Origin of the sequence: Mesorhizobium sp. M0778 (genome assembly GCF_040320105.1) — a bacterium.
Classification (GTDB): Bacteria; Pseudomonadota; Alphaproteobacteria; order Rhizobiales; family Rhizobiaceae; genus Mesorhizobium.
Genome location: NZ_JAMYPA010000001.1, coordinates 445,271 through 555,083 on the forward strand (window position 1 = coordinate 445,271; position 109,813 = coordinate 555,083).

At 62.5% G+C, this 109,813-nt stretch carries 117 protein-coding genes, 1 tRNA gene and 2 pseudogenes (2 of these 120 cut by a window edge); 63 read left to right on the plus strand and 57 right to left on the minus strand.

The features are described 5' to 3' along the window. The 3 genes in view from NKI22_RS02260 to NKI22_RS02270 are tightly spaced (at most 57 nt apart) and all read left to right on the plus strand, a layout consistent with a single transcriptional unit that may run on beyond the window. Window positions 1-263 carry the 3' end of an ABC-F family ATP-binding cassette domain-containing protein gene (locus NKI22_RS02260; protein WP_352815053.1) on the plus strand. The gene continues 1,558 nt to the left of window position 1, outside the view, so the window shows 263 of its 1,821 coding nt (coding positions 1,559-1,821); its start codon lies beyond the left edge, outside the window; it ends in the stop codon at window positions 261-263. A gap of 57 nt (window positions 264-320) precedes the next feature. Next, window positions 321-563 (plus strand): type II toxin-antitoxin system CcdA family antitoxin, encoded by a 243-nt coding sequence (locus NKI22_RS02265; RefSeq protein ID WP_352480905.1) that lies wholly within the window; start codon window positions 321-323, stop codon window positions 561-563. After that, complete coding sequence (locus tag NKI22_RS02270; protein ID WP_352815055.1) at window positions 563-862, plus strand: CcdB family protein; 300 nt, start codon at window positions 563-565, stop codon at window positions 860-862. The genes NKI22_RS02265 and NKI22_RS02270 overlap by 1 nt, the downstream gene beginning before the upstream one ends. 33 nt (window positions 863-895) lie before the next feature. Here the strand turns inward: NKI22_RS02270 and NKI22_RS02275 are convergent, their stop codons facing one another. Beyond that, window positions 896-2,617 (minus strand): hypothetical protein, encoded by a 1,722-nt coding sequence (locus tag NKI22_RS02275; RefSeq protein WP_352815057.1) that lies wholly within the window; start codon window positions 2,615-2,617, stop codon window positions 896-898. Window positions 2,618-2,691: 74 nt separating this feature from the next. Beyond that, on the minus strand, window positions 2,692-3,990 hold the full coding sequence (locus NKI22_RS02280; RefSeq protein WP_023680654.1) for an adenylosuccinate synthase: 1,299 nt from the start codon (window positions 3,988-3,990) through the stop codon (window positions 2,692-2,694). A gap of 216 nt (window positions 3,991-4,206) precedes the next feature. On the opposite strand from NKI22_RS02280, the gene NKI22_RS02285 reads away from it, so the two are divergent. Further along, on the plus strand, window positions 4,207-5,109 hold the full coding sequence (locus NKI22_RS02285; protein WP_352815058.1) for a DMT family transporter: 903 nt from the start codon (window positions 4,207-4,209) through the stop codon (window positions 5,107-5,109). Window positions 5,110-5,193: 84 nt separating this feature from the next. On the opposite strand, the gene serA is transcribed toward NKI22_RS02285, so the two are convergent. The 5 genes from serA to glmM form a co-directional block, all read right to left on the minus strand. Further along, window positions 5,194-6,792: a phosphoglycerate dehydrogenase gene (gene serA / locus NKI22_RS02290; RefSeq protein WP_352480909.1), complete on the minus strand. Its 1,599-nt coding sequence runs from the start codon at window positions 6,790-6,792 to the stop codon at window positions 5,194-5,196. A 187-nt stretch (window positions 6,793-6,979) separates the two neighbouring features. Further along, entirely contained in the window at window positions 6,980-8,155 is a 1,176-nt protein-coding gene (locus NKI22_RS02295) for a phosphoserine transaminase (RefSeq protein ID WP_352958177.1), read from the minus strand. 189 nt (window positions 8,156-8,344) lie between these two features. Then, window positions 8,345-9,094 carry an outer membrane beta-barrel protein gene (locus tag NKI22_RS02300; RefSeq protein ID WP_352494165.1) on the minus strand — a complete coding sequence of 250 codons (750 nt, stop codon included), beginning with the start codon at window positions 9,092-9,094 and terminating at the stop codon, window positions 8,345-8,347. 233 nt (window positions 9,095-9,327) lie between these two features. Further along, window positions 9,328-10,170 (minus strand): outer membrane protein, encoded by an 843-nt coding sequence (locus tag NKI22_RS02305; protein ID WP_352850095.1) that lies wholly within the window; start codon window positions 10,168-10,170, stop codon window positions 9,328-9,330. A 226-nt stretch (window positions 10,171-10,396) separates the two neighbouring features. Further along, on the minus strand, window positions 10,397-11,749 hold the full coding sequence (gene glmM / locus NKI22_RS02310) for a phosphoglucosamine mutase (RefSeq protein WP_352494163.1): 1,353 nt from the start codon (window positions 11,747-11,749) through the stop codon (window positions 10,397-10,399). A gap of 867 nt (window positions 11,750-12,616) precedes the next feature. Between glmM and NKI22_RS02315 the strand changes: the two genes are divergently transcribed. Beyond that, window positions 12,617-13,282: a hypothetical protein gene (locus tag NKI22_RS02315; protein WP_502896311.1), complete on the plus strand. Its 666-nt coding sequence runs from the start codon at window positions 12,617-12,619 to the stop codon at window positions 13,280-13,282. Between the two features lie 596 nt (window positions 13,283-13,878). Here the strand turns inward: NKI22_RS02315 and ftsH are convergent. The 6 genes from ftsH to NKI22_RS02345 form a co-directional block, all read right to left on the minus strand. Then, window positions 13,879-15,804, minus strand: a complete 1,926-nt coding sequence (gene ftsH, locus NKI22_RS02320; RefSeq protein ID WP_023677989.1) for an ATP-dependent zinc metalloprotease FtsH — start codon at window positions 15,802-15,804, stop codon at window positions 13,879-13,881. Between the two features lie 106 nt (window positions 15,805-15,910). Next, window positions 15,911-17,332, minus strand: a complete 1,422-nt coding sequence (gene tilS / locus NKI22_RS02325; protein ID WP_352494162.1) for a tRNA lysidine(34) synthetase TilS — start codon at window positions 17,330-17,332, stop codon at window positions 15,911-15,913. A gap of 54 nt (window positions 17,333-17,386) precedes the next feature. Continuing rightward, window positions 17,387-18,496, minus strand: coding sequence for a tol-pal system protein YbgF (gene ybgF / locus NKI22_RS02330; protein WP_023719604.1), 1,110 nt, complete (start codon window positions 18,494-18,496; stop codon window positions 17,387-17,389). Between the two features lie 187 nt (window positions 18,497-18,683). Beyond that, on the minus strand, window positions 18,684-19,190 hold the full coding sequence (pal, locus tag NKI22_RS02335; protein WP_352480915.1) for a peptidoglycan-associated lipoprotein Pal: 507 nt from the start codon (window positions 19,188-19,190) through the stop codon (window positions 18,684-18,686). Between the two features lie 231 nt (window positions 19,191-19,421). Further along, complete coding sequence (locus tag NKI22_RS02340) at window positions 19,422-19,571, minus strand: four helix bundle protein (RefSeq protein ID WP_352815064.1); 150 nt, start codon at window positions 19,569-19,571, stop codon at window positions 19,422-19,424. Beyond that, complete coding sequence (locus tag NKI22_RS02345) at window positions 19,549-20,190, minus strand: hypothetical protein (RefSeq protein WP_352815066.1); 642 nt, start codon at window positions 20,188-20,190, stop codon at window positions 19,549-19,551. Before NKI22_RS02345 ends, NKI22_RS02340 begins: the two co-directional genes overlap by 23 nt. A gap of 91 nt (window positions 20,191-20,281) precedes the next feature. Here NKI22_RS02345 and NKI22_RS02350 point away from each other — a divergent pair. The 6 genes and pseudogenes from NKI22_RS02350 to NKI22_RS02375 all read left to right on the plus strand — a co-directional run bounded on the left by NKI22_RS02350 (window position 20,282) and on the right by NKI22_RS02375 (window position 28,537). Further along, window positions 20,282-21,368, plus strand: a pseudogene (locus NKI22_RS02350) (citrate synthase/methylcitrate synthase). Between the two features lie 201 nt (window positions 21,369-21,569). After that, a complete protein-coding gene (locus NKI22_RS02355; protein ID WP_352815068.1) occupies window positions 21,570-22,352 on the plus strand; it encodes a 3-hydroxybutyrate dehydrogenase in 783 nt (260 codons plus the stop codon). A 26-nt stretch (window positions 22,353-22,378) separates the two neighbouring features. Beyond that, complete coding sequence (locus NKI22_RS02360; RefSeq protein ID WP_023721007.1) at window positions 22,379-23,509, plus strand: patatin-like phospholipase family protein; 1,131 nt, start codon at window positions 22,379-22,381, stop codon at window positions 23,507-23,509. 379 nt (window positions 23,510-23,888) lie between these two features. Next, on the plus strand, window positions 23,889-25,100 hold the full coding sequence (locus NKI22_RS02365) for an efflux RND transporter periplasmic adaptor subunit (protein WP_023721006.1): 1,212 nt from the start codon (window positions 23,889-23,891) through the stop codon (window positions 25,098-25,100). 2 nt (window positions 25,101-25,102) lie between these two features. Beyond that, a complete protein-coding gene (locus tag NKI22_RS02370) occupies window positions 25,103-28,279 on the plus strand; it encodes an efflux RND transporter permease subunit (protein WP_352588277.1) in 3,177 nt (1,058 codons plus the stop codon). 99 nt (window positions 28,280-28,378) lie between these two features. Beyond that, the gene (locus tag NKI22_RS02375) at window positions 28,379-28,537 is read left to right on the plus strand and encodes a DUF3309 family protein (protein WP_023678456.1); all 159 of its coding nucleotides are present in this window, start codon (window positions 28,379-28,381) and stop codon (window positions 28,535-28,537) included. 37 nt (window positions 28,538-28,574) lie between these two features. On the opposite strand, the gene NKI22_RS02380 is transcribed toward NKI22_RS02375, so the two are convergent. Next, entirely contained in the window at window positions 28,575-29,552 is a 978-nt protein-coding gene (locus NKI22_RS02380) for an SDR family oxidoreductase (RefSeq protein ID WP_352850099.1), read from the minus strand. 92 nt (window positions 29,553-29,644) lie between these two features. On the opposite strand from NKI22_RS02380, the gene NKI22_RS02385 reads away from it, so the two are divergent. After that, window positions 29,645-30,556: a LysR family transcriptional regulator gene (locus NKI22_RS02385; protein ID WP_352815072.1), complete on the plus strand. Its 912-nt coding sequence runs from the start codon at window positions 29,645-29,647 to the stop codon at window positions 30,554-30,556. On the opposite strand, the gene NKI22_RS02390 is transcribed toward NKI22_RS02385, so the two are convergent. The 4 genes from NKI22_RS02390 to NKI22_RS02405 all read right to left on the minus strand — a co-directional run bounded on the left by NKI22_RS02390 (window position 30,514) and on the right by NKI22_RS02405 (window position 33,623). Continuing rightward, entirely contained in the window at window positions 30,514-31,695 is a 1,182-nt protein-coding gene (locus NKI22_RS02390; RefSeq protein WP_352588280.1) for an MFS transporter, read from the minus strand. The two genes, NKI22_RS02385 and NKI22_RS02390, sit on opposite strands and share 43 nt — an antisense overlap. Before the next feature lie 169 nt (window positions 31,696-31,864). Then, on the minus strand, window positions 31,865-32,326 hold the full coding sequence (locus tag NKI22_RS02395) for a cupin domain-containing protein (protein WP_352480892.1): 462 nt from the start codon (window positions 32,324-32,326) through the stop codon (window positions 31,865-31,867). Window positions 32,327-32,491: 165 nt separating this feature from the next. Beyond that, on the minus strand, window positions 32,492-32,800 hold the full coding sequence (locus NKI22_RS02400; protein WP_023721000.1) for a DUF1244 domain-containing protein: 309 nt from the start codon (window positions 32,798-32,800) through the stop codon (window positions 32,492-32,494). 25 nt (window positions 32,801-32,825) lie between these two features. After that, the gene (locus NKI22_RS02405; RefSeq protein WP_023720999.1) at window positions 32,826-33,623 is read right to left on the minus strand and encodes an N-formylglutamate amidohydrolase; all 798 of its coding nucleotides are present in this window, start codon (window positions 33,621-33,623) and stop codon (window positions 32,826-32,828) included. 286 nt (window positions 33,624-33,909) lie between these two features. On the opposite strand from NKI22_RS02405, the gene NKI22_RS02410 reads away from it, so the two are divergent. The 3 genes from NKI22_RS02410 (at window position 33,910) to NKI22_RS02420 (ending at window position 37,081) form a co-directional block, all read left to right on the plus strand. Then, window positions 33,910-34,356, plus strand: a complete 447-nt coding sequence (locus NKI22_RS02410; protein ID WP_245278666.1) for a DUF1036 domain-containing protein — start codon at window positions 33,910-33,912, stop codon at window positions 34,354-34,356. Further along, window positions 34,353-35,783: a pyruvate kinase gene (gene pyk / locus NKI22_RS02415; RefSeq protein ID WP_352494178.1), complete on the plus strand. Its 1,431-nt coding sequence runs from the start codon at window positions 34,353-34,355 to the stop codon at window positions 35,781-35,783. The genes NKI22_RS02410 and pyk overlap by 4 nt, the downstream gene beginning before the upstream one ends. A 215-nt stretch (window positions 35,784-35,998) precedes the next feature. Continuing rightward, window positions 35,999-37,081, plus strand: a complete 1,083-nt coding sequence (locus NKI22_RS02420; RefSeq protein WP_352494179.1) for an NAD(P)H-dependent flavin oxidoreductase — start codon at window positions 35,999-36,001, stop codon at window positions 37,079-37,081. A 67-nt stretch (window positions 37,082-37,148) separates the two neighbouring features. On the opposite strand, the gene NKI22_RS02425 is transcribed toward NKI22_RS02420, so the two are convergent. Beyond that, window positions 37,149-37,748 (minus strand): tetratricopeptide repeat protein, encoded by a 600-nt coding sequence (locus NKI22_RS02425; protein WP_023720995.1) that lies wholly within the window; start codon window positions 37,746-37,748, stop codon window positions 37,149-37,151. 95 nt (window positions 37,749-37,843) lie between these two features. Beyond that, window positions 37,844-37,969: a type B 50S ribosomal protein L36 gene (gene ykgO, locus NKI22_RS02430; protein ID WP_006327841.1), complete on the minus strand. Its 126-nt coding sequence runs from the start codon at window positions 37,967-37,969 to the stop codon at window positions 37,844-37,846. A gap of 236 nt (window positions 37,970-38,205) precedes the next feature. Here ykgO and NKI22_RS02435 point away from each other — a divergent pair, with 236 nt between their 5' ends. Then, entirely contained in the window at window positions 38,206-38,628 is a 423-nt protein-coding gene (locus NKI22_RS02435) for a lysozyme inhibitor LprI family protein (protein ID WP_352958180.1), read from the plus strand. Window positions 38,629-38,698: 70 nt separating this feature from the next. Here NKI22_RS02435 and NKI22_RS02440 read toward each other — a convergent pair whose 3' ends face one another. The 8 genes from NKI22_RS02440 to NKI22_RS02475 form a co-directional block, all read right to left on the minus strand. Next, entirely contained in the window at window positions 38,699-39,775 is a 1,077-nt protein-coding gene (locus NKI22_RS02440; RefSeq protein WP_352480890.1) for a 5-(carboxyamino)imidazole ribonucleotide synthase, read from the minus strand. Continuing rightward, the gene (gene purE / locus NKI22_RS02445; protein WP_352788780.1) at window positions 39,772-40,269 is read right to left on the minus strand and encodes a 5-(carboxyamino)imidazole ribonucleotide mutase; all 498 of its coding nucleotides are present in this window, start codon (window positions 40,267-40,269) and stop codon (window positions 39,772-39,774) included. The genes NKI22_RS02440 and purE overlap by 4 nt, the downstream gene beginning before the upstream one ends. A 99-nt stretch (window positions 40,270-40,368) precedes the next feature. After that, window positions 40,369-41,574, minus strand: coding sequence for an aminotransferase class V-fold PLP-dependent enzyme (locus tag NKI22_RS02450; protein WP_352958182.1), 1,206 nt, complete (start codon window positions 41,572-41,574; stop codon window positions 40,369-40,371). Between the two features lie 17 nt (window positions 41,575-41,591). Continuing rightward, a complete protein-coding gene (locus NKI22_RS02455; protein ID WP_023678474.1) occupies window positions 41,592-42,053 on the minus strand; it encodes a RidA family protein in 462 nt (153 codons plus the stop codon). A gap of 34 nt (window positions 42,054-42,087) precedes the next feature. Continuing rightward, complete coding sequence (locus tag NKI22_RS02460; RefSeq protein WP_023720990.1) at window positions 42,088-42,882, minus strand: amino acid ABC transporter ATP-binding protein; 795 nt, start codon at window positions 42,880-42,882, stop codon at window positions 42,088-42,090. A gap of 4 nt (window positions 42,883-42,886) precedes the next feature. Next, the gene (locus tag NKI22_RS02465; protein ID WP_352640167.1) at window positions 42,887-43,537 is read right to left on the minus strand and encodes an amino acid ABC transporter permease; all 651 of its coding nucleotides are present in this window, start codon (window positions 43,535-43,537) and stop codon (window positions 42,887-42,889) included. A gap of 1 nt (window position 43,538) precedes the next feature. Further along, entirely contained in the window at window positions 43,539-44,204 is a 666-nt protein-coding gene (locus NKI22_RS02470) for an amino acid ABC transporter permease (protein WP_023720988.1), read from the minus strand. A gap of 71 nt (window positions 44,205-44,275) precedes the next feature. Next, the gene (locus NKI22_RS02475; protein WP_031194546.1) at window positions 44,276-45,157 is read right to left on the minus strand and encodes a transporter substrate-binding protein; all 882 of its coding nucleotides are present in this window, start codon (window positions 45,155-45,157) and stop codon (window positions 44,276-44,278) included. A 127-nt stretch (window positions 45,158-45,284) separates the two neighbouring features. Here NKI22_RS02475 and NKI22_RS02480 point away from each other — a divergent pair, with 127 nt between their 5' ends. Then, complete coding sequence (locus NKI22_RS02480; protein ID WP_352815079.1) at window positions 45,285-46,088, plus strand: IclR family transcriptional regulator; 804 nt, start codon at window positions 45,285-45,287, stop codon at window positions 46,086-46,088. Between the two features lie 34 nt (window positions 46,089-46,122). Here the strand turns inward: NKI22_RS02480 and NKI22_RS02485 are convergent, their stop codons facing one another. Then, window positions 46,123-46,326: a YdcH family protein gene (locus NKI22_RS02485; RefSeq protein ID WP_023678480.1), complete on the minus strand. Its 204-nt coding sequence runs from the start codon at window positions 46,324-46,326 to the stop codon at window positions 46,123-46,125. A gap of 241 nt (window positions 46,327-46,567) precedes the next feature. On the opposite strand from NKI22_RS02485, the gene NKI22_RS02490 reads away from it, so the two are divergent. The 7 genes from NKI22_RS02490 (at window position 46,568) to NKI22_RS02520 (ending at window position 53,307) form a co-directional block, all read left to right on the plus strand. After that, on the plus strand, window positions 46,568-46,747 hold the full coding sequence (locus NKI22_RS02490; RefSeq protein ID WP_023678481.1) for a YdcH family protein: 180 nt from the start codon (window positions 46,568-46,570) through the stop codon (window positions 46,745-46,747). 204 nt (window positions 46,748-46,951) lie between these two features. Then, window positions 46,952-48,205: a flavodoxin-dependent (E)-4-hydroxy-3-methylbut-2-enyl-diphosphate synthase gene (ispG, locus tag NKI22_RS02495; protein WP_352815080.1), complete on the plus strand. Its 1,254-nt coding sequence runs from the start codon at window positions 46,952-46,954 to the stop codon at window positions 48,203-48,205. Between the two features lie 4 nt (window positions 48,206-48,209). Beyond that, window positions 48,210-49,064: a lytic transglycosylase domain-containing protein gene (locus tag NKI22_RS02500; RefSeq protein WP_352494180.1), complete on the plus strand. Its 855-nt coding sequence runs from the start codon at window positions 48,210-48,212 to the stop codon at window positions 49,062-49,064. Window positions 49,065-49,238: 174 nt separating this feature from the next. After that, window positions 49,239-50,435 (plus strand): phosphoglycerate kinase, encoded by a 1,197-nt coding sequence (locus NKI22_RS02505; RefSeq protein ID WP_023720983.1) that lies wholly within the window; start codon window positions 49,239-49,241, stop codon window positions 50,433-50,435. Between the two features lie 140 nt (window positions 50,436-50,575). Continuing rightward, window positions 50,576-51,601, plus strand: a complete 1,026-nt coding sequence (locus NKI22_RS02510) for a class I fructose-bisphosphate aldolase (protein WP_023720982.1) — start codon at window positions 50,576-50,578, stop codon at window positions 51,599-51,601. A 151-nt stretch (window positions 51,602-51,752) separates the two neighbouring features. Further along, entirely contained in the window at window positions 51,753-52,490 is a 738-nt protein-coding gene (locus NKI22_RS02515; RefSeq protein WP_023720981.1) for a DUF899 domain-containing protein, read from the plus strand. Window positions 52,491-52,575: 85 nt separating this feature from the next. Further along, window positions 52,576-53,307 (plus strand): SGNH/GDSL hydrolase family protein, encoded by a 732-nt coding sequence (locus NKI22_RS02520; RefSeq protein ID WP_023720980.1) that lies wholly within the window; start codon window positions 52,576-52,578, stop codon window positions 53,305-53,307. A 116-nt stretch (window positions 53,308-53,423) separates the two neighbouring features. Here the strand turns inward: NKI22_RS02520 and NKI22_RS02525 are convergent, their stop codons facing one another. Then, complete coding sequence (locus NKI22_RS02525; protein WP_008873884.1) at window positions 53,424-53,585, minus strand: hypothetical protein; 162 nt, start codon at window positions 53,583-53,585, stop codon at window positions 53,424-53,426. Between the two features lie 203 nt (window positions 53,586-53,788). Here NKI22_RS02525 and NKI22_RS02530 point away from each other — a divergent pair, with 203 nt between their 5' ends. The 3 genes from NKI22_RS02530 to NKI22_RS02540 all read left to right on the plus strand — a co-directional run bounded on the left by NKI22_RS02530 (window position 53,789) and on the right by NKI22_RS02540 (window position 55,243). Then, window positions 53,789-53,956 carry a hypothetical protein gene (locus NKI22_RS02530; protein WP_023720979.1) on the plus strand — a complete coding sequence of 56 codons (168 nt, stop codon included), beginning with the start codon at window positions 53,789-53,791 and terminating at the stop codon, window positions 53,954-53,956. A gap of 141 nt (window positions 53,957-54,097) precedes the next feature. After that, window positions 54,098-54,505 carry a hypothetical protein gene (locus tag NKI22_RS02535; protein ID WP_352815082.1) on the plus strand — a complete coding sequence of 136 codons (408 nt, stop codon included), beginning with the start codon at window positions 54,098-54,100 and terminating at the stop codon, window positions 54,503-54,505. Window positions 54,506-54,523: 18 nt separating this feature from the next. Continuing rightward, window positions 54,524-55,243: a helix-turn-helix transcriptional regulator gene (locus NKI22_RS02540; protein WP_023678491.1), complete on the plus strand. Its 720-nt coding sequence runs from the start codon at window positions 54,524-54,526 to the stop codon at window positions 55,241-55,243. 61 nt (window positions 55,244-55,304) lie between these two features. Here NKI22_RS02540 and NKI22_RS02545 read toward each other — a convergent pair whose 3' ends face one another. The 3 genes from NKI22_RS02545 to NKI22_RS02555 form a co-directional block, all read right to left on the minus strand. Further along, window positions 55,305-56,000, minus strand: a complete 696-nt coding sequence (locus NKI22_RS02545) for a DUF1013 domain-containing protein (protein WP_023720977.1) — start codon at window positions 55,998-56,000, stop codon at window positions 55,305-55,307. A 354-nt stretch (window positions 56,001-56,354) separates the two neighbouring features. Beyond that, on the minus strand, window positions 56,355-56,495 hold the full coding sequence (locus tag NKI22_RS02550; protein WP_023720976.1) for a DUF1127 domain-containing protein: 141 nt from the start codon (window positions 56,493-56,495) through the stop codon (window positions 56,355-56,357). Window positions 56,496-56,627: 132 nt separating this feature from the next. Then, window positions 56,628-57,638, minus strand: a complete 1,011-nt coding sequence (locus NKI22_RS02555) for an NAD(P)H-quinone oxidoreductase (RefSeq protein ID WP_352588315.1) — start codon at window positions 57,636-57,638, stop codon at window positions 56,628-56,630. 124 nt (window positions 57,639-57,762) lie between these two features. On the opposite strand from NKI22_RS02555, the gene NKI22_RS02560 reads away from it, so the two are divergent. From NKI22_RS02560 to NKI22_RS02570, 3 genes are all read left to right on the plus strand, one after another. After that, window positions 57,763-57,957, plus strand: coding sequence for a DUF1192 domain-containing protein (locus tag NKI22_RS02560; protein WP_023720974.1), 195 nt, complete (start codon window positions 57,763-57,765; stop codon window positions 57,955-57,957). A gap of 95 nt (window positions 57,958-58,052) precedes the next feature. Beyond that, complete coding sequence (locus NKI22_RS02565; RefSeq protein WP_352480880.1) at window positions 58,053-59,300, plus strand: MFS transporter; 1,248 nt, start codon at window positions 58,053-58,055, stop codon at window positions 59,298-59,300. A gap of 31 nt (window positions 59,301-59,331) precedes the next feature. Then, window positions 59,332-59,619 (plus strand): ArsR/SmtB family transcription factor, encoded by a 288-nt coding sequence (locus tag NKI22_RS02570; RefSeq protein ID WP_023720972.1) that lies wholly within the window; start codon window positions 59,332-59,334, stop codon window positions 59,617-59,619. Between the two features lie 147 nt (window positions 59,620-59,766). Here NKI22_RS02570 and NKI22_RS02575 read toward each other — a convergent pair whose 3' ends face one another. Both NKI22_RS02575 and NKI22_RS02580 read right to left on the minus strand, forming a co-directional pair. After that, window positions 59,767-60,423, minus strand: coding sequence for a glutathione S-transferase family protein (locus NKI22_RS02575; protein ID WP_023720971.1), 657 nt, complete (start codon window positions 60,421-60,423; stop codon window positions 59,767-59,769). A 62-nt stretch (window positions 60,424-60,485) separates the two neighbouring features. After that, window positions 60,486-61,352, minus strand: a complete 867-nt coding sequence (locus NKI22_RS02580; RefSeq protein ID WP_352588320.1) for an alpha/beta fold hydrolase — start codon at window positions 61,350-61,352, stop codon at window positions 60,486-60,488. 97 nt (window positions 61,353-61,449) lie between these two features. On the opposite strand from NKI22_RS02580, the gene NKI22_RS02585 reads away from it, so the two are divergent. The 3 genes from NKI22_RS02585 to NKI22_RS02595 all read left to right on the plus strand — a co-directional run bounded on the left by NKI22_RS02585 (window position 61,450) and on the right by NKI22_RS02595 (window position 62,813). Beyond that, window positions 61,450-61,974: a winged helix-turn-helix transcriptional regulator gene (locus NKI22_RS02585; RefSeq protein ID WP_023720969.1), complete on the plus strand. Its 525-nt coding sequence runs from the start codon at window positions 61,450-61,452 to the stop codon at window positions 61,972-61,974. Window positions 61,975-62,050: 76 nt separating this feature from the next. Then, window positions 62,051-62,281: a hypothetical protein gene (locus tag NKI22_RS02590; protein WP_023720968.1), complete on the plus strand. Its 231-nt coding sequence runs from the start codon at window positions 62,051-62,053 to the stop codon at window positions 62,279-62,281. Between the two features lie 100 nt (window positions 62,282-62,381). Continuing rightward, window positions 62,382-62,813: a GlcG/HbpS family heme-binding protein gene (locus tag NKI22_RS02595; RefSeq protein ID WP_023720967.1), complete on the plus strand. Its 432-nt coding sequence runs from the start codon at window positions 62,382-62,384 to the stop codon at window positions 62,811-62,813. A 10-nt stretch (window positions 62,814-62,823) separates the two neighbouring features. Here the strand turns inward: NKI22_RS02595 and NKI22_RS02600 are convergent, their stop codons facing one another. From NKI22_RS02600 to NKI22_RS02610, 3 genes are all read right to left on the minus strand, one after another. Continuing rightward, window positions 62,824-63,225, minus strand: coding sequence for a hypothetical protein (locus tag NKI22_RS02600; RefSeq protein ID WP_023720966.1), 402 nt, complete (start codon window positions 63,223-63,225; stop codon window positions 62,824-62,826). 198 nt (window positions 63,226-63,423) lie between these two features. Beyond that, a complete protein-coding gene (gene rpmF / locus NKI22_RS02605) occupies window positions 63,424-63,606 on the minus strand; it encodes a 50S ribosomal protein L32 (protein ID WP_006203806.1) in 183 nt (60 codons plus the stop codon). A gap of 139 nt (window positions 63,607-63,745) precedes the next feature. Beyond that, window positions 63,746-64,504 (minus strand): transglycosylase domain-containing protein, encoded by a 759-nt coding sequence (locus NKI22_RS02610; RefSeq protein WP_352817776.1) that lies wholly within the window; start codon window positions 64,502-64,504, stop codon window positions 63,746-63,748. Between the two features lie 79 nt (window positions 64,505-64,583). Here NKI22_RS02610 and NKI22_RS02615 point away from each other — a divergent pair, with 79 nt between their 5' ends. Further along, entirely contained in the window at window positions 64,584-65,501 is a 918-nt protein-coding gene (locus NKI22_RS02615) for a polyprenyl synthetase family protein (protein ID WP_352494184.1), read from the plus strand. A 178-nt stretch (window positions 65,502-65,679) separates the two neighbouring features. Here NKI22_RS02615 and NKI22_RS02620 read toward each other — a convergent pair whose 3' ends face one another. The 3 genes from NKI22_RS02620 to tkt all read right to left on the minus strand — a co-directional run bounded on the left by NKI22_RS02620 (window position 65,680) and on the right by tkt (window position 70,948). After that, window positions 65,680-67,569: a potassium/proton antiporter gene (locus tag NKI22_RS02620; RefSeq protein WP_023720962.1), complete on the minus strand. Its 1,890-nt coding sequence runs from the start codon at window positions 67,567-67,569 to the stop codon at window positions 65,680-65,682. Between the two features lie 218 nt (window positions 67,570-67,787). After that, entirely contained in the window at window positions 67,788-68,798 is a 1,011-nt protein-coding gene (gap, locus tag NKI22_RS02625) for a type I glyceraldehyde-3-phosphate dehydrogenase (protein WP_023720961.1), read from the minus strand. Between the two features lie 158 nt (window positions 68,799-68,956). Further along, window positions 68,957-70,948, minus strand: coding sequence for a transketolase (tkt, locus tag NKI22_RS02630; RefSeq protein WP_352817773.1), 1,992 nt, complete (start codon window positions 70,946-70,948; stop codon window positions 68,957-68,959). 260 nt (window positions 70,949-71,208) lie between these two features. Between tkt and NKI22_RS02635 the strand changes: the two genes are divergently transcribed. The 4 genes from NKI22_RS02635 to NKI22_RS02650 all read left to right on the plus strand — a co-directional run bounded on the left by NKI22_RS02635 (window position 71,209) and on the right by NKI22_RS02650 (window position 73,710). Continuing rightward, a complete protein-coding gene (locus NKI22_RS02635) occupies window positions 71,209-71,481 on the plus strand; it encodes a DUF4164 domain-containing protein (RefSeq protein WP_006200774.1) in 273 nt (90 codons plus the stop codon). Window positions 71,482-71,485: 4 nt separating this feature from the next. Continuing rightward, window positions 71,486-71,851 (plus strand): cell division protein ZapA, encoded by a 366-nt coding sequence (locus NKI22_RS02640; protein WP_023720959.1) that lies wholly within the window; start codon window positions 71,486-71,488, stop codon window positions 71,849-71,851. A gap of 174 nt (window positions 71,852-72,025) precedes the next feature. Beyond that, complete coding sequence (locus tag NKI22_RS02645) at window positions 72,026-72,685, plus strand: peroxiredoxin (RefSeq protein WP_023720958.1); 660 nt, start codon at window positions 72,026-72,028, stop codon at window positions 72,683-72,685. A gap of 152 nt (window positions 72,686-72,837) precedes the next feature. Continuing rightward, complete coding sequence (locus tag NKI22_RS02650) at window positions 72,838-73,710, plus strand: MBL fold metallo-hydrolase (protein ID WP_023720957.1); 873 nt, start codon at window positions 72,838-72,840, stop codon at window positions 73,708-73,710. Between the two features lie 204 nt (window positions 73,711-73,914). On the opposite strand, the gene NKI22_RS02655 is transcribed toward NKI22_RS02650, so the two are convergent. The 3 genes from NKI22_RS02655 to NKI22_RS02665 all read right to left on the minus strand — a co-directional run bounded on the left by NKI22_RS02655 (window position 73,915) and on the right by NKI22_RS02665 (window position 76,937). After that, window positions 73,915-74,430: a hypothetical protein gene (locus NKI22_RS02655; protein ID WP_352817770.1), complete on the minus strand. Its 516-nt coding sequence runs from the start codon at window positions 74,428-74,430 to the stop codon at window positions 73,915-73,917. A 367-nt stretch (window positions 74,431-74,797) separates the two neighbouring features. After that, complete coding sequence (gene rpoH, locus NKI22_RS02660) at window positions 74,798-75,709, minus strand: RNA polymerase sigma factor RpoH (RefSeq protein WP_023720954.1); 912 nt, start codon at window positions 75,707-75,709, stop codon at window positions 74,798-74,800. Between the two features lie 187 nt (window positions 75,710-75,896). After that, the gene (locus NKI22_RS02665) at window positions 75,897-76,937 is read right to left on the minus strand and encodes an RluA family pseudouridine synthase (protein WP_352817767.1); all 1,041 of its coding nucleotides are present in this window, start codon (window positions 76,935-76,937) and stop codon (window positions 75,897-75,899) included. A gap of 26 nt (window positions 76,938-76,963) precedes the next feature. Here NKI22_RS02665 and NKI22_RS02670 point away from each other — a divergent pair, with 26 nt between their 5' ends. From NKI22_RS02670 to NKI22_RS02680, 3 genes are all read left to right on the plus strand, one after another. Next, window positions 76,964-77,347 carry a fimbrial protein gene (locus NKI22_RS02670; protein ID WP_352817764.1) on the plus strand — a complete coding sequence of 128 codons (384 nt, stop codon included), beginning with the start codon at window positions 76,964-76,966 and terminating at the stop codon, window positions 77,345-77,347. Beyond that, window positions 77,344-77,751 carry a VOC family protein gene (locus NKI22_RS02675; RefSeq protein WP_023720951.1) on the plus strand — a complete coding sequence of 136 codons (408 nt, stop codon included), beginning with the start codon at window positions 77,344-77,346 and terminating at the stop codon, window positions 77,749-77,751. The genes NKI22_RS02670 and NKI22_RS02675 overlap by 4 nt, the downstream gene beginning before the upstream one ends. Before the next feature lie 90 nt (window positions 77,752-77,841). After that, a tRNA-Glu gene (locus NKI22_RS02680) sits at window positions 77,842-77,916 on the plus strand. 146 nt (window positions 77,917-78,062) lie between these two features. Here the strand turns inward: NKI22_RS02680 and NKI22_RS02685 are convergent. Beyond that, window positions 78,063-79,130, minus strand: coding sequence for an adenylate/guanylate cyclase domain-containing protein (locus NKI22_RS02685; protein WP_023720940.1), 1,068 nt, complete (start codon window positions 79,128-79,130; stop codon window positions 78,063-78,065). 116 nt (window positions 79,131-79,246) lie between these two features. On the opposite strand from NKI22_RS02685, the gene NKI22_RS02690 reads away from it, so the two are divergent. From NKI22_RS02690 to tolA, 4 genes are all read left to right on the plus strand, one after another. Beyond that, the gene (locus NKI22_RS02690) at window positions 79,247-79,687 is read left to right on the plus strand and encodes an SRPBCC family protein (RefSeq protein ID WP_352958185.1); all 441 of its coding nucleotides are present in this window, start codon (window positions 79,247-79,249) and stop codon (window positions 79,685-79,687) included. Between the two features lie 418 nt (window positions 79,688-80,105). Beyond that, window positions 80,106-80,687 (plus strand): VOC family protein, encoded by a 582-nt coding sequence (locus tag NKI22_RS02695; RefSeq protein ID WP_023720938.1) that lies wholly within the window; start codon window positions 80,106-80,108, stop codon window positions 80,685-80,687. A gap of 27 nt (window positions 80,688-80,714) precedes the next feature. After that, window positions 80,715-81,605, plus strand: a complete 891-nt coding sequence (locus NKI22_RS02700; protein WP_352817762.1) for a glutathione S-transferase family protein — start codon at window positions 80,715-80,717, stop codon at window positions 81,603-81,605. 364 nt (window positions 81,606-81,969) lie between these two features. Continuing rightward, window positions 81,970-82,374, plus strand: a complete 405-nt coding sequence (gene tolA, locus NKI22_RS02705) for a cell envelope integrity protein TolA (RefSeq protein ID WP_023720935.1) — start codon at window positions 81,970-81,972, stop codon at window positions 82,372-82,374. Between the two features lie 137 nt (window positions 82,375-82,511). Here the strand turns inward: tolA and NKI22_RS02710 are convergent, their stop codons facing one another. After that, the gene (locus NKI22_RS02710; protein WP_023720934.1) at window positions 82,512-82,727 is read right to left on the minus strand and encodes a hypothetical protein; all 216 of its coding nucleotides are present in this window, start codon (window positions 82,725-82,727) and stop codon (window positions 82,512-82,514) included. 333 nt (window positions 82,728-83,060) lie between these two features. On the opposite strand from NKI22_RS02710, the gene NKI22_RS02715 reads away from it, so the two are divergent. Continuing rightward, window positions 83,061-84,053 (plus strand): DUF2865 domain-containing protein, encoded by a 993-nt coding sequence (locus tag NKI22_RS02715; RefSeq protein WP_352817760.1) that lies wholly within the window; start codon window positions 83,061-83,063, stop codon window positions 84,051-84,053. A gap of 91 nt (window positions 84,054-84,144) precedes the next feature. Here NKI22_RS02715 and NKI22_RS02720 read toward each other — a convergent pair whose 3' ends face one another. Next, window positions 84,145-84,498: a hypothetical protein gene (locus NKI22_RS02720; protein ID WP_352494191.1), complete on the minus strand. Its 354-nt coding sequence runs from the start codon at window positions 84,496-84,498 to the stop codon at window positions 84,145-84,147. 661 nt (window positions 84,499-85,159) lie between these two features. Between NKI22_RS02720 and pstS the strand changes: the two genes are divergently transcribed. The 6 genes from pstS to phoB are packed head-to-tail and all read left to right on the plus strand — an operon-like array spanning window position 85,160 to window position 90,368. Beyond that, window positions 85,160-86,221 carry a phosphate ABC transporter substrate-binding protein PstS gene (gene pstS, locus NKI22_RS02725; RefSeq protein ID WP_031194537.1) on the plus strand — a complete coding sequence of 354 codons (1,062 nt, stop codon included), beginning with the start codon at window positions 85,160-85,162 and terminating at the stop codon, window positions 86,219-86,221. Between the two features lie 59 nt (window positions 86,222-86,280). After that, window positions 86,281-87,267 (plus strand): phosphate ABC transporter permease subunit PstC, encoded by a 987-nt coding sequence (pstC, locus tag NKI22_RS02730; RefSeq protein ID WP_023720930.1) that lies wholly within the window; start codon window positions 86,281-86,283, stop codon window positions 87,265-87,267. Between the two features lie 3 nt (window positions 87,268-87,270). After that, complete coding sequence (gene pstA, locus NKI22_RS02735) at window positions 87,271-88,122, plus strand: phosphate ABC transporter permease PstA (RefSeq protein ID WP_023720929.1); 852 nt, start codon at window positions 87,271-87,273, stop codon at window positions 88,120-88,122. Beyond that, window positions 88,119-88,922 (plus strand): phosphate ABC transporter ATP-binding protein PstB, encoded by an 804-nt coding sequence (gene pstB, locus NKI22_RS02740; RefSeq protein WP_023720928.1) that lies wholly within the window; start codon window positions 88,119-88,121, stop codon window positions 88,920-88,922. The genes pstA and pstB overlap by 4 nt, the downstream gene beginning before the upstream one ends. Before the next feature lie 32 nt (window positions 88,923-88,954). Beyond that, a complete protein-coding gene (gene phoU / locus NKI22_RS02745) occupies window positions 88,955-89,662 on the plus strand; it encodes a phosphate signaling complex protein PhoU (protein ID WP_023720927.1) in 708 nt (235 codons plus the stop codon). Window positions 89,663-89,678: 16 nt separating this feature from the next. Then, window positions 89,679-90,368, plus strand: coding sequence for a phosphate regulon transcriptional regulator PhoB (gene phoB / locus NKI22_RS02750; protein ID WP_031194536.1), 690 nt, complete (start codon window positions 89,679-89,681; stop codon window positions 90,366-90,368). 9 nt (window positions 90,369-90,377) lie between these two features. On the opposite strand, the gene NKI22_RS02755 is transcribed toward phoB, so the two are convergent. Then, a complete protein-coding gene (locus NKI22_RS02755) occupies window positions 90,378-91,622 on the minus strand; it encodes an ROK family protein (protein WP_352817758.1) in 1,245 nt (414 codons plus the stop codon). A 286-nt stretch (window positions 91,623-91,908) separates the two neighbouring features. Here NKI22_RS02755 and xylF point away from each other — a divergent pair, with 286 nt between their 5' ends. The 4 genes and pseudogenes from xylF to NKI22_RS02775 all read left to right on the plus strand — a co-directional run bounded on the left by xylF (window position 91,909) and on the right by NKI22_RS02775 (window position 96,988). Further along, window positions 91,909-92,949, plus strand: coding sequence for a D-xylose ABC transporter substrate-binding protein (xylF, locus tag NKI22_RS02760; protein WP_352958188.1), 1,041 nt, complete (start codon window positions 91,909-91,911; stop codon window positions 92,947-92,949). A 142-nt stretch (window positions 92,950-93,091) separates the two neighbouring features. Further along, a pseudogene (locus NKI22_RS02765) lies at window positions 93,092-94,421 on the plus strand (sugar ABC transporter permease). Window positions 94,422-94,435: 14 nt separating this feature from the next. Beyond that, entirely contained in the window at window positions 94,436-95,236 is an 801-nt protein-coding gene (locus tag NKI22_RS02770; RefSeq protein ID WP_023720922.1) for an ATP-binding cassette domain-containing protein, read from the plus strand. Between the two features lie 129 nt (window positions 95,237-95,365). Continuing rightward, on the plus strand, window positions 95,366-96,988 hold the full coding sequence (locus NKI22_RS02775; protein WP_352817753.1) for a CHASE domain-containing protein: 1,623 nt from the start codon (window positions 95,366-95,368) through the stop codon (window positions 96,986-96,988). 99 nt (window positions 96,989-97,087) lie between these two features. Here NKI22_RS02775 and NKI22_RS02780 read toward each other — a convergent pair whose 3' ends face one another. The 5 genes from NKI22_RS02780 to NKI22_RS02800 all read right to left on the minus strand — a co-directional run bounded on the left by NKI22_RS02780 (window position 97,088) and on the right by NKI22_RS02800 (window position 100,413). After that, complete coding sequence (locus NKI22_RS02780) at window positions 97,088-97,333, minus strand: YMGG-like glycine zipper-containing protein (protein ID WP_006328050.1); 246 nt, start codon at window positions 97,331-97,333, stop codon at window positions 97,088-97,090. A 345-nt stretch (window positions 97,334-97,678) separates the two neighbouring features. Further along, window positions 97,679-97,849, minus strand: a complete 171-nt coding sequence (locus tag NKI22_RS02785; RefSeq protein ID WP_352494195.1) for a hypothetical protein — start codon at window positions 97,847-97,849, stop codon at window positions 97,679-97,681. Window positions 97,850-97,987: 138 nt separating this feature from the next. Further along, the gene (locus tag NKI22_RS02790; RefSeq protein WP_352515608.1) at window positions 97,988-99,022 is read right to left on the minus strand and encodes a sensor histidine kinase; all 1,035 of its coding nucleotides are present in this window, start codon (window positions 99,020-99,022) and stop codon (window positions 97,988-97,990) included. Between the two features lie 190 nt (window positions 99,023-99,212). Further along, on the minus strand, window positions 99,213-99,377 hold the full coding sequence (locus NKI22_RS02795; RefSeq protein ID WP_023678541.1) for a DUF1328 domain-containing protein: 165 nt from the start codon (window positions 99,375-99,377) through the stop codon (window positions 99,213-99,215). 241 nt (window positions 99,378-99,618) lie between these two features. Further along, a complete protein-coding gene (locus NKI22_RS02800) occupies window positions 99,619-100,413 on the minus strand; it encodes a response regulator (RefSeq protein ID WP_023678542.1) in 795 nt (264 codons plus the stop codon). A gap of 215 nt (window positions 100,414-100,628) precedes the next feature. On the opposite strand from NKI22_RS02800, the gene NKI22_RS02805 reads away from it, so the two are divergent. Together NKI22_RS02805 and NKI22_RS02810 are read left to right on the plus strand one after the other, a co-directional pair. Then, the gene (locus NKI22_RS02805; protein ID WP_023720919.1) at window positions 100,629-100,832 is read left to right on the plus strand and encodes a NepR family anti-sigma factor; all 204 of its coding nucleotides are present in this window, start codon (window positions 100,629-100,631) and stop codon (window positions 100,830-100,832) included. Window positions 100,833-100,835: 3 nt separating this feature from the next. Further along, window positions 100,836-101,387, plus strand: coding sequence for a sigma-70 family RNA polymerase sigma factor (locus NKI22_RS02810; protein ID WP_023678544.1), 552 nt, complete (start codon window positions 100,836-100,838; stop codon window positions 101,385-101,387). Window positions 101,388-101,418: 31 nt separating this feature from the next. Here the strand turns inward: NKI22_RS02810 and NKI22_RS02815 are convergent, their stop codons facing one another. Next, a complete protein-coding gene (locus NKI22_RS02815) occupies window positions 101,419-101,787 on the minus strand; it encodes a response regulator (protein WP_023720918.1) in 369 nt (122 codons plus the stop codon). A 226-nt stretch (window positions 101,788-102,013) separates the two neighbouring features. On the opposite strand from NKI22_RS02815, the gene NKI22_RS02820 reads away from it, so the two are divergent. Beyond that, entirely contained in the window at window positions 102,014-102,340 is a 327-nt protein-coding gene (locus tag NKI22_RS02820) for an ElaB/YgaM/YqjD family protein (protein ID WP_023720917.1), read from the plus strand. Between the two features lie 10 nt (window positions 102,341-102,350). Further along, on the plus strand, window positions 102,351-102,830 hold the full coding sequence (locus NKI22_RS02825) for a hypothetical protein (protein ID WP_023720916.1): 480 nt from the start codon (window positions 102,351-102,353) through the stop codon (window positions 102,828-102,830). A 58-nt stretch (window positions 102,831-102,888) separates the two neighbouring features. Here the strand turns inward: NKI22_RS02825 and NKI22_RS02830 are convergent, their stop codons facing one another. Beyond that, window positions 102,889-104,415, minus strand: a complete 1,527-nt coding sequence (locus NKI22_RS02830) for a sensor histidine kinase (RefSeq protein WP_023720915.1) — start codon at window positions 104,413-104,415, stop codon at window positions 102,889-102,891. 146 nt (window positions 104,416-104,561) lie between these two features. Between NKI22_RS02830 and NKI22_RS02835 the strand changes: the two genes are divergently transcribed. Further along, window positions 104,562-104,735 carry a hypothetical protein gene (locus NKI22_RS02835; RefSeq protein WP_023720914.1) on the plus strand — a complete coding sequence of 58 codons (174 nt, stop codon included), beginning with the start codon at window positions 104,562-104,564 and terminating at the stop codon, window positions 104,733-104,735. A gap of 59 nt (window positions 104,736-104,794) precedes the next feature. Here NKI22_RS02835 and NKI22_RS02840 read toward each other — a convergent pair whose 3' ends face one another. Beyond that, window positions 104,795-105,715, minus strand: coding sequence for a diacylglycerol/lipid kinase family protein (locus NKI22_RS02840; RefSeq protein WP_352547166.1), 921 nt, complete (start codon window positions 105,713-105,715; stop codon window positions 104,795-104,797). Window positions 105,716-105,967: 252 nt separating this feature from the next. On the opposite strand from NKI22_RS02840, the gene NKI22_RS02845 reads away from it, so the two are divergent. Continuing rightward, window positions 105,968-107,314, plus strand: a complete 1,347-nt coding sequence (locus NKI22_RS02845) for a PRC-barrel domain-containing protein (RefSeq protein WP_352480849.1) — start codon at window positions 105,968-105,970, stop codon at window positions 107,312-107,314. Window positions 107,315-107,365: 51 nt separating this feature from the next. Here NKI22_RS02845 and NKI22_RS02850 read toward each other — a convergent pair whose 3' ends face one another. Then, on the minus strand, window positions 107,366-108,934 hold the full coding sequence (locus tag NKI22_RS02850) for an alkaline phosphatase family protein (protein ID WP_023720911.1): 1,569 nt from the start codon (window positions 108,932-108,934) through the stop codon (window positions 107,366-107,368). A 219-nt stretch (window positions 108,935-109,153) separates the two neighbouring features. Here NKI22_RS02850 and NKI22_RS02855 point away from each other — a divergent pair, with 219 nt between their 5' ends. Further along, a protein-coding gene (locus NKI22_RS02855) for a VOC family protein (protein WP_023720910.1) crosses the window boundary here: on the plus strand, window positions 109,154-109,813 show its 5' portion. Its footprint extends 273 nt past the window's final position; only the first 660 of its 933 coding nucleotides appear in the window; its start codon is at window positions 109,154-109,156; its stop codon lies off the right edge, out of view.

Below are 109,813 nucleotides of genomic sequence, written 5' to 3' on the forward strand. Positions count from 1 at the left end.
AAGCGGCCGCTAGCAGGGGCCCGGCCAAGAAACTGTCGTTCAAGCAGAAATTCGCGCTGGAAACCTTACCCAAGAAGATCGAGGCGGTGTCGGCCTCGATCTCGCGGCTGGAGAACAACATCGCCGATCCGGCCTATTATGAGCGCGACCCGGCGTCGTTCCAGAAGACGATTGCCGCGCTCGACAAGGAGCGCGCCACGCTGGAAGCGCTCGAAGAGGAATGGCTGGAACTCGAGATGCTGCGCGAAGAGATGGAGCGGTGAGAGGTTGAATGCACGCTCATATGCGCCTACATTATGCGCATAAATGGGAGCGGCTCCATGCCTCGATCGAATCCAAAAACCCAAAGAAAGTCGGTTAATACATCGATCGACTCCGGATTGATCGAGGACGCCAAGGCGTTGGGCATCAATATATCCCGCGCTGCAGAAGAGGGTATCGCCAAGGCGATTTCGGCCGAAAAAACCCGGCGATGGCAGGAGGAAAACAAGGAAGCGATCGAGAGTTCCAATGACTATGTCAGGCGCAACGGCTTGCCTCTCGCCAAGCACCGGCTGTTTTGATGGCGCGTTATGATTTCTACCAGATTGCCGAAGGCGACGGTTATCTTCTCGATGTCCAGTCCGACCTTCTGGGACGGCTCGACACCAAGGTAGTCGTCCCGCTGATGCCAGCCAATAAGGCCCCAGTGCCCGGCCGCCGGCTAAATCCTATCTTCACCATCAACGGCAAGGACCATGTCATGGTCACTCAATTCATGTCAGCCTTGATGACATCTGAATTGCCCATTGCCGAAGGAAATCTTTCTCGCCATCACGACGACATCGTGAGCGCAATCGACATGTTGTTCCAAGGCTTCTGAGCCCCAAAGAGGGGTTGGGCTGGTAAGCGGCCCTCAGCCCGCTGTCTTTGTCTGCCAGGCCTTCAGCGCCTCGTCGAACACCTTCTCGCCGGGAATGCCCTTTTCCATCGTCAGCAGCGCCCGCCGCCCGGTCTTGTAGACGACCGGAACGTCAATCCAGTCCTGGCCCCTGAGCAAGGTCAGATTGGCGTCTTCATCTGCCTTGGTATCGTTGAGCGCAACCAGGAAGAAACCGTCGGCGATCTTGGCCGGGATGCCGATCAGCGGGCTGCCGGCATCCTGCTCGGAGCCCTTCATGGCGACACGCAGGATGTTGTCGACGCCGCCGCCCTCGAAGCCGTCAGGCGTCAGGAAGATCATCTCGATGATATGGCTGGCCGGCAGCGTCTGGTCGGTGTTGCGGCGGATCGTCATGCGCAACTGGATATCCTTGCCTGGAATGGTCGCCTCGGCGCGGATCGCCGGCTCGGGCGGCAGGTCGCCGCCGGGCGATTCCTGCACCAGCGACCAGACGATATTGCCGGGCTCGGCCGAGCCTTGAGCGGTGCTGGTGCGCTCCTCGTAGAAGATCGCCTTCTGGCCGACGGCCAGCGCGGCTTCCGGCGGAACTACCGTCGGTGCCGCTGCCGTCACGGGCGGTGGGGCGGCCGCTGCAGGCGCTGGCGGGGCAGCTGCAGCATCGGCCGGCGCTGCCGCTCCGTTGGCGGGCGGCGTTGCGGGAGTTGGTGCACCGGACTCGTCGACTGCTGGAGCATTGGCCGTGGCTTGCGCGTCTGCGGGCGCGGCCGGTGCCGGCGCGGCGGGTACCGGGCTGGTCGGCGTTTGTGCAGCCGACGGCGGCGTGGTCAGCGCAGCGACGGATTCGCCTTCGCCGATGCCCGCCTGCCCGGCCGCGGGGCCGGGATCGACCTCGTGGCCTTCGGGCGTCAGGCGCTGCGTGAACTTCGCGCCTTCGCCGGCCTCCGTCGGAGGCGCGGCGGCCGGGACGGCCGCATCGGCCACCGGCTTGGCCGGGGCTGGTTTTACCAGCGGTTCGATGGCGACGGTTTTGGTCCCGTCGAGGCCGAGCATGCTGCCGAACGCATCCTTGTTCAGCCACATGCCGTAACCGCCACCGGCAATGACCAGCAAGGCGGCGGCAGCGGCAATCACACCGCCATAGCTGCGCCTGCGCTCGGCAGGATGGAGCCGCTGGAACCTATCCTCCGCGGGGTCGCCGTCGTTGGAAAAGTCATCGCCCCGAAAAACCCCGTCTTGGTCATCGGCCGTCGGAAGATCCATATCGGACGGCGGCGGACCAGCGCGCTCCTGAGAAAGAGTGACGGGCTGCGGCTTTTGCCAGTTCGGCGCCGCCTTGGCGGGCGTGGGCTGCCATGCCGGCCCAGTCTGTGCCGGCCCAGTCTGTGCCGGCCCGGTCTTTGCCGGCTCGGTCTTGGCCGGCTCGGTTTTGGCCGGCTGGCGGACATGGCTGGGCTGGTTCTTGTTGCGGTCGATGGAGGAGAAGATGTCCTCCAGCTCCGCCAGCGGATCGGATGCCGGCGCCGGTTTGCCATACTCTCGCTCAATGCTTGCGATGGCATCTTCGAGTGCACGCTTCTGCCTGGCGACGTCCGACGGCGCAAGCGGTGGATCGCGTTCGGCAATCTTCTTTGCAATCGTCGAACGGGCCTTGTCGTAGACCCTGGCGCGCACCTCCGCCGACGGCTCGCCGAGATTGTCGAGCGTCTTTTTCAGAACAGAAACAAAATCTACCATGCTTCAGTCGACCTGCATTTTGTTTCTGGGCCGGCCCCCGCAAATCAGCCGCAATGCCCGGAAAGGCTGAGAAACTAGTCTTGAAACGGATCGGTCACAAGTATCGTGTCGTCCCGTTCAGGGCTGGTGGAAAGGAGTGCGACCGGCGCGCCGATCAGCTCTTCGATGTAGCGGACGTACTTCACCGCCTGGGCCGGCAGGTCGTTCCAGCTGCGCGCGCCGGCGGTGGTGCCTTTCCACCCCTCCAGCGTCTCGTAGACCGGTTCGACGCGCGCCTGCGCGCCCTGGCTGGCCGGCAGGTAATCGATCGCCTCGCCGTCGAGGCGGTAGCCGGTGCAGACCTTGATCTCGTCCAGCCCATCGAGCACATCGAGCTTGGTCAGCGCAATGCCCTTGATGCCGTTGACGGCGACAGCCTGGCGGACCAGCACGGCATCGAACCAGCCGCAGCGGCGCTTGCGGCCGGTGACGACGCCGAATTCATGGCCGCGCGTGCCCAGGAACTCGCCGATCTCGTTCTTCTGTTCGGTTGGAAACGGGCCTTCGCCAACGCGCGTCGTGTAGGCCTTGGTGATGCCGAGCACATAGCCGATGGCGCCCGGGCCGACGCCGGATCCAGCGGCGGCCTGGCCGGCAACCGTATTGGAGGAGGTAACGAACGGATAGGTGCCATGGTCGATGTCGAGCAGCGTGCCTTGCGCGCCTTCGAACAGGATGCGCTCGCCGGCGCGGCGCTTGTCATCGAGGATTTTCCAGACCCGGTCCATATAGGGCAGAATCTCGTCGGCGACCGAGATCAGCTCGCTCATGATCGCCTCATGCGTGACCTCGGCATGGCCGAGCCCACGGCGCAGCGCATTGTGGTGCGTCAGCAGCCTGTCGACCTTCAAGGGCAGCGTTTCCAAATCCGCCAAATCCATCACCCTGACCGCGCGTCGGCCCACCTTGTCTTCGTAGGCCGGACCGATGCCGCGACGGGTCGTGCCAATCTTCGTTCCGGAATTGGAAGCGGCGTCCTCGCGAAATCCGTCCAGCTCCCGGTGCAGCGACAGGATAAGCGCGGTGTTTTCGGCTATTTTCAGGCGGTCCGGCGTCACCTCGACGCCCTGCGCCTTCAATTTCGCCACCTCCGCGACGAAAGCGTGCGGATCGAAGACGACGCCATTGCCGATGATCGACAGCTTGCCTTGCCGCACCACGCCGGACGGCAGCAGCGACAGCTTGTAGACCTTGCCATCGACGACCAGCGTATGGCCGGCATTGTGGCCGCCCTGGAAGCGCACGACAACGTCGGCGCGCTCGGACAACCAGTCGACGATCTTGCCTTTGCCCTCATCGCCCCATTGCGAGCCGACGACCACCACATTGGCCATGCTTCTTTTCCCTTGAGATGCCGCGCCAGGCAGCTTGAAACGGTTCGAAACGACAGGCCTCTATAGCGTCAAGACCGGGCGAGCGCGACCATTCTTTGCCGCCCAAAACGCTCCGAGGCACAACAATTTTCGCCTTTGACATCATTTACTTGCGCGAGCTGCCGCAATAGGCCCGCAACGGCCGCGCATTTCTCTCCGCCTGGCCGGGACTTCACGATGCATCGAGCCGCCTATCTGTTCCTGCTGTTCACCACCTTGCTGTGGGGCGGCAACTCCGTGGCGGGGAAGCTGGCGGTCGGTCATATCTCGCCGATGACGCTGGTCTTCCTGCGTTGGCTGCTGGCGGTTCTGATCTTGCTGCCGATCGGCTGGGCAACGCTGCGCCAAGATTGGCCGGTGGTGCGCAGGCACTGGTTGCTGCTTGGCGGGCTCGGCGCTTGCGGCTTCGCCTTCTTCAACACGATCTTCTACACGGCGCTCAACTACACCACGGCGATCAACGTCTCGATCGAGCAGGCGGCGATCCCGATCGTCATCATCATCGCCAATTTTGTGCTCTTTCGCCTGCGCGTCAATGGCGTGCAGGTCATCGGCGTCGTGCTGACCATCGCCGGTGTCGCGGTGACGGCGAGCCATGGCGATCCACACCAGCTTCTCAGGCTGGATCTCAACTTCGGCGACGCCATCATGCTGGTCGCCGTGCTTTGCTACTCCTTCTATTCGGTCGGGTTGCGGCTGAAGCCGGCCATCCGCTGGCAGAGCCTGATGCTGGCGCTGTCGGTTGCCGCACTCATCACATCGCTGCCTTTCTTCCTGTGGGAGATTGCCGCCGGCAAGGTCATCGTCCCCGATGCCCGCGGCTGGGCGGTCGCGTTCTATACCGCCATCGGTGCCTCGGTCATTTCGCAGATCTTCTATATCAGGGGCAACGAACTGATCGGCGCCAACAGGGCCGGCCTGTTCATCAATCTGGTGCCGATCTTCGGTACGCTGCTGTCGGTGCTGATCGTCGGCGAGACATTCCAGCTCTATCAGGCGCTGGCACTCGCGCTGGTGCTCAGCGGCATCAGCCTCGCCGAATACAGCGGACGGAAGACGGCGATATCCGCCGCTGAATGAAGTCGCTTGCCGCGACGTTTGACTGCGGTCCATCAACGACCGTGGAAGCGCCCCGCGTGCTGCTGCACACGGGGCGACCGAATTTCAGGCCACGCCGACGTCGAAGTGCAGCCGCTTGGCGGAGTCGATCGACTTGTGCGAGCGCACCTGCGCCAACACCTTTTCCGGGAACGGCGCATCGAGATAGAGCAATGCGATGGCATCGCCGCCCGGCCGGTTGCGGCCGAGCTGGAAATTGGCGATGTTGACGCCGTTCTCGCCGCAGACCGTGCCGAGCAGGCCGATGATCCCAGGCGCATCGGCATTCGTCGTGTAGAGCATGTGCTGGCCGACCTCGGCGTCGAGATTGATGCCCTTGATCTGGATGAAGCGCGGTTTGCCATCCGAGAAGCAGGTGCCGGCGATCGAGCGTGTCCTATGCTCGGTCTTGACCGTGAGCTTGATATAGCCGTCGAACACGCCGGATTTGTCGCGCTTGACCTCGGCGACGATGATGCCGCGCTCCTTCACCATGATCGGCGCCGACACCATGTTGACGTCGGAGACCTGCGGCCGGATCAGCCCGGCAAGGGTGGCGCTGATCAGCGCGCGCGTGTTCATCGTCGCGGTCGAGCCGTCGAACAGTATCTCGACCTCCTTGATTGGATCCTCGGTGACCTGGCCGACAAAGGCGCCGAGCACTTCGGCAAGCTTGACGAAAGGTTTCAGCCGCGGCGCCTCTTCGGCGGTGATCGACGGCATGTTGATGGCGTTGGAAACGGCGCCCTTGATCAGATAGTCGGACATCTGCTCGGCGACATGAAGGGCGACATTCTCCTGCGCTTCGGTGGTCGACGCGCCGAGATGCGGCGTCGCCACGACATTCTCCATGCCGAACAGTTCATTATACTCCGCCGGTTCGACCTCGAACACGTCGATGCCGGCGCCTGCCACCTTGCCGCTTTTCAGTGCCGCGATCAGGTCGGCCTCGACGACCAGCCCGCCACGCGCGCAATTGATGATGCGCACACCGGTCTTCATTTTGGCGATCGCCGCGGCATCGATGATGTTGCGCGTCTTGTCGGTGAGCGGTGTGTGCAGCGTGATGAAGTCGGCGCGGGCGAACAGCTCGTCGAGCTCGACCTTTTCGACGCCGAGCTCCTCGGCGCGGCTGTCCGACAGGAACGGATCGAAGGCGATGACATGCATCTTCAGGCCGACGCCGCGCGTAGCGACGATCGAGCCAATATTGCCGCAGCCGATGATGCCCAGCGTCTTGCCGGTGATCTCGACACCCATGAAGCGGTTCTTTTCCCATTTGCCGGCATGGGTCGAGGCGTTGGCCTCCGGTATCTGGCGGGCCAGCGCGAAGATCATGGCGATCGCATGCTCGGCAGTGGTGATCGAATTGCCGAAGGGCGTGTTCATCACGATGATGCCCTTGCGGCTCGCCGCCGGGATGTCGACATTGTCGACGCCGATGCCGGCGCGGCCCACGACCTTCAGCCTGGTCGCGGCGTTGATCAGCTTCTCCGTGACCTTTGTCGCCGAGCGGATGGCCAGCCCATCATACTGGTCGATCACCTCGAGCAGTTTTTCCTTATCCTTGCCGAGATCCGGCAAATAGTCGACGTCGATGCCGCGATCCCTGAAGATCTGCACGGCGGTGGTGGAAAGTTTATCCGAGACGAGAACGCGAGGCATTGGCTTGGTCCTTTGCGATTGGCGTCCCTCCTTGAGGGGAGGGTCGGCGCGAAGCGCCGGGGTGGGGTCGGTGCGGCCGGATGCGGCCGAATCTTTCTGGATGGTGGATCGTTGAGCTCGTGTCGTTGAGCGGGTGGAGGCGACCCCACCCGGCCCTTCGGGCCACCCTCCCCTCGAGGGGGAGGGATCAGGCCGCCGCTTTGAGCGACGCCTTTTGCGCGGCAATGGCCCAGTCCAGCCAAGGCAGCAGCGCCTCGAGGTCGGAGGCCTCGACCGTCGCGCCGCACCAGATGCGCAGGCCGGGCGGGGCGTCGCGATAGGCGCCGATGTCATAGGCGACGCCTTCCTTGTCGAGCACCGAGACAATTGCCTTGGCGAACGCGGCCTGTCCGTCGGCGTCGAGTGCCCCGACATCCGGATCGGTGAAGGAAAGGCAGACCGATGTGTTCGAGCGCGTCGCCGGGTCGGCTGCAAGATGGCCGAGCCAGGAAGATTTCCGGACAAAGCCATCGAGCACGGCGGCATTGGCGTCGGCACGGGCGATCAGCGCATCGAGGCCGCCGATCGACTTCGCCCAATGCAGCGCATCGAGATAGTCCTCGACGCACAGCATCGACGGCGTGTTGATAGTCTCGCCCTTGAAGATGCCCTCGATCAGCTTACCGCCGGAAGTGAGGCGGAAGATCTTCGGCAGTGGCCAGGCCGGCTTGTAGCTTTCCAGGCGTTCGACGGCGCGCGGGCTGAGGATCAGCATGCCATGCGCGCCCTCACCGCCCAGCACCTTCTGCCAGGAGAAGGTGACGACGTCGAGTTTCTGAAAATCGAGCTTTTGCGCAAAGGCCGCCGAAGTGGCGTCGCAAATGGTCAGGCCCTTGCGGGTGGCCGGGATGAAATCGCCGTTCGGCACGCGCACGCCCGACGTCGTGCCGTTCCAGGTGAAGACCACGTCGCGGTCGAAGTCTATTTTGGTCAGGTCGGGCAGTGCCCCGTAGTCGGCCTCTAACCTGCGCACATCGGCAAGCCTCAGCTGCTTGACCACATCGGTGACCCAGCCGGAGCCGAAGCTCTCCCAGGCGACCATGTCGACGCCGCGTTCGCCGAGCAGCGACCACAGCGCCATTTCGACCGCGCCGGTGTCCGAGGCCGGCACGATGCCGATGCGATAGTCTGCCGGAACCTGGAGGATTTCCCGCGTCAGATCGATCGCTTGTTCGAGCTTGGTCTTGCCGATCTTGGCACGGTGCGAGCGCCCGAGCGCGGCATTTTTGAGCGCCTCGACCGACCAGCCGGGGCGTTTTGCACAGGGACCTGAGGAAAAATTGGGATTTGCCGGACGGAATCCGGGCTTCGTATGCGTCGTCATCGTGGTCTATCCTTCCAGATAGTGGCCCCTCGTTGGGGAGGGGTGGCCCACGAACGGCGATATGCGTTCAGGCTTTCGGCGTCAAGGGGAAAGTTTTTGTCGCTGTCAGGATATTGCCAGCGCCCGGGGCAAAAATGCGAACGGCGGGCCTACGACCCGCCATCGTTAACGCCTCGGCTTCGATCGAGCCTACCAGAGGTCGTAGCGTAGTCCGACTTTGACTTGATGATTGTTGATTCCTTTGCGGATCGGAAAAGAAGTCAGGCTCTCCGCAGTCACATATTCGGCGTCTGGCGCGGAAAAATACTGATAGCCCAGATCGACTGAGACGTTCTTGGACACTTGGTAGGCAAGGCCGGCATTCAGCGTGTAGGCGAAGGAGTATTGGGTCTTGTTGTCACGCAGGACGAAATCGTCGGCGGGGTTGGCGTTGTCCGTGAAGTAGCTCGCCGAGAGGCGACGCTTGCTCTGGACGACACCGATACCAGCGCCGAGATAAGGTGTGATTCCGACATAGGTGCCAAGGTCGACATAGCCATTGAGTATGCCTGAGAAGGCATAGTTCTTCAGGGTCGCCGATGCCACCGTCGTTCCGTCGTTATAGCCGACGTCGATCTTGTTGCCGGGAAGATAGCCGACATTGAGATCGGCCCGCAGATAGTCGTTGAAATGGTAGCCGAAGCCTATGCTGGCGAAGATGGGATCTTCCTTTTCGTCGAAGCTCGCGGGCGTGAAGGCGAAATCCTCATCCTTGAAGCTCTTCTGCACCAGATAGGAGACATCGCCGCGCAGATACCATCCCGAGCCAACCTCGACCGGTACATAGTCGGGCGCCTGGTCGACATAGACCGGCGGATCGTAATCGGCGCCAAGCGCCGGCGTGAGCGGCATCAGGACGACTGCTGCAAGCGCCAGCACTACAGGCGATTTGAATGTCATGGTCCCCGGCTCCCGACTTGGCGCATTCGCGATCGCGCGCGCCGTTTCAGAGAGCATTGTTAACCATAGTGGTTAAGTGCGGGTTAAGGATAACAAGGCGTTAGCAATTGATTTGATCCGTTTTCGCTCCTCGAGCTGGACGGTATTACCGAGCAACGCAGCATCTTTAGGCAGCCAAACGAAACCGCCCGGCAGAAGCCGGGCGGTCGACGAATTCTTCGATTTCGAAGCGACTACTTGGTGTAGACGGGCTCGGGTTCCGGAACATAGGGCTCCGGGGGCGGAGCACAGTCCGACCTGCCGAACTGGTAGCGCAGGCCGCCGCGCACTTCGTGCACGTTGATGCCTCGGTCATAACCTGGGCCGACATTGCTATCCGAAGCATATTCGAACATCTTGCCGCCGTTGATGTGGCTGAAGCGGTAGCCGACATCGAGCTTTACGCGGTCGGTCAGGCAGTAGGATGCGCCCGCCATCGCAGCATATGCAAAACGCCAGCCCTTACCGCCATGATGCTCGAACTCGCCGTCGTCATCGACGTTGTGCAGTTCATCCCACGTGACCCAGGCGCCGCCGATGCCCGCTCCGACATAAGGTGTGACGCCATGCCAGGTGCCGATATCGACATAGGCGTTGGCCAAGAGCAGCAGCGCCGAATAGGACGAGGTGTCGACGGATGTGCAAGGGGTTTGTAATACGCCGCAGAAGCCGTTGGTCGAGCCGCGGAATTTGGATTTGCTCATCCAGTCCAAGGTGAGATCGGTACGGAAATGCTCGTCGATCTGGTAACCAACACCGGCGCCGGCCGAGAAGGCGCCATCCAGCTTGCCTGTATCGAACTTGCCGGGATTCTGGGGCGCTACACCGTAGGTGATATAGTCGCCACCGCGAAACTTCGACCAGTGATAGTCGATATCGCCGCGGATATACCAGCCGCCATACTCGGCCGGCGGCTCGTAGGCGATCGGTGGCGGCGCCTCCTCGACCACCGGCGGCTCGACGAAATCGGCGGCGAATGCCGGCCCGACGCCGGCAAACAGCGCGGCCAGGAGAGCCATTCTTGCTGTGTTGAACATGCTTATCACCCCTGAGAACCCTCGAACGGCGAACGCGCCCGAAATATGATTGACCTCAGTTGTGGATAATGAATCGGAAAGGTTAAAAGGCGTTTAACCGTATCGATTAACCACGAATCTCTAAAATCCGAGGATTCTGGCGGCCGTTGCTGTTGCAGGACTGACAGGCGATCCAACAAAAAGCCCGCCGGCAAGGCGGGCTTTTTGAACTGATATTGGAGGGAGATCAGGCGGCGCTGCGCGTTTCCGAAATGACCTCGACGATGTCGTTGACCACGGACTCGACAAGCTGCGGGTCGTCGCCCTCCGCCATGACACGGATGAGCGGCTCCGTGCCGGATGGCCGGATGACCAAGCGCCCGGCCTTGCCGAGGCGATGGCGCGCATCTTCGATCGCTGCCTTGACCGGCGCCTCCTCCAGCGGCTTGCCGCCGGAAATATGCACGTTCTTCAACAGCTGCGGCACCGGCTCGAACTTCTTCGACAATTCGCTGACCGGCCGGTTCTGCCGCTTGATGCAGGCGAGCACCTGGAGCGCCGAGACGAGGCCGTCGCCGGTGGTCGAGAAATCGGACAGCACGATGTGGCCCGACTGTTCGCCGCCGACATTGAGCCCATGGGCACGCATGTGCTCGACGACATAGCGGTCGCCGACCTTGGTGCGATGCAACTGCAGGTTCATGTCGCCGAGGAAGCGTTCGAGGCCGAGATTGGACATCACCGTCGAGACGACCCCGCCGCCGGCCAGCCGCCCGCTCTGGTGCCAGGATTCGGCGATCAGCGCCATGATCTGGTCGCCATCGACGATCGCGCCGTTCTCGTCGACAATGACGACGCGGTCGGCATCGCCGTCGAGCGCTATGCCGATATCGGCGCGCACCTCGTGCACCTTCTTTTGCAGGCCGGCCGGATGGGTCGAGCCGCATTCCTTGTTGATGTTGAAGCCGTTGGGCTCGACATTGATGGCAACGACCTCGGCGCCGAGTTCCCATAGCGCGTCGGGCGCCACCTTGTAGGCGGCGCCATTGGCGCAATCGACGACGATGCGCAGGCCCGACAGCGACATCGAGCGCGGCAGCGTGCGCTTGGCGAATTCAATATAGCGGTCATGCACGCCGTCGACGCGTTTGGCGCGGCCGAGCCCATCAGAATCGGCAAGCGCCAGTTCGATATCCTTGTCGAGCATCCCCTCGATACGCTCCTCGATCTCATCGGACAGCTTGTAGCCATCGGGGCCGAACAGCTTGATGCCATTGTCGTAATAGGGGTTGTGCGAGGCAGAGATCATCACCCCTATATCAGCGCGCAGCGAGCGCACCAGCATTGCAACCGCTGGCGTCGGGATCGGGCCGAGCAGGAAGACATCCATGCCGGCGGCGCACAGGCCCGACACCATCGCGTTCTCGATCATGTAGCCGGAAAGCCTGGTATCCTTGCCGAGCACGACGCGGTGGCGGTGGCTGCCGCGCTGGAACGAGAGGCCGGCGGCCATGCCGACCCTCATGGCGACCTCCGCCGTCATTGGAAACTTGTTGGCGCGCCCACGAATACCGTCCGTACCGAAATAATGTCCTGCCATGCTAGCCAGCTTCCCGATGGTTCTTTCCGAGCATCTCATGCCATAAAATCGGCCGAGCTCTGTCATCACATTGTATGATTATGGACGACCAATCCTTAGAAAATTGTTGTCTTGTGTGTTTTGCGTCACGCTAATGTGTTGATTTTCGAGCCCTTGTTGCGGCAGCAGCATCAGAAACGTCAACCTCAAACCTTATCTGGATCCTTTGGTTTGTGACAGTGTGGCCTTGAACCCGAATCCGCATCGCGCTGCTTCAGACAGAGATAGGCTCAGGTCCGTCGCACCCGCCGATTTGACTGGCTGTCATGCGACGCAGTGTACTCGCTGGGAACGAGCCATATGCGCGCTCTCCGTGCAATGCACCCGGACGAACTTGGCTGGGAAACAGTCCCGGCAACGAATTCATCACCTTAAAGAAAAGAATGCACTTCTAAATTGTCTCTACGCTACTTAGCATCTGGCGCAACCAGCCGTTGAGCGCTATTGCTGCACTGGGACATATCATGAACCGCCATAGGGAGAAAACGCATGCTCATCCATCGACTTGCCACTTTGACGGGCCTTGCCGTCGCGACCTTATTCCTGGCGGCGCCTGCCAATGCGCTGACCATGGCCGAGTGCAGCACCAAGTATAACGCGGCCAAGGATGCGGGAACGCTTGGCGGGCAGAACTGGAACCAGTTCCGCAAGGCCCAATGCGGCACCGATGCCACCGCCGCTACGACCGATCCCGCCCCAGCCAAAGCCACGGCCAAGGCCGCCGACACCACCAAGGCAGCCGCCGGCGACGATGCGGCGCCTGGGCTGACGGCGAAGGAGTGCAGCACCAAGTACCAGGCGGCAAAAGCCGCCGGCACGCTGAACGGCATGAAGTGGAACGATTTCCGCAAGACCCAGTGCGCCGCCGACGCGACGGCAGCCGCACAACCCGCCGCCACGACCAAGGCTGCGGCAGCCACCGCCGACGACGCTGCGCCGGGCCTGACGGCCAAGGAATGCAGCACCAAATACCAGGCCGCCAAGGCTGCCGGCACGCTCAACGGCATGAAATGGAACGATTTCCGCAAGAGTGAATGCGCCGCCGGCGCAACTGCAGCGGCACAACCTGCCGCGGCACCTGCCAAGGCGACGACAGCTGCCGCGACCGATACCGGCAAAGGCCTCAGCATGGCTGATTGCAGCGCCAAATATCAGGCCGCCAAGTCCGGCAATACTTTGAACGGCATGAAGTGGAACGACTTCCGCAAGAGCCAATGCGGCGCCGGCGCAGCCGACGACGACGACACCCTGCCGGCTCCCGATGCGAAGTACACCGGCGATCCGCAAGCGCCGACCATCACCGCCCCCCAGGGCGTGAAATTCCCGACGGCGATCTCCAAGAAATACGCTACCGAGACCCCGGCCAAGGGCCGCATGCATACCTGCCTCGACCTGTATTACGCCAACAAGGACGCCAACACGCTGGGCGGCCTCAGGTGGATCCAGAAGGGCGGCGGCTTCTACAGCCTCTGCAACGCCAAGCTGAAGAGCTGACCAGCGCCATCATCCGACGACATGAGCCCGCGAGCCGCAAGGTTCGCGGGCTTTTTTGTTGCTGCATGCTGCCGCGCGTTCCGAAGAGGCGGCATCCGCGCGCAGTCGGCCGCCGCTCTAGCGATCTCCCCCCTCGTGGGGGAGATGTCCGGCAGGACCCGGCAGGACAGAGAGGGGCGCTGTCCCGCCGACATCGATGGTCGGCAGCACGCGCCACGTTTGGTCGAAGGAGCCTGAAACAAAAAACCCGCCTCGGCGGGCGGGTCGTTGGAGCCAATTGGCACCATACGCAAATTAGTAGCATAGCTGCCGGCACAAAGCAAGAACAAAATGTGGCGCCGTCGGCAAAAAACTGCGAATTTCCTTCACCGGCGCGCCTTGTCGATCTTCCCGAAGTCGTCAACGAGGACGATAGAAGGCCGCGTTCCTTCGCGCCCCTCTCTGTCCTGCCGGACATCTCCCCCGCGAGGGGGGAGATTGGCCGTCATCGTCACTTTCGCCAATTTCCAGCGATGCAGGAAGGGTCGCATTCCCCAAAGAAAAACGCCGCGGTCAGAGCCGCGGCGTTTCGAAGTCGATCTCTCCTGGGCCGGAGCCTAGCTTGACGGCTGGGGTTCCATACCGCCTTCGGGCTCGGGGCCCTTCTTGCGGCGGCCGGACTTCGGCACGGCCGAGCCGCGGCTCGGCGGTGTGTCGTCGCCGAGGTCGCGTGCGGGCTTATTGCCGGCGATCAGCTGCTTGATCTCCTCGCCGGACAGCGTCTCGTATTCGAGCAGGCCTTGCGCCAGCGCGATCCATTCCTTCTTCTTCTTGGTCAGGATGGACCTTGCCGTCGAATAGGCCTCGTCGATCAGCCGGCGCACTTCGGCGTCGATGATCTGCGCTGTCTCTTCCGAGATATTCTGCGTGCGCGCCACCGAATGGCCGAGGAACACCTCCTCCTGGTTGTCGCCATAGGCGACATGGCCGAGCTTGTCGGAGAAGCCCCAGCGCGTCACCATGGCGCGCGCCAGCTTGGTCGCCTGCTCGATATCGGAAGAGGCGCCTGAGGTGATGTTCTCCTTGCCGAACTTGAACTCCTCGGCGACACGGCCGCCCATCATGATGGCGAGGCGCGAGATCATGTATTTGTAGCTCATCGAATAGCGGTCGCCTTCCGGCAGCTGCATGACCATGCCGAGTGCCCGGCCGCGCGGGATGATGGTCGCCTTGTGCAGCGGATCGGCCGACGGCACATTGAGCGCCAGGATGGCGTGGCCGGCCTCGTGATAGGCTGTCAGCTCCTTCTCAGCCTGCGTCATCGCCGACGAGCGGCGCTCGGCGCCCATCATGATCTTGTCCTTGGCGTCCTCGAATTCGGCCATGGTGACGAGGCGTTTGTTGCGCCGCGCCGCCATCAGGGCGGACTCGTTGACCAGGTTCATCAGGTCGGCGCCGGAAAAGCCCGGCGTGCCGCGTGCGATCACCTTGAGGTCGACATTGGGCGCCAGCGGCACGTTGCGCACATGCACCTTCAGGATCTTCTCGCGGCCGACGATGTCGGGATTCGGCACCACCACCTGGCGATCGAAGCGGCCCGGCCTGAGCAGCGCCGGATCGAGCACGTCGGGCCGGTTGGTGGCGGCGATCAGGATGATGCTTTCGTTGGATTCGAAGCCATCCATTTCGACCAGCAGCTGGTTCAGCGTCTGCTCGCGCTCGTCATTGCCGCCGCCGAGGCCGGCACCGCGATGGCGGCCGACGGCGTCGATTTCGTCGATGAAGATGATGCAAGGGGCGTTCTTCTTGGCCTGGTCGAACATGTCGCGGACGCGGCTTGCGCCGACGCCGACGAACATCTCGACGAAGTCCGAGCCGGAAATGGTGAAGAACGGCACGTTGGCTTCACCGGCGACCGAGCGGGCGAGCAGCGTCTTGCCGGTTCCGGGAGGACCGACGAGCAGCACGCCGCGCGGGATCTTGCCGCCGAGCCGCTGGAATTTCTGCGGGTCGCGCAGGAACTCGACGATCTCTTCCAGATCTTCCTTGGCTTCGTCGACGCCGGCGACGTCCTGGAAGGTGACGCGGCCATGCGCTTCGGTCAACAGCTTCGCCTTCGACTTGCCGAAGCCCATGGCGCGGCCGGAACCGGACTGCATCTGGCGCATGAAGAATATCCAGACGCCGAGGATGAGGATCATCGGCAGCCAGGAGATCAGGGTGCCGAACAGCGAATTGGAGCCGTCGGATTCAGGACGCGCATTAATGGTGACGTTCTTGTCCTGCAACCGCGAAACCAGCGACGGGTCCCCAGGCGAATAGGTCTGGAAGCCGTTGGAGCTGTCCGTGTAGTTGCCGGAGATACGGGCGCCGGCGATGGTCACCGACTTGATCCGTCCCGCCGCGACCTCCTGTAGGAACTGCGAATAGGGGACATCGCTCGAGGCTCCACGCGTCTGCGGCGTCTGGAAAAGATTGAAGAGAGCGATGAGCAGGACCGCTATGATCGCCCAGAGCGCGAGGTTGCGATAATTTGGATTCATCAATTGTCCCGTTGGCGCCCGCTGGGCGGACGCACGTCGTGAGAGGAAACTTGGCCCTAACATAGGGAGAGCGTCTCCCCTTGCCAAGCATAACAGCAGGTCTCGGTTAAGCTTTCGCCCGTGGTAGGCCGGCACTGTGGCCGCCGAATGGCGCGGCTGGAACCGGCGCCGCGCCAAGCAACGCGGCGACGGCATCGGCCGGCGCCAGATCGAAGGACGGCAGGAAACGGGCGAAGGGCGCGACTGCCGGATATGCGGCGACCGCCGCCGGCATCGGGCTTTCCTCAGGCAAACCCGGGCCTTGCCCAGGCAGACCAAGGCATTCGCCATCCCGCCATAGCGCTGGTTCGGCGGCCAAGGCGGCACGCACAAGGCTTGCCGGCGTGCCATGCCCGGCAATTGCCCGCTTTGCGGCAAGAGCCACCCCGAGCGGGGCAACCAACAGCGGCGCGATCAACAATGCACCTGAACTGTCGCTCAATGTGATCCGTCTGCGGCCGTCCCAAAGGGCATTGTCGGAAACCGCAACAGCGGGCGGCAGATCGCGCAACTCACGATGCAGAAAGATGCCGGTACGCCGGGCATCGACCACGCTCCGCGACAATGTGGCACAAAGCGGCCCGGCCCGGAGCCGGCCGAAAAGGGCTTCGCCGCGGGCCTGGTCGGGAAGGAAGGCGGTACCGCCGGTCGCCGCCAGCAGGATGCGCAGCGCATAAATAGCCGCCCGGCGGTCGGCGACCGTCGCAAAATCCTGATCGAGGCGGACGAGGCCGGCGGCCGGCCTGGAGGCCAAGCCGCGGATCAGCATGGCCGCGCGCTGTCCTAACTGCTCACGCTCGACCGCCGCCTTTCTGGCCAGCGCCATCGTTTCAGCCATGCGAAGCGCATCGTCGCCTTCAACAAGTGCTGCGCGGACGCGCGGGCGCTCGAAAGCAGTGTCGGCATTGGTCGGGTCCTCGACCCAAGCGACCTGTTCGCGCCGGAGGAATTCGCGCAGCGCCGCACGCCGCACGCCGAGCAGCGGCCGCACGATCCAGTACCGCCAGTCGTAGAGGGTTGCCGGCGCCATGCCGGCAAGGCCCCGCGGCCTCTCCTCACTTGGCACCTCGTCACGCGCTTGCCGCATCAGCACGGTCTCGGCCTGGTCGTCGGCGGTGTGGCCGGTCAGGATCAGCCCGACGCCTGCCGCTTCGGCGGCCTCGGCGAGCAGCCGGTATCGGGCTTCGCGCGCGGCGGCGGGCAGGCCGGTCGCTGGTTTGTGCCCCGACCAGACGACGATGCGATGGGCAATGCCGCGCGCCGCGCACAGCCTGGCCACGGCTTGCGCTTCCGCTGCCGCTTGCGGCCGCAATTGGTGATCGATCGTCACCGCCAGCAATTTCGTTGCCGGTGCGGTACGGTCGAGATGGGCTTTGAGGAGGAGGAGAAGGGCGGTCGAGTCGCTGCCGCCGGACACGGCCACAACAGCGCCGTTGGAAAAGTCGATCCGCGAAAAATCCGAAAGATCAGGCTCGGTGTCGAGCGTCATGCATGTCGCCCAAAAGTGGGCCCGGTTTTGGGGCAACGACGTGCAACAGAAAAACTAGCACGCCGCGAGTGCCCTTTCCTGCTTGACCCGCTCCTTGAGCGCGCCGGAAATATCGGGGTAGCGCTTGCCGATCTCGCTGAAGGTGGCACAGGCCACGTCGCGCTGCTTCAGCCCGACCAGTGAGACGCCGAGCTTCAGCAGCATGTCTGGCGCTTTCTTGGCCTTGGGATAGTCCTTGCTGGCTGCGAGGAAAGTCTCGGCCGCATCGCGGTATTTCTGCTGGCCGAGCAGCGATTCACCGAGCCAGTAATGCGCGTCCGCCGCTTTGGCGTCCCGGGGAAACCGAGCGATATGGTCGCGGAAGCCCTGTTCGGCGGTGCTGTAGTCGCCCGACAGGATGAACTGGTAAGAGTTGCGGTAAAGCTCCTCCGGGTCGTTGGTCGAGGGGAGTGCCGCGACCACCGTATCGTCGGATTTGCCGGCCTTGTTGCCGGCTGCGTTGGCGCCGTTGGCTGGGGCCGTATTCTGCTCCGGCGCGTTCGCCTGCGCATTGCCATCGGCTTCGACGACATTGCCGTTTTTGTCGACGGTGATGGTGCCGAACGTCTTGGGCGGCGCGCCGGGGATCAGCTTGCCGGGATCGCCGTTGGGCGATTCGACGATGACGTCCTCGACGCTCTTGTCGCCGGCTGGCGGCGTGTCGGCAGCGGCCGGAGCCTGCGTTGCAGGCGCCTCCGCCACGTTACTGTCGCCGTTGGGGTTGTCGCTGTTGGGCGCCGCCTCGGACTTCTTCTGCTCGGCCGGCTGCTGCGCGCCTTGCGGACCGCCTTCCAACTGCTGGAAGCGGAATTCGTTGTCTTCCTGCTGCTTGCGGATCTGCTCCTGCATCTGCAGGACCTGGAAGTTGAGTTCCTCGATCTTGCCGTTCATCTGCCGGAGCTGTTCCTCCAGCGCCGGAGTGCCGGTGCCATCCTGTTGCGCGAGTTGAACCTGATCCGGCTTTTTCTTTTCACCGAAAATGCCGGGCAGTTTGATCGTCGGCAGATGGAAGGAAAAGCCGCTTTCCGATGACTGCTCGGTGCCGCTTGCCCCGTCAGCAAGTGCCGCGATACTTGATACGAGCAGCAGCGCAAGCGTGCCGCTCAAGACCGATCTGAAATGCATGTGCCTCTCGCCGTGAAACCGTTGTTGCGCGCCTCTCACTCGAAGTAGACCAGCCAACTGGGACTAGCCAGACGCTCTCGGCTCTTAACAGGACGTGAGACTTCGGCCAAATTTTGTTTGGAGCGGGCAGATATGAAAAAGGCGGCCCTTTGGCCGCCTTTCGCACCAAGTGTTGCATTTATGCCGATCAGGAGCCGGCGCCGCCCAGGGTGGTTACGGCGCGGCGGTTCTGCGACCAGCAGGAGATGTCGTCGCAAACCGCGACCGGACGCTCCTTGCCATAGGAAATGGTCTTCAGGCGCTGCGCCGAAACGCCCTTGGCGACCAGGAAGTCGCGGGTGGCGGCAGCACGGCGGGCGCCGAGCGCCAGATTGTATTCGCGCGTGCCGCGCTCGTCGGCATGGCCTTCGATGACGATGGCATACTGCTTGTACTGGTTCAGCCACTGTGCCTGGCGCGCCAGCGTCGTCTGCGCATCGGCGCGGATCGACGACGAATCGGTGTCGAAGAAGATGCGGTCGCCGATGTTGACGGTAAAGTCCTGGGCTGACCCGGGCGTTGCCGCACCAGCGCCGTTGAGGCCGAGATCGGCGGCGCTGTTTGGCGTCTTCTTCGAGGCGCAACCGGTGATCGCGAGCATCGCGACCAGCGCGATCATGACCGGGTTTGTGGTAAGTGCTGCGATACGGCCCATGCCGCCTCTCCTTCGCAATTCGAGTGATTTCATTGATCGTCCAGTAACCACGTTTGGGTTAACCGGCGCTCAAGAAACACGGTTAAAATTTGGTTTCGGCTGCCGTCCACAACCGTTCTGCCGAGGGCTACTCAAGGGCGACAATGAGCGCGGACCGTAGGCGGAAATGCGGCCAAAACATGAAAAAGAGGGAATTGAAGAATTGAAGAGTTGAGGAATTGAGGAAAGAGATCACCTCAGCTTCTCTCTGAGATTGACCAGCATTCCGTAGATGCGGGCATAGGATTGCAACCAGTCGTCGCGTTGCACCTGTGTGATATACTCGAGGTCGAACGCATACGAAATCCACGTCTCCACTTCACTGCATGACCCTATGGCCATCGAAATGAAGCGTGCGAATCAAGTCTGCGCCGGCTGCATCGAGGGACCAGCCCTGCGCCAGTCGTTCGTGCACGGCACCGATTCCGCGAACCGCGCCGAGCGCCTGGGCCAGAGCGGCGATGGCGCCGGCCGCATCGTGGTTGAGCGAAGCCGCCCTGCGGCCGAGCGAAGGCCGGCCCTTGGCCGCCAACGCGGCCAATTCCGCGAAGGCAGCCGGCCGGCCAGTTGCGCCGTTGCCATGGCGGCTCGCCGACACGAACGACACTGGTGCGTCAGATGCCCAAAGCAGGTTTGCCGTCTGCTCCAGCGTGGCAGTCTCGCAGAGTGCAACCGCATCCTGGCCACGATAGACGAGGCGGCCGTGCAAAACGGTCGAGATCGTGGTGGCGATCGCCGGCTCACCCCAGGCAATTGCACTTTCGGCGATTGCCTGGGGATTTCGGCCGCGCGCCCGGCGGCTCGCCAGCGCCGCGATGTCGTCGGCGCGATACTGGCTGCGGCGTGGGTCGGCCCGATCCGGCCGCATGCCGATGCGTCCGCGGCTGACATAGGCATAGAGCGTCTGGGCGCGCACCTTGAGGCGCTCCAGGGCTTCGTCCCGCGTCAGCCACTCAGTCATGTAAACCTGGCACGTTGATTCGGTTGATCAAGATTGATGGTCCAGCCGCCAACCCTTATCTACGACCCGGAAAGGGTCAAGGAGAAAACCAATGGCGAATGGGCTCGATGATGTGGTGGCGGCAGAAACGGTGCTCTCCGATGTCGACGGTCTTGGCGGCCGCCTGACCATCCGGGGCCATTCGTTGCCGGAACTGGCAGGCCGCTGGAAATACGCCGACGTGGTTCGGCTGCTGTTCGACGGCTCTTTCGACGATCTTCCCGGCGAAAAGGAGCTGGCGAAAGCGATCGGCCGGGCGCGCAGTGAAGTGTTCGAGCGGATCGAACCCTTGCTGCCGTTTCTCGCATCCCTCGATATTTACAGCGCGATGCGCGCCGGCATTGCCCTACTGCCGGACGGCGACAAATTGCCGGACGCGCTCAGGCTGGTTGCGGCACCTGCCGTGCTGACGCCGGCCTTGCTGCGCTTGCAGCGCGGCGAAAGCCCAATTGCGCCTGATCGCAAGGCCGATCATGCCGCCGACATGCTGCGGATGCTGACCGGCATGGCGGCCTCGCCGAAGTTGGCGAAAGCGCTCGATATATCTTGTGACGGTTTGCGACCATGGCCTCAACGCATCGACCTTCGCCACGCGCGTGGTCGCCTCGACGCAGGCGGGGCTTACTTCGGCGGTGCTGGCCGGACTCGGAGCGCTCAAGGGGCCGCTGCATGGCGGCGCGCCAGGTCCGGTGATCGAGATGCTGGATGCGATAGAGGCGCATGGCGACGCCGCCATCTGGCTGCGCGACGAGATCGCGCGCGGCCGCCGCATCATGGGCTTCGGGCATCGCATCTACCGTGTGCGCGATCCGCGTGCCGACGTGCTGAAAGCGGTGGTGCGGCAACTCGGCGCCGAGGGCGAAGCCGGCCACCGGCTGGCGTTTGCCGAAAGCGTGGAGCAAGCGGCGCTTGAAGTGCTTCGCATCGCCAAGCCGTCGCGCTCGCTCCAGACCAATGTCGAGTTCTTCACAGCACTTCTGCTGGAGGCCGCGGGCTTTCCGAAAGAGGCGTTCACCAATGTCTTTGCTGCCGGGCGCGTCGCCGGCTGGATCGCCCACGCCCGCGAGCAGCAGACGAGCGGACGGCTGATCCGGCCGCAGTCGCGCTATATCGGGCCGGTGCCGGACCTCGTCGCCTAAGGATTTTCCCCCGCATGCTTTGCGGAAACCGGCCCCGCTACAGCCGGTGCCAGACACTCTCTCGTCAAGGTGAGAGAGGTCCTCATGACAAAAATTTTATGTCATTGCTCCACACATCCGCTGTTCTTGGGTGGCAGAGAGCCTATATGCTGCAGTGCAGCATGGTTCCGCGGGAGCCCGCCTCGAAAGGAATAAGCCGCCTTGACCGCCAGAAAAACCGCCATCGTCACCGGTTCCACCTCGGGCATCGGCCTGGCCATTGCCCACGCGCTCGCGGCCGAAGGCTGCAACATCGTCGTCAATTCCTTTTCCGACACCGCCGACGACCACGCCATCGCCGACGCAATTGCGAAACACCACAAGGTCCAGACCGCCTATGTCAAGGCTGACATGTCGAAGCCGGCCGAGTGCCGGGCTCTGGTCATGAAGGCAGCCGAGACATTCGGCTCGGTCGACATCCTGGTCAACAATGCCGGCATCCAGCATGTCGCGCCGGTGGAAAGCTTCCCGATCGAGAAGTGGGATGCGATCATCGCCATCAACCTGTCATCGGCCTTCCACACCATCGCCGCCGCCATCCCGTTGATGAAACAGGCCGGTGGCGGCCGGATCGTCAACGTCGCCTCGGCCCATGGGCTGGTGGCCTCGCCGTTCAAGTCGGCCTATGTCTCGGCCAAGCACGGCATTATGGGCCTGATCAAGACGGTCGCCCTGGAACTGGCGCGCGACAAGATCACCTGCAATGCCATTTGTCCCGGCTATGTGCTGACGCCGCTGGTCGAGGCGCAGATCCCCGACCAGATGAAGGCGAACAAGATGGACCGCGAGACTGTGGTCCGCGAGGTCATGCTCGAAAAGCAGCCGACCAAGGAGTTCGTCACCGTCGAGCAGGTTGCGGCGGCGGCAGTGTTCCTGTGCTCGGATGCGGCAGCGCAGATCAACGGCACGCACATCTCTGTCGATGGCGGCTGGACCGCTCAGTGAGCCGTCCAGCGGTCAAGGGTCACGCCATGCCGAAAAACGGCAAGGCGGAGGAGCCAAAGAAGATCAACATCGCGCTGCAAGGCGGGGGTTCGCACGGGGCGTTTTCCTGGGGCGTGCTCGATCGGCTGCTCGAGGACGGGCGCCTCGATATAACGGCGGTTTCGGGCACCAGCGCCGGCGCCATGAATGCCGTCGCGCTGGCCGACGGCTTCGTTCGCGGCGGCGTCGAGGGCGCACGGCGGAAACTTGATGATTTCTGGCGTGCGGTGGCGGCAAAGGGCCGCTTCAGCCCAGTGCAGCGCATGCCGTGGGACGTCGCCTGGGGCAATTGGTCGATCGAGAACACGCCCGGCTATTTCCTGTTCGATACGATGTCGCGGGTATTTTCGCCCTATGTCGCCAATCCGCTCGCCATCAATCCGCTGCGCGATGTGGTCGAACGTGAGATCGATTTCGACAATGTGCGCGCCTGCAAGTCGATGGAACTGTTCATTTCCGCGACCAATGTCGAGACCGGCCAGTTGCGTGTCTTCTCGGACGGCGAGATCGACCTCGACACGGTAATGGCGTCGGCCTGCCTGCCGCAATTGTTCCGCGCCGTCGAGATCAAGGGCGTGCCCTATTGGGATGGCGGCTATGGCGGCAACCCGGCACTGTTCCCGTTCTTCAAGACGGCGGCCACTGAGGACGTGCTTTTGGTGCAGATCAATCCGGTGGTCCGCGAAGGGACGCCGAAGAGCGCCAATGAGATCCAGAACCGCATCGACGAGATCACCTTCAATGCCGGGCTGTTGCGCGAATTCCGCTCGATCGCCTTCGTCAAGGAACTGATCGCCGCCGGCCGATTGCCGCACGGCGAATATCGCGACATCCGCATGCACCGCATCGATGCCGACGAAGCGTTCAAGGATCTGTCGGCATCGTCCAAGGTCAATGCCGAATGGGCGTTCCTTGCCTATCTGCGTGACCTCGGCCGCACCGCAGCCAGTGATTGGCTGGAAGAAAATTACGACGCCGTCGGCAAGCGGCCGACGATCGATCTGTCCGGCGAGCTCGACGACGGCTTGAAGCCGGTGCGCGGGCCGGCGCCGGGCCGGCGGGTCAAGGAGTTTCTTGCGGCGCGCAAGCAGCCCGAGGCCGCCCGCCGTCCGGCCTAGAACGATTTACCGTTTCACGGAAACGCCGAACCGCTCTATCTTTTTTGACGCAATTCCGGACGGAAAACCGTTTCACACTTTTCCTGGAATTGTTCTGGCTCCCCCGCAAAGCAGATGACATCGCAATCTGTCCAATCATCCTGACACTTGCTGCCATACCGCTGTTTTGGCGATCAACAGCCGATGCTGCAGCCGCATCTTTGCGGACAAAGCAACAATCCATCAACTTTTCTGACTATATTGCGACGCAACTTTAAGGTAGAAGCGCGCTTCGCCGATCACGGCAATTTGAATACGGCCTCGCGCGCACCCATATCGGCGACGCGCCCCAAGTAGAAGATGCGGCCTGGCCGAACCCCGCGCACTGGAAAAAATGACGATGCCGAAATTCAGGTTTCACAAGCTTGCAGCCATTGTTGTGCTCATCGGGTTCGCCGGCTGGATGGCGACAGGCGAATTCTCGTCCGTCGGCAGCGCGTCCGCCGACAACAAGCCCAAGGCAGGAGAGGTCGAGCAGCCCAAGGCCGCCGACTCAGGCAAGCCCCAAACTGGCGAACAGGGGGCTGCCAAGCCGGGGACTGCCGAGGCAGAACAGCCCAAAGCGGCCTTGCGGACGGTCGCGATCATAACCCCGCCGCGGCGCATCTATGCGCGCGCTATCCGCATTTCCGGACTGACCGAAGCCGACAAGCGCGCGGTCCTGGCGACACGCGTCGCCGGCGTCATCGACAAGCTGCCGGTCAAGCAGGGTCAGCACGTCAAGACCGGCGACCTGATCCTGATGCTTGCCGCCGAGGAAAAAATCTCGGCGGTCGACAACGCCAAGCAGCTTGTCGTGCAACGTGAGGCCGAGCTGGCTGCGGCCCTGCGGTTGATGAAAACCGGCAATCTGCCGACGCTGCAGCTCGATACGGCCCGTTCCAACCTGACGCTGGCCAAGTCGCAACTGGACGCCGCGCAAGCCGAACTCGACCGCAACGAGGTGAAGGCGCCCTTCGACGGTGTCATCGACCGGGTGCCGGTGGAGCTTGGCAGTTCCGTCATGCAGGGCGGCGAGGTGGCGACCATTCTGAAGCTCGATCCGGTGATCGCCCGCGGCGAAGTCAGCGAGCGCGATCTCGGCTATCTGAAGATCGGTGACGAAGCCAATGTGCGCCTGGTCAGTGGTCAGACCGTCAAGGGTACGGTGCGCTACATCAGCCGGGATGCATCTTCGGCAACCCGTACCTTCCGGGTTGAAGTCGCTATCCCCAATGCCGATGGGTCCGTACCGGCCGGCATGACGGCAGAAATTGCGCTCAGCGCCCAGCCGACCGACGCCGTGATGCTGCCGCGATCGGTGGTGACGCTCGGCGACAAGGGCGACCTCGGCATCCGCGCCGTCGACAAGGATGACAAGGTCGTGTTCTTCCCGATCGACCTGGTCGACGACACGCCGACCGGCCTGGTGCTCGGCGGCATTCCGGCCGACGCCCGCATCATCGTCGCTGGCCAGGAGCTGGTGAAGGAAGGCGAAGTGGTCAAGCCGGTCGAGGCCGACCAGGCGACCATTCAAAAGCTGTTGGGCGAAGCGACGACCGGGACGCAGTAATCATGGACATCGTCAAACTTGCAATCAGCAATGCCCGGCTGACCATTGCGGTCCTGGTCTTTCTCATCCTTGCCGGTGCGGTCGCCTACCAGTCGACGCCGAAGGAAGCGGAACCCGACGTTCCGATTCCGATGATGTATGTCAGCCTGATCTATCAGGGCATCTCGCCGGAAGACTCCGAACGCCTCCTGCTGCGGCCGATGGAAGCCAAGCTGAAGAGCCTGAAGGGCCTCAAGGAGATGCGCTCGGCCGCCTTCCAGGGCGGCGGTTATGTGCTGGTCGAATTCCAGCCACAGACGGATCTCGCCACTGCGCTGCAGGACACGCGCAGCAAGGTGCAGGACGGCAAGGCCGACCTGCCGCAAGCGGCTGAGGAGCCCGTGGTCTCCGAGGTCAACATCTCCGAGTTCCCCGTCCTGGTCGTGACGCTGTCGGGCGAGGTGCCCGAGCGCGTGCTGACGGCGGCGGCGCGCGAGCTGCGCGACCGCATCGAGGAAGTGCCTGGCGTGCTCGAGGGCTCATTGCAGGGTGCGCGCGACGACCTCGTCGAAGTGGTCATCGATCCGATGAAACTTTCGTCCTACGGGCTGCAGCTCGACCAGTTGATCGGTGCGGTCGGCGCTTCCAACAGTCTTGTCGCCGCCGGCAACATCGAAGGATCCGAGGGCAAATACGCAGTCAAGGTGCCCTCGCTTATCGAGACACCAGAAGATGTGGCGGCGCTTCCGGTCGTCGCCGGCCCCAACGCGGTGGTGCAGGCCAAGGATATCGCCACCATCCGCTCGACCTTCAAGGACGCCGAGACGGTTACCCGCCTGGACGGCAAGCCGGCGATTGCCATCGAGGTGAAGAAGCGCATCGGCTCCAACCTGATCGATACGATTGGCAAGGTCAGGGAGGTGTCCGACGCCTTCATCAAGACGATGCCGGAGGGCATGCACGTCACCTACACGCAAGACAAGTCCGTCTTCGTGAACCAGTTGCTCGGCGACCTTCAGAACCACGTGATGATCGCCGTCATCCTGGTGTTCATCGTCATTCTCTACGCGCTGTCTGGCCGTGCCTCGCTACTGATCGGATTGGCCATCCCCTCATCCTTCCTGATCGGCATCCTGTTGCTGGCGATGATGGGCTACACGATCAACATGATCGTGCTGTTCAGCCTCATCCTGGCGGTCGGCATGCTGGTCGACGACGCTATCATCGTCACCGAATTCGCCGAGCGACGCATGAGCGAGGGCATGCCGAAGGAACAGGCGTTCGCGCTTGCGGCCAAGCGCATGGCCGGCCCGGTCATCGCCGCGACGATGACGCGCATTGCCGCCTTCTCGCCGCTGTTGTTCTGGCCGGGCATCATCGGCGATTTCATGAAATACATGCCGATCACGTTGATCGTGACGCTCTCGGCCTCGATGCTCTATGCGCTGGTCTTCGCGCCGACGCTGGGCGCCATATTTGCCAAGGCGCCGGCTCATCACCCCGACGACAATCGCGACGGCTGGTACATGGCCGTGGTCAAGCAGGCGGTGCATTATCCCATCACCGTGCTTGTCCTTACCGTCGCGCTGTTGTTTGGCGTGGGCTACGCCTATTCGAAATTCGGCGCCGGCGTCGAATTCTTCCCGAATGTCGAGCCTGACTACGGCCTGCTCTATGTCCACGCCCGCGGCAATCTTTCGCTTGCCGAAATGGACGCGGCCACCAAGACGGCGGAAAATCGGCTGCTCGGCTGGCCGGGCGTGAAGTCTGTCTATACCCGTGTCGGCAAGACGCAGGGCGGCGGCCAGGACGTTCCGGAAGACGTGGTCGGCGTGATCCAGTACGAATTCGTCGACTGGCGCGAGCGCAAATCGGCGAACTCAATCCTCGACGAACTGCGCGGCGTGATGGCCGGCATTCCCGGTGTCGACGTCGAGGTTCGCGTGCCGGAAGCCGGCCCGCCTACCGGCAAGCCGATCCAGATCAGGCTTTCGGCCGTCGATCCGAAGGGTCTTGACGACAAGGCCCGCGCCGTCGCCGCGCGCATTGCCAAGGTGCCCGGCGTCATCGATATTTCCGATGGCCTGGCGCCGCCCGGCGTCGATTGGGCGCTCGAGGTCGATCGCGCCAAGGCGGCGCAGTACGGCATCAGCCCGACCGCGGTCGGAACGGTGGTCCAACTGGTGACCAACGGGCTGAAGCTCAGCGAGTACCGCCCCGCCGGCGCCGACGATGCCGTCGACATCAGACTGCGCCTGCCCGAGGATCGGCGCACGCTGTCGACGCTCGACGAACTCAGGGTTCAGACCGCGCAAGGCTCGGTGCCGATCTCGAACTTCGTCGTACGCAAGCCGGAGCCGACGGTCGGTATCCTCAATCGCATCGACGGCGCGCGAACGGTGGTCGTCCAGGCCAACGTCGCTGCCGGCGCCCAGGTGGCTGCCGTCCAGCAGGAGGTCACCAAAGCTGTCGCCGACATGAACCTCGGCAGCGGCATTCGCTGGAAGCTTGCCGGTTCCAATGAGGACAGCGCGGAGGCCGGGGCCTTCCTCAGCAAAGCCTTCGGTGCCGCGATCTTCCTGATCTTCATTGTGCTTCTGGCGCAGTTCAACAAGTTCACCAGCGTCTGGCTGGTGCTGTCCTGCGTGGTCATGGCGACGATCGGCGTGTTCCTAGGGCTGCTGCTGACGGGAGAGGCATTCGGCATCGTCATGTCGGGCATCGGTGTCATCGCGCTGGCCGGCGTGGTGGTGAACAACAACATCGTGCTGATCGACACCTATGACCGGTTGCGCGAAGAGGGCTGGGACAAATACGAAGCCGTTCTGCAGACCTGCCGCGAACGTGCCCGCCCGGTGGTGCTGACGGCGGTGTCGGCGATCCTCGGCGTGCTGCCGATCGCTTTCGGCCTCGGCCTCGAAATCTTCCATCACGAGACGACGATCAACGCGCCGTCGACGCAATGGTGGATCTCGCTGTCGTCGGCGATCGTCTTCGGCCTGTCCTTCGCCACCGTGCTGACGCTGGTGGTGACGCCGTCAATGCTGATGGTGTTCACCCGCGCCAAAGTAAAACCCAGTGCGCGTCGGGGCTGGTTCAGTCGCCTGTTCGGGCGCGGCAAGGCCGAGATCTCCTCGGAAGGCCTGGAGGCCGATCTGGGCGCCGAACCGGCGATCGCCTTCCCGAAGGCCGCCGAATAGAGGCTGAATCGCCGTCCTGATCAAGCAAAGGCCGCCCGGGAACAATGGGCGGCCTTCTGCATTGTTCCGTCATTGCAACCTCAAAGCGAGGATTTTCTGATGACGATAAGCACCATTCTCATCATTATCCTTATTCTTATCCTGATTGGCGCGGTTCCGGCGTGGCCGCATTCGCGGTCCTGGGGTTACGGACCATCCGGCATCGTCGGCGTCATCCTGATCGTTGTCCTGGTGCTGCTGTTGATGGGCCGGATCTGACCGCAATCATTGGTCCCCGACAAGCGGCGGATGACCGTCAGGCCATCCGCCTTTTTTCAGATTGCTTCTGCGCTGCCTTCACCGTGGCGATACCGATGTCTTCAAGCGCTTCCGACACTGCATTTTCCAGCGGCGTGTGGGGGATCGCACCGATAATGCCTTCAAGCCCGCCTGAAACCAGCCGGTGCGGCTCGAAGCGGAGATAGGACATCGAAACGATCTCGCGCCACATCGCCACAAACGGGCTGCCGGCACGCAGCACCCACCACGGCATCGACGTCAGTTTCAACGTGCGCCCGAGCGCCTTCTCAGCGGCCGCCTTGATCTCGAGATCGGTCACCGCATGGCCGGGAAAGTTCAGCGCCTCGTAGGAGCCGAGCTTGTCGAGATTGTCGGCCAGTCCGACGAAAGCCTTGGCCAGGTCGGGCAGATAGGCCCATTCATGCACGAGATCGACCGGCCCTGGGGCGGTATAGACGCCCTTGGTCATCTTGGCGGCAACAACCAGATCGAACCACGATCCGCTGCCGGTGCCGCCGAAGAAGTCACCGGCGCGCAGCAGGATGGTGCGCACCCGACCCGCGTCGGCCTCGCGGCGAAACAGGTCTTCCATGGCGACGCGGATGCGGCCCTTTTCCGTCGTCGGGTGAAACGGCGTGTCTTCGGTGATCACCGCCGGTATCGGCGAGCCGTAGTTGTAAACGGTGCCCGGGAAGAGATGCAGCGCGCCGTTCGCCCGGCAGGCGGCCATGACGTTCTCCGCCATCGGCAGGCACTTGCTCCAGTCGGTGTAGAGCGGGCTCAGGCCGTTGAAAATGATATCAATGCCGTCGGTGGCGCGGATCAGCGCCTCGCGGTCGAGCGCATCGCCGGCGATCGCCGTGGCGCCTTCGAGCTCCGCCGGCACCTTGCCGCTGCGGGTGACAGCGCGGACGTGGTAGCTAGCATCGATGAAGGCCTTGGCCACCGTGCGGCCGAGCCGGCCATTGGCGCCGAGAATTGCCATCTTGGTCATTGTTTGTCTCCATGTTTGCGTATGACCCAATATGATCTCCTCGCAAACGAATGGAAATTGACGAAAGCTGGTGGTCTGATATTCAATTTTGAATGGATATAGACTGGAACCTGATCAAGAGTTTCGTCACGGTGGCGGAGACCGGGAGCCTGTCGGCCGCCGCGCGAAAGCTTGCCGCAAGCCAGCCGACACTCGGCCGCCACATCGCCGAGCTGGAGCAGGCGCTCGGCGTCACCTTGTTCCGGCGCGGGCGGCGCGGCTATGCGCTCACGGAAGCGGGCAGCACGCTTTTTGAACGGGGCCGCGCGGTGAGCGAGCAGGCGAGCGCATTTTCGCTGCTGGCCCTGGGATCGGTCGAAGCGATCGAGGGCACGGTGCGCATTGCCGCCAGCGAGGCGGTGGCGGCCTATGTGCTACCCGAGATGACGGCGCGGCTTGCCGTCGAGGAACCCGGCATCGAGGTTGAGATCGTCGCTTCGAACCAGGTCGAGAATCTGCTGCGTCGCGACGCCGACATTGCCATCCGCATGGTCAAGCCGGCGCAGAATGAACTGGTCGCGCGCAAGGTGACCGACATTCCGCTCCGCGCCTGCGCGGCAAAATCCTATCTCGACCGGCGTGGCCGTCCGCGCGAGGCCCGCGATCTTGCCGAGCACGATCTGGTCGGCTTCGATCGCAGCGATGAAATCATTCGCGGCTTCGCTCAATTCGGGGTTCCGCTCAACCGCAATGCCTTCCGCTTCAGGACCGACAACCACATAGTTTTGTGGGAGGCACTGCGGGCGGGAAACGGCATCGGCTTTGGCCAGCAGCCGCTGGCCGAGCGCGATGCACTGGTGGAAATCGTGCTGCCGGACCTCCCGCTGCCGACGCTGCCGGTGTGGCTGGCCATGCACCGCGACGTGCGTACCAGCGTCCGCATCCGCCGCGTCGCGGATTTCCTCTACGAACAGTTCAAGCGCTATTCAGCCGGTGCAGGCTCGGCAGCAAATTCGGCGCGGTGAGCGAGCCCGGCCATCAACAGCACGACTATCAGCAACCCGGACAGAGCGACGAAGATCGGGCCGAAGCTCGAGTGTTCGGCGATGAAGCCGATCGCCGAAGGCGCCACCAGGATGCCTGAGTAACCCATTGTGGTGACGACGCTCATGCCGGTGCCGGGCGCCATGCGCTCCTGGTTGCCGCCGGCCGAAAAGATGATCGGCACCATATTGGCAATACCCAGGCCGCAAAAGGCAAAGGCGGCAATGGCCAGCCACGGCGAGGGAGCCAGCCCGGCCACCAGCATGCCGGCTGCAGCAGCAAGCGCCGACGCGCGCAGCGTCGTAACGGCACCGAAACGGTTGCGGACGCCATCGCCGAGAAAGCGCATGACGGCCATGACGCCGGAAAAGGCGGCATAGGCCAGGCCTGCGATAGCAAGATCGGCGCCGAGCTCCTGCCTGAGATACAGCGCTGCCCAGTCGAGCACCGCGCCTTCGGAGATCATCGTCAGCAGCGCCATCAGCCCGACCAGATAGACAAGCGGGTTTGCCGGCAGGGCGAATTTGTGATGCTCGGCGACCGGATGCTTGTCCTCGGCGATCAGGTAGCGGATCGCTACCGCGATGACAGCAAAGGCAAGCGCCGTCACCATCGCCGCATGCGCGAGATGACCATAGTTCTGGATGGCGAAACCGCCCAAAGCGCCGCCTGCGAAACCGCCAAGGCTCCAGAAACCGTGCGAGGACGACATGATGGCGCGGGACAGCCGCCGTTCCACCGCCACCGCATTGGCATTCATGGCGACGTCCATGCCGCCGATCGAACCGCCGAAGATGAACATGGCGATGGCCGCCAGGGGCACATTGGGGGCCAGAGCCACCATCAAAAGACCGAAGCTGCCGGCAAGTCCGAACCAGCGCAGCACGGTGCGCGAGCCATGCTTCGAGATCAGATGGCCGCACCAGGTCATGGCGGTGACGGCGCCGGCGCCGAACAACAGGATCAGCAGGCCGAGCGTGAATTTGCTGATGTCCAGCCGGGTCAGGAACACCGGGATCTGCGGCGCCCAGCTGCCGGTCAGGAAGCCGTTGGCGAGGAAGATGCCGGCCACGGCCCAGCGTCCACGAATCGCGATTTGCGTGATTTTCTGCGCGTCCATCGGGTAGAATCCGGTCCGGAAATGGCTTTGCGCGGCAAATTAGATCGATTCAATTCACAGTCAAGCGCTCTTCGCCGAAAGTGCTTGGACCAGACGGCGCCACAAGGCGCCGGTGGACGCTACGTCCTCTCGTATCGGCCAACCACCTCGGTGGTCCACTCCAAAATCTCTACGGCTCGGGATAAGGCGCGCCATCCTTGTGCACAAACCGGCCGTCGGCGTTGGTGCTCATCATGTCGATGTCGGAGCAGGTGGTTACGTCGGCGGGCCAACGCGAACCAACTTCGAGATAGATCGCAACTGCGCCCGATTTGTTGATCATGTGATGGCCGTTGCCGGAGCCTTTCGGAAAGGCCGCGCAATCACCCGCGCGCAGCACCGTCTCGCCGGCATCTTCGACGAGCGTCAGCTCGCCTTCGAGCACGTAGACGAACTCGTCTTCGTGCGAATGCCAGTGGCGCTGGCTCGACCAGTTGCCCGGCGGCAGGCGCATGAGATTGATGCCGAAGTCGGTGAGCCCGCCGGCGTTGCCCAGCCGCTGCCGCACGCGTTCGGCACAGGGTGCATCGAACGGAGGTGGATAGGATGAGCCCTTGCGTCCGGGTACGTCGGCGACGTCGATCTTAGGCACGGCAGTCCTCCCATTTGGGGCAAAAACCATTCGTGAAGGTCGTTCAGTGCGATGGATTGTGACCCTGGAACGGTTCATCGTTTCACGGAAACGCCGAACCGTTCCATCCTTTTGTCTTGACGCAATTCCGGACGGAAAACCGTTCACACTTTTCCTGGAATTGCTCTAGTGGTCCCTGGGGCGTCTTGCCTCGAACTCGGCCTTCTTGGCATCGGAGGCCTCGATCTGGTTCAGTGCCTGCCACTCGGCATAGGCCATGCCGTAGATGATCTCGCGCGACTGGTCCTTGCTGAGTTCGACACCCTCGGCTTGCGCCGCATCGCGGTACCAGTTGGACAGGCAGTTGCGGCAGAAGCCGGCGAGGTTCATCAGGTCGATGTTCTGCACGTCGGAACGCTCGCGCAGATGCGCGACCAGCCGGCGGAAGGCAGCGGCTTCGAAATCGCGCTTTTGTACGTCGCTGAGCTCGGTCATGGCTTGTTGGCCTCCTTGGCCTCCATCATGCCGGCCCGGTGCGCGAGCCGAATATTTTCACTGCATGTATATCGGCACGTCGATCTATCGCGTCAACGATCGGCGCCAGCCGTTCGGCCCAGGCGAGCGCACCCTTCCGGTCGGCGATCAGGTCCTGGCGGATCTCGATAAGCGCATGGGCAAAGCCGTTGACGATAGCGTGCCTGAACATGGTATCGCCGCGCAGTGCGCCGTCATAGGGTTCGTTGTCGCCGACGACGAGGCTCTTGTCCTCGGCGAGCATGTCGATCAGCGGCCGCGCAACGCGATCGTCGAGATCCCATAATATGCCGACATGCCACGGCCGCACGAAGCCCTGCATGGTCGGTGTGAAGGAATGCACCGAAAAAATGAAGGGCGCCTGCGCCGACGCTTGCGCCACCGAGGCGATCATGGCGCCGACGGCGTCATGATAGGGGCGGTAAAAGCGATCCAGCCGTCTTTCGCGTTCCTCCGGCGCCATGGGATAATTTCCCGGGATGACGGTGCCGTCATAGAGCTGGCGAATCAGCGTTGGATCGTCCTCGCCGCGATTGGGGTCGATCAGCAGTCGCGAAAAATTGGCAAGCACCGCCGGAACGCCGAGCAGACTTGCGAGTTCGCGGGTTACAGTCTCGACGCCGATGTCGTAGGCGATGTGGCGGTCGAACTCCGCCGCGGGCAGGCCGAGGCTGCCATACTCCTCCGGCAGGTCGCGGCGGGCGTGATCGGCCAAAAGCACCATGCCGCGCTTGCGGTCGCCTTCGACGATGTCGAAAGGCGCGAAAACTGTGGATCGGGTCATTGGCGGGAAAGGTCTGTTCGCTGGCTTCAGGGGAGGGTGGTATCGTCATTCCACGAAGAGAACGCTTGCGCAATGCCGTTGTTTGGCCACGGTTTCTGCCAAAAAACTGAGCAGGGGCGACCGCAAGCGCGTCAGAGCCTTCTAAATCGATTGGAATTGGATAGATCGGCGCGTTGACATGCGTACGGACTTTTCCGAAAAGGGGCGTTGAGAGATGCAAATGTGGTTCTTGAGGGGTTTCAGGATGGGTTTCGCCGGCAGGCTGCGTGTGCGCCATGCCTTGGCCATGCCGCTCCTGATACCGGCCATGGGCCTTTTTGTGGTGATTTCGGCCTCGCCGGCACGCGCCGATTTCCGCGTCTGCAATGCCACGCAGAACCTGGTCGGCGTCGGCATCGGCTATCGCGCCAAAGCCGGCTGGATCACCGAAGGCTGGTGGCACATCGAAGGATCGAGCTGCAAGACGCTGATCGAGGGACCGTTGTCATCAAGGTTTTACTATCTTTATGCAGAAGACGCCGAGCGCGGCGGACGCTGGGATGGCCCGATCAACATGTGCGTGGCCGAAAAAGAGTTCAAGATCGCCGGCGTTACCGATTGCGTCGCCCGAGGCTTTCAGCGCGCCGGATTCCAGGAATATGACACGGGCGAGCAGGCAAGCTGGATGGTCCAGCTGACTGACGAGCCCGCAACGGATGGCGCTCCAGCCGCCCCGGGAACAAACAGTCAATGAGACGCAGCCGCAAGGTCAAGATCCTCGCCACCATCGGTCCGGCCTCCTCGTCCGAGGAGATGCTGAAGAAGCTGTTCGAAGCCGGCGCCGACGTGTTCCGCATCAATATGAGCCATACCGATCATGAATTGATGCGTACGCTCGTCGGCCGTATTCGTGCCGTCGAGGAGGCGGTCGGCCGGCCGATCGGCGTTCTCGCCGACCTGCAAGGGCCAAAGCTGCGCGTCGGCAAGTTCGCCAACGGCAAAGAGGTGCTGACCGTCGGTCAGACCTTCACGCTCGACGACAATCCCGAGCCCGGCAATTCGACGAGGGTCTACCTGCCGCATCCCGAAATCCTGCGTTCGGTCGAGGCTGGTCATCGCCTGCTGATCGACGACGGCAAGCTCGAGCTCAAGGCGGTCAGCAGCAACGGCAAGGCGATCGTCTGCACCGTCGTCGCCGGCACGATCATTTCCGACAAGAAGGGCGTCAGCCTGCCCGACACCGACCTGCCGGTCGGAGCGCTGACGGAAAAGGACCGCCGGGATCTCGACGCGGTTCTGGCGACCGGCGTCGACTGGGTGGCACTGTCCTTCGTGCAGCGGCCCGAGGACCTGGCCGAAGCACGCAAGATCGCACGCGGCCGGGCGCTGATCATGGCCAAGATCGAAAAGCCGCAGGCCGTCGCCCGGCTGGCCGAGATCATCGAACTTTCGGATGCGCTGATGGTTGCCCGCGGCGATCTCGGCGTCGAGATGCCGCTCGAAGCCGTGCCTGGCATCCAGAAGCAGATCACTCGCGCCGCGCGCCGTGCCGGCAAGCCGGTGGTGGTCGCCACGCAGATGCTGGAATCGATGATCACCGCGCCGGTGCCGACACGCGCCGAGGTGTCGGACGTTTCGATCGCCGTGTTTGAAGGCGCCGACGCGATAATGCTTTCGGCGGAGTCCGCCGCCGGCGCCTATCCGGTCGAGGCGGTGGCGATGATGAACCGGATCGCCACCAAGGTCGAAACCGACCCGACCTATGCCGGCATCATCAACGCGCAGCGCTCGGAACCGGAAGCGACGGGAGCCGACGCCATCTCGCTCGCCGCCCGCGAAATAGCCGAGACGCTTAAGCTGTCGGCGATCATCACCTATACCGCGTCGGGCACAACCGGCTTGCGCGCCGCGCGCGAGCGGCCGCAAGTGCCGATCGTGGCGCTGTCGCCGATCCTCAACACGGCGCGGCGGCTGTCGCTGCTGTGGGGCACGCATTGCGTCGTTTCTCCCGATGCCATCGACCTCGACGACATGGTCGATCGCGCCTGCCGCATCGCTTTGGACGAAGGCTTCGGCAAGCCCGGCGACCGCGTCATCATCACGGCCGGCGTGCCGCTGAGGACGCCGGGCTCGACCAACATGCTGCGCATCGCCTATGTCGGATCGGAAGTCGGCCGCTAATGTCGGCTGCGGCTGCCGGATGGGCCGGCTGCATGGCGCGTCGTAAACACGGCGCCAGCCCGGCGCATCGACCGCAGTCGGGTTAGGATCGACGCCGAACTCCGCCAGCTTGCATCAGCCTGTGGCCGGCCGTGAAGCGGTTCGAAGGCCCTATCCGACTTGAGCTGGAAGTCAGTTAAGGTAATCTCTCCTGGGAGAAAGAGGAGGGTGATCCAATGTGGATGCGCACTGATCTTCTGGAACTCCTCGGCATTGAACACCCGATAATCCAGGCGCCGATGAGCGGCATCACCACGCCGGAACTCGCGGCGGCAGTCAGCAATGCCGGGGCGCTTGGCTCGCTCGGATGCGGCATTCTGCCTGCGGCGGCTATCCGCGAGCAGCTCACGGCGACACAGCACGCCACCAATCGTCCGATCAACGTCAACTTCTTTGCGCACCCGGCGCCGGCACGCGATGATGCGGCAGCTCAAAGTATGCGAGACCGCCTTCGCGGCTGCTATGAGGAGGTCGGCCTCGGACCGGTGCCCGAGCCGGGCGAACCCTTCCCCACCTTCGATCGTGAGCGTCTCGAAATTGTGCTCGAGCTTCGCCCGAAGGTGGTCAGCTTCCACTTCGGCCTACCCGACACCGCAATTGTGCAGCAGTTGAAAGCCGGCGGCTGTATTGTCCTGTGTTCGGCTACCACCGTCTCGGAAGCGCGCCAGCTTGAGGCAGGAGGGGTGGACGCCATTATCGCGCAGGGATACGAGGCGGGTGGGCATCGCGGCACATTCACTGGCGACCCTGCTATCGGCACAGCCGGCACTATGGCCCTCGTACCACAGATTGTTGATGCCGTGCGGGTGCCTGTAATTGCTGCCGGCGGTATCTTTGACGGTCGCGGCATTGCTGCCAGCTTTGCACTTGGTGCATCTGGTGTGCAGATCGGCACGGCTTTCCTGGCCTGTCCTGAAGCCAATGTGCAGCCAGTCTATCGCGTAGCATTGCGCTCGGCCAACGACGAGAGCACGTCGGTGACTCGCTGCTTCACTGGCCGCCCAGCGCGCGTGGTGCGCAACCGGTTTGTGATGGAAATGGCTGGTGAGGAAGATGCTGCGCTGGCGTTTCCGCTACAGGCGAGTCTGGTCATGCCGCTTTCAATGGCAAAGGATGAAAGCAAGCGGGCTGACTTCTTGCCTATTTGGGCCGGGCAGGGCGTTGCGAAGCTGCGGGAGATGCCGGCCGCCGCCCTTGTGGAGAAACTCGTCACGGAAGCAAGCGGCATAGATCGGGCCGATAGGGGAGTAGGGGAGTAGGGGATGTGTTCCGGAGTGCATCTACACCACTCACATACTGCCTTACTCCCCTATTCCCTTACTGGTCTCAAATGCCTTCGCCGGCAAGCTCTTCGGAAAGTGCGGCGACCTGGTCCTGGGCGCTGCGCATCATCGGATAGATGCCGAGAACGCGCTGCCAGGCCTCGAGCGCCGACTGCTTGTGGCCGGTTTCGGCCATGATCTGGGCCAGGCCGGAAAGCGCGCCGAAATGGCGTGGTTCGAGCTGCAGGGTACGGTCGATGTCCGACATCGACTTCCCGTAGTTCTTCATCATGAAATGAACCGTGGCGCGCCGGTTCCAGCCTTCCGCATAGGTCGGCTGCAGGGTTACCACCTGATCGAGGAAATCGAGCGCAACATCGAATTTCTGGTTTTCAGTCGCCTTTTGCGACCATTGCATCATCAGGTCGATCGAGGCACTGCCCGACTGGGACCACTCGCTGCCGATGCGCCCGGCGATGCGCTCGGCCGCCTTTTCGTTGCGTTCGCGCTTGAGATCGGCAAACAGCTGATCGAGCCGCGCCTGTTTCGTCATCACAACCGGAGGTGCTGTCGGCCGATTTGCTGTCGGATCTTCAGCCCACGCCGGCAGCGAGACAGCGCTGGAAACGAAGAAAGCCGTGAAAAATGCAAAAAGAATCCGCATCGCGGGAATCTAGCCCCCGACGCCGGATCGTCAAACTGAATTTAGCGTGAGAGGCGTATCATGCGCACGGAGGCACGCAGCCTCCGGTCAAAAACTCAACCCTGGCGCGCCTTGTAGCGCGGAGCGGTCTTGTTGATGATGTAGACGCGGCCCTTGCGACGAACCAGCTGGTTGTCGCGGTGACGCGCCTTCAACGCCTTGAGCGAATTCTTGATCTTCATGGTCTTGCCCGTCGGTCTGGGCCCGGTCCCGGGCCGAACTATTAAGGCGCGCCCACAGACGCGCCTTTGAACTGTGCGTGGCTCATAGACGAGGAGCCTTGCCCGTGTCAACCGCAAGCGCGTTGCCTAAACGATACGGACCGTTTCGTATCATCGAAATACCCGCCAACGGCGCCTTGCGGCATTGCGCGGGCTTGAGACGGCTGGAATGATGCGGTTGCGAATTGGAGATCATCATGCGCCGAATTCTTGTGTCCGCCTGTCTTGCCGTCCTTGCGGCAGGTTCTGTTGCCCATGCGCAGGAATGCGACCGCAACGACGACAGCCAGCAGATGATGAACATCTGCGCCGACGCGAACTACAAATCCGCCGACGCCAAACTCAACAAGGCCTACCAGGAGCTCATCAGCGCAAGCGATGCAAAAGCCAGGAAGCTGTTGCAGACGGCGCAGCGCGCGTGGATCGCCTTTCGCGACGCGGAATGCAGCTATTCCGCCGCGGACAGCGAAGGCGGCTCGATCTATCCGATGCTGATATCGGAATGCCTGACGCGGCTGACCGACGACCGCACCAAACAGCTCACCGCCGATTCGACCTGGGCGGAAGGCGATGTGAGCTGCGCCAGCCCCGACGAGGACGAGAGCGGCGACATCCAGTAAGCGTAGGTTCTAACTTTTGTTTGAGCATGATCGTTCCCGAAAACCGGATTCCACTTTTCGGGATCATGCTCTAGCTGCGGCGGCTCACGCGCGTGAAATGGCCCATCTTGCGGCCGGGCCGCGCCTCGGCCTTGCCATAGAGGTGCAGCATCAGATCGGGCTCGGCGAGAAGTTCAGGAACGCGCCGGATGTCGTCGCCGATCAGGTTTTCCATGACGCAGTCGAACTGCCGTGCGGGATTTCCCAGCGGCAGGCCGGCGACGGCGCGGATGTGCTGCTCGAATTGCGAGATGGTGCAGGCGGCCTCCGTCCAGTGGCCGGAATTGTGGACGCGCGGCGCAATCTCGTTGGCCAGCAGCGAACCGTCGGCCAGGACAAAGAATTCGACGCCGATGACGCCGACATAGTCGAGCGCTGCAAGTATCTCGGCCGCCGCCGTTTGAGCCGCAGCCGCCGTGTCGGACTTCACCCCGGCCGGCAGCGTCGAACTGTGAAGAATACCGTTGCGATGGACATTCCAGGCCGGATCGTAGGCGGCGAGCGAACCGTCGATGCCGCGCGCGGCGATCACCGAAATCTCGCGCTCGAAGGCGACGAATGATTCCAGGATCAACGGCACGTTGCCCATCGCCTCGCAAGTGCCGGCAAAGCCGCCTGTTTCCATGTTGCGGAAGACACGCTGGCCCTTGCCGTCATAGCCCATCCGGCGCGTCTTCAATATGCCGCTGCCGTTGAACTTTTTCAGCGCGGCCGTCAGTTCCTCGTCATTGTCGACGGGGCTGAAATCCGCGGTCGGTATGCCGATGCCGTTGAGGAATTTCTTTTCCGCCAGCCGGTCCTGAGCCACTTCCAGTGCGCGTGCCGGCGGATAGACCGGGACCGTGGTGGCAAGTGCCGCGGCGGCCGCAACCGGAACGTTCTCGAATTCGTAAGTAACGACGGCACTGGCCGCAGCCAGCTCGCCGAGCGCGGCCGCGTCGTCATAGGCGGCGACGATCTGCCGGTTGGCGACCTGTGCCGCCGGGCAGTCCGGCTGCGGCTCCAGCACGACGATGCGGTAGCCGAGGCGGGCCGCGGCCATCGCCAGCATGCGGCCGAGCTGGCCGCCGCCAATGATGCCGATGGTCGATCCGGCGGGCCGGCTCACGGCGTGTCCACGGGCTCGGCGGCCACCTTGGCGGTCTGTGCGGCGCGCCAACTATCCAGCCGGGCGGCAAGCTTTTCGTCGCTCAGTGCCAGCACCGCGGCAGCCAGAAGGGCAGCGTTGGCAGCGCCGGCCTTGCCGATGGCCAAAGTGCCGACCGGAATGCCGGCCGGCATCTGCACGATGGATAGCAGCGAATCCTGGCCGGACAGCGTCTTCGATTCCACCGGCACGCCGAACACCGGCAGTGGCGTCATCGCCGCCGTCATGCCGGGCAGATGCGCCGCACCGCCGGCACCGGCGATGATCACCTTGTAGCCGGCGGCCTTGGCGCCCTTCGCGAAGTCATAGAGCCGGTCGGGAGTACGGTGGGCCGAGACGATCAGCCGCTTGTGCGGGATGCCAAGCGCTTCAAGCGTTTCGGCGGCGTGGCGCATCGTCGCCCAGTCGGACTGGCTGCCCATGATGATGGCGACGTCGGCGCGGTGATTGTCCAAGCTTCTGCTCCCCGGCGGCAAACGCGCGCATTAGCGGAAATCGAGGGGAGCCGCAAGGATAGGAGCTTCCCGCACTCGGGCGAATGGCGCCATCGCTACCTAATCCGGCCAGCGCAAAGCCCCGGCAGACTGCTTGCGAGCGGACTTCATCGCATCCGCGGGCCGCTCAGCAGCGCTCAACACCGCCCGCAGGCGCTCGGCGACGATCTCCGCCTCGCCGGGGTGCAGATTGCACGGATCAAGGACGAAGTGGCCGCGCTCGACCTCGTGGTTGCGAACGATAATGGGGGGCGAACCCGCCGCCAGTGCCGAGGCCAGCCCGGCGGCGGTGAACCGGCTTTCGGGCGCAACAAACACCTGCAGGCGCTCGAGAGGATTTCCGGTCGGATCGGGAATGATGTTTGCTGCGATGCCGGGCAGGCCCTGCAATGCGGTTTGCCACAGATGCAGTGCGGCTTCTTCCCGCTGGCGGATGCCGGCATGGTCGCGCCGTTCCCAGGCTTCCAGGGCCGCCATGGTGCCGGCAATGCTCTCCTTGCCGACCTTCATGGCCCGCGCAACGCCGCGGTTCTGGAGATAGGCGGCCCGCACCAGATCCTTGCGGCCGGCAACGATGCCGCTTGTCGGCCCTGAGAGAAATTTGTGCCCGCTATAGACGACAATGTCGGCGCCGCGCGCCAGAAAGCCGCGCAAATCGTATTCCGAGGCGGCGTCGACGATCACCGGCACGCCCTTGGCGTGGCAGATCTCGCAGAACTCTTCGAGCGAGAGCATGCCGTATTGCACGGTGTGGTGCGCGACGACGTAGAGGGCTGCCGCCGTCCGGTCCTGGATCGCCTCGCCTACATGATAGTCCTGCGTAACGCTGACCGTGCCGGCGGGCACTGCCTTGGCTCCGGCAAGCCGGATCGACTGGTCGATCGGCGCGCCATAATTGACGATGTGGCCAAGCTGGACGATGACCTCCGATTTGAGGCCCTCGGTGTCGTCCGGCAGCCGCTCGATCGCAAGAAGGCTGGTTCCGGTCATCGCGCCGGCAATCGCCATGGTTATGCCGCTGGCGCAGCATGCGGTGATAAAGCCGGCCTCGCCGCCGGTGAGGCGTGCAATCACCGTGCTTGCGGCGCGCTGCAGATCGTCCATCTCGACCCATTGCGAGGCGATTTCCGACATTGCGGCAATCGCTTCCGGCACGATGATCGAAGCGCCGAGCGCCGTCATCGTTCCGGAAACATTAATGATCGGGCGAAGGCCGAGCCGTTCGCGGATTGTCGTATTGGAACGGTCAGCGGAATAGGTCGTCATCTCTGTAGATCCTGTTTTCAGGCGGCGATCTCGACGACCGCCTCGATTTCAACTGTGATGTTGCCCGGCAGCGAGCCGACACCGATCGCGGAACGGGCGTGTCCGCCAAGCGTATCAAAGACGGCCGCGAAAAGATCGGAACAGCCATTCACCACCTTGGGGTGCTCGCTGAATGTCGGCGTTGCATTGACAAAGCCAAGCAGCTTGACGACGCGCACGATGCGGCCGAGGTCGCCGGCCGCGGCATGCATGACGGCGAGCAGGTTCAGGCCGGTGAGACGGGCATGCCCATAGGCCTCCTCCACGGAGACATCCTCGCCAACCTTGCCGGTGCAGAGCGCGCCATCAGCGCGCAACGGCCCCTGGCCGGAGAGGAAGATCAGCCGTCCGCTCTCGGCATAGGTGACGAAGTTGGCGATGGGCTTCGGCGGCTCGGGCAGCGTCAGGCCCAATTCCGCGAGCCGGATGTAAGGCGTCATAAAAGCTCCTTGCGACAGCTTTCGCCGTCCGGTGTCAAAAATGCGAGGCGCGAAACCGCGCCAGGAAGCTGCGAAGGCGTTCATTGTCGAAGTCCGCAGCCAGGATCTCGGCGGGAGGTCCGACGGCACTGACGCCGCCATCCGCCATGAAAACGATGCGGCTCGATGCATCGCGTGCAAAAGCCATCTCGTGCGTGACCATCAGCATCGTCATGCCGTCTTCGGCGAGGCTGCGTACGACCTCGAGCACCTCGCCAACCAGTTCGGGGTCGAGCGCCGAGGTTATCTCGTCGAGGAGCAGGATCTTCGGCTCCATCGCCACAGCGCGGGCGATGCCGACGCGCTGCTGCTGGCCGCCGGAAAGCTCGGCCGGCAGACTGTCGGCCTTGTGGGCGAGCCCGACCCGGCCGAGCCAGTGCTCGGCAATGGTGCGGGCCTCGGCATTGCTCTTGCCGCGCACCTTGCGCAGGCCGAGCATGATGTTGCCGGCCGCAGTCAAATGCGGAAACAGATTGAAGCTCTGGAACACCATTCCGGTCTCGGCGCGCATCGCCGCCAGGTCGCGCTCGCTGCGTCGCTGGCGTGTTCCCGCCTCGCGGTAGCCGACCTCTTTACCGTCGATACGGATCGAGCCGTTATCATAGCTCTCCAGGAAATTGACGCAGCGCAGCAGGGTGGTCTTGCCGCTGCCGGATGGGCCGATGACCGTCACCACCTCGCCGCGCGTCACCTTGAGGCTGACCGAGCGCAGGACCTCGACGGATCCAAAGGCTTTGGAGACCTCGGAGATATCGAGAAGCGCCGGATTTGCGTGCGAGGCTTTGGACATCTTGTTATTCCCGGATGAAGGAGAAACGCCGCTCCAGCCGCCGGCTGGCCAAGGAGAGGGCGTAGTTGACGGCGAAGTAGACGAGCGCGCCGAGGATGTAGAGCGGCATCGCCTCATAGGTGCGGCCGATGACCTGGTTGATCGCTTGCATCAGGTCGGTGATGCCGAGCAGCGAGACCAGCGCGCTGCCTTTCACCGCGTCGGTGACGCCGTTGATCCAGGGCGGCAGGAAGCGCCTGAACGCTTGCGGAAAAATGACGTAGGCCAGCCGCTGGCGGAAGGTCAGCCCGATCGCCATCGCCGCCTCCGACTGACCCTTGGGAATCGAGCCGACGGCGCCCCTGAGATACTCGACGACTTGTGCGGTCTTGAAGAGGGTGAGGGCGAGTACGGCCGCCCAAAAGGACTCAAGATGCAGTCCCACCGCGGGCAGGCCGTAATAGACGAAGAAGATCAGCACCAGGATCGGAATGCCGCGTATGGTGTCGCTGAAGACGCGCACTGCCCAGCGCAGCGGAGCCGGACCATAGACGAGGCCGACACCCATCAGCACGCCGGCGATAAGCGATAGCACCACAACCAGCAGCGACACCCACAAGGTTACGGCAAAGCCTTCGGCGAGGAACGGCAAGGCATAGATGATCTGGCTCAGCATGTCAGCGCGCCGCCTTGAACCGGCGCTCGACCAGCCGCAGCGCGAAAAGCAGCGCGTAGCCGGTCAACAGGTACATCGCAGTCACCACCAGATAGACCTCGACAATGCGGAACGTGTTGAAGTTGATCCACTGGGCGCCATAGGTGAGCTCGGGTACCGAGATGACCGACGCCACCGACGTGTCCTTGAAGAGCGATATGAAAGTGTTGGAAAGCGCCGGCAGCGTTATGCGCAGCATCGTCGGCAAGCGTACATGGAGCAGTCTCTGCCAAGGGGTCAGGCCAATCGCCTTGCCGGCGTCGAGTTGTCCGCGCGGCACCGCCTCGAGCCCGGAGCGAAATACCTCGACCAGATAGGCGCCGCTGTAGAGCGACAGCGTGGCAATGAACGAGGTTTGCGCGCTGTAGGCGATATCGACCACGGTCGGCAGGCCGTAGAAGACCAGGTAGACGAGCAGGATCAGCGGCACGTTGCGGATGAACTCGACATAGCCCGCGATGACGGTCCGCACCGCTCGCCCGGCCGACACGTACCAGACCGCCAGAAGCAGCCCGATGACGATGCCGATCGCGATGGAGATGACAGCCAGCTCAAGGCTGAGCAGCAGCCCCCCCCAGAGCTTGTCGAAATGCCGCCAGATCAGGTTGAAGTTGAGGGTATAGCCCATGCGTCCTGCTTAGTGCCGACAGTCCGGGAACGAGGCGGAAGGGCGCCGGAGGCATCCTTCCGCCTGATGGATCAGATAACCGGGAATCCAGGATGGCGGGCCGGCGGCTCCTGTCCGAAATAATCCTTGAACGCAGCGTCGTAGAGTGCCGTTTCATGGCCGAACATGGCGATGGTGAAGGTCTGGTTGACGAAGGTCAGCCAGTCGAGGTCGCCCTGCCGCAGTGCGGCACCATAAAGCATCGAGAACCAACTCTTGCCGGCATCGAAGTATTTGTCCGGATTGCGCGAGGCGAGCCAGCGGACCGTCGACAGATCGACGGCCGCGGCGTCGGATCGCTTCGATTCCAGTGCCTGCAGCACGTTGGCCTGCGTGTCTATCTGCATCACCTGCGCCTCCGGCAGGACGATGCGCACGTTTGCCTCGGCATCGACGTTTTGCAGGATGGAAATCCGGGTCGCCGAACCGGCGGCAAGCAGCTTGTCGAAGGTCTTATTCTCGGCGTTCGGAAGGGTCAGCAAGGCGATGCCTTCGACATAGTAGGGCCTGGAGAAGTGGATCAGCTGCGAGCGCTGGGCGGTCATGGTCATGAACTGGATGGTGATGTCGACCTTGTTGGTGGTCACGTTCGGAATGCGCTGAGCCGGATCCTGCATGACGAATTCGACTTTGGTCGGATCGTCGAAAAGCCCCTTGGCGAGAATGCGACCCATGGTTATGTCCATGCCCACCAGTTCGCCGGCATCGTTCTCGAAGTGCCAGGGCGCGTTGGTGCTGCCGGTGCCGACGATCACCTTGCCGCGCTCGAGAACGGTGCGCAGCAGGCTGTCAGGCGCTGCCTGGGCCGCAGCTTTCTGGACATCGACCGCAGTGGCGGCACTCATCACTCCGGCCGTTGCAAGCCCGGCCATTCCCAGTTTCAGAAATTCACGCCTTTTGGATGTGTCGTTCACGGCGACCTCCTTCGTGTTGTGTTCCCCGTTGGACCAGCAGCGCAGGCATCGGTTGCAACTGACGTCATTGTCCCTTACAAGGGACGCCTGTACTCTGTACAAGACAGATTAACATCAGGAATCGATAATGCAAGAAGGCAATGCCTTGGCCGCTCGACCGGACGCCGGTCTGGACGAAGACAAGAATTCGGGCTCGCGGGAGAAGGGCCTCAACCGGGTCCTCCAGATTCTGGAGTTTCTCCACGCGACCCAGCGCGCGATCGGCATTGGCGATCTTGCCAGAGGGGTGAACGCACCGCGGTCGACGACCTATACGCTGGTGCGCTCGCTGGTCGACGCAGGCCTGCTGGAGATGGCCGGAGACGGCAATCGGGTCTATTTTGGAAAGAAGCTCTATCTCTACGGAATGGACTATGTGCGGGGCAACGACCTGCTCAGGCGAGGGCGGCAGGAAGTCGACCATCTGTCACGCGAGTCCGGCGAGACCTCGGAGCTGTGCATGCTGCAAAGCGGCCGCTACACCATCGTCCATTCAAGCCCGGGAACCAGGCCATTCAGGATCAGCTCGGCGACGGGTCTGCAAATACCGCTTCCCTGGACAGCTTCCGGGCGGCTGCTCCTCGCCGGCTTCGACAGGGCAGCGATCGAGGATATGGTCTCGGAAGACGACCTCGTACTGCCGGACGGCCGCAGGTTGCAGCTCGACGAGTTCATAGCCGATATCGCGGTGGCCAAGTCGGCCGGCTACTGCGTCACCTCCGGCCTTGTCGATGCCTACACGAAATGCCTGGCCGCGCCGGTCTTTTCAGCGCCGGGCAGGGTCGAGGCGACGATGTGCCTGGTGGTTCCCATCGATACCTCGACCGAAAAGACCGATGACCTGATAGAGCTGTTGCTCGAGCGCGCCGCGCGGCTTTCGATCGCGGCATAGGCCGCCTTTTCAGCAGGCCAGCGCCGGCGTCCATTCAAGCGATAATGTCTGGAATGATCTTGTCTTCCAGCGCCATCAGCCTGTCCTTCAGGAAAAGCTTCTTTTTCTTCATGCGCTGGATCTGCAGCGGGTCGCAATTCATGGCGATCATCGCATTGATGGCCGCGTCGAAATCGGCGTGTTCCTGCTTCAGCCGGGAATATTCGAGGCGGATATCTGCCTGTTCCTGATCGGACATTTTTACCGTCTGCACGTCTGCGGCGCCCAAACTATGGGCCTGATTGGGCGGGACCGGGGGTCTTCTTGCACCGGCGCGCAGCCCATACCACATTTCATATTGTCGTGGAATGCTACCACGCAGCATTCGACATCGGTGCGCGATGGTGGCACACTGTCATTATGCCGTCACAGAAGCGAGCCTGCGGTGGACGTGCCATGACGGCTGCAATCCGAGGAAACCATGAAAGGGAGAACCAATCATGTCTCTTGCATCCCATCTTGATGAGCTGCAGCGGAAACACGGCGACATCGAACGCGAAATCGACGATGCGATGACCCATCCGTCGGTAGACGACCTCGAAATCGTGAATCTCAAGCGGCGCAAGCTGGCGCTCAAGGACGAGATTGAAAAACTGAAGGCGAAACCGACGACGCACTGACGCCCATCCAGGACTAGCTGCGCCGCCTGGCGCGCGATTTCTTTCCGGTGGCATGTCTCTATGCTGCCGGAAACGCTTATGGATTTGCGGCAAGCTGCCGTCTTGTCATTTCCGATTTGCTAGGTCTGCGCGCCAGTCGCCATTGACAAGCCATCTTTGCTCCTCCACCTCATGCCCGGACCTTCAAGATTAAAGGCAGCCGGCATGACCGGATATTTTTCCTCACCCTTCCCGCGCCGCAGGTCGGTCGGTGTCGACGTCGGCGGCGTGATGGTCGGCGGCGGCGCCCCAGTGGTCGTCCAGTCGATGACCAACACCGACACGGCCGATGTCGACCAGACGGTGGCGCAAGTGGCGGCGCTGCATCGCGCCGGCTCCGAGATCGTGCGCATGACGGTCGACCGCGACGAAAGCGCTGCCGCTGTGCCGGCCATCCGCGAGCGACTGGAGCGGCTCGGGATCGACGTGCCGCTGGTCGGCGATTTCCATTACATCGGCCACAAGCTCCTGGCCGATCATCCGGCCTGCGCCGAGGCCTTGGCCAAGTACCGCATCAACCCCGGCAATGTCGGTTTCAAGGACAAGAGGGATCGGCAGTTCGCGGCGATCGTCGAGATGGCGATCCGATACGACAAGCCGGTGCGCATCGGCGTCAACTGGGGTTCGCTCGACCAGGAGCTGCTGACCCGGCTGATGGATGACAACCAGGCCCAAGGCTTTCCGCTGACCGCGCAGGAAGTGACGCGCGAAGCGATCGTGCAGTCGGCGATCCTGTCTGCCGAAATGGCCGAAGAGATCGGCCTTGCGCGCGAGAAAATCATCCTCTCGGCCAAGGTCAGCGGCGTGCAGGATCTGATCGCCGTCTACACCGAGCTTGCCACCCGTTCCAACCATGCGCTGCACCTCGGGCTGACAGAGGCCGGCATGGGCTCGAAAGGCATTGTCGCATCATCGGCTGCGATGGGCATCCTGCTCCAGCAAGGCATCGGCGACACCATCCGCATCTCGCTGACGCCGGAGCCGAACGGCGACCGCACACGAGAAGTGCAGGTGTCGCAGGAGCTGTTGCAGACCATGGGCTTCCGGCAGTTCGTGCCGATCGTCGCCGCCTGCCCGGGCTGCGGTCGCACGACCTCGACCGTGTTCCAGGAGCTTGCCCAGAACATCCAGGCTGACCTGCGCAAGAACATGCCGGTGTGGCGCGAACAATATCCCGGCGTCGAGAACCTCAAGGTCGCGGTGATGGGTTGCATCGTCAACGGTCCGGGCGAATCCAAACATGCCGATATCGGCATTTCGCTGCCCGGCACCGGCGAGACGCCGACCGCCCCGGTGTTCGTCGACGGCAAGAAGGCGGCGACGCTGCGCGGCCCGTCGATCGCCGCGGATTTCGAGAAAATGGTTTCCGACTACATCGAACGGCGGTTTGGCCAACACGGCAAAGCCGCGGCGGAGTAGTTCGATGCGGCGTTTGCTTGGGGCGACGCTGGTTGTCATTTGCTGGCTGGGCTGGGCGACAGCCGTCCAGGCCGATCCGCCGCGGCCCGCCAAGCAGAAGCTGATCGATCGAGTTTGCGATCTTATCGAGACGCATGCCGACCAGAACGGCCTGCCCCGGGATTTCTTTGCCCGGCTGATCTGGAAGGAGAGTCGCTTCGATCCCAATGCGGTCAGCCCCGTCGGTGCGGAGGGTATCGCCCAATTCATGCCGGGTACCGCCAAGATGCGCGGGCTCGCCAATTCGTTCGATATCGAGCAGGCTATCCCGGCCTCGGCAAAATACCTCGCCGAAATGAAGACCGGCTTTGGCAATCTGGGCCTCGCCGCAGCCGCATACAATGCCGGCGAGAGCCGGGTGACGCGCTGGCTGAATTCCGGCGGCTTCTTGCCGATGGAGACCGAAAGCTACGTTTTGGACGTCATGGGCGAGCCGGCCGACAGGTTCACCGATGCCGCGTATGCCGGCGTCATCCGGCCGCTCGACAAGAAGGCGAGCTTCGCTGCCGCCTGCCGCACGCTGCCGGTGATCATGTCCAGAACCGTGCCGATGTCGTCGATCAACATCAAGCCATGGGGCGTGCAGGTGGCCGGCAATTTCCGCCGCGCCGCGGCGCTCAATCAGTGGAGCAATGTGAGACGGCGGTTTCCAGCCTTGCTCAGCGGTCGCAATCCGGTGGTCAGCCGGGTGCGCACACCGATCGGCAGGCGCGGCATCTATGCGGTGCGGATCGGCGCCGACACCAAAGCCAAGGCCGACGATATTTGCCAGAAGCTGCACAGCGTCGGCGGCGCATGCATTGTGGTGCGCAACCGGTAAAGCCATATGTCGGCGCGTTTCGCGCCATTGCTGCCCATCTCGCTCCCGCTGGGCGCTTCATCTTCGACACGCGATCACATTTTCCGTGAACCCTTAAGCAGAACCGTCAGGCAGGTCTTGCATCGTCGTTGATGCGGGGTAAGGTCCCCGCGATTTTTCGCGAAAGGGATCAGCATGGCCGACTTCAAGACACTGGACGACATCGGCAATATCAGCGGCAAGCGTGTGCTGGTGCGTGTCGACCTCAACGTTCCCGTCACTGAGGGCAAGGTCACCGACGCCACCCGCATCGAGCGCATTGTACCGACCATCGCCGAGCTGTCCGGCAAGGGCGCCAAGGTCATCCTGCTTGCACATTTCGGTCGTCCCAAAGATGGACCGGCGCCGGAATTCTCGCTCGAGCCGATCGCCAAGGCGACGGCGGACGTGCTCGGCCGCCCGGTTGGCTTTGCCACCGACTGCATCGGCGACAAGGCCGCGAGCGCCGTCGCCGCCATGGAAAGCGGCGATGTGCTGCTGCTCGAGAACACCCGCTTCTACAAAGCCGAGGAGAAGAACGACCCGGCCTTCACCGAAAAGCTCGCCGCCAACGGCGACATCTTCGTCAACGACGCCTTCTCCGCTGCGCACCGCGCCCATTCGTCGACGGAAGGGCTGGCGCACGTGCTGCCGGCCTTCGCCGGGCGCACCATGCAGGCCGAGCTCGATGCGCTGGAAAAGGGCCTCGGCAATCCCGTCCGCCCGGTTGTCGCCATTGTCGGCGGGGCCAAGGTCTCGACCAAGATCGACTTGTTGATGAACCTGGTGAAGAAGGTCGACGCGCTGGTCATCGGCGGTGGCATGGCCAACACGTTTCTCGCGGCACGCGGCACCGACGTCGGGAAATCCTTGTGCGAGCACGATCTCGCGACCACCGCCAAGCAGATCATGATCGAGGCGGCCGAGGCCGGCTGCGCCATCATCCTGCCCGCCGACGCCGTTGTCGCCAGGGAGTTCAAGGCCGGTGCCGCAAGCGAGACCGTCGCCATTGCAGACGTACCAGCCGACGGCATGATCCTCGATGTCGGCGCGAAAACCGTGAAAACCATTGCCGAATGGATCGACCGTGCCGCGACGTTGGTCTGGAACGGGCCGCTCGGCGCCTTCGAGATCGAGCCGTTCGACCATGCGACGGTGGCGACGGCCAGGCACGCGGCAGCGCGCACCAAGGCCGGCAGGCTGGTCTCGGTGGCCGGCGGCGGCGATACGGTGGCCGCCCTCAACCATGCCGGCGTCAGCGATGATTTCACCTATGTCTCGACGGCCGGCGGCGCTTTCCTCGAATGGATGGAAGGCAAGCCCTTGCCCGGCGTCGACGTCTTGAAGCGCTGAGCGCGGCGTTAATAACAGCGCGAAGCAGTGCGCTCGCGATTTTCAATCGATTCGCGCTTCTCCGACGAAAGGGTTCGACTTGAACCTGCGTTGCTCTGGTGGTCTGCTGGGTACGGGTCAATTCTTTCAGGAGAAGCACGATGAGCGAACGTCTCGAGGACATTGCCGCCGCGATGGTGGCCAACGGCAAGGGCCTGCTGGCTGCCGACGAGAGCTCCGGCACTATCAAGAAGCGCTTCGACGTCATCGGCGTCGAGTCGACCGCCGACAGCCGCCGCGACTATCGCGAGATGATGTTCCGCGCCAGCGATGCAATGACCAAGTACATTTCCGGCGTTATCCTCTATGACGAGACCATCCACCAGAAGGCCGCCGACGGCACGCCGCTGGTCGACATCATCAAGGCATCAGGCGCCATTCCCGGCATCAAGGTCGACGCCGGCGCCAAGCCTCTGGCAAGATTTCCCGGCGATACCATCACCGAAGGCCTGGACGGCCTGCGCGAACGCCTCGCCGACTATTACAAGCTTGGCGCCCGCTTTGCCAAATGGCGCGCGGTAATCGACATCGATGTTGCCAAGGGGGTGCCTTCCGCCACCTCGATCGGCTCGAATGCCCATGCGCTCGCCCGTTACGCCGCGCTTTGCCAGGAAGCCGGCATCGTGCCGATCGTCGAGCCGGAAGTGCTGATGGACGGCGCTCATGACATCGACACTTGCTACGAGATCAGCAAGGCGACACTGACAAAGCTATACACCGAGCTCTATGCGGCCCGCGTCGTCCTCGAAGGCACCATCCTGAAGCCAAACATGGTTCTCGCCGGCAAGAAATCGGGCAAGGTCAGCAGCCCCGACGAGGTCGCCGAAAGGACGATAAAACTGTTCCGCGAGACGGTGCCAGCCGCGATCGGAGGCATCGCCTTCCTTTCGGGCGGACAATCGGACGAGCAAGCGACCGCCAACCTCAACGCCATCAACGCCATCGGCCCGCATCCGTGGAAGCTGACCTTCTCCTACGGCCGCGCCTTGCAGGCCGCTCCGCAGAAGGCCTGGAGCGGCAAGGCGGCGAACGTCGCCGCCGCGCAGGCCGCCTTCGCCCATCGCGCCCACATGAACCATCTGGCAGCGCTTGGACAATGGCAGCCGTCGCTGGAGCAAGCCGCTTAACCGAATCCATCTTGCGTTTCTCCCGACCCGGGCCACGTGCCCTGGTTTTGCTTGAAAGCAGCAAGGGCTGCAATTTTCTTGCAACTGAAATGCAGCTCGGTGTCGGCATTCCTCGCTGCCGAACGTCCTCCGTGAAAAGAGGAGCAGACCTATGCCAAACAACAAGACCGTTTCGCAGGAAGACTGGTTTCAGGCGCACAAGGCGCATCTGGCGCGCGAAAAGGAATTGACGCGCTTTCGCGACCGCGTCGCCGCCGAACGCCGCGAATTGCCATGGCTGAAGATCCGCAAGGACTACGTCTTCGAGACCGAGCAAGGGCCAAAGAAACTGCCCGACCTGTTTGGCGGCAACAGCCAGTTGATCGTCTACCATTTCATGTTCGGGCCGGGCGCCGATTATCGTTGCGAGGGCTGCTCGTTCCTTGCCGACCACATCGACGGCGCCAACCAGCATCTCAGGCACCACGATGTTTCGCTTGTCGTGGTGGCGCGGGCGCCGCTGGCCGAGCTTCTGCCCTACAAGCAGCGCATGGGCTGGAAATTCGACTGGGTGTCGTCCTACGCCTCGGACTTCAACTTCGATATGCAGGTGTCATTCACCGACAAGCAGATCGCGGCCGGCGACACGACCTACAATTTCGAGCGGCGCGCGCGGAGATCGAAGGACCTTCCCGGCACCAGCGTGTTCTATCGCGACGAGAAAGGCGACATCTTCCTGACTTTCATCTCGCGCTCCAGAGGCGGCGATCCGCTGATCGGCGCCTATCACTATCTCGACCTGACGCCGAAAGGCCGCAACGAAACCGGGCCGCATCATAGCCTCGCCGACTGGGTGCGGCTGCATGACGAGTATGAAGACCAATCCGGGACGCATGACTGCTGCCATTGAGGCGACAGGCTGTCGCTGCAAGGTCGTTCACCTTCAGTGCAACATGCGCTAAGTGCTGTTCGCTGTGCCCTAAAAGGGATTTGCCATGCGGCGCTTTCCGACCCTTCTCACCTGGCTCGCCTTTCCGGTCTATGTCTGGCAAGGACTTGGCGTGCGTCGCCGCACCACCCGCATGCTGCCGGCACAAGGTCCGGTCATGCACGAGATATCAGGCCAGGCGCCGGCAATCTCGCTGCTGGTGCTCGGCGATTCCTCCGCCGCCTCAGTCGGCATCGGCAATTCCGAAAACGGATTGGCCGCGCAACTGGCCGTTCTAATTGCGCAACGCACCGGCCGCACCGTGCGCTGGCGGGCAGCCGGCTTCAACTCGGCAACCTCTGGCCAGATCCGCGATCATGTGCTGCCCAATCTGTCGGCCGATCCGTGGACGCATATCGTGCTCGCCATCGGCACCAACGACACCAAGAATTTTCATTCGGTACCGCGCTTCAAGCGCGATTTTGGCGGCCTGCTCTACGCGCTGCGCGCCAAATGGCCGGAGGCGCGCGTGGTGTGGTCGCCGGTGCTGGAGTTCACCCGGGCGCCGGCAATGCCGCCGCTGCTCGGCAAGATCCTCGAGATCCGCGCCGGCGAGATGAACCGGATGGGCGAGCGCCTTTGCCTCGAGCGCGGCGCCATACCGGCGCCCCGCCTGCCGATCACTGACGCCGAGGCCGGCTTTGCGTCGGATGGATTTCATGCTTCGGAAGCCGGCTACCGCGCCTGGGCGGAACATCTGGCCGGCTTGGTGCTCGCCAACGAACCGGGCGTCGCGTAGCGGCTGCCGGCACTAAAGCGCGTCGCGTTCGATTGGCCTCATGCGACGCGCTTTAGGTTCTTTGTTTTACGTATGTCGTTGGCGCAAAACCGCTGCACACTTTTGCGCGACATGCATTACGTCCAGTGTCCGAGCACCGCCGTAATCGAAATCGCGGCCATAGCCAACAGCGCCAGCTTCCAGAAATCGCTGCGCCGCTTCAGCCCCGGCCAGCCGAGCGGCTTGATGAGCTGGATGACCATCATGGCGATGATGACGAGCGCGAGAAGTTTCGACATGCAGCCTTTGATCAGCATCGCGGCTGGCTGTCAAAGCGGCTCCGCGATCGCGGTCTTTCCACCGCGGCACGCCTCTTTTCAGCACTGTTCGATCACTTCGGTGGACAAATTGGAACGCCGGTCATGAGAGCCGCACCCTCCTGACAGACTGTTGTCAGTAGGGGTGTGCGATAGTGCCTGCATCGAAAGAGAGGAGACCAGCCATGAACGGTTTTACCATTCTGCGTAGCGTGCAGCACTATGTCGGCAAGATCCGGACGATGCGCAATGAGATCCGCACCCAGCGTTTCATGAACACCCTGCCGGCGGACATCCGCAAGGATATTGGCTGGCCGGACATGTATGGCGACCGCCACAATGGCGGCAATTGAGGCAATCTTTCTGCCCGGCGTTTGGATGCGGCCCGGCGATGAGCTTAAACAGGCATGCTGAAGCCTCCTGACAGTATGGTGTCAGGAGGCTCGTGCCATAGTGGGATGGCCGTCAGAGACGGACGGCCGAGAGGACGATCGATGAAAAGCTGGACCGACAGGCTGAACACGCCTGGCATCAACGGCATAACACCGTCGCCACGCACCATCGCTGATGTCGTCGAAGGCCAGCCGATGCTGGTTCCTACAGCTCGCCAGGTCGATGCATTCATCCGCGCCATCCCCGAAGGCATGGACATGGATATCCGGGCTTTGCGCATGGCGCTCGCCATCGAGCACAGTGCCGAGGTGACATGTCCGGTCACCATCGGCTATCATCTGCGTACCGTCGCCGAGGCCGCCAACGAGGATCTTGAGCGTGGCATGGCGCTGGGCGACATTGCGCCGTTCTGGCGGGTGCTCGACGCAAGCACGCCGACAACGAGGAAACTGTCCTTCGGCGCGGCCTCCGTCGCCGCGCAGCGCAAGCGCGAAGGGCTGGAGCAATAGACGCCGAGGGACCATACGATGCGCCGCGCCGACAGGCTCTTCCAGATCGTGCAGCACCTGCGCGGTGGCCGTCTGGTCACCGCCCAGAAGCTGGGCACGTGGCTCGAGGTTTCCGAGCGGACCATCTATCGCGACATCGCCGACCTGCAGTCGACCGGCGTGCCGATCGACGGCGAAGCCGGTGTCGGCTACATGATGAGGGAGGGTTTCGACCTTCCGCCGCTGATGTTCACGCGTGACGAGATCGTCGCGCTGGTCGCCGGCGCCCGCATGGTGCGCGCCTTTGGCGGCGCGGCCATGGCGCGAGCCGCCGACGAGGCGCTGGTCAAGATCGGCGCCGTGCTGCCCGACGCCGAAAAGGACCGCATCGCCCGCACCGAGATCCACACGCCGATGTGGGTGGTAAGCGACGCCGCCCGCGAAGCCATCGACCTGATTGAGCGGTCCATCGAGAAACGTCAGGTGCTGACCATCGACTATTCGGATGAGGCCGGCCGCAGCACCGCGCGCGACATCCGCCCGCTCGGCCTGTGGTTCTGGGGCAAGGTGTGGACCTTGGTCGCCTGGTGCGAGATGCGCGGCGATTTCCGCGCCTTCCGCATCGACCGCATCGCCTCGGTGGTCATCGCCGGCCGCACCTTCAAGCCGGAGCGCGGCAAGCAGCTCGCCGATTTCTACCGCGCGGTGGAACGCAGCGAGGACTACGGCATGGCACCGGACCGGGCGGCGCGAAGCTGACACGGAAGATCGAAAAAAAAGCCCGCTTGAAAGCGGGCTTTTTGTTTTGGATGCGAGACCTCTATTCCTCTTCGTCCGTATCCTTGTCCTTCGACTTCAGCGCCGAAAGCTTGGCGAAGACGGCGTTGGCGTCGAGTTCGCGGTCCTCGTCCTTCGGCTTTTCCGGCGCCGGCACCAGCCGTTCGGTCAAGGCGGCCGGCAGCAGCGTATCGCCGACCGGCTGCGCCTGCTCGCGGCCGCGCGAGGCGCGGTTGATTTCCATGTCGAGGTCGATCTGCGACGTCAGGCCGAGCGTCACTGGATCCATCGGCTGGAGATTGGCGGAGTTCCAGTGTTTTCTGTCGCGGATCTGGTCGATCGTCGACTTCGTCGTGCCGACAAGGCGGGAAATCTGCGCATCCTTGAGCTCGGGATGGTTGCGCACCAGCCAGAGGATGGCGTTGGGCCGGTCCTGGCGCTTGGACAGCGGCGTGTAGCGCGGACCCTTGCGCTTGGATTCCGGCACCCGCACCTTGGGGTCGGAGAGCTTCAGCCGGTGGTTCGGGTCCTTCTCGGCGCGCGCGATCTCGTCGCGAGTGAGCTGGCCGGTCATGATCGGGTCCATACCCTTGATGCCTTGCGCCGATTCGCCGTCGGCGATCGCCTTGACCTCAAGCGGATGCAGTCCGCAGAACTGCGCGATCTGCTCGAAGGAAAGCGCTGTGTTGTCAACCAGCCAGACGGCGGTCGCTTTTGGCATCAGCAGCGTATTGGCCATTACAAAAATCCTTCTCGTTCGCCCGCGTTCCCGCGCGGGCGGTGGTTTACAGCCACCAAAATGGGAAAATCGCGGTCTATATAACTGCTCACTCGCCATTTCGCAATGTTTTTGGCAGGCGCGCGTCAAGGACGGCATGGCGGCGCGACCAGCAGACCGCGAAGGGTCGGCACATGAAGCCATGCAGTCGAAAGCTTCAAAAAGACAAAGCCCGCCAGACCAAGGTCGGGCGGGCTCGGAACCGACGACGGAAATCCGTCTGCTACGGCTCTGGCTTCTAAGGCTTGATCCCGAACCGCGGCTCGGCGTTGCGGAAAAGCAGCGCCCGGTCTTCGGACAGGATCGTGCTCGAGATCAAAGCCCTTGGCGGGCGATTCTCTCTATGTCGCCGCGGTTGATGCCGAGATCATTGAGCTGACGAGCGTTCAGCCGGTTCAGTTCGCGCACGGTTTCGTTGTACATGCGCCAGTTACGGAAAGCGCGGATCGGGTTCATGGTAGTCCTCCATCGTTTCGATGCCGCGTAAATAGGCATCGGCGATGAAAAATTGAACAGACGCTTTTGCATGGCGGCAATGCGTTTGTTGCATTGCACCATTAAGCCTTCGTTCAGCCTGTTTACCGGCCGTCAGGCGACATCGAGCACAATCTTGCCAATGTGCTCACCCTCCTCCATCCGCTCATGCGCCCGCCAGGCTTCCTTGAGCGGGAAGATCGTGTCCATCACCGGTGCAACCTTGCGCGTGCCGAGCAGCGGCCAAACCTGCGCCTCCAGCGCAGCCGCGACTGCCGCCTTGAACTCCACCGTGCGTGGCCTGAGCAGCGAACCCGTGTGCACGAGCCGCTTGGCCATGATTTTGAAGAAATCGGCGCTCGCCACCGCTCCGCCCTGCGTCGCGATCTGGACGATGCGGCCCTCCACGGCCGCAGCCTCGTAGTTTCGCGCGACATAATCGCCGCCGACCATGTCGAGGATGACGTTGGCGCCCTTGCCGCCGGTTGCCTCCTTGACCGCGGCGACGAAGTCCTCCTCGCGGTAGTTGACCGTCCGGTCGGCGCCGAGCTTGAGGCAGGCGTCGCATTTCTCCTTGCTGCCGGCGGTGGTGACGACATAAGCGCCGAAAGCGGCAGCAAGCTGGATCGCCGTCGTTCCGATACCCGATGAGCCGCCATGCACGAGCAGCGTCTCGCCGCTCTTCAGGCCGCCGCGCTCGAAGACATTGTGCCAAACAGTGAAGTAGTTTTCCGGCAGCGCCGCCGCTTCGGTGTAGGTAAAGCCGGCGGGCAGCGGCAGCACGCTGCCGGCATGAACCTTGACATATTCGGCATAGCCGCCGCCCGCCGTCAGCGCGCAGACCCGGTCGCCGACGCGCCAGCGCGATATCTCGTCGCCGAGGGCGGCGACTTCGCCCGCCGCTTCCAGGCCCGGCAGATCCGACGCACCCGGCGGCGGCGGATAGGCGCCCTTGCGCTGCTGCACGTCGGGCCGGTTGACGCCGGCGGCACGCACCCGGATCAGGATCTCGCCAGGGCCGGGTACCGGCACGTCGCGGGTTTCCGGTTTCAGCACCCGCGGCCCGCCCGGCTCCGAGATGGCGATCGCCATCATCCTGGTCGGAATTTTCTGTGCGTTCGCCATGAATTTTCCCGTCGTGTTTCGCCGGTTTCTAGCGCCAGCTGTTGCCGGCCATTTGCATCCATACCCCTGCCCTATGTATGCTCATTGGCAAATCAGGCAAATGGGCAATCACGGAGGAGCGACGATGGCGGTCTTCGACGACGAACCCAAGAAGAAAGCGCGCCCGCACGAGATCGGGCAGGATCTGTCGCTGCTTTCTGTCGATGAATTGTCCGAGCGGATCGGCATCCTGCGCGGCGAGATCGCCCGGCTGGAAGCCGAGCTCATGACCAAGGGCTCCACCAAGTCGGCGGCAGAGGCGCTGTTTCGCCGCGGATAGTACTGCGGGCAATTCCAAAAGCTCGGGCACGCCGCCGAAAAGCCCGAATGCCGCTGTCTCCAGACCTGTGCCCCGAACCCCAGCCGGATTGAACAATGTTCGCAAGCTACAGACCGATCCTCTCGCTGCTGCGCGGCACCGCGTTCCTGCTGGCGGCATCCGGGCTGCACGGGCTGCTGTTGCCGCTGCGCGGCCAGGTGGAGGGCTTCTCGACCGCATCGCTCGGCCTGATGGGCACGGCTTGGGCCGGCGGCTTCGTCACCGGCTGCTTCTTTGCGCCACGCATCGTGCGCCGCGCCGGTCATGTCAGGGCTTTCGGCGCCTTTGCCGCATCGGGAGCGATCGTCGCACTGCTCACCGGCCTGATCATTGATGAATATACCTGGATCCTGCTGCGCGCCTTCACCGGCTTCACCATGGCCGGTGCTTTCATGGTCATCGAAAGCTGGCTGAACGAGAAGGCCACCAACGAAAACCGCGGCACCGTCTTCGGCCTCTACATGATGGTCACCTATGCCTCGATCATGGGCGGTCAGATGATCGTTGCCGGCGGCGATGTGAAATCGGCGTCGCTATTCATGATCACCGGCATTCTGTTTTGCCTATCACTGATCCCGACGGCGGTCTCGACGGCGTCGCACCCCAAGCCGCTGCAGGACGTGTCGCTTGACGTCAAAGGGCTCTACGTCAATTCGCCGGTGTCGGCGATCGCCTGCGTGCTGATCGGCATCGCCAACGGCGCCTGGGGCACGCTTGGTGCCGTTTATGGAGCTCGCATCGGCATCTCGACGGCCGAGATCGCGCTCATGATGAGCCTGGTGGTCATCGCCGGCGCCGCCATGCAGCTTCCGGCCGGGCGGCTCTCCGACACGACGGACCGTCGTTTCGTGCTGGCGGGCGCGGCTTTCGGCGCTGCGCTGTTCGCCATCGCCATCTTCCTGTTCGAACCGCGCTCCGGCGTCTTCGTTATCGTCTGCACCGCCGCCTACGGCGCCTTCGCCTACACGCTCTATTCGATCGCGGTGGCGCATGCCAACGACCATGCCCGATCGGAAGACTTCGTCAAAGTGTCGGGCGGCCTGCTGCTGCTTTATGGCTTCGGCACGATGATCGGCCCGCTGCTGGCCGCCGGCCTGATGGGCTGGATGCGTCCCGAGGGGCTGTTCCTGGCTACTGCGTTGGCGCATCTCTGCCTGGCCGCCTATACGCTGCTGCGCATCAGCCGTCGCGCGCCGGTGCCAATCGAAGGCCGCGATGCCTTCAAGACCCAGCCGGCCGACCGCTCGGTGACGCCGGAAGCGTTGCGGCTCGACCCGCGCAGAAAAGCTGAAACCGACGGTTGAGATTCGAGACGCTTTGCCCCACAAATAAGGCATGATGCTTTCCGACGCCTTCATGGCGATTGCCGATCCCAACCGGCGCTATCTCTTGGAAGAGCTCCGGCGCGGACCGAAGACCGTCAACGAACTGGCCTCTGGCTTGCCGGTGTCCCGCCCGGCCGTTTCGCAGCATCTGAAGGTGCTGCTTGATGCCGGGCTGGTCAACGCCAAGCCGGAAGGCACCAGGCGCGTCTATACGGTCAGCAATGCCGGCTTCCTAAAGCTCAACATCTGGCTCGACCAGTTCTGGGATGCAGAGCAGCTCGGTTCACCCGGAAGCTGAGAGGCGTCGTCCGCGCGTCGGGCAGCTCGTGCAGCCTCGGGCCTGGAGCAATTCCAGGAAAAGTGTGAAACGGTTTTCCGTCCGGAATTGCGCAAAAAACAAAAGGATAGAGCGGTTCGGCGTTTCCGTGAAACGATGAACCACTCTCTAGCCGTTGTTGTAGGGGAAGAGCTTGAAATAGGGCTGCGCTTCCTCGATCACACGGGCAACCGACGGGCGCCGCAGCAGCCGGTCGTGATAGCGCCTCACCGCAGGATATTTGTCGCCGAACGGCTCGACCTTGTTAGCGTAGAACAGCGCGGGGGCGGCGGCGCAGTCGGCCATGGTGAAGCTCCCGCCCACCGCCCATGTCCTCGACTGCATGTCCTGTTCGATGACGGCGTAGGAGCTGCGCAGCTGGGCGCGCGCCTGCTCGACGCCGAACGGATCGGTCTTGCCCTCCGGCCGCAGCCGGTCGCCGACGATCTTCTGCATCGGTTCCTGGACGTAGAAGTCATAGAAGCGGTCGGCGAGCCGGGTCTGGCGAGCGAGATCGACATCGGCGGGGATCAGTTCGGCCGGCCCAGGATAATACGCGTTGAGATATTCGATGACGATTGTCGATTCCGGCACGGTCCGATCCAGCGCTTCATCACGCAGTACCGGCATCTTGCCGAGCGGCCACAATTTCAGAAACGCCACGCGCGACTGTTCATTGCCGAGATCGACGACAACGGATGTGAATGGCGTGCCGTTCTCATAGAGCGCGATCAGCGGCTTCCAGCAGAAGGAGGCCAGTGGATGAAGATGCATAGTCAGGGACATTGGTTGTCGTTCCTTGGGGTGGTTCGTCTCGCGGAAATTCGGTGTTGAGGTCAGGCTTGGTACTATTTGGCTTGGCTGTGGGTGACGATGGCATCGATGATCGCGGCCCAGTCGTCGGGATGCAGCTCGTGGCCGCCGCTCTCGATCCGGACCAGCCTTGCGCCGGCGACCGCGTCGGCAAGAGCGGCGCCATGCTCGACTGGAAAGATCGGATCGTCGGTGCCGTGGATAACGAGGAGCGGGATCTTCATCTCGTGCAGCCGCCCCGTCCAGTCCTCGCCGCTCCGATCTTCGCCGCTCCCATCTTCGCCGCTCTTGAGCATGAAATGATTGGTGGCGCTTAGAAAGCCGCCGGACCGGTCGTAATCCTGTTCGACGAAAGCCCGCGTGCGCTGCTCGTCGAATGAGCGTGCGGTGCCGGTGAGCGCATACGCGTCCTTGACGATGAAATCGACCGCCTGGCCACGGTCAGACCAGTCGACCTTCGCGCCTTCGTCCGAATGTTTCCTGTAGGCCTCGGTGGTTCCGGGCAGATGCGACGTATCAATGCCCAAGGGCGAGCTGCTGATCACCGTAAGCGAAGTGACACGCGACGGGTATTTCAACGCAACGAGCTGCGCAATCACGCCGCCCATCGACATGCCGACCACGTGCGCCTTTCGGATTCCCTGGTCGTCAAGGACGCGGATGGCATCGTCCGCCATGTCGTCGAATGTATAAGGCGGCTCGCCCGGCGCGTATTTCGTCGAACGGCCGGTATCGCGATTGTCATAGCGGACCACGAAGCGACCCTCGCCGGCCAGCTTCCGGCAAAACGCTTCCGGCCACCAGAGCATGGAAGCCATGGCGCCCATGATCAACAATACCGCCGGATGTGCCGGATCGCCGAACGTCTGGGATACGATTTCGGGGTGTTCGGCGTTTCTCATGGCTTTCCTCCTCGGGTCGCGAATCTGATTGCAATTTGCAATCGGTTGCACGATATTAAAACCGATACGATAATGCAACCGGTTTTTGGAGATTCGCATGAACATCGATCGCCGGTCCGGATGTCCGATCAATCTGTCGCTCGAAGTGTTCGGCGATCGGTGGAGCCTGATCATCCTTCGCGACATCATCTTCGGCGGCAGACGCCACTTTCGCGAGCTGCTCAATGGCTCGATGGAGGGCATCGCCTCCAACATCCTCGCCGACCGGCTGAAACGGCTGATGGAGCTCAGCATGCTGACCAAGGCGGACGATCCCTCCCACAAGCAGAAGGCGATCTACAGCCTGACCGAAATGGCTATTACGCTGGTGCCGATCCTGGCGCATCTCGGCGCCTGGGGCCGCGTCTGGCTCCCGGTCAGCGAAGAGCTCTCTATCCGTGCCGAGCTTCTGGAAAAAGGCGGCCCGCCGATGTGGGATAAGTTTATGAACGAGTTGCGCCACGAGCATCTAGGTGCGTCTCCCGCCCCATCTGGACCCACCGTGCGCGCGACCTTGCAGGCCGCATACGATGCGGTGATCGCCCGCAATGCGGAGCGAGTCGGGTGCGATCCGGCGCCATGACCAACTTATTTTCCCAATTGCGGGCTGGCTCTGCTATCAAGGGACTGAAGATAATTTACCGGATTGGATAACGCTCTTGGTCGAGAACTCTAAGGACACTGCCCGTGCGCGGGCCGATTTGCGTTTCAAGAAACAGGAAGAGGCAGCCACGGTGCGCCAGAAGGCCATGGCGGAATATGTCGCCGAGAGCGACGCTCGCCAGGCCAAAACCAACAAGCTGCGGGCGCTGCGCCTCGCCAAGGAAGCGGAAGACCTGGCCAATGCGCCTCCGGCGCCGGTGAAGAAGTCCCGCGCCAAGAAGAAATAAGCCGGCGCTCCTTGGATCGCATTGCTTCGTTTCGTACGCGGAACAGTTTTCACCGCGATCTGTTCTGCCGGTTGATAACTGGCGCGTTTAGGAGGCGGCCATGACCGCACTGACGCTCGACAAAGCCCTTGAGATCATCGCCGCCGCCTTTGCCAAGGGTGCCGAGCTCAAGCTCAGGCCGCTTGGCGTCTCGGTGCTCGATGCCGGCGCCCATCTGGTCTCGTTCCAGCGTCAGGACGGCGCCTCGTTCCTGCGTCCGCAAATGTCGGCCGGCAAGGCCTATGGCGCGCTCGCTATCGGCATGGGCTCGCGCCGGGTGGAGGCTTTCGCCAAGGAGCGCCCGCATCTGATAGCCGGCGTCTCCGACGTGTCGGGCGGACGCGTCCTGCCGGTCGTCGGCGGCGTGCTGATCCGCGATAAGGCTGGCACGATCATCGGCGCCGTCGGCATTTCCGGCGATACGTCGGACAATGATGAAACGGCAGCCATCGCTGGCATCGAGGCGGCTGGCTTCACCGCCGACCCGGGCTGAGCCGGAATCCTTAATTCATGTTGATGTCGCGGCTGGCCGACCGCATCGACACCGAAAAGCCGGCCAGCACGTCGATCAGTGCTATGACCATCAGTGTGAAGAAAACGGAATGGGCGGCGCCCTTCACCAGCAGGAATTCGACCAGATAGGCCACAAAGACGAAGGTCGACAAAAGGTGGTCCATGATCGAGGCATTTGTCGTTCGCGTCGACTTCACCACTTCGACGAACAAGAAGATCAATGCGATCAGCACGATGAGATCGCCGAGGGTCATCGAGAACACCCCGCCCGACATCATCCGGACCGAAAACATTTCGGTCGCCCACGGGTCGTCGCCGCTGCCGAATATTCCCAGAAGCCCGAGATTGTAGAGAATGAAAGGCACGATCAGCAGCGGAATGGCACCGAACATGTGGCGGCTCCGGTTGGACTGATCTTTGTAGAGTGCGCCCGGCGTTCGCCGTCAAGAATTTTCGTGCGGCCCATAAACACGGACAAAGACGGCGTGAAACAACAATGTCAGCCCCGGTCGACACGATCAGTTGTCGACGAACGCAAAAAGACCGGCCAGTGGCCGGTCTTTTGCAATAATAAACCGTCGAAAGCTGTCTCAGCTTTCCTTCGGCTCCAGCACCTGGCGACCGCGATACATGCCGGTCTTCAGGTCGATATGGTGCGGACGGCGCATCTCGCCGGAGTTCTTGTCCTCGACATAGGTCGGGGCCTTCAGTGCGTCGGCGGAACGGCGCATGCCGCGCTTCGACGGAGAGGTTTTTCGTTTCGGAACGGCCATGGATATGCTCCACTACATGGTCAAAACGCCCCGGCGGCCCTCGTGAAAGGGCCACGTCAGGGGCCGGAATCTGAGAAAGTCGGCTGCCTATACACGCCCGATGGCGTTTTGGCCAGCGTCGCGGTGTTTTTTTTTGACACTATCGCAGGCAGCCGACATAGGCGCCGGCGCGGCCCGCGCGCCCTTCGATCAACGCGGCAAGCCGCCTCAGTCCCGGCCCGGGCTTCGCCGGATTGCGCACGATCGGGTTCGGCAAGGTGACGGCAAGCAGCGCTGCCTGTCGGCGCGACAGCTGTTTTGCCGAGACGCCGAAATGATGTTGGGCGGCGGCCTCGATGCCGTAGATGCCCGGTCCCCATTCGGCGATGTTGAGGTAGATCTCCATGATCCGCCGTTTCGACAGCACCGCATCGAAATAGACGGCCAGCGGCAGTTCGACGACCTTACGGACCGAGCCCAACGGCCGCGACCATAGATAAAGGTTCTTTACCGTCTGCATGGTGATGGTCGAGGCGCCACGCGTCATCTCGCCGGCGAGCGCATCGTCGACGACGCCGCGCAACTCGCCTAGATCGACGCCGCGATGGAAACAGAACTGCCCGTCCTCCGACATGATGACCGAATATGCCAGCACCGGCGCCACATCATCGATAGAAACCCAGCGCCGATCGTAGCCGGAAAACGTCGCGAGGTCCTTCAGCATCAATGTCGACACCGGGTGCACGAATGACGGCAGGTACAGAAAGGTCAGAACCACCGGCATCAGCGCCAGCACGATGGCGACAGCGATGCCGCGCCGGACCCAGCGTTGAAGACCGATGCGGCTGCCGCGTCTCGGTCTCGCCATGTCCAACCCTTCGGTTTCGTGATCGACGATCGGTTCCGCCAAGCCACCCAATCCGCGCTACTCCCTGCCCCCGGCATAATGGCGCTTGGCTTCTTGCGCAACGTCTGAGTGTCGGCTACCGCTCCCGACCATGACGAAAGACGACCAAATGGCGTTCGAGGCTGCACTTATTGCCCGGGCAGTTCCGCTCGAGGCGCTGCTGAGGCGGTTGCTCGACGGACGCACGCTTTCAGGCGAGATCGCGCGGCCGGAACGCCTGATGGCCGCGATGCGACATGGCGTTCTGAACGGCGGCAAACGACTGCGCCCCTTCCTGGTCATGGAAAGTTCTGCACTGTTTTCAGCCGACGTCGAGCCGGCGCTGCGCGTCGCGGCAGCGCTCGAATGCGTGCACTGCTATTCGCTCATCCATGACGATCTGCCGGCCATGGACGATGACGATATGCGCCGTGGCCAGCCGACCGTGCACAGGGCTTTCGATGAAGCGACCGCCATTCTTGCCGGCGACGCCTTGTTGACGCTTGCCTTCGACATCCTTGCCGACGAGGCGACAATGCTGCCGGCCGAGCGCAGGGCAGCGCTGGTGCTGGCATTGGCCCGCGCCGCAGGGGCCGGCAGCATGGTCGGCGGCCAGATGCTCGATCTCGAGGCCGAACAAAGCCGGCCGGACGAGGCTGGCATCATTCGGCTTCAGGCGATGAAAACCGGTGCGCTGATCCGCTTTGCCTGCGAAGCGGGCGCCATCGTTGCCGGCGCGCCGTCGGGCGACCGCGAAAGGCTGGCCGAGTTCGGCTCGGCGATCGGGCTTGCCTTTCAGCTTGCCGACGATCTGCTCGACCTGACCGCCGACGCGCATCAGATGGGCAAGGCAACCGGCAAGGATGCCGCGGCCGGCAAGGCGACGCTGGTCGCGCTGCACGGACCGGACTGGGCGCGGGACCAGCTCCATGGCCTCGTCGACCAAGCTCATGCGCTGCTCGAGCCCTATGGCGAACAAGCCGCGCTTCTGAAACAAGCGGCGCAGTTCGTTGCGGCCCGCAACAATTAAGCTGCCCCCTATGGCGCGCCGTACAGCCACGGAGAATTGGCGACTGTTCGGCCAGATGCCCTCGCAGCCGGCCGATCGGGATGATTTCCGGCGATGTCGGACCACATGGACTCGCCACGCCAGTTGCCGAACCATTCTTCAGCCTCGCGGCAGGGCTCCGCGGCTCGGGTCGACGCGGTCAGCCTTCGCCAGTTGTCTTTTCCACCACGGGCTGCGGAACCGGTTCCATTTCGGCCACCGCCTCGACCGCTCGCGCTTCGGCCGGCTTGCGCCGGTTGCGGATGAAGGCGGCGATACGGTCGCGGATTTCGCCGGCGCTGAGGAACACCGGAACGCGTGCCACCGGCGCGGTCGGCTCGAAGGATAGGCCAAGGCCGGTGATCCTGCCCTTGTCGTCGACATCGCGGACGATCAGCTCGATCGGACCGAGCAGCACGCGGTCGGCATATTCGGCGTGGCCGCCGAGCCGCGCCGTGACCAGATCGCCAATGGTGAGCTTGCGTTCCGCTTCGGTCAGGCCCGGCGCGTAGGCGGTCTCCAGTTCCTCGGCGGAGCGTGACGGATCGACGGCAAAGGCGCCGAAGAAATCCGCATCCTCGGGATCGACCACGGCACGGCTGGCGAACAGCTTGTCGAGCAGGCGCGGATAGCGGTCCGGCACGAAGATGTAGACATGATCGCCGGCCGCCAGCCGGCCCATATCCTGGAAGCGCATCGAGCGTCCGTCTCGCAGCACAAGCGACGGCCGCGCCCAGCGCGGAATGCGTTCGCCGCGCGCCACCGGGCTGCCGGGTGCCACGCGGTAGGCAAGAAGCTCATGATGGGCGGAGCCCGGCAGTTCCAATTCGACCTTGTCGAGCGGTCCCAGGCGGGCCGGCACGATAAGGCCGAGGCGGCGCGCCAGCGGCCCGACGGTCCATCCCTGGATGACCAGAGAGACCAGCACGATGATGAAGGCGGTGTTGAAGATGAGGCGGCCGTTCTCAAGACCGCCGAGCAGCGGCGTGATAGCAAGCAGGATCGACACGGCGCCACGCAGGCCAACCCATGAGACAAAGGCGACTTCCGGGCGTGGCAGACGGAACGGCACCAGGCATAGCCAGACGGCGACTGGCCGTGCGACAAATATCAGGAACAGTCCGAGCAGCACCGCCGGCACCAGGATCGCCGGAAATTGCGAAGGCGTCGCGAACAGGCCGAGGATCAGGAACATGATGATCTGCGCCAACCACGACATCCCGTCCTGAAAGCGCTTGAGGATGGTGACAGCCCGGATATCGGAATTGCCGGCGATCAGGCCCGCGAGATAGACCGCCAGGAAGCCGGAGCCGCCGACGGCGCCGGCGGCGGCAAACACCATCAGCGACAGCGTCAGCACGAAGATCGGCAGCAGGCCGTGATCTAGATTGAGGCGATCGACAAGGCGCACGATGGCCATGCCGCCGAGAATACCGATGACCGCACCGAGCCCCATGTTGACAAGGAAACCGACGGCAAGATCGGTAACCAGCACCTTGGCCTCGGGGTGGGTGTTGGCGGCGATGACCTCGACCAGCGTGATGGTCAGGAAGATGGCGATCGGGTCATTGGTGCCGGATTCCACCTCGAGCGTCGAACGCACGCGCTCGCGCAAATTGATCTCGCCGGCGCGCAGCAGGAAGAACACCGCCGCGGCGTCGGTCGAGGCCACGGCGGCACCGAGCAGGAAGGATTCCAGCCATGTCAGGTCGAGCAAATAATAGGCGGCGGCGCCGAACAGGCCAGTGGTCAAAAGGACGCCGAAGGTCGCCAGCGACAGCGCCGGCCCGGCCGCCTGCCGCAAGGCATTGAGCGGCGTGCCGAAGCCGGAATCGAAAAGGATCACCGCCAGCGCCAATGAGCCGGCAAAATAGGCAAATCGGGCATTGTCGAAATGGATTCCGAGACCGTCGGTTCCGGTGGCAAGGCCGATGCAGAGAAACAGCAGCAGGAGAGGGGCGCCGAAACGGAAGGCGATCAGGCTCGAAAACGCGGCGGCAACGACAAGTGCTGCGCCAACGAGCGTCACCAGATAGATACCATGCTCCATTCGTTGGTCGCCCCTAGTCGATATGCTCCGGCATCACGGGAGAGTGGGGCGAAGACATGGCCGCTGCAAGGCAGCAGCGCGGCTTTTCGCCCTACGCTGCCGATAGTCGAATGTTTTGGCACCTCCGAGCAGCGGAGGCTGCCTCGGGGGGGCGTGCTGCAACGAAAAACGCCCGGACTGAGCCGGGCGTTGTCCAAGTCGAGAAGATGGTTCTGCGATCAGGCGATGGTCTTGCCGAAGGCGACAGCGGTGTCGCCCATGCGGTTGGAGAAGCCCCACTCATTGTCGTACCAGGCCAGCACCGAAACGAAATTGCCGTCCATGACCTTCGTCTGGTCGAGCGCCACGATCGAGGAGTGCGGATCGTGGTTGAAGTCGATAGAAACATTGGGATGACGAGTGACGGCAAGGATGTCCTTCAGCTTGCCGTTCGAAGCGGCGATTACCGCGTCGTTGATTTCCTGGACGGTGGTCGACCGCTTGGCGATGAACTTGAAATCGACCAGCGAGACGTTCGGGGTCGGCACGCGGATGGAGATGCCGTCGAGCTTGCCCTTGAGCTCGGGCAGTACCAGGCCGATGGCCTTGGCGGCACCGGTCGAGGTCGGAATCTGCGAAAGCGCGGCGGCGCGGGCGCGGTAGAGGTCCTTGTGCATGGTGTCCAGCGTCGGCTGGTCGCCAGTATAGGAGTGGATCGTCGTCATCATGCCCTTCTCGATGCCGACGGCCTCATTCAGCACGGCCGCCAGCGGCGCCAAGCAGTTGGTGGTGCAGGAGGCGTTCGAGATGACGATGTGGTCCTTGGTCAGCTTGTCGTGATTGATGCCATAGACGACGGTGAGGTCGGCCCCCTCCGCCGGAGCGGAGACGAGAACGCGCTTGGCACCGGCGGTCAGATGGGCGGCGGCCTTGTCGCGGGCGGTGAAGATGCCGGTGCATTCGAGCGCGATGTCGATGCCGAGTTCCTTCCACGGTAGTTGCGTCGGATCCTTGATCGCGGTGACCTTGAATTTTTCCTTGCCGACGATGATCTGATCGCCGTCAACCGTCACCTCATGCGGAAAGCGGCCATGCACGCTGTCGAAGCGCAGCAGATGCGCGTTGGTCTCGACCGGGCCGAGATCGTTGACGGCGACGACGTCGATATCCTTGCGGCCGGATTCGTGGATGGCGCGCAGGATGTTGCGGCCGATGCGGCCGAATCCATTGATGGCAACTCTGACGGTCATTGTTCTCTCCCTGGGAGTTGGGGGCCGAAGATCAAGTCCGCAGCTTCATAACGGCGGACGGGCAAAGAATCCAGCCGCCGAGGCTCGGATTTAAATCGATTAGTGCTCCGCCGGCCGGCAAAACCGCTATGCCAGCCTTTGCGGATCGGGGCTTAATTTCATTTGCCGTGCAGACGGGCTTCCGCCGCCTTCACCGTTGCTTCGGCGGTGATGCCGAAATGCGGATAGAGCTGTTCGATCGTGCCGGAGGCGCCGAAGCCGGTCATACCGATAAAGATGCCTTCGGTGCCGATGAAATAATCCCAGCCCTGACGGATGCCGGCTTCGATGGCAATCTTGAGCGGCGCATTGCCGATCATCCTGCTGCGATAGTCGGCGCTCTGCTTGTCGAACAATTCGAAGCACGGCACCGAGACGACGCGGGTAGCATGGCCGTGCTTTTCCAGCGCCTCGCGCGCGGCCAGGGCGATCTCGACCTCGGAGCCCGAAGCGAAGATTGTCACCGCCGCCTCGCCACTTGCGGCGGCAAGTTCATAGGCGCCGCGGCTGGAGAGGTTTTCCGCAACGAAGTCGTTGCGTACCGTCGGCAGGTTCTGCCGGGTCAGCGCCAAAGTCGAAGGCGTCTTTTCCGATTCAATGGCCAGCTGCCAGCATTCCGCGGTTTCCACCGCGTCGGCCGGGCGGAAGACATTGTGGTTCGGGATGGCGCGAAGTGCTGCCAGATGCTCGACCGGCTGATGGGTCGGGCCGTCTTCGCCAAGGCCGATGGAATCATGGGTCATGACGAAGATCGAGCGGATGCCCATCAACGAGGCAAGCCGCATCGCCGGACGGGCATAATCGGAAAAGCACATGAAGGTGCCGCCATAGGCGACAATGCCGCCATGCAGCGTCAGCCCGTTGAGCGCGGCCGCCATGCCGTGCTCGCGAATGCCGTAGTGGACATAGCGCTGGCCGTAATCGTCGGCAGTGATGTTCTTGGTCTGGCTGGTCTTGGTGTTGTTGGAGCCGGTCAAATCGGCCGAGCCACCGATGGTTTCGGGCACGGCGCCGTTGATGACCTCCAGCGCCATTTCCGACGATTTGCGGGTGGCGACCTTCGGCTTGTCGGCGGCGAGCTTCTTCTTGTAATCGCCAATGACAGCATCGAAGTTGGCCGGCAGCGTGCCACCGATGCGGCGTTCGAATTCGCCGCGCAATTTGGCGTCGGCCTTGGCAAGGCGGCTTTCCCAGTCGGTGCGCGCCTTGACGCCGGCCCGGCCGGCGGTACGCCATGCGTCGAGGATATCGGCCGGAACCTCGAACGGCGGATAATCCCAGCCGAAGAATTTTCTGGCGCCGGCGATTTCCTCGGCGCCGAGCGGCGAGCCATGCGCCTTGTTGGTGCCGGCCTTGGTCGGCGCGCCGAAGCCGATCGTCGTCTTGCAGGCAATCATCGTCGGCTTGTCGGAGTGGCGGGCCGCTTCAATGGCATAGGTGATCGCTTCCGGGTCCTGGCCGTCGATATGGCTGGCGTTCCAGCCGGACGCCTGGAAGCGGGCGACCTGATCGGTGTTGTCGGCCAGCGACACCGGGCCGTCGATGGAGATGTTGTTGTTGTCCCAGAAGACGATCAGCTTGTTCAGCTTCAGATGTCCGGCAAGCGCGATGGCTTCCTGGGACACGCCTTCCATCAGGCAGCCGTCACCGGCCAGCACATAGGTGTAGTGGTCGACGAGATCGTTGCCGAAAGCGGCATTCATGATGCGCTCGCCGAGCGCGAAACCGACCGAATTGGCAAGGCCCTGGCCGAGTGGGCCCGTCGTCGTCTCGATGCCGGCGGCATGGCCGTATTCCGGGTGCCCCGCGGTCCTCGACCCCAATTGGCGGAACTGCTTGATCTGGTCGATGGTGATGTCTTCGTAGCCGGTCAGATAGAGCAGCGAGTAAAGCAGCATCGAGCCGTGGCCGGCCGACAGGATAAAGCGGTCGCGATCCGGCCAATGCGGGTTCTTCGGATCGTATTTGAGAAAGCGGGTGAACAGCACGGTGGCGATGTCGGCACAGCCCATGGGCAGCCCGGGGTGGCCGGAGTTTGCCTTCTCGACGGCGTCCATGGCGAGAAAACGGATCGCATTGGCCATCCGGTCATGTTGTTCGCGCGAGGTCATGCTTCCTCCAAAATGGGGGTTTGGGCTTTGGGAAAGCCCTTGAAAAGGGTGCGCGACACATAGCAGGCGCGGCCTTTTAGTCAACAAATCGGTGTGCTTTTGCCGGTCTTGTGATGGCCATGCACCGCTTACATTAGCGTTAGCAGGGGACAGTCGCGATCGCTTTATTGACGTGCGGTTCACACGGCGCGTAATGTTTCAGGGATAACGCGTTCTGAACGTGGATGATTCGGTGATGGGCAGGGCGCAGGACGAAAGCCATGACCGGGGAAACGACCCTCAAGGAAGTCATTGCCAGGCTGGGTAAGGCCATCGAAGGGCTGGAAAACGCCGTCGCGGCCAAGCTCGAGCACGAGCGGGACTATTCGGAAGCCGAGGCCGAAGTGCAGCGGATGAACGCCGACCGCTCGCGGCTGGCGCAGGAACTCGACAATTCCGAGGCCCGCGCCGAACGGCTGGAAGATGCCAACAAGGAAGTGTCGCGAAGGCTGGTGACAGCCATGGAGACCATCCGCGCGGTACTGGACAGGTAGGCCAATGGCACAAGTCACGGTTTCCATCGACGGCAAGCAGTATCGGATGGCCTGCGACGAGGGCCAGGAAGAGCATCTGATCGATCTTGCCGAGCGCTTCGACCGCTATGTCTCGCATCTGAAGGATTCTTTTGGCGAGATCGGCGACCAGAGGCTGACCGTGATGGCCGGCATCATGGTCATGGACGAGCTTTCAGAACTGCAAAAGCGGGTCAAGGGCATGGAAAGCGAAGTGCTGACGCTGCGCAAGACGCGCGACGACGCACTGACCAAGGCCGACAAGAACGATTCCGTGCTGACCGGGGCGCTCGGCGCGTTGGCCCAGCGCATGGAAGACCTGACGACGACGTTAGCAGTGAGCAAGGCCTGAGCCAGCGCAGCGAAAATTCCTGCTGCATTTGCCGAGAAGCAATGAAAATATTTCGCCGCCGGCCTCGATGCCGGCGCAACAGCCGTTTGAAGGATGACGCCGGAGTGGTAGAAAGGCAAAAGCAGCGCCGGTCAACGCCGGCTGCGATCTGCACTCACAAGGTAGGGACATGTCATGAGCCTCCGCATCAACGATATCGCGCCGGACTTCACCGCTGAGACCACGCAAGGACCGATCAGCTTCCATGAATGGATCGGCGACGGCTGGGCGGTATTGTTCAGCCATCCGAAGAACTTTACGCCGGTTTGCACAACCGAACTCGGCACGATGGCCGGGCTCGAAGGCGAGTTCAGGAAGCGCAACGTTAAGATCATCGGCATCTCGGTCGATCCCGTCGAAAGCCATGGAAAGTGGCAGAACGACATCAAGACGGCGACCGGCCATTCGGTGAACTACCCGCTGATCGGCGACAAGGATCTCAAGGTCGCCAAGCTTTACGAGATGCTGCCGGCGGGTGCCGGCGAGAGCTCGGAGGGCCGCACGCCCGCCGACAATGCCACGGTGCGTTCGGTCTACGTCATCGGGCCCGACAAGAAGATCAAGCTGGTCCTCACCTATCCGATGACGACGGGCCGCAACTTCGACGAAATCCTGCGCGCCATCGATTCCATGCAACTGACCGCCAAGCACCAGGTGGCGACGCCGGCGAACTGGAAGCAGGGCGAGGACGTCATCATCACCGCTGCTGTCTCGAATGAGGATGCCATCAAGCGCTTCGGCGCCTACGAGACAATCCTGCCATATCTCAGGAAAACCAAGCAGCCTTCCGCCTGAGCAGGCAGAGGCGGCACGGAGAAATTTTTGGTTTTCCTAGCCGTGTGAGCACGGGGTGCTTGACGACGCCTGGTTGACGGACAACCATGCCTTTCATTTGCCGTGGCTGAGAAAATCATTCCTGCCACGGTGAGAGATCAAGGGGGCTGGGATTGGACGCATTATCGGCTAGGTCGCAGGTCACCGGCTTCTATGACAAGCCGAGCGGGTCCGTCCAGTATGTGGTCGCCGACATGGCGACCCGCAAATGCGCCATCATCGATCCGGTGCTCGACTTCGACGAAAGGTCCGGTGCAACGGCAACGAAAAACGCCGACGCCCTGCTCGACTTCGTCAGGGAAAGCGGGCTGGAGGTCGAGTGGATCCTCGACACGCATCCGCATGCCGACCATTTGTCCGCCGTCCATTATCTGAGGGGGAGAACCGGAGCGCCGACGGCAATCGGCGAGAGGATCATCGACGTCCAGAAATTGTGGAAGGTGATCTACAACTGGCCGGAATTCCCCGCCGACGGTTCGCAATGGGACAGGCTGTTCGCCGACGGCGCGACTTTTTCGGTCGGCGGCCTTCCGGCAAGAGTGCTGTTTTCGCCGGGCCACACCCTGGCCTCGATTACTTACGTCATCGGCGACGCCGCCTTCATCCACGACACGCTGTTCATGCCGGACAGCGGCACCGCAAGGGCAGACTTTCCCGGCGGCAGCGCCGAGCGGCTCTGGCGTTCGATCGAGGACATCCTGGCACTGCCGGACGAGACACGTCTGTTCGTCGGTCACGACTACCAGCCGGGTGACCGCGAAGCGCGCTGGGAAAGCACGGTCGCGGAACAGAAAGGCGGCAACATCCATGTTGCCGGCTGCAAGACGGAAGCCGACTTCGTCGCGCTCCGCCAAGCCCGCGACAGGACGTTGCCGATGCCGCGGCTGATCCTGCACGCGCTGCAGGTCAATATGAATGGCGGACGCCTGCCGGAACCGGAATCCAACGGGCGGCGCTATCTGAAATTTCCGCTCGATTGCCTCTGAGGAGATGGGTCGCTGGCACTACAAATGCCATTTCAAACTCGGCGCCCGCTCATCGTTCCGAGATGGTCATCTAAGTTATTGATTAAGTTATTGATCCTGATTCGATTTTTGCGATGTGTGAATCCGATAGGTCGCCATACGGGAGAAGGTGGCGGCAGCCGGATGAGGAGCGGCGCAGACGCCAGCTAAGTGTTTAGTCCAGCGTCAGGGTTTTGTTCGGCGGGCTAAATGTTCATACGTGATTTGCCAAGGATCGCTCTCGGAAGATCTTTCCTCGCCAATCCAATGGAAGCTGTTGGCAGTGATCTCAGTGAAACGCCATCGAGTTTTCAGACCGCGCGAGTCATTGCCGAGCTGGACAATGTCCTTACCCTCGGCCCGGCCGATCTGGCGCGAGTGATCCCGGTTGAGCGGGTCGTTCCATATGATATGCCAGCCATCGATCCCAGGATCGAAGATGCGCAAGGTTGTGCCATACATCGTCGACGGCGCAGGGCGCTTGGGCCTGATCCAAACGTCCTGAATCGCGCGGCCTTCGAGCACCCAGCCAAAATGGCATTCGCCATCCCATTTCTGGATTGTCCCGTCATCGAGGCAGTGGACCGTGTCCATTTCCCAGCTTCCAATTAGCCATCCATACAGGTCCATGTCTTTCGCTCGGTCGGCTGGGGGACCTTCGGATCCGAGAGCGGTCAGAAACGGAGAAATCGTCATCGTCATATCGCCTTTCGTTTCCGAACAGACGAGTTCAACTGCCCGGCGCGGCCCGGCGGCCCGTTGTCGCCCGCCTGCCGCAAGCGCCGCCTTGTGGAATTTTGCGACGGAAGCCCGTGTCGGCGCCGGAACATTGCCGCCACAGCTTGCAGCGTTGCGGTTTCCAGAGCTTGGGGAAAATTGCGATAATGCCGCTATCGATGGGATCGTCTGCGGACACGATGGCGAGGCTACTGAGCAGTTTATGGCAGTGGATCGGACATCCGCGAAGGCGCCGCGGAACTGGCAACCTTCTAAAATAACGGCGGCGCCAGTTACCTGACGCCGCCGTTATTTGTTTCTACCGGCCGTTATTTGTTTCTATCGGAAGGCTTTACGCCGCCGGCTGCGCCTCGATGGTGCGCAGCGCCTGCATCTGGCGCTTGGCTGCGGCCTTGACCGCGTCCTGCACCTTCTCGAAGGCGCGCACCTCGATCTGGCGCACGCGCTCGCGGCTGATATCGAACTCGGCCGACAGCTCTTCCAGCGTCAACGGCTCATCGGCGAGGCGGCGCGCCTCGAAGATGCGGCGTTCGCGGTCGTTGAGCACGGCAAGAGCGCCCGACAGCATGCCGCGCCGGTTTTCCAGCTCGTCCTGCTCGATCAGCATCTCTTCCTGGCTTTCGTGATCGTCGACCAGCCAGTCCTGCCATTCGCCGGATTCGCCTTCGCTGGCCCGGATGGGCGCATTGAGCGAGGCATCGCCCGACAGACGGCGGTTCATCGACACGACTTCCGCTTCCGAGACGTTCAGCCGGGTGGCGATCTCGGTAATCTGGTCGGGCTTCAAATCGCCTTCGTCGAGCGCCTGGATCTTGCCCTTCACCTTGCGCAGGTTGAAGAACAGGCGCTTCTGGTTGGCGGTGGTGCCCATCTTGACCAGGCTCCACGAGCGCAGGATGTATTCCTGGATCGAGGCCTTGATCCACCACATCGCATAGGTGGCGAGACGGAAGCCGCGCTCCGGTTCGAATTTCTTGACGGCCTGCATCAGGCCGACATTGCCTTCCGAGATCACCTCGCCGATCGGCAGGCCGTAGCCGCGATAGCCCATGGCGATCTTGGCGACGAGCCGAAGGTGGCTGGTGACGAGCTTGTGCGCAGCCGTGGTGTCCTCATGCTCGGCGTAGCGCTTGGCGAGCATGTACTCTTCCTGCGGCTGAAGCATCGGAAAACGGCGGATTTCTTCCAGGTAGCGGCTGAGGCCGCCTTCGCCGGAAACGATACTGGGTAGTGACTGGGCCATGATAGCGCCCCCTCTCTATTGGAGTGATGCCCCCGAAACGCGGCAGGCATGTGGCGCGAATGCCAAAGGCACATTCGCGCCAACCGACATATATAGGAACAAAACCAGAAAGACAGGCATTTGTTCAACACGAAACAGTGTGTCACGCTGAAGTGAACAACGCCGGTCAGGTTTTCAGGTGGTTGGTTCAAAGCTTGCGGAAGCCGTCGACGAGTTCCTCCATGTCCCACGGTATCGGTGCTTCGAACCTCATCGTTAAATGGGTATCCGGATGCCGAAATGCAAGGAGGCGGGCGTGCAAAGCTTGTCGCGGAAATGCTTTCACTTTGCTGGTTAGCGGCTCAGGCAACCGGTTGGCCTTGGTGCGGAAAGCCTGGCCGTATTCGGGGTCGCCAATCACCGGATGGCCGATATGGGCCATGTGGACGCGTATCTGGTGGGTGCGACCGGTTTCCAGCCGGCATTCGACCAGGCTCGCCGTGGCGAATTCCTGCTGCTGCTCGCCAAAGCGCTCAATGACGGTGAAATGCGTTATGGCGTGGCGGGCATCGTCGCGGCCTTGCGGCACCACGGCGCGGCGTACCCGGTCGGCGGCGCGGCCAAGCGGCGCGTCGACCATCCCCGTCGGCCTTGCCGGTATGCCCCAGACCAACGCCAGATAGGCGCGCTCGAGATCGCCGGTCAGGCCGTGGTCGGCAAAGGCCTCCGACAACGCCTTGTGGGCGCGATCGGTCTTGGCGACGACCATGACGCCACTGGTCTCCTTGTCGAGGCGATGGACGATGCCCGGCCGTCTCACCCCGCCGATGCCCGACAGGCTGTTGCCGCAATGATGGATCAGCGCGTTGACCAGCGTGCCGGTCCAGTTGCCGGCGCCGGGATGCACGACCAACCCGGCCGGCTTGTTGATGACGATCAGCTCGCTGTCCTCGTAGAGGACATCCAGCGCAATATCTTCGCCTTGCGGCTCCGCCGGTTCCGGCTCCGGCATGTCGACCGACACGCTGTCACCTTGTGCCATCTTGCGCTTCGTCTCGCTGGCTGGCCTGCCGCCGATCCTGACCGCGCCCTGCTTTATCAGCATCTGCACCCGGCTGCGCGACATGTCGGGGCCGAGCCTGGCCGCCAGCCATTGGTCGAGCCGTTGGCCGGCCGCATCGGCGCCGGCCTCCAGCACGATCTGTCTGGCCCCTATTAATTGTCTGACCTCTTCGTTATGAGCGCTCATCGAAAACAGTTCCGGAATCTGCTGCCATGGCCCGGCCGCTTGCCGACGAAGACGAGGAAAAGCCGCTCGACCCCGAGGTCGAAAAGGTGCGGAGGAAGCTCGTCCGCTTCGTCGCCATCAATCTCGGCCTGCTGTTCCTCGCCCTTATGGTGGTGATCGCGGCGCTTGTCTACAAAGCGCGCAATGCACCGCCTGTCAGCCCTCCGCTGAGCAGCGACATCCAGGTGCCGATCGGCGAACCGGTCAATGGCGACATCGTGCTGCCGGTCGGCGCCAGGGTGGTCAGTCAATCGCTCTCCGGCAATCGCCTGTCGATCGACGCCGGGCTGGCAGACGGCAGCCGCGCCATCTTCGTCTATGACATCACCGAACGACGCATCGTCGGCCGTTTTTCGATCAGGAACAAATGACCGGTTTTGCCGAACACCGCAGCATTGCCACGGTCGCGCTCGTCGTCGCAAATTATGACGAGGCGATCGCCTGGTATGTCGACCGGCTGGGTTTTGTCCTCACCGAAGATGTCGATCTCGGCGGCGGCAAACGCTGGGTCACGATCACGCCAGGCAACGGGCAGGGGGCGCGGCTGCTTCTGGCCGAAGCATCCGGCGATGCGCAAACGGACGCCGTCGGCAACCAGGCCGGCGGGCGGGTTTTTTTGTTCCTCGAAACCGACGATTTTGCCCGTGACCATGCGCTGATGCTCGAAAAGGGCGTCGAATTCCGTGAGGCGCCCCGGCACGAGACCTATGGCACTGTGGCGGTTTTCGCTGATCTCTACGGCAATCTCTGGGACCTGATCGAGCCAAAACGCTAGGCTTGCAGCGGATATTTCACCGGCGCGACAGGCAGCCTTAAGCCTAGTTGCTTTTTGCCAGCCGTCAGCCTATATCGCCGGTTCTTGAACGCGCCCATCGTCTAGCGGTCAGGACACCGCCCTCTCACGGCGGGAACAGGGGTTCGATTCCCCTTGGGCGTACCAAGTCTCTCCAAGCTCTCCGCAAACCATCAATCCGATCCATCGCCTTGGGTCGCGGCGGGTTTGGCTCATTGCCGCTCAGTCATGGCTTCGCACGATACCAAGATATGCTGCGAACGACACATCCACGGCGCGCTCAACCATTCGATCTATTCCGGTAAGCCGAAAAGTGTTTGCGCGCCTGCTATTCCTCCGAGCGGATGACTGCCCATGGCGATCATCGGCTCGGTAGTTTCTGCCTCGAACACTGTCGACGCGAGCACCGTCCGTCCCAACGGCTTGCACAGCCCTTCGATGCGGCTGACAAGATTTACAGCCTTGCCGATCGCGGTGAAGTCCAACCTGCCGGCAGTGCCGATGTTCCCCCAGAGTATCTCGCCGACATGCAGGCCAATGCCATATCCGAGCTCAGGGCCGCCATTGCGGCGCCGAGTTTGGTTGAGATGATCTATCCCGGCGCGCGTGGCCTTCACGGCGCGTACCGCAGCGTCACATGCGGCATTTGCATCGCGCTCGCCAATCGGGAAAATCGCGAGGACGCCATCACCTATAAACTTGAGAACCTCACCACCAAATGCGTGCACCGCGCCCGCGACGCAATCGAACCAGGCATCAAGTACCAATACGATCTCGTCTGCATCATGAACCTCGGATAGATCGGTGAAACCTCGAAGGTCCGCGCACAGAAGCGCAGCCCGTATCGTCTCTCCCTTTACTCGACGAGAATGACCGTTGAGCACATGTGCTGCACTGCGCTTTCCCAAATATGCTTCGAGCAATGCGCGTTTCGCGGACCGTTCTGCGAGTGCGGTCATCGGAGCCGCAGCAAACCGGGAGATTTGCCGCAGCAGCTCTGACTGCGCCTCATCCGGAGTATGATCGAACGCCCACACCAAAGTCGGTGCGACACCGCCCGCTCGCTCGTCGAACACCATCGCCCGCGTCGTGCCAAGCCACTCCCGCAGCACGAGCCGGGGATCGGCATTCTGGCGGTCGGCGCCTATGCCCAAAGCCTCGACCACTTCATTCCCAGGCGCTCGCCAGAGCCAGATGCGGCGTGAAATGATCGGGTCGGGAGCATCCTGCGCCAGCGCGCCGGCGATGATCGGCAGGCCGTCTTCCATCAAATGCGTTGAGAGCTGCAATAGAAGTCGCCCACCGTCGCCAATATGCGCGGCGTCGTCCAGAAGGAATGAAAGCGAGTTTGCGAGAAGCATCGGCAGAAGGTCACTCGGCACAGGCTTATGCTTACGCCTCGAACATCTTCTTGCAACTCCCCACATTCGCTTCAATCATGCACGGTATTCGATGCGGATGTGACCTGGAGTGAGCGATGGCGGAATCGGTTTACACAGAGATTGAGGTCGCCGCGCCACAAGCGACCGTGTTCGCGCTTTTGACGGATCCGGACCAGATCGTGCGATGGATCGGGACCGAAGCGAATTTAGATGCATCGCCGGGCGGTCTGTTCCTCGTCAATGTCGGTGGTCGCCATATGGCCCGCGGTGAGTTCACCGAGGTGATCCCGGTCCACCGTCTTGCCTACAGTTTTGGCTGGGAAGACAACGAGACCGTGCCGCCCGGCTCCAGCCATGTCGAGATCGACCTGATCGCGAGGGATGCGGGGACACTGATCCGCTTCACGCACACCGGACTGCCGAACGCAAAGGAGCGTGACAGCCACCGAAGGGGATGGGAGCACTACCTCTCACGGCTGAAGATCACTGCTGATGGGGGACATGTCGATCCCGACGTGCCGATGAAGAATATGTGATTTTCATCTAAGGGCCGCGGATGCCCGTAATCCGAACCAGGCGCGGCATGCGTCAACGAGGCCCCTTTGACCTGCCGTCGCCAAACCGGCCGCTCGGGAAACCCAGCGACCTGCGGGCTGCCGCACCATTACAGCTGCCGGCGACGGATCGTTTCGGCGAGCTCGGCGAAGGCGTCCGCGATCCCGGTGCCGCTCTTGGCGCCTGCGTGGAGTTCTTGAAACTCAGCGCTTCTGGCGCAACGCCTCGGATTGAATTAGCATCCGTTCATCAAAGCTCCGGCCGCACTCCTGCAGGATGCGGAATGCGGAGCGCAGGCGAGCGAGGCCGGGCGCGGTCACATGCCGGGCGCTGATCCAAGCGCGACTGGGCATCCGAACTTCCGTTCGGCGGCAAGACGGCGTGGCCGGGAGGAGTCAGATGCAGAAGCTGCAATCACAAGGCGTCCATCACATCACGCTGGTCGGCGCCGATCGCCAGAGCTCCATCGATTTCTGGGAAGGCGTGCTCGGCATGCCTTTCATCTTCGAGCAGCCCAACCTCGACAAAGCCAGCGAAAGCCATCTTTATTTCGATCCGGGCGACGGCCGGCTGATCACCGTCTTCACCGACGAGAGCCGCACGCCGGTCAAGCGGCGCACGCCAACCGATACGGGCTGCGTCCATCACATCGCTTTCGCGGTGTCGCGCGTCACCTTTTTGCAGGCGGTCGGCCGGCTCGACGAGCGCGCCATCAAGCACAGCGGCGTCAAGGATCGCGGCTTCATGGACTCGATCTACTTCGAGGATCCGCTCGGCCTGCTGATCGAGCTCGCCTCCTACCGTTTCGAGCCGCCGGCGGGCTTCACCCATGCCGACGTGTTGATGCAGGCGCACAAGATCCGCGTCGCGCGCGGCGACTACGCAATAGCCGAGGTGCATCTCGCCGACGCGATCCAGGCGCTTGTCGAGCGCTCCCGCGCGACCTTGTCGGAAGACCGCGCTCCGAAAGATCCATACTGACGACAGGCCAAACAAAGGGAGGACACAATGGCAAAGACGACAACGAAGAGTGCGAAGAAGCCGGCCGCCAAGGCCGCTCCGAAACCAGTTGCCAAGGCCGCGACAAAGCCTGCAGCCAAGGCGTCGAAAGCGTCCGCCAAGTCGGCAACGAAAGCCGCCGCAAAACCTGCAGCCAAGGCATCCGCGAAGTCCGCGCGGAAGGCCGTAGCGAAATCAGCGAAAAAACCCGCGCTGATGCTCAGCATGCTGAAGCCGAGCGTCAACAATATGAGCGTACGGGTGTTTGCGCGCGCGGCCGGGCTCGACCATTCCGAGACCGACGTATGGGGCCACACGCGCTCGCCTGAATACATGGCGCGAAACCCGGCCCATTTGACGCCGATGATCGAGGACAAGGGCCTGCCGAGAGGTGTCTTGTGGGAAAGCTGCGCCATCATGCAGTACCTCGCCAACAAGCACGGGCTGGAGAAACTATATCCCAAGGCGCCGGCCAAGCGGGCAATGATCGACAGCGCCATGTTCTACCTGATCGGGACGCTCTACCCCTATGTGGCGCGCGCCACCTATCCTGCACTGAATTTCCCGCAATATGCCGGCGAGGTCGGCCACAGCGACGCTCATCCCGACAGGAAATCGGAAGCCCAAAAGGCCGCTATAGAAGCGATAGCCGAGCCGCTGGAGGTGTTTCACAGCTTCTTCAGGAACGGCAAGCCGTTCATCGGCGGCAAGAACCCGTCGATCGCCGACATCCGTCTGGCGGCGACGCTCGAGTTCCTCGCCGTCATCGACTATGCGCTGCCCCAATGGGCAAAAGACTATATGACGGCGATCGAGAAGAAGCTCGGCAAGGCCTATGCCGAGCCGGCCGGCGATGTGCGCGGCTATATCGCCTATGTGCGGTCGCAGGCCAACGCCTGAGGCACGTGCAGGCCGGCGATCGTCCGTACGTTCTGCAGGAGCCGGTAACGATCTGGGGTAATTCTTTTTTACTCTCCCCTGTTTGCACGATGTGGGGAGCTTAAGGTTTCGTTAACCGAAACCCTTTCTACTGTATCCACCTCCAGCCCGCGACCACGGATGTACTGGCGCGGATGGAAAGCAAAGGTCGGCTGCTCGCCGGCCTTTTGCTTGTTGCAGCCCTGCCGAAGTTGCGGCCGACGGCGCTTCACGACGCCTGCATGGCTGATGAAGCGCGTTGCTGGCACCTTGTCATCGCCGATGTCGGCCCTACCATCGAAGTTAGTCACGTCCTCGAGGGCGGTTCAAGGACAGAGGCCCTGTCATGAAAAGCATTGCTGGAATGGTGGTGATTGCAGGCGCCATGCTGGCGGGCACAGCCGGTCAATCGAATGCAGCAACGCTCAACTCCATGCCCGAGGTCGGGGCTGCCATCCAGGCGTGCTGGACCCCGCCAGCGAATGCCGGGAACTCCACCGTCACCCTGAGCTTCAGCTTCAGGCGCAATGGCACGCTGATCGGCCGGCCCAAGCCGACTGCCATCCGCGTGGCCGGCGACGAGAAGGCGCGGCAAGCTTTTGTCGATGCGGCGATTGCGGCCGTGGACCACTGCCTGCCGTTGAGCCTTTCACCGGCGCTGGCTGAAGGCATCCCGGGCAAGGTGTTCACTCTGCAATTCAACTCGCCCAAACAAAAACAGCCTGCAACGCGGGTGCAGGCTTCGCCTTGATCTTTTCCGACAACCGGATTCTACTTTTCGGGATCTAGCGCATGTCGAGCAAAAGTGTGCAGCGGTTTTGCGACAACGACATGCATAAAACAAGAACCTAAGCGCGTCGCATGAGGCCCGGTCGACCGCGATGCGCTTTAGTGGCGGCTTCGTCTGGCCTCGACATGTCGCGCCAGTTCCGGCATTTCGAAGACATAGTCGCTCCAGGCCGATTCCGGAATCTGGCCGGCGAGATAGCACTCCAGCAAAAGCCTCTGCTCGTGGTCGAGCGGCCTCGGTGTGCGTTCATGGTCCAGCCCAAGTGAATGGAACAGATTCCTGGTCAGGCCCGCGACAGTGAAATGAATCGACATTTGCGGTCTCCTCCTTTGGCCGCTCAACGCCGAACTTGGGGCTAAGGTTTCAGCAACGGCCGGCCGGTAACGCCGGATTGATCGCGGTGCGGAACCGGCCGGGTGCTTCAAACTTCGCCGTGGCGCGAGTTCGCCGGCGTTGCTGCCGGTTCGTCTCAATCTTGAAATAAAAATGTAATATTGAATTTACGCCAGTGGATATAATACACTAGAACTAAAGTCTCTGGTGGCGGGGCGGTCTACTTCAATTAGGTAAAACTGATTTAGCCAGTACTTATCCATAGTCGACAAAGAAATCCTGTTCTCGGCGCAACAAGGACAATGGTCGCTCCAATGACGCGCTTCTGGCTTCTCACGATTCTGATGCTGGTGTCGGCAATAGCCGTTGCGCTCGGCACGTCCTCCTCCTATGCGGATAGCTGCGGCGCGATCAGGAGCCAATTGCTTTCGGCGGGGCGTGGCGCCGGGACCAGCCCCGAGCTTGCCCAACTACGCCGGCAACTCGCCGCGATTCAAAGGCTGGAGAGACAGCGCCGATGCACGGCGAAAACGGCCGGGTTCTTCTTCAACCCCTGCGCCGACCTCGTAAGCAGCAAGGCGGAGGTGCAACGGCAGATCGCCAGACTGTCGAATTCGGGCAGGGACACCTCCGGCCTGAAGGCCAGGTTCGTCGCGCTGGGCTGCGCCGCCCCCGCTGCCAAGAAGCAGCAGGCGCAGCAAGACCAGCCGCCGGCGCAGCAGCGCACAGCACCCAAAACCCAGTCCGCAGGCGCAACAATGGGTGGCAATCGGATGCTGTTTTGCGTTCGCTTGTCGGACGGATATTTCTTCCCCGCGCCAAAATCGCAGTTCGCCAAGAACGACGATCTGAAGGAAACGGTCGATCAGTGCCGCTATATCTGCGACGATGCCGGCGTCGAACTCTATACGCTGAGCGATGCCACCCGCGAGACCGAAGAGATGATCGCGCTCGAGACGCAAAAGCCCTATGTGGAGCTTGCGACCGCCTTCAGGTACCGCGACGACGCGAACTTCAAGGCCTGCGACGTCAAGCGCTATTACCAGCGCGTCGCCGAACTCAGGGCACGAACCGTGACACCGGCCAACATGAGCAACGCCATCATTCCGTTGCCGACGGCAAAGCCGGATTTTGGCAGCGTCGCGGAAATTCCTGAATCCGGGATCGAAACCGCCGGTACCGCTCTCGCAGGGGCAAAAACGCCGGTTGCCGAGGTGCCAGGGGCTGCCCAGCATCAGTCGGTCGAAAGAGCGATCGGCGCGCGGCCGGTGAGAGTGGTCGGGCCGGCCTTTTTCCCGGCGGACTGACCAGGGCGGGCGATGTCCCGAGACGGCGAACGGCTGGCCGGATAGCCGCTTCAAGGCCTACAGCCGCACGTATCGACCGACGGCCGGTTGGTTATTCGCAGACCATGCGGGCCCGTTTGCCGGGCAGGCTGACATTCCTGCAGGTGAGCGGCTTCGCCGGCTCCGATGACAGCATGGGCGGGTTGGCGACGACCTTCCTTCGTGGCGCTGCAACGGAAGCTGCGCTCCTGCGCACCGCCGGCCTTTTCGGCGTTTGAGGCGCCACAGGAAAGACATCGGTCTCCAGCTGCGACTGTTCGGCTTGCGCCTGCGGAGAAGGCCGGTCCCAGAAACGGCGAACATCGAGCGGCTTGGGAATGATCACGGTGCCGTCATAGCTGCGCGCGCAGCCGGTTCCCAGAAGCAGCGCCAGGCACAGGAAGACAGGCAGAATCCGTCGAAACATCAGCAACACCCCTGCAAGCTTATAACGCTGCTTCGGCCCAACCGACAACCGGCGGAATAGTGCAGAGGGAGTAGGTAAGGTGAAGTAGAAATCGCCGCACTTCCAGTCGAAGGCCCCGCTCGAAAGATCGATCGCCGGGTCGGGCGCGGATGGAGGTCCAGCGCGAGGCGAATTAAAACCTTGCGATTCGTCACCGCTTCCAGCGTAAGGCCATGGTGCGATCGCACCATACCCAATGGCGCGCTCAGTCGCGACAATGGGATATTCGAAGTTCCGCTCCTCCAGTTACGGGCGGGAGCAGCGACCGCCGGCAAGAAACAGGGTCAGATTTACCCCAACGGACCTGTTTCGGCGATGGCGCGGCCATGACACGTTCTGGCTGCATGCAACGCGCTCCCGTCCGGCTTTTTTCTTCTCAAGGTCAGTGGCTGCTATCGTCGAGCGGACAAAGCCGGCCGGAATTCACGCAAGCTGCTGATTCCAGCGGCAAACCGCGGCCCATGCCGACAAAGCCCGCGGCCGTTCCTTCTTAACCCGGCTGGACGACGTTACCGGAGCGACATGAAACTGTCATGCGACTGTAATAATCGGGGGCTATTGGCCTCAGCGGGCGCCGGAGGAATGGCGCCGAGAGACCATATTCCGAACAGGAGCAGGCCACATGAGACATTTCATCCGCTCGGCGGCCGTTGCGATTGCAATGGCTGCGGCGACGACTACCCTCACCCTGTCCGCCGCGCTCGCCGCGGACATCTCCGGCGCCGGCGCCACCTTCCCCTACCCGATCTATGCGAAGTGGGCCGACACTTACAAGAAAGACACCGGCATTGGGCTTAACTATCAGTCGATCGGTTCCGGCGGCGGCATCAAGCAGATCAAAGCCAAGACCGTTACCTTCGGCGCTTCTGATGCGCCGCTGAAAGGCGAAGAGCTTGAATCGTCCGGATTGGCTCAGTTCCCGATGGTGATGGGCGGCATCGTTCCCGTCGTCAACCTCGAAGGCATCAAGCCGGGCGAGTTGGTTCTCGACGGCCCGACGCTGGCCGACATCTTCCTCGGCAAGATCACGAGCTGGGATGACGAGGCGATCAAGAAGCTCAATCCCGACGTCAAGCTGCCTTCGCAGGCGATCGCGGTCGTTCACCGTTCCGATGGGTCGGGCACGACGTTCAACTTCACATACTACCTCGGCGACGTCAGCGCGGACTGGAAAGAAAAGGTCGGCGTCGACAAGGCCGTGGAATGGCCCGTGGGCATCGGCGCCAAGGGCAATGAGGGCGTTGCCAACAACGTCTCCCAGACCGGCGGCGCGATCGGCTATGTCGAATACGCCTATGCCAAGCAGAACAAGCTCACCCACACCGATATGATCAACAAGGACGGCAAGAAGGTCGAACCCACCGCGGCGGCATTCTCGGCGGCAGCGGCCAATGCCGACTGGAGCTCGCAGCCGGGCTATGGCGTCATCCTCGCCAACGAGCCGGGCGCCGAGTCCTGGCCAATGACGGCGGCGACGTGGATCCTCCTGTACAAGAAGCCGGACGACGCGGCGACCACCGGCGAAGCGCTCAAATTCTTCGCCTGGGCATACGACAAGGGCGACGAGATGGCCGGCGAGCTGGACTACGTTCCGATGCCCGACAAGGTGGTCGAGAGCGTCAAGGCCATGTGGGCCAAGGAAGTCGTCGGCAGCGACGGCAAGCCGCTCTACTCGGCTATGTAATCTCCTCCAGGGAGGGCGTCGACGGCGCCCTCCCTGTTGCCTTCAATCGCGAGGACCCAATGACCATCGCTTCCGATGCCATGCTATCATCTGCAGCCCGGGCCAGGGAAGCTACGGTGCGGCGCTTCGCGCTCACAGACGCCATATTCCGCGGACTCACCCGCGCTTCCGCAATTCTTGTGCTGGTCATCCTCGGTGGTGTCGCAATCTCGCTGTTTGCCGGCTCATGGCAGGCCCTGTCGTCCTTCGGGTTCTCTTTCCTGACGACTGAAAGCTGGAATCCGGTAACGGAAAAATTTGGCGCGCTGGCGCCGATCTACGGCACGCTGGTCACGGCGGCCATCGCCATCCTGATCGCGGTTCCGATCGGCATCGGCATTGCCGTGTTTCTCACCGAACTCTGCCCGCGCCCGCTCAGGCGCCCGATCGGCATAGCGGTCGAGCTGTTGGCCGGCATTCCCTCGATCATCTACGGCATCTGGGGCCTGTTCGTGTTCGCGCCGTTCCTGCAGACGACGATACAGCCCTTCATCATCAACATCTTCCACGGCGTGCCGGGACTATCCAGCCTTTTCGCCGGCCCTCCTTACGGCATCGGCCTTCTGACCTCGGCGCTGATCCTCGCCATCATGGTGCTGCCCTTCATCACCTCGATCACCAAGGACGTCTTCGATACGGTGCCGGCGGTGCTGAAGGAATCGGCCTACGGCATCGGTTGCACGACCTGGGAAGTGACCCGGCGCGTGGTCATTCCCTATACCCGCATCGGTATCATGGGCGGCGTCATGCTTGGCCTCGGCCGCGCGCTCGGCGAAACCATGGCGGTGACCTTCGTCATTGGCAACGCCCACCGCATCAGCGCCTCTCTGTTCGCGCCGGGCACGACGATCTCGGCGACCATCGCCAATGAGTTCACCGAGGCCGACGGCGATCTCTACACCTCCTCTCTGGTTTCGCTCGGCCTGATCCTGTTCGTCATCACTTTCCTGATCCTTGCCGCCGCCCGCTATATGCTGATGCGGATCGACGCCCGTACGGGAGTCTGACCGATGTCGACATCCTCATCGCTCCACAGCCGCCGCAAAGCCAGAAATTCGGTGATGATGGCGCTTTGCGTCGTCGCCGCCGGCATCGGGCTTGCCTGGCTGGCGCTCATTCTCGGTGCACTGGTCTATAAGGGCACAGCCGGGCTTTCGTTCGCGGTCTTCACCGAGATGACGCCACCGCCAGGCGAGGCCGGCGGCCTGCTCAATGCAATCGCGGGCAGCCTGCTGATGACGATCATCGCCGTTGTCGTCGGCACGCCGATCGGCGTGCTGGCGGGAACCTACATGGCCGAATATGGGCGTTTCTCGCGCATCACCACCGTCGTGCGCTTCATCAACGACATCCTGTTGTCGGCGCCGTCGATCATCATCGGCTTGTTCGTCTATGAACTGATGGTGCGGCCAATGGGACATTTCTCGGCCATAGCCGGCGCCGTTGCGCTTGCCATCCTGGTCATTCCGGTGGTCGTGCGCACCACTGAAGACATGCTCAACCTGGTGCCGAACGCGTTGCGTGAAGCCGGCGCCGCGATCGGCGCGCCGCGCTGGGTGGTGATCCGCTCGGTCGCCTACCGCGCCGCATTGTCCGGCATCGTCACCGGCATATTGCTGGCGATAGCACGCATTTCCGGCGAGACGGCGCCGCTGCTCTTCACCGCGCTCAACAACCAGTTCTGGAGCAGCAATATCAACGCGCCGATGGCCAGCCTGCCGGTGACCATCTTCCAGTTCGCTCTCAGCCCTTATGAGGAATGGCAGCAACTGGCGTGGACCGGCGCACTCATAATCACCCTGACGGTTCTGGGCTTGAGCATCCTCGCCCGCAGCCTTACCGGACGCAGAGAGGACAGATGACACAGATGTTGTCCCCGGACATGACGATGACCGAAACGGTCGCCGAGAAGACGAAGATCGAGGTCAAGAACCTCAACTTCTACTACGGCCAGAGCAAGGCGTTGAAGGACATCACCTTGTCGCTGCCCGAGCGCAGCGTCACTGCCTTCATCGGCCCTTCGGGCTGCGGGAAATCGACGCTGCTGCGTGTGTTCAACCGCATCTACGAACTCTACCCGAAGCAGACAGCCGAGGGCCAGGTGCTGCTCGACGGCAAGAACATTCTCGACCGCTCGCAGGACCTCAATCTCCTGAGGACCAAGATCGGCATGGTGTTCCAGAAGCCGACGCCGTTCCCGATGTCGATCTACGAGAACATCGCCTTCGGCGTCAGGCTTTATGAGAATCTGGGCAAGTCCGAAATGGACGGCCGCGTCGAACAAGCGTTGAAGCGGGCCGCGCTGTGGGGCGAGGTCAAGGACAAGCTCAACGCCAGCGGCTTGAGCCTGTCAGGCGGCCAGCAGCAGCGGCTTTGTATTGCCCGCACCGTGGCGGTGAAGCCGGAAGTCATTCTGCTCGACGAGCCGGCTTCGGCACTCGACCCGCTGTCGACCGCCAAGATCGAGGAACTGATCGACGAATTGCAAGCCGACTACACGATCGTCATCGTCACCCACAACATGCAGCAGGCGGCGCGCGTATCGCGCCAGACCGCCTTCATGTATCTGGGTGAACTGGTAGAGTTCGACCGGACCGAGAAGATCTTCACGTCGCCCCGCGAGAAGCGCACGCAGGATTACATCACCGGCCGCTTCGGCTGAGCCGTTCCGATCACGCATATGAGGACAGGACCATGGGCGAACACACAGTCGCTTCTTTCGACGAGGATCTCGAGCAGATCAGCAAGCTGATCCGCGACATGGCCGACCTCGCCGGTTCGATGGTCGGCGGGGCGACCAAGGCCCTGTTGAATTCTGACAACGTGCTGGCGCAACGCGTCGTTTCCGACGATGCCATCATGGATGCGCGTCAACGCGAACTGGACGACCGCGCCATCACCCTGATCGCCAAGCGCCAGCCGATGGCCCACGATCTGCGCCATGTCGTCGGGGCGATCCGCATGGCCGGCGATCTCGAACGCATCGGCGACCTTGCCAAGAATATCGCCAAGCGTGTGAGTGCGGTCGGCCTTAGCGTCACACCGCGCGACCTATCGCATTCCATCGATGCGATGGCGCAGCTGGTGCTCATCCAGGTGCAGGGCGTCATCGAGGAGTATGCTGCAGGCGATGCGGCCGCGTTGGCCAAGCTACGCGCCGCCGACGAGCGCATCGACGTCAAATATACGTCGGTGTTCCGCGAACTGTTGACCTACATGATGGAAGACCCGCGCAACATCACCGCTTGCACGCATCTGCTGTTCTGCGCCAAGAATCTGGAGCGGATCGGCGACCATGTCACCAACATCGCCGAAAATGCGTATTATGTGCTGACCGGCGAGCAATTGCCGGTCAATCGTCCGAAGCAAGACGAAACGACAATGTCCGCACCGGCGACATGATGGGGGTGCCCAGCCGATGATCGCACCACGCATAATGGTGGTGGAGGACGAGGAGCCGTTGGGTGTGCTGCTCCGCTACAATCTCGAATCCGAAGGCTACCAGGTCGAGGTGGTGACACGCGGCGACGAAGCCGAGATCCGTTTGCAGGAGAATGTGCCCGATCTTCTGGTGCTCGACTGGATGATACCAGCGGTTTCCGGCATCGAGCTCTGCCGCCGGTTGCGGGTGCGCCCCGAAACCGAACGGCTGCCGATCATCATGCTGACCGCGCGCGGCGAGGAGAGCGACCGGGTACGCGGTCTTTCGACCGGCGCCGACGACTATCTGGTCAAACCGTTTTCGACACCGGAATTCATGGCCAGGGTCAAGGCGCTGCTGCGCCGCGCCAAGCCGGAAGTGCTGTCCAGCGTGCTGAAGGTCGGCGACATCGTGCTCGATCGCGAATCGCACAGGGTGTATCGCAAGAAGACCGAGATCCGGCTCGGGCCGACCGAATTCCGGTTGCTCGAATTCATGATGCGGCATCCGGGCCGCGTCTTCTCGCGCAGCCAGTTACTCGATAATGTCTGGGGCGAGACGATCTATATCGACGAACGCACCGTCGACGTGCATGTCGGGCGGCTGCGCAAAGCCGTCAACAACGGCCGCATGCCTGATGTCATCCGCACCATCCGCGGTGCCGGCTACGCGATCAGGGAAGATTGACCCGCCCAGTCAGGCTACGTTCTTTCTGACGCCGGGCCTCATTTGCGCGCCCGGCGCGAAAATCTGCTGGTCGACGAAGCTTAACGCCCGCATTGCACAGCCTTCGCGGATCAGCGGCAATTCGTTCGGCTCGGTATCGAAGGAGATCGAGCCCGTATGCTGGCCGCCGGCGGTCTGGGCGATGGCCTTCCGCAAGGCCGGCTCGATCAGATCAAAGGCGGCGGCACTGGCGCCGACCATTGCGACCGGTGCCGGATCGATCAGCGCGAACAGCGAGCCGAGACCGAAACCCAGCGCTTCGCCGGCCTTGCGGTAGGCTTCGCGTTCCGGCCCGTCCTTCTCGCGCGCCCGAACCGCCAGCGCGCGCATGTCGGCGTCGCTGACGTCGGCGACCGGTTGGCTGTCTTCGCTCATCTGCGTGGCGTTGCGCCAGATGGCGTAATTGCCGGCATAGGCCTCGATGCAGCCGCGCCGCCCGCAACGGCAGAGCGCGCCGCCCGGACGATGGATCATGTGGCCAAACTCGCCGCCCGAGGAATGCGTGCCGGTGAACAGCTCGCCCTTCAACACCAGCCCCATGCCGATGCCGTGCGAAAGCAGGATGGCGATGAAGTCGTCGCGATAGCGATCCGGATCGCGCCAGCGCAAAGCCACCGCCATCATATTGCAGTCGTTCTCCACCGTGGCCGGGATGCCGAATTCATCTTCCAGCATGTCGGCAAAGGCGATGTCCGTCTGGGGCGTGATCGGCGACCACAGCATGGCGCGTGCAGGGGAGTCGGTAATTCCCTGAATCGCCAGGGCGATGCGGGCGACACTGCGGACGTCAAGATCTGGATCGTCCAGCCGGCGCCGGACGATGGCCATGCATTCGCGGATCAGTTCGTCGCGCGGCATGGTCAGCGTGTCCAGCCGGCGCTGTTCCTCGGCGACCACCTGCCCCGCATAGTCGATGATGGCGGCCGACAGGAAATTCAGCGACAACACCACGGTCAGCACCGCCGCCGCTTCCGGATTGAGGGCGAGGCCGACCTGCGGACGACCGCGTTTCAACGAAACGGGTTCGCTTGCCTTGCTCTCGGCGAGGATGCCTTCCCGTATCAGGTCGGAGGAGATCGCCGATATGGTCGAATGGCTGAGGCCGGTGGTTGCGGCGATCTCCGTACGCGATGGCTGGCCGGCCCGGCGCACGGCCGAGATCACCATCGCCCGGTTGCGCCGGCGCAAATCGTCATGGCGGATTCCGACCGACATCGTTTTGCTTTCCTCCCGGTTTGCCGCGGCCGCTCATGAACCGGAAGCCGTCGGTAATGCCGACAAATAGTGTCGGATGAGGCAAATAGTGTCAGATGCAGGTGGCGCTGTCATCGTTTATTCCGAAGCTCGAAAAAAGTCGCAGCAACATCAAAATCCATCAGAATCGATGTTGACAGCAGCGGGAGATCGGGCCAGTATTTTTTCGAGGCTCGAAAAAATTAGCGCCTCTAAGCTGGCCTTTGGGGCCAATTGGTCACGCCGTACGCGGCGCAGGGAGGATATGATGAAGAAATTCACGACCGCCATTCTGGCGGGTGTCGCCATGACGCTGGCGCTTGCGTCGGTGGCGCAGGCTAAGGACAAGGTCATCGGCGTTTCCTGGTCGAACTTCCAGGAAGAGCGCTGGAAGACCGACGAAGCCGCAATGAAGGCGGCCATCGAGGCTGCCGGCGACAAGTATATCTCCGCCGACGCACAGTCCAATCCGGGCAAGCAGCTAACCGACGTCGAGAGCCTGATCTCGCAGGGCGCCAACGCACTGATCATCCTGGCGCAGGACGCCTCGGCGATAGGGCCGGCCGTGCAAAAGGCGCTGGACGAAGGTATTCCGGTTGTCGGCTACGACCGGCTGATCGAGAACAAGGACGTCTTTTACCTGACCTTCGACAACAAGGAAATCGGCCGCATGCAGGCCCGCGACGTGTTCAAGGTGAAGCCGGAAGGCAACTATGTCTTCATCAAGGGCTCGGGCGCCGATCCGAATGCCGATTTCCTTTTTGCCGGTTCGATGGAAGTGCTGAAGGACGCCATCGACAGCGGCAAGATCAAGAATGTCGGCGAGGCCTATACCGACGGCTGGCTGCCGGCCAACGCTCAGAAGAACATGGAACAGTTCCTGACCGCGAACGACAACAAGGTCGATGCGGTGGTCGCCGCTAACGACGGCACTGCCGGCGGCGTCGTCGCCGCACTGACGGCGCAAGGGTTGGCTGGATCGGTTCCGGTCTCGGGCCAGGACGGCGACCACGCCGCGCTGAACCGCATCGCGCTCGGCACACAGACGGTCTCGGTGTGGAAGGACGCGCGCGAGCTCGGCAAGAACGCCGCCGAGATCGCCTCGCAATTGGCCGACGGCAAGCAGATGACCGACATTGCCGGCGTGAAGGATTTCACCACGCCCGGCGGCAACACCGTAAAGTCCCTGTTCCTGACCCCGGTCGCCATCACCAAGGACAACCTCAACGTCGTCATCGACGCCGGCTGGATCAAGAAAGAAGAGGTCTGCGCGGGCGTGGCGGCGGGCGCTGTTCCGGTCTGCAACTGATCCGAGTTTCCGAGAAGTCCGAACGCCGCGGCCGCTTGCCGCGGCGTTTTTTCAAGAAAGAATTGTTTTTCCGCTTCCGGCGGATAACTTCTAGGCTGCTTCCGGCATCCGCGGCAGACGGCAACCCGGCGGGAGAAACATCATGACCGACACGACTTCCAACACGCCGGTCGACAGCTCGACGGCAGACCGGGCGCGGGAATCGGAGCTCGGCGTCGTTGCCCGATTTCTGAAGGCAACCGAACTCGACACGCGCATGCTCGGTATGGTCGGCGCGCTGCTGGTCATCTGGGTCGGGATCCACATACTGTCGGGCGGGCTCTTCCTGACGCCGCGCAATCTCTGGAACCTTTCGGTGCAGACCTCGTCGGTGGCGATCATGGCGACCGGCATGGTGCTGGTCATCGTGATGCGCAACATCGATCTTTCCGTCGGCTCCGTGGAAGGCGTGATCGGCATGGTGATGGGCGTGGCGCAGGCCGAATTCCTCGTCCGCATCATGGGATTTCAGCTTGGCAGCCCCTGGCTGTGGGTCATCGCACTGGCCGCCGGCCTGGTGCTCGGCCTGGCTATCGGAGCGTTTCAGGGTTTCATCATCGCCTATCTCCAGGTTCCTGCCTTTATCGTGACGCTCGGCGGATTGCTGGTCTGGCGCGGCATGGCATGGCTGATCCAGCGGGCGCACCGTTGCGCCGCTGGACAGGACCTTCCAGCTGATGGGCGGCGGACCACGGGGCTCGATCGGCGCCACCTGGAGCTGGATCGTCGGTGTCCTCGCCTGCGCGGCCGTTGCCTTCATGCTCTTCAACGGCCGCTCGCAGCGCAAGCGCTTCAACTTTCCGCTGCGCCCTGTCTGGGCGGAAAGCTTGCTCGGCGTGATAGCCTGCGCCGCCATCCTCGGCGCCGTGTGGATCGCCAATTCCTATCCTTGGCCGGTCGGCATCGTACGCCAATATGCCCAGCAGAACGGCATCACCGTTCCCGAGGGCGGGTTGTTCATCGCCCACGGCATCGCCATACCTGTGCTGATGGCCGTGGCCGCGGGCATCGTCATGACCTTCATCACCAGACGCACCCGTTTCGGCCGCTATGTCTTTGCCATAGGCGGCAATCCGGAAGCGGCCGAACTCGCCGGCATCAACACACGCTGGGTCACCATGAAGGTGTTCATGATCATGGGCGTGCTGGCCGCGATCAGTGCGGCGATCGCATCGGCGCGCCTCAACGCGTCGACTAATGCGCTGGGGACCCTGGACGAGCTGCTGGTCATCGCGGCGGCCGTGATCGGCGGCACGTCGCTCGCCGGCGGCTCCGGCACGGTGCTCGGCGCCATGCTCGGCGCGCTTTTGATGCAGTCGCTGCAATCCGGCATGGTGCTGCTCGGCATCGATTCGCCGCTGCAGAGCATCGTTGTCGGCGCCGTGCTGGTGGTCGCGGTGTGGCTCGATACCGTCTATCGCAAACGGGTCTAGTGAGGAGAACGAGCATGGCAGACAGGACCGCTCCCACGGGCACGCCGCTGATCGACATGCGCAACATCTCGATCGCCTTCGGCGGCATTCGCGCCGTCGACGATGCCTCGGTCGATCTTTTTCCGGGCGAGGTGATGGCTTTGCTCGGCCATAACGGTGCCGGCAAATCGACGTTGATAAAAATCCTGTCCGGCGCCTACAAGCGCGATGCGGGCCAGATTTTCGTCAACGGCGAGGAGGCTTCGATCTCCAATCCCCGCGACGCCAAGAAGTACGGTATCGAGACGATCTACCAGACGCTGGCGCTGGCCGATAATGTCGACGCGGCTGCCAACCTGTTTCTCGGCCGTGAGCTGATGACCGGCTGGGGTACGCTCGACGACGTCGCCATGGAGGCTGAGGCGCGCAAGGTGATGGGCAGGCTCAATCCGCGCTTCCAACGCTTCAAGGAGCCGGTGGTAAAGCTTTCGGGCGGCCAGCGGCAGTCGGTTGCGATCGCCCGCGCCATCCTGTTCAACGCCCGCATCCTGATCATGGACGAGCCGACAGCGGCACTCGGGCCGCAGGAGACGGCACAGGTCGGCGAACTGGTCAGGCAGCTCAAGGCCGACGGCATCGGCATCTTCCTGATCAGCCATGACATCCATGACGTGTTCGAGCTTGCCGACCGCGTCTGCGTCATGAAGAACGGTCGGGTTGTCGGCACGGCGCGCACGACCGATGTCACCCAGGACGAGGTGCTCGGCATGATCATCCTCGGCAAGTGCCCGCCCGGCGCCATCCCAGGGCCGGGCGCCCTGAAGATCGCGGCCTGAACGAGAATTAGCCGGCTAATCACAAGTCGCCAAAATGTGCCAGCAGTCACCATGCTTTGGCCTCCCCATTGTGTTGGCGTCGGGAGTTGCCCATAAAGATGCCGAACCGTCCACGGGACGTATCGGCAATTGAAGAAACTCTTTCCGACCGTAGCTTTCATCGCCGTCGCGCTGATCAGCCTGACGATGGCGGGTTTTGCCTATTTTGCCACCCAGGAAGCCGCCCGTATAAAATTCGAGGCGACGGCGGACGACGCGCTTAACCGGATCGAAAGCCGCATCGACCTGGACCTGTCGCTGCTGCGCTCAACCCGGGCATTGTTCGATGCGCGCAATGGCGGTATCTCGCAAGGCGAGTTCAAGGCTTTCTTCAACGCGCTCGACATCGACAATAATTTCGCCGGCCTGCGCGGCATCGGCTTCCTCCGCCTGGCGAAAACTGAAAACGAGGCGGCGGTCGAGCGCGATATCCTGCACGATCACGGCGCAAGCCATCCGATCTATCCCGACACGAACTTGCCGTGGCGTACGCCCATCGTGCTGTTCGAGCCGCTGGACCCGTCCAATAAATCCAGCATCGGTTATGATATGTTCGCCGGGCCGGTGCGGCGCGAGGCGATCGAAAAGGCGATGGTCGACGACCAGCTGCACGCCAGCGGGCTCGTGCAGCTCGGCAAGGATACGGGTGCCGCGCAGACCTTCACCGGGTTCCTCGTCTTCGTCCGGCTCAATGTCGAAACCGCGCCGGACGCCGTCAACGCATCGAGATCTTCGACTGCCGGCTTCCTCTATGCGGCCTTCCGCTCCCGGGACCTGTTCCAGGCTGCGCTCAGCCGGGCACCTCTGTTGCCGGTCAACACCGAAATCTATGACGGCGCTGTGAACAGTGACAACCTGCTGTTCCAGTCGGAAACGCCGCCTGTTTCAGCCCTTGGCGACAGGCTGCTGATCACCCGCAAGATCACCGTTGCCGGTCGGCCGTGGGTCGTCCTGTTCAGGCCGACAAGTGCTTTCTCGCAACCTTCCTCGCGTGCCATTCCGGTGATGCTCGGATTGTTCGGGCTACTGCTTGCGGGCGCCATCGCGCTGGTGGCCCGCTATCAGGAGCGGGCCTATGAGGCGGTCTCGCTGCTTCACGAAACGACCGAAAAGAGCCTGCTGGAAAAAGACCTGATGCTGCAGGAGATGAAGCATCGCATCAAGAACTCGATCACGCGGGTGCTGGCAATCGCGCGCCAGACAGCATCGCACACCGCCGACGTCCAAGAGTTCTCGGCATCATTTTCGGCTCGGCTGCAGGCGATGGCGGCTTCCCAGGACATGCTGACGCGCTCACGCTGGCAGAAAGCCGATCTCGGCGACCTGCTGCGCATCGAGCTTGGCCAAGTGTTCGGAAGCGAGCTTCCTGAAGGGCTGTTGTCGGGACCGGAGGTTCTTCTCGACGAAAAGACGACGCAGGCACTCGGCCTCGTCTTTCACGAACTGGCGACGAATGCGCTGAAGCATGGCGAAACCGGCAATTCAGTCGGTGCGCTCAAGGTCGACTGGTCGCTCGAAGGCCGCGGCGGAGCCCGGACATTGGCTCTCAACTGGCGCGAGGCCGGGCAGAGGAAGCTCGAGACACCGGCGAAGAGCGGTTTCGGCACCAGACTGATCGATCTCAACGTCACACGCGAGTTGCGTGGCACAATCAGGCGCGATTTTCACGAAAACGGCTTGAACGTGGAAATCAAGGTTCCGCTGCCGGCTTGAAACGCCGTCTCGTGAGCCGCATCGCGACAGCGCTTTGGAAGTGCAAACGCGGAGACAGGTGGTCTGCCTCCGCGTTTGCTGTTCGCCTGGAACTCGAAACTAGTTGCAGCGAGCTGTGTAGATCCGGCCGTGACGATCTCTGTATTGGCAGTAGCCATTTTGCAGGCGGCGAACCAGCAGACCGCCAATCGCACCAGCGCCAGCGCCGATCAAAGCGCCCTTGCCGCCGCCGACAGCGCCACCAATAAGCGCGCCGCCCACAGTGCCGATACCCACGTTCTCTTCCGTGGTGGTGCAGCCGCTGACCGCAACCACGGCAACCATGGCAATAATCATCTTCCGCATGGAGTCATCCTCACTTTGTCCTCACTTTAACAAGCTCCAGCCGCCATCTAGCATGAAAGTGCGGCCTCTGCGCGCACGATTTCATTGTTGATTAAGATAGTCTTTTCGGACGTGCGCCGTTCGATGCTACCACGAACTCGGAAATCTCCAAGGACGCATCGAGCGTGGCGTCGGGATGCACATTCCAGACAATCCTGTCATAGCCGTCCTCGAGCGCAGGATCGACGGCAAGACATTTGGCGCCGACATGTTGGGCTTGGCCCTGCCGGTCGATGACCGCGAACGGGGGCGCGCCGCCGTGCACTCGGCCGCGGTTTCAAAGGAATCAAGCAGAGGCGAGCTCGATCAGATCAACTGGGACGCGGCGGTCAGGACGATCGCGGCCATAAGCGCAAAGGCGGCGAAGCGAAGGGGCAAAGCACGAGGCGCGGGCGCTGCGGACACGTCGGGATCCTGAAAACCGCCCATCGAGACGCGAGCGGCCTGTTCCAGTCTGTTCAAGTCGGCAGCCGTCAAGGCCCATTCCTTTCATATTGTGCCAAACTCAATCAATGTCCGCTGAATCGGCACGTTCGGACAGGATCGGACTTTATGGTGAACAGTCGGTTAAGGCGGGGTGATGCAGCCAGCCTTCTTCCTGCGGCCGCCGTTCGTTCAATCCGTCTCGAAATTGCCGTGAGGAACGACAAGACGGTATTCGAGGCGGTTCCCGGTGATCTCAAGTGTCGCCGTTCCATTCAACGAAGTGGGCACGACGCGTTCAAGTGCGACGCTGCCAAAACGCTTCTCGCTGCGTTGATTGTCGTTGGCTCCGATCACTTCGGCCCATGTCAGCGACAGCGCAGGCTCGCCAGCGGAAGCGGCCGTCAGATCGGCCGTCACCTCGACGAAACCATCGCTGCGCGACAGCGCGCCATAGCTGACCGAATTGACGGCGAGCTCATGCATGGCCAAGCCGATGTGCAAGGCAGCATTGGGATTGAGATATGGATTTGCGCCGCGGAAACGCAGGCTGTGCATGGGGTCCGCGCCGTACCTTCCGACCTGACCGGAAACCAGCTCGCGCAGCGCCGCTCCCCGCCAGTTGGATGACGTAACTAGGTCCTGCGAGGAGGCCAGCGACTGCAATCGGCCCCGGAAACGCGTCAGGAAATCGTCAATGCTGCCGGAATAACGCCCCGTCTGGGTGGCGATGCTCTGGATGATGGCCAAAAGGTTCTTGGAGCGGTGACTGACCTCGCGCAGCAGCGCCTTCAGCGTCTGCTCCCGGCGTTTCTGCTCGGTTGTTTCGACCATGGTGGTCACGACGCCCTGCACCGCGCCGGTCTCGCTGCGGTCGGCGTCGATCCATACCTGAAACCAGCGGGCGCCATCATCGGCCGGCACGCTGAGTTCGAGATGTTGAGGATTGCCGGAGACGATGACGTCGTGCTTGGCGGCGCCGATACGCTCTGCCTGCGCCGGCGGCAAGATGCCGTTGTTGTCGGAGGCATCAGAGGTCCATGGTGCGCGCATGTTGCGCGCCCACACCGTCTTCATCTCGCGATCCTGGTATAGAACGGAAATCCCGGCATTGTGCAAGGCGTGGAGAAGGGCTCGGCCAAGCTGCATTCCGCTTTCGGCGGGATGCAGAGCGATGATCTCATCCCTCTGGCCGCGGTCTTTCATTTTTCCGACTCTGGAACGCATCGGTAATTTGCTCAACCCACGTCGGGCTGAACGGCTCACGGAAAAATGGGTTCCAAAAGGAGGAGCTTCGGATCGAGCCCTAAAAAGCGGTCCGCCGAGCGGCATCCCGTTGGAGGACACTGCCCGGCGGTGGCTGGAAACCGTTTGAGGGGTGCGGCTTCCAGTGTTCGCTTGAATGGCCGCTTGGCATTCACGCCCGTCTGATCAGGCCGGCAATAAGCGATATGATCAGGAAGGCGAGAAAGATGAAGAACAATATCTGCGCTATGCCGGCCGAAGTGCCAGCGATGCCGCCGAAACCAAGCGCACCGGCGATGATCGCCACGACGAGAAATACGAGCGCCCAGTAAAGCATGATCCATCTCCTTCCAATGCTGCGGTGAAAACGTGATTCGCCTCCGTTTGTTCCACCATTTCCCGAAAAAGACGATGCTGAAAATCGTTACGGCCCGAATTGCTGCGGTGTGTGCGAAAAGGTTCTCGTCAGGTTCGGCAGCAGTTGGCTGTCGTGTGTTAAGTCGGCGTCACGCCCCCATCCGGTCCAAGGGGAGTGGCTATCCCACACCCTGGCGGCCGCAACTCGGTCGCCAGCTGTTTTATGCCGCGGCCTTCGCGTGCCGGTCAAAGAACAGGGCCTGGCTGATAAGAGCCTTGACCATATCCGGGTTGAATGGCTTGGTGACGAGGAAAGCCGGTTCCGGCCGCTCGCCGGTGAGCAACCGCTCGGGAAAGGCGGTGATGAAGATCACCGGCACCGAGGTGGACGACAGGATTTCATTGACGGCCGCGATGCCCGAACTGCCGTCGGCGAGCTGAATATCGGCAAGCACCATCTTTGGCCGCGCCTTGCCGAACATCGCCACCGCCTCCGCGTGGGTGCGCGCTGTTCCGACGACGCGGTGGCCGAGGCTTTCGACCATTTCCTCGATATCCATGGCGATCAGCGGCTCATCCTCGATGATCAGCACGTCGGTTGCCACCTGACGGGAGATCTCGTTGCTCGCCTGAGCGAGAAGTTCTGAGAATTCCTGTTCGTCGACGTCGAGAATCTCCGCCGCCTCGTCTTCGCTGAAGCCTTCGACGGCGACCAGCAGAAAGGCCTGGCGGGGACGAGGCGCGATTGCATTCAGATTGGCCGCGGCGCGCTGCTCCCATGCCGATTGGGCATGCTCCTGCGGAACGCGAATGGCCACCGAGGTGAAGAGCTTGGCAAAGACCTTGTAGAGTGCGATGCGGTCGTTCGATGCGTCCGGAAAGATATCGACATCGGCAATGATGGCCTCGAGCATTGCGGCGACCAACGCGTCGCCGCTCTCCTGCGATCCGGATACCGCGCGCGAGAAGCGGCGCAGGAACGGCAGGTGCGGAGCGATGGTTGCTGATAGGCTCATATCGGACGTCTCCCTCATATGACGTGATTACATGTTACAGCTAAAAACGGTTCGCAAGCCCAAAGTTAAAAACGCGGGTTGTGCGAAAAAGTTCCGGTCATGCGGAACTAAGTATGCGGGCTGGCGTTTAGGGCGGGGTTGGGCAACCAGACGAGGCTGCCGCTTGCCTTGCGTTATGTGTTGAAGGGCGGCTTAAGGCTGGGACAAAGGGCGAAATGAAGAACATGACGAAAGCTACCACGGCTGGCGTTGGCAACGGGCGCCGGGCTGCTTCCCGCGACCCGCTTGGGCCGAACTCGGAAATCGGCCGCAAACTCAAACAATATTACGACGAGCTGGTCTCCGACAATGTGCCGGATCGCTTCGCACAACTGCTCAGCCAGTTGGAAAAGGCCGAACCTGTACAGAAGAAGGACTGAGGCATGGCGGCCGTCTCCCAGGGCTTCAAGACCGACTTGCTCGGCTCGATCCCGAGCCTGCGGGCTTTTGCCGTGTCGCTGACGCAAAATGCCGACAAGGCCGACGACCTGGTGCAGGAAACATTAGTCAAGGCCTGGGACAAGCATGAAAGCTTCCAGCCCGGCACCAATCTGAAGGCATGGCTGTTCACGATCTTGCGCAACGAATTCTATTCGCAGATGCGCAAGCGCGGCCGCGAGGTGCAGGACAGCGATGGCGTCATGACGGCCAGACTTGCCGTTCATCCGGCCCAGCACGGCCAGCTTGACCTCGAAGACTTTCGCGGCGCGCTCGAGTTGCTGCCCGAAGACCAGCGCGAAGCCATTATCCTCATCGGCGCATCGGGCTTCTCCTACGAGGAAGCGGCCGAGATCTGCGGCTGCGCCGTCGGAACGATCAAGAGCCGCGTCAGCCGCGCCCGCACGCGGCTGCAGGAAATCTTGAAGATCTCCGGTGAAGACGAGTATGGCCCGGACGCAATTTCGGCTCAGGTAACGGGGTCGACGGCAGCGTGAAGCGTGGGCGTGTTCGAGCCGCTCCGCGCCCTCAGCGCCTGCAGGCCGCTGCCACTGCCTCGACGAGATCGTCTCCCGAATAGGGCTTGGTGACCAGTCTGACGCCGGGAAACGATTTCTTGATCTCGTCCATATCCGACTGGCCCGAGGCGAAGACGAACGGGATGCCAGCTTCACGCAGCCGTGAAGCAAATTGAAGCGTCGAAACGCCGCTCAGCATGAGGTCGACGATGGCCACGTCGAACTGCGCGGTAACGTCTTGCTGTTCGATCTCAGTCAGATCACGGGCGATGACCACATCGAGCGCGCCGTAGTCGCGACAAAGCTGCTCGATATCCATGGCAATCAGGAACTCATCTTCCAGGATAAGAATCCGCAAACCGTCAAGCGATGGGCCCACGCAGCAATATCTCCTTAAATGCGCCTCTATCTTCAAACCGGGGAAGTCATGATCGCTATTTGGCATGCTGTCATTTAAAAAAGACATGCCGGCGGATGCGTCGGCCGCGGCCCTTGCAAGGCATTTGCAACGAGCGCTGCCGGAGATAGGGTTAGAAGAGGTTCGTGCCGGAACCTTGGGGTCTGTTGGGCGTTTTCGACCGAGCAAAAGCAAGGAGAGTGAAGCAATGGCGACTGCCGCAGGAAAGGCCGCGAACGAAGCCCGCACGAATTCCGATATTGAGGCCGACATCGCACAACTGAAGGCCGACATCGACCAACTTACCAAGCTGTTGGCCAAAACTGGCGAACATGGCTACGGGGCTGCGCGGCGCGCCGCCGCCGAGGGCGTCGAGCAGTTGCGAACCCAGGGCGAAGCAGCCTTCGACAGCCTGCGCAGCAACGCCAAAGACATCGAGGCGCAGCTGATAGCCCATATGCGCGAAAAGCCTGTGACTTCGCTGGCGATCGCCGCAGGCGTCGGGTTCCTCTTCGCACTCCTCGCGCGCCGCTAGTTCTGCACGCATGGGAATGCTTGCATCGCTGATCTCGGGCCTCGCCTCGGGCGAAACCATTGCGGCGATACAACGCGCGCGCGTCGCTGCGATGGTCTATTCGGTCGCAGCACTCGCGGCGCTGTGCGGCCTCGGCTTCCTAGTCGGGGCAGCCTATATCTGGACGGCGGCCCGCTATGGACCGATGGCAGCGTCGTTGAGCTTCGGGATCGGCTTTCTGGCAATCGCCGGTCTCATCCTGCTCGTCTACCGGATGTCGGCCGGCTCGCGCGCCAGACGCCGGGCGAAGCGACGCAACGCCGACATGAAGGCGGTCGGCATCGCCGCAGCACTCGCCGTGCTGCCGGCGCTGCTCAAGGGCAAAGGTGGCGTGGCGAAGGGCGGATTGGGCGCCATTCTCGGCCCGGCGATAGCACTCGCAGCCTACGCCATCTACCGCGAGAACGTGAAGCCCGACTCCGACGATCCGGATACCGGCAAAGGGAAATAGTTCGGAAGCGGATAGTTCGGCCCAAACGATTCTGGCGCCCGGTCGAAAAATCCTCGCGTCACAAATCGTCGAGCGGCATCGATATTTCCGCGATTACGCCGTCGGGCCGGAATTCATGGGTCACCTCGCTGGAAATGACCTTGGCCAGGCTGCGGCGGATCAGGATCGAGCCGAAGCCATGGCGTTCGGGCGGCGCAACCCGCGGGCCGCCGCTTTCACGCCAAGCCAGCAACAGACGTCGTGCACCCTTCCTGCCTTGCACCTTCCAATTGAGATCGACCTTTCCGGAAGAAACCGAGAGCGCCCCATGTTGTAGTGCGTTACTTGCCAGTTCATGCAGGATCAGGCCGAGTCCGACTGCCTGGTCGGGTGAGAGCAGGACATCGGTGCCGGAGATCGCCATGCGCGATTGTCCAGCGGTTTGAAACGGCTTTACTTCGATCTCCACCAACTCCCGAATGCCGATGCCGCGCCACTCGCGGTCCGACAGCAGGCTGTGCGCAACGCCCAGCGCCTGCAGCCTGGCGCTGAAAGCTTCAAGGAATTCGCTTGGCTGACGGGCATGGCGAACGGTCTGCGTCGCCAGCGCCTGTACGGTTGCCAAAGTGTTCTTGACGCGGTGATTGAGCTCGCGCAGCAACAGCCGTTGACGTTCTTCGCCAAGCTTGCGTTCGGTGATGTCGTAGTTGACGCCGAAGATCAGCGTCGGCTTGCCCTCGCCGTCGCGCTCTATGACGCGGCCGCGCGTTGCGATCCATCGCGGCGGATCGAGGCCTTTGACACGGTATTCGCCAAAATAATCGTCGCTGCCGGTCAGCGCGTCGCGAAAGCGTGTTTCGGTCTGATGAACGTCGCGCGGGTCGATGGCGGTCAGGATGTCGCGCGCTCTCAGCCTGTTCGACTTGGGCAAGTTGAACAATTCGGACAGCAGGACATCGCAGTCGATCATGTCGCTGCGGATATCCCATGCCCAACTGGCGAGCGAAGCTGCATCGAGCGCAATAGCGCGCCGCTTTTCCTCTCGAGCCAGTGCGGCCTCGGCAATCGCTGCGCTGCGGGTTGCATCCTTCAGCGTGAACAGGCTCGCGGCGAGGCCAGCTAGCGCCGACAGTTGGTCGATCTGGACAGAAGAGGGACGTGCGTGCGGCTTCCGGTCGAGCACGCAGAGCGTGCCGATCAGTGCGCCGTCGACTACGATCGGCACGCCGGCGTAAAAGCGGATATGATGCTCGCCGGTGACCAGCGGATTGGCTTTGAACCGCGGATCCGTCGCCGCGTCGGCCACCACCATCGGCACGTCGCCGGCTGCGATGGTATAGGCGCAGAACGATGTCTCGGTTGCGGTTTCGGTCTCGTTGAGGCCGATACAGGACTTGAACCACTGCCGCTCGGCATCGACCAGCGTGATCAGTGCGACAGGCGTTTGCATCGCCGAAGCGGCAAGACCGCTGATACGGTCGAAATCAGGGTCGGCAGCCGTATCCAGCGCGTCGAGGCCGTGCAGCACGGCAAGGCGGTCCGCAGCGCCCACCACATGGCGAATATCGACCGGCAGGCCCGGCTTTGTCTGGCTATTGTCGTCCACTACGCCCCCAGTGGCCGGCCCCGCTGATTGATCAGGCCAACCGGCCCGTTTGCCGCCTTGTCGAGCCGGAACTTTCGCAGCGGGGAGCCGTTACCAGCCAATGCCCTGCTAGCTACGCCTGCCGGCGCCAAATATGGAGCCAGACCATGCCAAAAATCGTTCCTGAAAACAAAGCCCGACAAGGGCGGCGGGGTCAGCATGTCCTTCGTATCCTGATCGCCGCGCTGTTGCTGGCTTTTATCGCCTGGGGCGTCGCCGAAATCTACGGCTGGATGATCGAGACGCCTAAGACCGAGCAGGGCAACACACCCAGCGGCTAAACTCTCTCCATCTCTCGTGCCAACCCGCATCACGCAACCCCACATCACGCTACCTCACGTCAGGCAACCTTTGCCTCGGCGGCGCGCGCCGGGACGAGAACATTCAACGCGCGCGGATGGATTTCGACGGTCGTCTCGCGATCGAGCTTTACCAGTTCGCCGTCCATGACGGCCTGAACTTTCCTGTTCGTCGAATGGATTTTCAAAACGGCGCGGTTTGCCTGATGGATTTCGACATGCTCGTTGCCGCGCCATTTCCCACGGGCGACGTCAAAGAGGAACCTGATCAATTCGCCGCGCCGCCGTGCCACGGTGACATAGATGCCCAGCACGCCGCCTGCCGGATTGTCGGCATAGGGCAGGTGGCCCTCGCCGAACAGATTGTTGGTGATGCCGATACCGGTGATCCGGGTTCTGATCTCGGCCTCACCGACCGTCAGCGTTACGTTCATCGCCGGTGGATTGTTGATCGTTGCCCAAGCGGCTCGCACCGAAGCACGCATCTTCCCCAGCCGCGAGCCGAATTCCATCTTCTGGCGCAGTTGCACCATCCTGGCGTGCATGCCGATCGAGAATTGATGCACGAAAGGCCGGCCGTTGGCTGTTGCAATGTCAATCGCCATCACCTCGCCGTCCGCAAACGATTTCAGTGCCGCATCGAGGGTCTGCGGAATACCGAGGCCGCGCGCAAAAAGGTTCATTGTGCCAGCCGGCAGAATTGCCAGCGCCTTCTCCCCATTCATCAAACGGGCTGCCGCGGCCGAAATGGTGCCGTCGCCGCCGCCCGCCAGCACGACGTCGATGCCGCGCCTGGAAGCTACGCCGTCCAGCGTGGCGACGATATCCTTGCCGGCGACGATTTCGATATCGATCGAGTGGCCGGCAGTCTCAAGCGTGCCGCGCATCCGGCTGGCGAAGGCCTCAAGATCGATGGTGCGCAGGGTGCCCCCGTCCTTGTTCAGCACCGCTGCAAACCGCATGGCCGTTCCATTTTCCAGCACCTATCGGGCCGGGGCGGGGCCCCAGCCGGGAGTGGAACGGGGCGGCCGAGAAAATGTTCCGTTCGACCAGCGCGGCGAATCCGAGAACCATTGACATCGCACAGGGTGCACCGCGGCTTTTTTCGGAACAACAGTGTGGTCACAACGTTGTGAACATGCAGAAGACGCTGCGCCCGCAGTGACGCCAGGCGGGCAGGGCGTGCACGAAATCACCGACGAGGAGACACTAAGATGATCCGCACCCTTTTAACCACGACAGCAGTCGCAACATTGATTGCGACGGGTGCATTTGCGCAATCGGCGACGACCCCGGCGCCGGCGCAACCACCCGCCGCCCAGGATACCGCTCCGGCGATACGTGCCGAGGGCAGCCTTGCCACCAACATCATCGGCGAATCCGTCTATAATGGCACCGGCGACGATGCCCAGAATATCGGCAACATCAGCGACGTCGTCTTCGACGAGCGCGGCGAGGTAAAATCCGTCGTCATCGGCGTCGGCGGTTTTCTTGGCATAGGAACCAAGAACGTCGCTTTCGACTACAAAAAGATGCAATGGGCCGAAAGAAATGGCGACCGTTGGCTGATAGCGCAAACGACGAAGGATGAGTTGACGGCTCAGCCGGATTTCGACCGGAGGCCTTACGATCCGCCTCCGCCACCAGCTTCGGCGGATAATGCGGCGCCTGCCGCCCCTTCCACCAGCGCGCAAAATACAACCCCGGCGCCTGCCGCGCCGGCTGAGCCAGTGAAGCGCGCCGAGGGCAATCTCGCCACCAATATCATCGGCGAGACCGTCTATAACGGCACCGGCGACGACGCCCAAAACATCGGTGACGTGAACGACATCGTCATCAACAAGGAAGCCAAGGCGCAATCGCTGATCATCGGTGTCGGCGGCTTCCTCGGCATCGGCGAAAAGAACGTCGCCTATGATTTCGACAAGGCGCAGTGGGCCGAGAGGAACGGCGATCGCTGGCTGGTCGCGCAAACGACCAAGGAAGAGCTGCAGGCACAACCGGACTTCAACCGCAAGGCCTATGATCCGGCCCCGGCAACCACTGCGTCGAACGATGCCGCGGCTACTGCGCCTGCCACCGTCACGCCTACCGTGACGGCCAGCAACACCGCGACGACCAGCAACACTGACCAAGCCAGTAAAACGGCTCAAAATGCCCCGGCGCCGGCGCCCACGGCTAATTCCGCGGCCGACCAGACCAAGACCGGCTCGATCGACAAGTCGACGCTGACTGAAATGCCGATAGGCGAAATCCGGGCCGAGGATCTGGTTGGAACAACCGTTTACGGCGCCAATGATGCCAATGTCGGCGAGATCGGCGACGTCGTGCTGAGCGGCGACAAGAAGGTCGACGCAGTCATCATCGACGTCGGCGGCTTCCTCGGCGTCGGCGAGAAGGAGGTGGCAGTCGGTATGGACAACCTGAAATTCATGACCGACAAGAACGGCAAGCGCTATCTCTACACGAACTTCACCAAGGAGCAGCTCGAGGCGCAGGCCGCCTATGACAAGGGCAGCTATGCGCAAAACCGCGACAAACAGCGCATGATCATGCGGTAAGCTGCATCTCAGTCGACAGGTAAGCCCGCGCCGGCAACGGCGCGGGCTTTCTCATGTCGACGCAAAAGGCAGGCCCGCGACATGGCCGGTAACGCCGTCATGCGTCAACTCGGCGAGCGCCAGCGACTGGTCGAGATGCTCGGCCCGCCAGGCAAGGAGCTTTTCGGCAAGTTCCAGCCGCGCCGGCCGATAGGCTGGGTCGTCCGCGACGCTGGTCACCTCGCCGGCGTCTTTCTCGAGGTCGAAGAGCAAGGGCGGCAGGCCACCGCCGAAATGCACATATTTGTACTTTTCCGTACGGATGACGGCGAGATTGCACTGGCGTTGACCGATGCCAAAATACCGTTCGGCATCACCATCCGCGATCGAGCGGAAATCGAACTCCCAATGGGCCGCGTCGCGCCAGGCGTCCGGCTCCGTCGCGTCCAGGAAAGGCGCCAGCGAGCGGCCGTCGAGATGCGGCAGCACTTCGCCGCCAGTGAGCTCGAGCAAGGTCGGCGCCAAATCCACCGCCTCGGTGAAGCGGTCGACGCTGCTGCCGACAGCCTTTCGGCGGCGCGGATCGCGAATGATCAGCGGAATATGGAAGCTGCCGTCGAAGAAGCCGCCCTTGCCCAGCATGAAATGGTCGCCCATCATCTCGGCGTGGTCGGAGGTCAGCACGATGACGGTGTCGTCCCATGCATCGGCCGCCTTGACTGCTTGCCAGACCCGGCCAAGCTGCGCATCGCTCTCCGAGATCATGCCGTAATAAAGCGCCCGAATGCGGCGAAAATTATCGTCGCCCCAGTCGCGCACCTTGCCCTCCGAGCCGGGCCGGAATTTCGACCGTTCCTGCCGGTCAAGTTCATAGGCGAGATAAGGGTGGCTTGCTGCTTCGGCCTGCCAGCTTTCGGCGCGGTCAAAAGCTGGACCGATGGCCAGATCGTACATGGCGTTGTAAGGCGCCGGCACGATGAAGGGTGGGTGAGGACTGATGAAGGAAAGGTGCGCGAACCACGGCGCATCGCGCTCCTGTTCGCCGAGCCAGCGGATAAATTCGCCGGCCAGGAAGGCCGACGGCGTTTCGTCCTTCGAATAGACGGGCGGGGCGTTGCTAACCCCGCCGTCGTTTTCCGGGATTTCACCCACCGGGAGATGGATGTCGGGGGAGCCGGCGCCGGCATCGACGCCGCGCGCCTTGAGCCATGACAGCCAAGGCTTCTGGTGCTCGGGCAGAAGCTGACGTACGGTGAAGCCGGGCAGCACGCCTTCATAGCTCTTCAGCTGCGGGTCGCCAGGCGCCAGCGTACGCGGATCGCGTGCCATATCAGTATAGCCGAACAGCGTCGGTTCATAGCCGAGGGCACGCGCCCGGAGCGCTATGTTGCCGTGGCGGGCGTCGAGCGGTGTGCCATTGCGGCAGACACGATTGTTCATCTGGTAGAGGCCGGTGTAGAGGCAGGCGCGCGCCGGCGAGCAAGGCGCGGCGCCGCCATAGTGCTTCTTGAAAAGAATGCCCTCTGCAGCCAACGCGTCGGCATTCGGCGTTCTTACCACCTTGTGGCCAGCAGCCGATAGGCAGTCGCCGCGCCACTGGTCGCAGGTGATCAGGAGAATGTTGGGGCGTTTTCCAATCAACCGCTATATCCTCATGCCGGCTACGTCGCTCATGGAGCGCAATTTCGGCGAATATGCAAGCCGGTCCAGTTTGCCGAATGGTGAACAAAACCTGTTTGATCGTTCACTTTAACAGCACAGTCCATTCTGTGTTTGCCATCTTTGCAGCCAGGAGCCGGATCCTCATATTTGCGTGGACAGCGGCAAGGGCCGCACCAGTACAAGGGAAGGAGCAGAAACATGCTCGACCAGGTCAAGGGCCTGCATCACGTCACCTCGATGGCCAGCGACGCGCGCCAGAACAATGAATTCTTCACCGGGACGCTCGGCCTGCGGCGGGTCAAGAAAACCGTCAATTTCGACGCGCCCGACGTCTACCACCTCTATTACGGCGACGAGGTCGGCATGCCCGGCTCGGTGATGACCTATTTCCCCTTCCCCAACATCGGCAAGGGCCGCCATGGAGTCGGCGAAGTCGGCACAACCACTTACTCGGTGCCCGAGGGCACGCTCGGCTATTGGGAGAAACGGTTTGCCGAGCAAGGTGTCACAGGGCTTTCTCGCGAGGAGACGTTCGGCGAGAAGCGTCTTGCCTTCGCCGGTCCCGACGGCGACGGTTTTGCGCTGGTCGAGGACAGAGCGGACAGCCGAGCGCCCTGGGCCAAGGGTGGCATTCCCACTGACGAGGCGATCCGCGGCTTTCACTCAGTGTCGCTCAGGCTGAAAGATAGTGGCGCCACCGAAGAGTTGCTGAAATTCATGGGTTATGAGGAGGTCGACAAGTCCGGCAATGTCAGGCGGCTAACGGTGAAGAACGGCAACGGCGCCGATGTCGTCGATATCGAATCGCTGCCAGGGGCCGGCTTCGCCAATCTCGGCGCCGGCTCGGTCCACCATGTC

Bases quoted from the DNA above. Each gene is read 5' to 3' on its own strand.
- NKI22_RS02265 (WP_352480905.1), top strand. From the start codon at position 321: ATGCCTCGATCGAATCCAAAAACCCAAAGAAAGTCGGTTAATACATCG.
- NKI22_RS02270 (WP_352815055.1), top strand. From the start codon at position 563: ATGGCGCGTTATGATTTCTACCAGATTGCCGAAGGCGACGGTTATCTT.
- NKI22_RS02275 (WP_352815057.1), bottom strand. From the start codon at position 2,617: ATGGTAGATTTTGTTTCTGTTCTGAAAAAGACGCTCGACAATCTCGGC.
- NKI22_RS02280 (WP_023680654.1), bottom strand. From the start codon at position 3,990: ATGGCCAATGTGGTGGTCGTCGGCTCGCAATGGGGCGATGAGGGCAAA.
- NKI22_RS02285 (WP_352815058.1), top strand. From the start codon at position 4,207: ATGCATCGAGCCGCCTATCTGTTCCTGCTGTTCACCACCTTGCTGTGG.
- serA (WP_352480909.1), bottom strand. From the start codon at position 6,792: ATGCCTCGCGTTCTCGTCTCGGATAAACTTTCCACCACCGCCGTGCAG.
- NKI22_RS02295 (WP_352958177.1), bottom strand. From the start codon at position 8,155: ATGACGACGCATACGAAGCCCGGATTCCGTCCGGCAAATCCCAATTTT.
- NKI22_RS02300 (WP_352494165.1), bottom strand. From the start codon at position 9,094: ATGACATTCAAATCGCCTGTAGTGCTGGCGCTTGCAGCAGTCGTCCTG.
- NKI22_RS02305 (WP_352850095.1), bottom strand. From the start codon at position 10,170: ATGTTCAACACAGCAAGAATGGCTCTCCTGGCCGCGCTGTTTGCCGGC.
- glmM (WP_352494163.1), bottom strand. From the start codon at position 11,749: ATGGCAGGACATTATTTCGGTACGGACGGTATTCGTGGGCGCGCCAAC.
- NKI22_RS02315 (WP_502896311.1), top strand. From the start codon at position 12,617: ATGAAGTGGAACGATTTCCGCAAGACCCAGTGCGCCGCCGACGCGACG.
- ftsH (WP_023677989.1), bottom strand. From the start codon at position 15,804: ATGAATCCAAATTATCGCAACCTCGCGCTCTGGGCGATCATAGCGGTC.
- tilS (WP_352494162.1), bottom strand. From the start codon at position 17,332: ATGACGCTCGACACCGAGCCTGATCTTTCGGATTTTTCGCGGATCGAC.
- ybgF (WP_023719604.1), bottom strand. From the start codon at position 18,496: ATGCATTTCAGATCGGTCTTGAGCGGCACGCTTGCGCTGCTGCTCGTA.
- pal (WP_352480915.1), bottom strand. From the start codon at position 19,190: ATGGGCCGTATCGCAGCACTTACCACAAACCCGGTCATGATCGCGCTG.
- NKI22_RS02340 (WP_352815064.1), bottom strand. From the start codon at position 19,571: ATGGCCATAGGGTCATGCAGTGAAGTGGAGACGTGGATTTCGTATGCG.
- NKI22_RS02345 (WP_352815066.1), bottom strand. From the start codon at position 20,190: ATGACTGAGTGGCTGACGCGGGACGAAGCCCTGGAGCGCCTCAAGGTG.
- NKI22_RS02360 (WP_023721007.1), top strand. From the start codon at position 22,379: ATGCCGAAAAACGGCAAGGCGGAGGAGCCAAAGAAGATCAACATCGCG.
- NKI22_RS02365 (WP_023721006.1), top strand. From the start codon at position 23,889: ATGCCGAAATTCAGGTTTCACAAGCTTGCAGCCATTGTTGTGCTCATC.
- NKI22_RS02370 (WP_352588277.1), top strand. From the start codon at position 25,103: ATGGACATCGTCAAACTTGCAATCAGCAATGCCCGGCTGACCATTGCG.
- NKI22_RS02375 (WP_023678456.1), top strand. From the start codon at position 28,379: ATGACGATAAGCACCATTCTCATCATTATCCTTATTCTTATCCTGATT.
- NKI22_RS02380 (WP_352850099.1), bottom strand. From the start codon at position 29,552: ATGACCAAGATGGCAATTCTCGGCGCCAATGGCCGGCTCGGCCGCACG.
- NKI22_RS02385 (WP_352815072.1), top strand. From the start codon at position 29,645: ATGGATATAGACTGGAACCTGATCAAGAGTTTCGTCACGGTGGCGGAG.
- NKI22_RS02390 (WP_352588280.1), bottom strand. From the start codon at position 31,695: ATGGACGCGCAGAAAATCACGCAAATCGCGATTCGTGGACGCTGGGCC.
- NKI22_RS02400 (WP_023721000.1), bottom strand. From the start codon at position 32,800: ATGACCGAGCTCAGCGACGTACAAAAGCGCGATTTCGAAGCCGCTGCC.
- NKI22_RS02405 (WP_023720999.1), bottom strand. From the start codon at position 33,623: ATGACCCGATCCACAGTTTTCGCGCCTTTCGACATCGTCGAAGGCGAC.
- NKI22_RS02410 (WP_245278666.1), top strand. From the start codon at position 33,910: ATGCCGCTCCTGATACCGGCCATGGGCCTTTTTGTGGTGATTTCGGCC.
- pyk (WP_352494178.1), top strand. From the start codon at position 34,353: ATGAGACGCAGCCGCAAGGTCAAGATCCTCGCCACCATCGGTCCGGCC.
- NKI22_RS02420 (WP_352494179.1), top strand. From the start codon at position 35,999: ATGTGGATGCGCACTGATCTTCTGGAACTCCTCGGCATTGAACACCCG.
- NKI22_RS02425 (WP_023720995.1), bottom strand. From the start codon at position 37,748: ATGCGGATTCTTTTTGCATTTTTCACGGCTTTCTTCGTTTCCAGCGCT.
- ykgO (WP_006327841.1), bottom strand. From the start codon at position 37,969: ATGAAGATCAAGAATTCGCTCAAGGCGTTGAAGGCGCGTCACCGCGAC.
- NKI22_RS02435 (WP_352958180.1), top strand. From the start codon at position 38,206: ATGCGCCGAATTCTTGTGTCCGCCTGTCTTGCCGTCCTTGCGGCAGGT.
- NKI22_RS02450 (WP_352958182.1), bottom strand. From the start codon at position 41,574: ATGACGACCTATTCCGCTGACCGTTCCAATACGACAATCCGCGAACGG.
- NKI22_RS02455 (WP_023678474.1), bottom strand. From the start codon at position 42,053: ATGACGCCTTACATCCGGCTCGCGGAATTGGGCCTGACGCTGCCCGAG.
- NKI22_RS02460 (WP_023720990.1), bottom strand. From the start codon at position 42,882: ATGTCCAAAGCCTCGCACGCAAATCCGGCGCTTCTCGATATCTCCGAG.
- NKI22_RS02465 (WP_352640167.1), bottom strand. From the start codon at position 43,537: ATGCTGAGCCAGATCATCTATGCCTTGCCGTTCCTCGCCGAAGGCTTT.
- NKI22_RS02470 (WP_023720988.1), bottom strand. From the start codon at position 44,204: ATGGGCTATACCCTCAACTTCAACCTGATCTGGCGGCATTTCGACAAG.
- NKI22_RS02480 (WP_352815079.1), top strand. From the start codon at position 45,285: ATGCAAGAAGGCAATGCCTTGGCCGCTCGACCGGACGCCGGTCTGGAC.
- NKI22_RS02485 (WP_023678480.1), bottom strand. From the start codon at position 46,326: ATGTCCGATCAGGAACAGGCAGATATCCGCCTCGAATATTCCCGGCTG.
- NKI22_RS02490 (WP_023678481.1), top strand. From the start codon at position 46,568: ATGTCTCTTGCATCCCATCTTGATGAGCTGCAGCGGAAACACGGCGAC.
- ispG (WP_352815080.1), top strand. From the start codon at position 46,952: ATGACCGGATATTTTTCCTCACCCTTCCCGCGCCGCAGGTCGGTCGGT.
- NKI22_RS02500 (WP_352494180.1), top strand. From the start codon at position 48,210: ATGCGGCGTTTGCTTGGGGCGACGCTGGTTGTCATTTGCTGGCTGGGC.
- NKI22_RS02505 (WP_023720983.1), top strand. From the start codon at position 49,239: ATGGCCGACTTCAAGACACTGGACGACATCGGCAATATCAGCGGCAAG.
- NKI22_RS02510 (WP_023720982.1), top strand. From the start codon at position 50,576: ATGAGCGAACGTCTCGAGGACATTGCCGCCGCGATGGTGGCCAACGGC.
- NKI22_RS02515 (WP_023720981.1), top strand. From the start codon at position 51,753: ATGCCAAACAACAAGACCGTTTCGCAGGAAGACTGGTTTCAGGCGCAC.
- NKI22_RS02520 (WP_023720980.1), top strand. From the start codon at position 52,576: ATGCGGCGCTTTCCGACCCTTCTCACCTGGCTCGCCTTTCCGGTCTAT.
- NKI22_RS02525 (WP_008873884.1), bottom strand. From the start codon at position 53,585: ATGTCGAAACTTCTCGCGCTCGTCATCATCGCCATGATGGTCATCCAG.
- NKI22_RS02530 (WP_023720979.1), top strand. From the start codon at position 53,789: ATGAACGGTTTTACCATTCTGCGTAGCGTGCAGCACTATGTCGGCAAG.
- NKI22_RS02535 (WP_352815082.1), top strand. From the start codon at position 54,098: ATGAAAAGCTGGACCGACAGGCTGAACACGCCTGGCATCAACGGCATA.
- NKI22_RS02540 (WP_023678491.1), top strand. From the start codon at position 54,524: ATGCGCCGCGCCGACAGGCTCTTCCAGATCGTGCAGCACCTGCGCGGT.
- NKI22_RS02545 (WP_023720977.1), bottom strand. From the start codon at position 56,000: ATGGCCAATACGCTGCTGATGCCAAAAGCGACCGCCGTCTGGCTGGTT.
- NKI22_RS02550 (WP_023720976.1), bottom strand. From the start codon at position 56,495: ATGAACCCGATCCGCGCTTTCCGTAACTGGCGCATGTACAACGAAACC.
- NKI22_RS02555 (WP_352588315.1), bottom strand. From the start codon at position 57,638: ATGGCGAACGCACAGAAAATTCCGACCAGGATGATGGCGATCGCCATC.
- NKI22_RS02560 (WP_023720974.1), top strand. From the start codon at position 57,763: ATGGCGGTCTTCGACGACGAACCCAAGAAGAAAGCGCGCCCGCACGAG.
- NKI22_RS02565 (WP_352480880.1), top strand. From the start codon at position 58,053: ATGTTCGCAAGCTACAGACCGATCCTCTCGCTGCTGCGCGGCACCGCG.
- NKI22_RS02570 (WP_023720972.1), top strand. From the start codon at position 59,332: ATGATGCTTTCCGACGCCTTCATGGCGATTGCCGATCCCAACCGGCGC.
- NKI22_RS02575 (WP_023720971.1), bottom strand. From the start codon at position 60,423: ATGTCCCTGACTATGCATCTTCATCCACTGGCCTCCTTCTGCTGGAAG.
- NKI22_RS02580 (WP_352588320.1), bottom strand. From the start codon at position 61,352: ATGAGAAACGCCGAACACCCCGAAATCGTATCCCAGACGTTCGGCGAT.
- NKI22_RS02585 (WP_023720969.1), top strand. From the start codon at position 61,450: ATGAACATCGATCGCCGGTCCGGATGTCCGATCAATCTGTCGCTCGAA.
- NKI22_RS02595 (WP_023720967.1), top strand. From the start codon at position 62,382: ATGACCGCACTGACGCTCGACAAAGCCCTTGAGATCATCGCCGCCGCC.
- NKI22_RS02600 (WP_023720966.1), bottom strand. From the start codon at position 63,225: ATGTTCGGTGCCATTCCGCTGCTGATCGTGCCTTTCATTCTCTACAAT.
- rpmF (WP_006203806.1), bottom strand. From the start codon at position 63,606: ATGGCCGTTCCGAAACGAAAAACCTCTCCGTCGAAGCGCGGCATGCGC.
- NKI22_RS02615 (WP_352494184.1), top strand. From the start codon at position 64,584: ATGACGAAAGACGACCAAATGGCGTTCGAGGCTGCACTTATTGCCCGG.
- NKI22_RS02620 (WP_023720962.1), bottom strand. From the start codon at position 67,569: ATGGAGCATGGTATCTATCTGGTGACGCTCGTTGGCGCAGCACTTGTC.
- gap (WP_023720961.1), bottom strand. From the start codon at position 68,798: ATGACCGTCAGAGTTGCCATCAATGGATTCGGCCGCATCGGCCGCAAC.
- tkt (WP_352817773.1), bottom strand. From the start codon at position 70,948: ATGACCTCGCGCGAACAACATGACCGGATGGCCAATGCGATCCGTTTT.
- NKI22_RS02635 (WP_006200774.1), top strand. From the start codon at position 71,209: ATGACCGGGGAAACGACCCTCAAGGAAGTCATTGCCAGGCTGGGTAAG.
- NKI22_RS02640 (WP_023720959.1), top strand. From the start codon at position 71,486: ATGGCACAAGTCACGGTTTCCATCGACGGCAAGCAGTATCGGATGGCC.
- NKI22_RS02645 (WP_023720958.1), top strand. From the start codon at position 72,026: ATGAGCCTCCGCATCAACGATATCGCGCCGGACTTCACCGCTGAGACC.
- NKI22_RS02655 (WP_352817770.1), bottom strand. From the start codon at position 74,430: ATGACGATGACGATTTCTCCGTTTCTGACCGCTCTCGGATCCGAAGGT.
- rpoH (WP_023720954.1), bottom strand. From the start codon at position 75,709: ATGGCCCAGTCACTACCCAGTATCGTTTCCGGCGAAGGCGGCCTCAGC.
- NKI22_RS02665 (WP_352817767.1), bottom strand. From the start codon at position 76,937: ATGAGCGCTCATAACGAAGAGGTCAGACAATTAATAGGGGCCAGACAG.
- NKI22_RS02670 (WP_352817764.1), top strand. From the start codon at position 76,964: ATGGCCCGGCCGCTTGCCGACGAAGACGAGGAAAAGCCGCTCGACCCC.
- NKI22_RS02675 (WP_023720951.1), top strand. From the start codon at position 77,344: ATGACCGGTTTTGCCGAACACCGCAGCATTGCCACGGTCGCGCTCGTC.
- NKI22_RS02685 (WP_023720940.1), bottom strand. From the start codon at position 79,130: ATGCTTCTCGCAAACTCGCTTTCATTCCTTCTGGACGACGCCGCGCAT.
- NKI22_RS02690 (WP_352958185.1), top strand. From the start codon at position 79,247: ATGGCGGAATCGGTTTACACAGAGATTGAGGTCGCCGCGCCACAAGCG.
- NKI22_RS02695 (WP_023720938.1), top strand. From the start codon at position 80,106: ATGCAGAAGCTGCAATCACAAGGCGTCCATCACATCACGCTGGTCGGC.
- NKI22_RS02700 (WP_352817762.1), top strand. From the start codon at position 80,715: ATGGCAAAGACGACAACGAAGAGTGCGAAGAAGCCGGCCGCCAAGGCC.
- tolA (WP_023720935.1), top strand. From the start codon at position 81,970: ATGAAAAGCATTGCTGGAATGGTGGTGATTGCAGGCGCCATGCTGGCG.
- NKI22_RS02710 (WP_023720934.1), bottom strand. From the start codon at position 82,727: ATGTCGATTCATTTCACTGTCGCGGGCCTGACCAGGAATCTGTTCCAT.
- NKI22_RS02715 (WP_352817760.1), top strand. From the start codon at position 83,061: ATGACGCGCTTCTGGCTTCTCACGATTCTGATGCTGGTGTCGGCAATA.
- NKI22_RS02720 (WP_352494191.1), bottom strand. From the start codon at position 84,498: ATGTTTCGACGGATTCTGCCTGTCTTCCTGTGCCTGGCGCTGCTTCTG.
- pstS (WP_031194537.1), top strand. From the start codon at position 85,160: ATGAGACATTTCATCCGCTCGGCGGCCGTTGCGATTGCAATGGCTGCG.
- pstC (WP_023720930.1), top strand. From the start codon at position 86,281: ATGACCATCGCTTCCGATGCCATGCTATCATCTGCAGCCCGGGCCAGG.
- pstA (WP_023720929.1), top strand. From the start codon at position 87,271: ATGTCGACATCCTCATCGCTCCACAGCCGCCGCAAAGCCAGAAATTCG.
- pstB (WP_023720928.1), top strand. From the start codon at position 88,119: ATGACACAGATGTTGTCCCCGGACATGACGATGACCGAAACGGTCGCC.
- phoU (WP_023720927.1), top strand. From the start codon at position 88,955: ATGGGCGAACACACAGTCGCTTCTTTCGACGAGGATCTCGAGCAGATC.
- phoB (WP_031194536.1), top strand. From the start codon at position 89,679: ATGATCGCACCACGCATAATGGTGGTGGAGGACGAGGAGCCGTTGGGT.
- NKI22_RS02755 (WP_352817758.1), bottom strand. From the start codon at position 91,622: ATGTCGGTCGGAATCCGCCATGACGATTTGCGCCGGCGCAACCGGGCG.
- xylF (WP_352958188.1), top strand. From the start codon at position 91,909: ATGAAGAAATTCACGACCGCCATTCTGGCGGGTGTCGCCATGACGCTG.
- NKI22_RS02770 (WP_023720922.1), top strand. From the start codon at position 94,436: ATGGCAGACAGGACCGCTCCCACGGGCACGCCGCTGATCGACATGCGC.
- NKI22_RS02780 (WP_006328050.1), bottom strand. From the start codon at position 97,333: ATGCGGAAGATGATTATTGCCATGGTTGCCGTGGTTGCGGTCAGCGGC.
- NKI22_RS02790 (WP_352515608.1), bottom strand. From the start codon at position 99,022: ATGCGTTCCAGAGTCGGAAAAATGAAAGACCGCGGCCAGAGGGATGAG.
- NKI22_RS02795 (WP_023678541.1), bottom strand. From the start codon at position 99,377: ATGCTTTACTGGGCGCTCGTATTTCTCGTCGTGGCGATCATCGCCGGT.
- NKI22_RS02800 (WP_023678542.1), bottom strand. From the start codon at position 100,413: ATGAGCCTATCAGCAACCATCGCTCCGCACCTGCCGTTCCTGCGCCGC.
- NKI22_RS02805 (WP_023720919.1), top strand. From the start codon at position 100,629: ATGAAGAACATGACGAAAGCTACCACGGCTGGCGTTGGCAACGGGCGC.
- NKI22_RS02810 (WP_023678544.1), top strand. From the start codon at position 100,836: ATGGCGGCCGTCTCCCAGGGCTTCAAGACCGACTTGCTCGGCTCGATC.
- NKI22_RS02820 (WP_023720917.1), top strand. From the start codon at position 102,014: ATGGCGACTGCCGCAGGAAAGGCCGCGAACGAAGCCCGCACGAATTCC.
- NKI22_RS02825 (WP_023720916.1), top strand. From the start codon at position 102,351: ATGGGAATGCTTGCATCGCTGATCTCGGGCCTCGCCTCGGGCGAAACC.
- NKI22_RS02835 (WP_023720914.1), top strand. From the start codon at position 104,562: ATGCCAAAAATCGTTCCTGAAAACAAAGCCCGACAAGGGCGGCGGGGT.
- NKI22_RS02840 (WP_352547166.1), bottom strand. From the start codon at position 105,715: ATGCGGTTTGCAGCGGTGCTGAACAAGGACGGGGGCACCCTGCGCACC.
- NKI22_RS02845 (WP_352480849.1), top strand. From the start codon at position 105,968: ATGATCCGCACCCTTTTAACCACGACAGCAGTCGCAACATTGATTGCG.